This window comes from Novosphingobium sp. RL4 (genome assembly GCF_035658495.1).
In the GTDB taxonomy this organism is placed as follows: Bacteria; Pseudomonadota; Alphaproteobacteria; order Sphingomonadales; family Sphingomonadaceae; genus Novosphingobium.
This window is the reverse complement of the sequence record NZ_CP141944.1, coordinates 460,001-573,285: the sequence shown is the minus strand read 5'-3', so window position 1 is coordinate 573,285 and position 113,285 is coordinate 460,001. Positions and strand designations below refer to the sequence as shown.

105 protein-coding genes and 1 tRNA gene (1 of these 106 cut by a window edge) are annotated in these 113,285 nt (G+C 65.2%); 63 read left to right on the top strand and 43 right to left on the bottom strand.

The window, feature by feature from the left end; genetic code table 11:
* On the top strand, positions 1-596 hold the 3' portion of the coding sequence (locus U9J33_RS02810) for an RlmE family RNA methyltransferase (protein ID WP_054441016.1). 82 nt of this gene lie to the left of the window's left edge; 596 of the gene's 678 nt are visible here — the last part of the coding sequence; its start codon lies beyond the left edge, outside the window; its stop codon occupies positions 594-596.
* A complete protein-coding gene (locus U9J33_RS02805; RefSeq protein ID WP_054441018.1) occupies positions 593-1,132 on the top strand; it encodes an RBBP9/YdeN family alpha/beta hydrolase in 540 nt (179 codons plus the stop codon). The genes U9J33_RS02810 and U9J33_RS02805 overlap by 4 nt, the downstream gene beginning before the upstream one ends.
* A gap of 69 nt (positions 1,133-1,201) precedes the next feature.
* On the opposite strand, the gene U9J33_RS02800 is transcribed toward U9J33_RS02805, so the two are convergent.
* The gene (locus U9J33_RS02800) at positions 1,202-1,828 is read right to left on the bottom strand and encodes a c-type cytochrome (protein WP_132469377.1); all 627 of its coding nucleotides are present in this window, start codon (positions 1,826-1,828) and stop codon (positions 1,202-1,204) included.
* A 130-nt stretch (positions 1,829-1,958) separates the two neighbouring features.
* Here U9J33_RS02800 and U9J33_RS02795 point away from each other — a divergent pair, with 130 nt between their 5' ends.
* The 9 genes from U9J33_RS02795 (at position 1,959) to U9J33_RS02755 (ending at position 10,176) form a co-directional block, all read left to right on the top strand.
* Positions 1,959-2,852 (top strand): prephenate dehydratase, encoded by an 894-nt coding sequence (locus U9J33_RS02795; RefSeq protein WP_054441021.1) that lies wholly within the window; start codon positions 1,959-1,961, stop codon positions 2,850-2,852.
* 78 nt (positions 2,853-2,930) lie between these two features.
* Positions 2,931-3,578, top strand: a complete 648-nt coding sequence (locus U9J33_RS02790) for a hypothetical protein (protein ID WP_324697714.1) — start codon at positions 2,931-2,933, stop codon at positions 3,576-3,578.
* Positions 3,575-4,876, top strand: a complete 1,302-nt coding sequence (locus U9J33_RS02785) for a DUF4350 domain-containing protein (protein ID WP_185998241.1) — start codon at positions 3,575-3,577, stop codon at positions 4,874-4,876. The genes U9J33_RS02790 and U9J33_RS02785 overlap by 4 nt, the downstream gene beginning before the upstream one ends.
* On the top strand, positions 4,873-5,847 hold the full coding sequence (locus U9J33_RS02780; protein WP_054441027.1) for an AAA family ATPase: 975 nt from the start codon (positions 4,873-4,875) through the stop codon (positions 5,845-5,847). The genes U9J33_RS02785 and U9J33_RS02780 overlap by 4 nt, the downstream gene beginning before the upstream one ends.
* A 4-nt stretch (positions 5,848-5,851) precedes the next feature.
* Positions 5,852-7,189: a DUF58 domain-containing protein gene (locus U9J33_RS02775; RefSeq protein ID WP_324697712.1), complete on the top strand. Its 1,338-nt coding sequence runs from the start codon at positions 5,852-5,854 to the stop codon at positions 7,187-7,189.
* Complete coding sequence (locus tag U9J33_RS02770) at positions 7,186-8,232, top strand: stage II sporulation protein M (RefSeq protein ID WP_324697709.1); 1,047 nt, start codon at positions 7,186-7,188, stop codon at positions 8,230-8,232. Before U9J33_RS02775 ends, U9J33_RS02770 begins: the two co-directional genes overlap by 4 nt.
* The gene (locus tag U9J33_RS02765) at positions 8,229-9,200 is read left to right on the top strand and encodes an RDD family protein (protein ID WP_185998245.1); all 972 of its coding nucleotides are present in this window, start codon (positions 8,229-8,231) and stop codon (positions 9,198-9,200) included. Before U9J33_RS02770 ends, U9J33_RS02765 begins: the two co-directional genes overlap by 4 nt.
* Complete coding sequence (locus U9J33_RS02760; protein ID WP_054441034.1) at positions 9,197-9,664, top strand: GNAT family N-acetyltransferase; 468 nt, start codon at positions 9,197-9,199, stop codon at positions 9,662-9,664. Before U9J33_RS02765 ends, U9J33_RS02760 begins: the two co-directional genes overlap by 4 nt.
* Positions 9,664-10,176: a GNAT family N-acetyltransferase gene (locus tag U9J33_RS02755; RefSeq protein ID WP_324697705.1), complete on the top strand. Its 513-nt coding sequence runs from the start codon at positions 9,664-9,666 to the stop codon at positions 10,174-10,176. The genes U9J33_RS02760 and U9J33_RS02755 overlap by 1 nt, the downstream gene beginning before the upstream one ends.
* Before the next feature lie 13 nt (positions 10,177-10,189).
* Here U9J33_RS02755 and U9J33_RS02750 read toward each other — a convergent pair whose 3' ends face one another.
* The gene (locus U9J33_RS02750; protein WP_054441038.1) at positions 10,190-11,200 is read right to left on the bottom strand and encodes a CorA family divalent cation transporter; all 1,011 of its coding nucleotides are present in this window, start codon (positions 11,198-11,200) and stop codon (positions 10,190-10,192) included.
* A 170-nt stretch (positions 11,201-11,370) separates the two neighbouring features.
* On the opposite strand from U9J33_RS02750, the gene ispG reads away from it, so the two are divergent.
* Both ispG and U9J33_RS02740 read left to right on the top strand, forming a co-directional pair.
* Positions 11,371-12,498, top strand: coding sequence for a flavodoxin-dependent (E)-4-hydroxy-3-methylbut-2-enyl-diphosphate synthase (ispG, locus tag U9J33_RS02745; RefSeq protein ID WP_054441040.1), 1,128 nt, complete (start codon positions 11,371-11,373; stop codon positions 12,496-12,498).
* Between the two features lie 367 nt (positions 12,499-12,865).
* Complete coding sequence (locus U9J33_RS02740; protein ID WP_324697702.1) at positions 12,866-14,509, top strand: hypothetical protein; 1,644 nt, start codon at positions 12,866-12,868, stop codon at positions 14,507-14,509.
* Between the two features lie 85 nt (positions 14,510-14,594).
* On the opposite strand, the gene rpoC is transcribed toward U9J33_RS02740, so the two are convergent.
* Both rpoC and rpoB read right to left on the bottom strand, forming a co-directional pair.
* Positions 14,595-18,890, bottom strand: coding sequence for a DNA-directed RNA polymerase subunit beta' (gene rpoC, locus U9J33_RS02735; protein ID WP_132469375.1), 4,296 nt, complete (start codon positions 18,888-18,890; stop codon positions 14,595-14,597).
* A 78-nt stretch (positions 18,891-18,968) separates the two neighbouring features.
* A complete protein-coding gene (gene rpoB, locus U9J33_RS02730; RefSeq protein WP_054441046.1) occupies positions 18,969-23,120 on the bottom strand; it encodes a DNA-directed RNA polymerase subunit beta in 4,152 nt (1,383 codons plus the stop codon).
* A gap of 534 nt (positions 23,121-23,654) precedes the next feature.
* Between rpoB and U9J33_RS02725 the strand changes: the two genes are divergently transcribed.
* From U9J33_RS02725 to rplL, 6 genes are all read left to right on the top strand, one after another.
* Positions 23,655-24,677 (top strand): hypothetical protein, encoded by a 1,023-nt coding sequence (locus U9J33_RS02725; protein ID WP_324697699.1) that lies wholly within the window; start codon positions 23,655-23,657, stop codon positions 24,675-24,677.
* A gap of 242 nt (positions 24,678-24,919) precedes the next feature.
* Positions 24,920-25,090 (top strand): hypothetical protein, encoded by a 171-nt coding sequence (locus U9J33_RS02720; protein WP_156336802.1) that lies wholly within the window; start codon positions 24,920-24,922, stop codon positions 25,088-25,090.
* Positions 25,091-25,131: 41 nt separating this feature from the next.
* Positions 25,132-25,680 (top strand): DUF2975 domain-containing protein, encoded by a 549-nt coding sequence (locus tag U9J33_RS02715; protein ID WP_292637309.1) that lies wholly within the window; start codon positions 25,132-25,134, stop codon positions 25,678-25,680.
* Positions 25,680-25,940 (top strand): helix-turn-helix domain-containing protein, encoded by a 261-nt coding sequence (locus tag U9J33_RS02710; protein WP_054441052.1) that lies wholly within the window; start codon positions 25,680-25,682, stop codon positions 25,938-25,940. Before U9J33_RS02715 ends, U9J33_RS02710 begins: the two co-directional genes overlap by 1 nt.
* A gap of 336 nt (positions 25,941-26,276) precedes the next feature.
* Positions 26,277-26,789: a 50S ribosomal protein L10 gene (gene rplJ, locus U9J33_RS02705; protein ID WP_132469373.1), complete on the top strand. Its 513-nt coding sequence runs from the start codon at positions 26,277-26,279 to the stop codon at positions 26,787-26,789.
* 124 nt (positions 26,790-26,913) lie between these two features.
* Entirely contained in the window at positions 26,914-27,285 is a 372-nt protein-coding gene (gene rplL / locus U9J33_RS02700; RefSeq protein WP_185998250.1) for a 50S ribosomal protein L7/L12, read from the top strand.
* 111 nt (positions 27,286-27,396) lie between these two features.
* On the opposite strand, the gene U9J33_RS02695 is transcribed toward rplL, so the two are convergent.
* Both U9J33_RS02695 and U9J33_RS02690 read right to left on the bottom strand, forming a co-directional pair.
* Positions 27,397-28,098: a Crp/Fnr family transcriptional regulator gene (locus U9J33_RS02695; RefSeq protein WP_324697694.1), complete on the bottom strand. Its 702-nt coding sequence runs from the start codon at positions 28,096-28,098 to the stop codon at positions 27,397-27,399.
* Between the two features lie 72 nt (positions 28,099-28,170).
* Positions 28,171-29,226: a S66 peptidase family protein gene (locus tag U9J33_RS02690; protein ID WP_185998251.1), complete on the bottom strand. Its 1,056-nt coding sequence runs from the start codon at positions 29,224-29,226 to the stop codon at positions 28,171-28,173.
* A 97-nt stretch (positions 29,227-29,323) separates the two neighbouring features.
* On the opposite strand from U9J33_RS02690, the gene U9J33_RS02685 reads away from it, so the two are divergent.
* Entirely contained in the window at positions 29,324-30,199 is an 876-nt protein-coding gene (locus U9J33_RS02685; protein WP_054441159.1) for a TIGR00730 family Rossman fold protein, read from the top strand.
* A gap of 33 nt (positions 30,200-30,232) precedes the next feature.
* Here U9J33_RS02685 and thiD read toward each other — a convergent pair whose 3' ends face one another.
* From thiD to glmM, 3 genes are all read right to left on the bottom strand, one after another.
* On the bottom strand, positions 30,233-30,982 hold the full coding sequence (gene thiD, locus U9J33_RS02680; protein ID WP_324697691.1) for a bifunctional hydroxymethylpyrimidine kinase/phosphomethylpyrimidine kinase: 750 nt from the start codon (positions 30,980-30,982) through the stop codon (positions 30,233-30,235).
* An 85-nt stretch (positions 30,983-31,067) separates the two neighbouring features.
* Positions 31,068-31,292 carry a DUF1272 domain-containing protein gene (locus U9J33_RS02675; protein WP_054441061.1) on the bottom strand — a complete coding sequence of 75 codons (225 nt, stop codon included), beginning with the start codon at positions 31,290-31,292 and terminating at the stop codon, positions 31,068-31,070.
* A 36-nt stretch (positions 31,293-31,328) separates the two neighbouring features.
* A complete protein-coding gene (glmM, locus tag U9J33_RS02670; protein WP_132469372.1) occupies positions 31,329-32,669 on the bottom strand; it encodes a phosphoglucosamine mutase in 1,341 nt (446 codons plus the stop codon).
* Positions 32,670-32,835: 166 nt separating this feature from the next.
* Here glmM and U9J33_RS02665 point away from each other — a divergent pair, with 166 nt between their 5' ends.
* Positions 32,836-34,128: a dicarboxylate/amino acid:cation symporter gene (locus U9J33_RS02665; RefSeq protein WP_324697688.1), complete on the top strand. Its 1,293-nt coding sequence runs from the start codon at positions 32,836-32,838 to the stop codon at positions 34,126-34,128.
* Between the two features lie 13 nt (positions 34,129-34,141).
* On the opposite strand, the gene U9J33_RS02660 is transcribed toward U9J33_RS02665, so the two are convergent.
* Positions 34,142-34,750, bottom strand: coding sequence for an HNH endonuclease (locus U9J33_RS02660; RefSeq protein WP_054441063.1), 609 nt, complete (start codon positions 34,748-34,750; stop codon positions 34,142-34,144).
* Positions 34,751-35,090: 340 nt separating this feature from the next.
* On the opposite strand from U9J33_RS02660, the gene gluQRS reads away from it, so the two are divergent.
* From gluQRS to U9J33_RS02635, 5 genes are all read left to right on the top strand, one after another.
* Positions 35,091-35,936 carry a tRNA glutamyl-Q(34) synthetase GluQRS gene (gluQRS, locus tag U9J33_RS02655; protein ID WP_324697686.1) on the top strand — a complete coding sequence of 282 codons (846 nt, stop codon included), beginning with the start codon at positions 35,091-35,093 and terminating at the stop codon, positions 35,934-35,936.
* Positions 35,933-36,166 carry an HIG1 domain-containing protein gene (locus U9J33_RS02650; protein ID WP_054441067.1) on the top strand — a complete coding sequence of 78 codons (234 nt, stop codon included), beginning with the start codon at positions 35,933-35,935 and terminating at the stop codon, positions 36,164-36,166. Before gluQRS ends, U9J33_RS02650 begins: the two co-directional genes overlap by 4 nt.
* 69 nt (positions 36,167-36,235) lie before the next feature.
* Positions 36,236-36,805, top strand: a complete 570-nt coding sequence (locus U9J33_RS02645) for a cob(I)yrinic acid a,c-diamide adenosyltransferase (RefSeq protein WP_324697683.1) — start codon at positions 36,236-36,238, stop codon at positions 36,803-36,805.
* A gap of 39 nt (positions 36,806-36,844) precedes the next feature.
* Positions 36,845-37,714 carry a 3-hydroxyacyl-CoA dehydrogenase family protein gene (locus U9J33_RS02640; RefSeq protein ID WP_324697681.1) on the top strand — a complete coding sequence of 290 codons (870 nt, stop codon included), beginning with the start codon at positions 36,845-36,847 and terminating at the stop codon, positions 37,712-37,714.
* A gap of 150 nt (positions 37,715-37,864) precedes the next feature.
* Entirely contained in the window at positions 37,865-38,185 is a 321-nt protein-coding gene (locus U9J33_RS02635; RefSeq protein ID WP_054441071.1) for a hypothetical protein, read from the top strand.
* Here U9J33_RS02635 and U9J33_RS02630 read toward each other — a convergent pair whose 3' ends face one another.
* Positions 38,186-38,377, bottom strand: coding sequence for a hypothetical protein (locus U9J33_RS02630; RefSeq protein ID WP_054441072.1), 192 nt, complete (start codon positions 38,375-38,377; stop codon positions 38,186-38,188).
* A 23-nt stretch (positions 38,378-38,400) separates the two neighbouring features.
* Positions 38,401-40,983 (bottom strand): DNA mismatch repair protein MutS, encoded by a 2,583-nt coding sequence (mutS, locus tag U9J33_RS02625; RefSeq protein ID WP_324698994.1) that lies wholly within the window; start codon positions 40,981-40,983, stop codon positions 38,401-38,403.
* A gap of 150 nt (positions 40,984-41,133) precedes the next feature.
* On the opposite strand from mutS, the gene U9J33_RS02620 reads away from it, so the two are divergent.
* The gene (locus tag U9J33_RS02620; RefSeq protein WP_132469370.1) at positions 41,134-43,401 is read left to right on the top strand and encodes an NADP-dependent malic enzyme; all 2,268 of its coding nucleotides are present in this window, start codon (positions 41,134-41,136) and stop codon (positions 43,399-43,401) included.
* Between the two features lie 105 nt (positions 43,402-43,506).
* On the opposite strand, the gene trmB is transcribed toward U9J33_RS02620, so the two are convergent.
* The 4 genes from trmB to U9J33_RS02600 form a co-directional block, all read right to left on the bottom strand.
* Positions 43,507-44,223, bottom strand: a complete 717-nt coding sequence (gene trmB, locus U9J33_RS02615) for a tRNA (guanine(46)-N(7))-methyltransferase TrmB (RefSeq protein WP_054441075.1) — start codon at positions 44,221-44,223, stop codon at positions 43,507-43,509.
* A 261-nt stretch (positions 44,224-44,484) separates the two neighbouring features.
* Positions 44,485-45,180: a response regulator transcription factor CtrA gene (gene ctrA, locus U9J33_RS02610; RefSeq protein WP_054441077.1), complete on the bottom strand. Its 696-nt coding sequence runs from the start codon at positions 45,178-45,180 to the stop codon at positions 44,485-44,487.
* A 169-nt stretch (positions 45,181-45,349) separates the two neighbouring features.
* Positions 45,350-46,768: a putative O-glycosylation ligase, exosortase A system-associated gene (locus U9J33_RS02605; RefSeq protein WP_324697675.1), complete on the bottom strand. Its 1,419-nt coding sequence runs from the start codon at positions 46,766-46,768 to the stop codon at positions 45,350-45,352.
* Positions 46,761-46,967, bottom strand: coding sequence for a hypothetical protein (locus U9J33_RS02600; protein ID WP_185998948.1), 207 nt, complete (start codon positions 46,965-46,967; stop codon positions 46,761-46,763). Before U9J33_RS02600 ends, U9J33_RS02605 begins: the two co-directional genes overlap by 8 nt.
* Before the next feature lie 66 nt (positions 46,968-47,033).
* On the opposite strand from U9J33_RS02600, the gene U9J33_RS02595 reads away from it, so the two are divergent.
* From U9J33_RS02595 to U9J33_RS02575, 5 genes are all read left to right on the top strand, one after another.
* Positions 47,034-48,275, top strand: a complete 1,242-nt coding sequence (locus U9J33_RS02595; RefSeq protein WP_324697671.1) for a TIGR04063 family PEP-CTERM/XrtA system glycosyltransferase — start codon at positions 47,034-47,036, stop codon at positions 48,273-48,275.
* Positions 48,199-50,184, top strand: a complete 1,986-nt coding sequence (locus tag U9J33_RS02590) for a hypothetical protein (protein WP_324697669.1) — start codon at positions 48,199-48,201, stop codon at positions 50,182-50,184. Before U9J33_RS02595 ends, U9J33_RS02590 begins: the two co-directional genes overlap by 77 nt.
* Positions 50,185-50,449: 265 nt before the next feature.
* The gene (gene gltB, locus U9J33_RS02585) at positions 50,450-55,087 is read left to right on the top strand and encodes a glutamate synthase large subunit (protein ID WP_324697667.1); all 4,638 of its coding nucleotides are present in this window, start codon (positions 50,450-50,452) and stop codon (positions 55,085-55,087) included.
* A 17-nt stretch (positions 55,088-55,104) separates the two neighbouring features.
* Positions 55,105-56,538, top strand: a complete 1,434-nt coding sequence (locus tag U9J33_RS02580; protein WP_054441086.1) for a glutamate synthase subunit beta — start codon at positions 55,105-55,107, stop codon at positions 56,536-56,538.
* Positions 56,539-56,693: 155 nt separating this feature from the next.
* Positions 56,694-57,002 carry an antibiotic biosynthesis monooxygenase family protein gene (locus U9J33_RS02575; RefSeq protein ID WP_324697664.1) on the top strand — a complete coding sequence of 103 codons (309 nt, stop codon included), beginning with the start codon at positions 56,694-56,696 and terminating at the stop codon, positions 57,000-57,002.
* Positions 57,003-57,044: 42 nt separating this feature from the next.
* Here U9J33_RS02575 and ung read toward each other — a convergent pair whose 3' ends face one another.
* Positions 57,045-57,734: a uracil-DNA glycosylase gene (gene ung / locus U9J33_RS02570; protein WP_324697662.1), complete on the bottom strand. Its 690-nt coding sequence runs from the start codon at positions 57,732-57,734 to the stop codon at positions 57,045-57,047.
* 94 nt (positions 57,735-57,828) lie between these two features.
* Between ung and U9J33_RS02565 the strand changes: the two genes are divergently transcribed.
* From U9J33_RS02565 to U9J33_RS02540, 6 genes are all read left to right on the top strand, one after another.
* Positions 57,829-58,452, top strand: coding sequence for a ribonuclease D (locus tag U9J33_RS02565; RefSeq protein WP_054441088.1), 624 nt, complete (start codon positions 57,829-57,831; stop codon positions 58,450-58,452).
* Positions 58,453-58,470: 18 nt separating this feature from the next.
* Positions 58,471-59,118: an LPS export ABC transporter periplasmic protein LptC gene (gene lptC / locus U9J33_RS02560; RefSeq protein WP_054441090.1), complete on the top strand. Its 648-nt coding sequence runs from the start codon at positions 58,471-58,473 to the stop codon at positions 59,116-59,118.
* Positions 59,115-59,621 (top strand): LptA/OstA family protein, encoded by a 507-nt coding sequence (locus U9J33_RS02555; protein WP_054441093.1) that lies wholly within the window; start codon positions 59,115-59,117, stop codon positions 59,619-59,621. Before lptC ends, U9J33_RS02555 begins: the two co-directional genes overlap by 4 nt.
* Positions 59,622-59,723: 102 nt before the next feature.
* Positions 59,724-59,984, top strand: a complete 261-nt coding sequence (locus U9J33_RS02550) for a hypothetical protein (protein ID WP_324697657.1) — start codon at positions 59,724-59,726, stop codon at positions 59,982-59,984.
* A gap of 54 nt (positions 59,985-60,038) precedes the next feature.
* Positions 60,039-60,179, top strand: coding sequence for a hypothetical protein (locus U9J33_RS02545; protein ID WP_324697655.1), 141 nt, complete (start codon positions 60,039-60,041; stop codon positions 60,177-60,179).
* Positions 60,180-60,205: 26 nt separating this feature from the next.
* A complete protein-coding gene (locus tag U9J33_RS02540) occupies positions 60,206-62,953 on the top strand; it encodes a right-handed parallel beta-helix repeat-containing protein (protein ID WP_324697653.1) in 2,748 nt (915 codons plus the stop codon).
* 66 nt (positions 62,954-63,019) lie between these two features.
* Here U9J33_RS02540 and U9J33_RS02535 read toward each other — a convergent pair whose 3' ends face one another.
* The 5 genes from U9J33_RS02535 to U9J33_RS02515 form a co-directional block, all read right to left on the bottom strand.
* Positions 63,020-64,420: a sugar transferase gene (locus tag U9J33_RS02535; RefSeq protein ID WP_054441101.1), complete on the bottom strand. Its 1,401-nt coding sequence runs from the start codon at positions 64,418-64,420 to the stop codon at positions 63,020-63,022.
* 147 nt (positions 64,421-64,567) lie between these two features.
* The gene (gene holA / locus U9J33_RS02530) at positions 64,568-65,626 is read right to left on the bottom strand and encodes a DNA polymerase III subunit delta (protein ID WP_324697649.1); all 1,059 of its coding nucleotides are present in this window, start codon (positions 65,624-65,626) and stop codon (positions 64,568-64,570) included.
* Between the two features lie 24 nt (positions 65,627-65,650).
* Positions 65,651-66,088, bottom strand: coding sequence for an LPS assembly lipoprotein LptE (lptE, locus tag U9J33_RS02525; RefSeq protein ID WP_165913267.1), 438 nt, complete (start codon positions 66,086-66,088; stop codon positions 65,651-65,653).
* A gap of 71 nt (positions 66,089-66,159) precedes the next feature.
* Positions 66,160-68,691 (bottom strand): leucine--tRNA ligase, encoded by a 2,532-nt coding sequence (gene leuS / locus U9J33_RS02520; RefSeq protein WP_324697647.1) that lies wholly within the window; start codon positions 68,689-68,691, stop codon positions 66,160-66,162.
* A 72-nt stretch (positions 68,692-68,763) separates the two neighbouring features.
* A complete protein-coding gene (locus U9J33_RS02515) occupies positions 68,764-69,231 on the bottom strand; it encodes a DUF3576 domain-containing protein (RefSeq protein ID WP_054441108.1) in 468 nt (155 codons plus the stop codon).
* A gap of 275 nt (positions 69,232-69,506) precedes the next feature.
* Between U9J33_RS02515 and U9J33_RS02510 the strand changes: the two genes are divergently transcribed.
* The gene (locus U9J33_RS02510) at positions 69,507-70,259 is read left to right on the top strand and encodes a hypothetical protein (protein ID WP_324697645.1); all 753 of its coding nucleotides are present in this window, start codon (positions 69,507-69,509) and stop codon (positions 70,257-70,259) included.
* Positions 70,260-70,401: 142 nt separating this feature from the next.
* Positions 70,402-71,124: an acetoacetyl-CoA reductase gene (gene phbB / locus U9J33_RS02505; RefSeq protein ID WP_054441110.1), complete on the top strand. Its 723-nt coding sequence runs from the start codon at positions 70,402-70,404 to the stop codon at positions 71,122-71,124.
* A gap of 47 nt (positions 71,125-71,171) precedes the next feature.
* Here the strand turns inward: phbB and U9J33_RS02500 are convergent, their stop codons facing one another.
* The 3 genes from U9J33_RS02500 to U9J33_RS02490 are packed head-to-tail and all read right to left on the bottom strand — an operon-like array spanning position 71,172 to position 73,090.
* A complete protein-coding gene (locus U9J33_RS02500; RefSeq protein WP_054441112.1) occupies positions 71,172-71,498 on the bottom strand; it encodes a YnfA family protein in 327 nt (108 codons plus the stop codon).
* 13 nt (positions 71,499-71,511) lie between these two features.
* A complete protein-coding gene (locus tag U9J33_RS02495; RefSeq protein ID WP_185998266.1) occupies positions 71,512-71,940 on the bottom strand; it encodes an HIT family protein in 429 nt (142 codons plus the stop codon).
* Between the two features lie 13 nt (positions 71,941-71,953).
* Positions 71,954-73,090 (bottom strand): CDP-alcohol phosphatidyltransferase family protein, encoded by a 1,137-nt coding sequence (locus tag U9J33_RS02490; RefSeq protein WP_324697640.1) that lies wholly within the window; start codon positions 73,088-73,090, stop codon positions 71,954-71,956.
* 171 nt (positions 73,091-73,261) lie between these two features.
* Between U9J33_RS02490 and U9J33_RS02485 the strand changes: the two genes are divergently transcribed.
* From U9J33_RS02485 to U9J33_RS02475, 3 genes are read left to right on the top strand one after another with little or no spacing between them, the layout of a single operon-like run.
* Entirely contained in the window at positions 73,262-74,308 is a 1,047-nt protein-coding gene (locus U9J33_RS02485; protein WP_324697638.1) for a diacylglycerol/lipid kinase family protein, read from the top strand.
* A 52-nt stretch (positions 74,309-74,360) separates the two neighbouring features.
* Positions 74,361-75,275, top strand: a complete 915-nt coding sequence (locus tag U9J33_RS02480; RefSeq protein WP_324697636.1) for a hypothetical protein — start codon at positions 74,361-74,363, stop codon at positions 75,273-75,275.
* Entirely contained in the window at positions 75,272-76,045 is a 774-nt protein-coding gene (locus U9J33_RS02475; RefSeq protein WP_324697634.1) for a nucleotidyltransferase family protein, read from the top strand. Before U9J33_RS02480 ends, U9J33_RS02475 begins: the two co-directional genes overlap by 4 nt.
* A gap of 4 nt (positions 76,046-76,049) precedes the next feature.
* On the opposite strand, the gene U9J33_RS02470 is transcribed toward U9J33_RS02475, so the two are convergent.
* A complete protein-coding gene (locus tag U9J33_RS02470) occupies positions 76,050-76,544 on the bottom strand; it encodes a DUF2141 domain-containing protein (RefSeq protein WP_054441125.1) in 495 nt (164 codons plus the stop codon).
* 323 nt (positions 76,545-76,867) lie between these two features.
* Between U9J33_RS02470 and rpe the strand changes: the two genes are divergently transcribed.
* From rpe to U9J33_RS02445, 5 genes are all read left to right on the top strand, one after another.
* Positions 76,868-77,530, top strand: coding sequence for a ribulose-phosphate 3-epimerase (rpe, locus tag U9J33_RS02465; protein WP_132469364.1), 663 nt, complete (start codon positions 76,868-76,870; stop codon positions 77,528-77,530).
* Positions 77,531-77,670: 140 nt separating this feature from the next.
* Positions 77,671-79,527 carry a heparinase II/III family protein gene (locus tag U9J33_RS02460; RefSeq protein WP_324697632.1) on the top strand — a complete coding sequence of 619 codons (1,857 nt, stop codon included), beginning with the start codon at positions 77,671-77,673 and terminating at the stop codon, positions 79,525-79,527.
* 111 nt (positions 79,528-79,638) lie between these two features.
* Complete coding sequence (gene purH / locus U9J33_RS02455; protein ID WP_324697630.1) at positions 79,639-81,231, top strand: bifunctional phosphoribosylaminoimidazolecarboxamide formyltransferase/IMP cyclohydrolase; 1,593 nt, start codon at positions 79,639-79,641, stop codon at positions 81,229-81,231.
* 257 nt (positions 81,232-81,488) lie between these two features.
* Entirely contained in the window at positions 81,489-81,638 is a 150-nt protein-coding gene (locus U9J33_RS02450) for a hypothetical protein (RefSeq protein ID WP_324697628.1), read from the top strand.
* Between the two features lie 70 nt (positions 81,639-81,708).
* Positions 81,709-82,170: a Fur family transcriptional regulator gene (locus U9J33_RS02445; protein ID WP_054441163.1), complete on the top strand. Its 462-nt coding sequence runs from the start codon at positions 81,709-81,711 to the stop codon at positions 82,168-82,170.
* 5 nt (positions 82,171-82,175) lie between these two features.
* Here U9J33_RS02445 and U9J33_RS02440 read toward each other — a convergent pair whose 3' ends face one another.
* Entirely contained in the window at positions 82,176-82,523 is a 348-nt protein-coding gene (locus tag U9J33_RS02440) for a VOC family protein (protein WP_324697625.1), read from the bottom strand.
* Positions 82,524-82,661: 138 nt separating this feature from the next.
* Between U9J33_RS02440 and dxs the strand changes: the two genes are divergently transcribed.
* A complete protein-coding gene (gene dxs / locus U9J33_RS02435; protein ID WP_185998895.1) occupies positions 82,662-84,584 on the top strand; it encodes a 1-deoxy-D-xylulose-5-phosphate synthase in 1,923 nt (640 codons plus the stop codon).
* A gap of 45 nt (positions 84,585-84,629) precedes the next feature.
* Positions 84,630-85,424, top strand: a complete 795-nt coding sequence (locus tag U9J33_RS02430) for an alpha/beta hydrolase (RefSeq protein WP_324697623.1) — start codon at positions 84,630-84,632, stop codon at positions 85,422-85,424.
* A gap of 120 nt (positions 85,425-85,544) precedes the next feature.
* Here the strand turns inward: U9J33_RS02430 and U9J33_RS02425 are convergent, their stop codons facing one another.
* From U9J33_RS02425 to U9J33_RS02415, 3 genes are all read right to left on the bottom strand, one after another.
* Positions 85,545-86,843 (bottom strand): amidohydrolase family protein, encoded by a 1,299-nt coding sequence (locus U9J33_RS02425; RefSeq protein ID WP_324697621.1) that lies wholly within the window; start codon positions 86,841-86,843, stop codon positions 85,545-85,547.
* A complete protein-coding gene (locus U9J33_RS02420; RefSeq protein ID WP_324697619.1) occupies positions 86,840-88,225 on the bottom strand; it encodes an amidohydrolase in 1,386 nt (461 codons plus the stop codon). Before U9J33_RS02420 ends, U9J33_RS02425 begins: the two co-directional genes overlap by 4 nt.
* Before the next feature lie 66 nt (positions 88,226-88,291).
* Entirely contained in the window at positions 88,292-89,947 is a 1,656-nt protein-coding gene (locus tag U9J33_RS02415) for a peptide MFS transporter (protein WP_054441132.1), read from the bottom strand.
* 277 nt (positions 89,948-90,224) lie between these two features.
* Here U9J33_RS02415 and U9J33_RS02410 point away from each other — a divergent pair, with 277 nt between their 5' ends.
* Both U9J33_RS02410 and U9J33_RS02405 read left to right on the top strand, forming a co-directional pair.
* A complete protein-coding gene (locus U9J33_RS02410) occupies positions 90,225-90,506 on the top strand; it encodes an integration host factor subunit beta (protein WP_054441134.1) in 282 nt (93 codons plus the stop codon).
* A gap of 95 nt (positions 90,507-90,601) precedes the next feature.
* Positions 90,602-90,686: transfer RNA gene (locus U9J33_RS02405), tRNA-Leu, on the top strand.
* Between the two features lie 40 nt (positions 90,687-90,726).
* Here U9J33_RS02405 and U9J33_RS02400 read toward each other — a convergent pair.
* Together U9J33_RS02400 and U9J33_RS02395 are read right to left on the bottom strand one after the other, a co-directional pair.
* Entirely contained in the window at positions 90,727-91,974 is a 1,248-nt protein-coding gene (locus tag U9J33_RS02400; protein WP_324697617.1) for an ABC transporter permease, read from the bottom strand.
* Positions 91,971-92,960 (bottom strand): ABC transporter ATP-binding protein, encoded by a 990-nt coding sequence (locus tag U9J33_RS02395; RefSeq protein WP_324697615.1) that lies wholly within the window; start codon positions 92,958-92,960, stop codon positions 91,971-91,973. The genes U9J33_RS02400 and U9J33_RS02395 overlap by 4 nt, the downstream gene beginning before the upstream one ends.
* Positions 92,961-93,007: 47 nt before the next feature.
* Here U9J33_RS02395 and queG point away from each other — a divergent pair, with 47 nt between their 5' ends.
* Positions 93,008-94,123, top strand: a complete 1,116-nt coding sequence (gene queG / locus U9J33_RS02390; RefSeq protein WP_324697613.1) for a tRNA epoxyqueuosine(34) reductase QueG — start codon at positions 93,008-93,010, stop codon at positions 94,121-94,123.
* On the opposite strand, the gene U9J33_RS02385 is transcribed toward queG, so the two are convergent.
* From U9J33_RS02385 to thrS, 4 genes are all read right to left on the bottom strand, one after another.
* Positions 94,107-95,333, bottom strand: coding sequence for an NAD(P)/FAD-dependent oxidoreductase (locus tag U9J33_RS02385; RefSeq protein WP_054441140.1), 1,227 nt, complete (start codon positions 95,331-95,333; stop codon positions 94,107-94,109). The genes queG and U9J33_RS02385 overlap by 17 nt on opposite strands.
* A 326-nt stretch (positions 95,334-95,659) precedes the next feature.
* Positions 95,660-96,334 carry a spermidine synthase gene (locus U9J33_RS02380; RefSeq protein WP_054441142.1) on the bottom strand — a complete coding sequence of 225 codons (675 nt, stop codon included), beginning with the start codon at positions 96,332-96,334 and terminating at the stop codon, positions 95,660-95,662.
* Positions 96,331-96,774, bottom strand: a complete 444-nt coding sequence (locus tag U9J33_RS02375; protein ID WP_324697610.1) for an acetyltransferase — start codon at positions 96,772-96,774, stop codon at positions 96,331-96,333. Before U9J33_RS02375 ends, U9J33_RS02380 begins: the two co-directional genes overlap by 4 nt.
* Before the next feature lie 13 nt (positions 96,775-96,787).
* On the bottom strand, positions 96,788-98,785 hold the full coding sequence (thrS, locus tag U9J33_RS02370) for a threonine--tRNA ligase (RefSeq protein WP_054441143.1): 1,998 nt from the start codon (positions 98,783-98,785) through the stop codon (positions 96,788-96,790).
* A 389-nt stretch (positions 98,786-99,174) separates the two neighbouring features.
* On the opposite strand from thrS, the gene U9J33_RS02365 reads away from it, so the two are divergent.
* Genes U9J33_RS02365 through U9J33_RS02355 form a run of 3 tightly spaced genes read left to right on the top strand, consistent with a single transcriptional unit; the run spans position 99,175 to position 99,986 of the window.
* The gene (locus U9J33_RS02365) at positions 99,175-99,627 is read left to right on the top strand and encodes a hypothetical protein (RefSeq protein WP_324697608.1); all 453 of its coding nucleotides are present in this window, start codon (positions 99,175-99,177) and stop codon (positions 99,625-99,627) included.
* Positions 99,624-99,815: a helix-turn-helix transcriptional regulator gene (locus U9J33_RS02360; protein ID WP_324697606.1), complete on the top strand. Its 192-nt coding sequence runs from the start codon at positions 99,624-99,626 to the stop codon at positions 99,813-99,815. Before U9J33_RS02365 ends, U9J33_RS02360 begins: the two co-directional genes overlap by 4 nt.
* Before the next feature lie 3 nt (positions 99,816-99,818).
* Complete coding sequence (locus tag U9J33_RS02355) at positions 99,819-99,986, top strand: hypothetical protein (RefSeq protein ID WP_156336813.1); 168 nt, start codon at positions 99,819-99,821, stop codon at positions 99,984-99,986.
* A 46-nt stretch (positions 99,987-100,032) separates the two neighbouring features.
* Here the strand turns inward: U9J33_RS02355 and U9J33_RS02350 are convergent, their stop codons facing one another.
* A complete protein-coding gene (locus tag U9J33_RS02350; RefSeq protein ID WP_324697603.1) occupies positions 100,033-101,364 on the bottom strand; it encodes a glycosyl transferase in 1,332 nt (443 codons plus the stop codon).
* Between the two features lie 128 nt (positions 101,365-101,492).
* On the opposite strand from U9J33_RS02350, the gene U9J33_RS02345 reads away from it, so the two are divergent.
* The 3 genes from U9J33_RS02345 to U9J33_RS02335 are packed head-to-tail and all read left to right on the top strand — an operon-like array spanning position 101,493 to position 104,137.
* On the top strand, positions 101,493-102,257 hold the full coding sequence (locus tag U9J33_RS02345) for an alpha/beta fold hydrolase (RefSeq protein ID WP_054441147.1): 765 nt from the start codon (positions 101,493-101,495) through the stop codon (positions 102,255-102,257).
* Positions 102,258-102,275: 18 nt separating this feature from the next.
* Positions 102,276-103,148 (top strand): tetratricopeptide repeat protein, encoded by an 873-nt coding sequence (locus U9J33_RS02340; protein ID WP_185998282.1) that lies wholly within the window; start codon positions 102,276-102,278, stop codon positions 103,146-103,148.
* On the top strand, positions 103,145-104,137 hold the full coding sequence (locus U9J33_RS02335) for an LLM class flavin-dependent oxidoreductase (RefSeq protein WP_185998283.1): 993 nt from the start codon (positions 103,145-103,147) through the stop codon (positions 104,135-104,137). The genes U9J33_RS02340 and U9J33_RS02335 overlap by 4 nt, the downstream gene beginning before the upstream one ends.
* Positions 104,138-104,221: 84 nt before the next feature.
* Here the strand turns inward: U9J33_RS02335 and U9J33_RS02330 are convergent, their stop codons facing one another.
* The 5 genes from U9J33_RS02330 to U9J33_RS02310 all read right to left on the bottom strand — a co-directional run bounded on the left by U9J33_RS02330 (position 104,222) and on the right by U9J33_RS02310 (position 107,158).
* Complete coding sequence (locus U9J33_RS02330) at positions 104,222-104,563, bottom strand: hypothetical protein (protein WP_324697600.1); 342 nt, start codon at positions 104,561-104,563, stop codon at positions 104,222-104,224.
* A gap of 39 nt (positions 104,564-104,602) precedes the next feature.
* Positions 104,603-105,490, bottom strand: a complete 888-nt coding sequence (locus U9J33_RS02325; protein WP_054441151.1) for a bestrophin family protein — start codon at positions 105,488-105,490, stop codon at positions 104,603-104,605.
* A complete protein-coding gene (locus U9J33_RS02320) occupies positions 105,487-105,690 on the bottom strand; it encodes a hypothetical protein (protein WP_243692675.1) in 204 nt (67 codons plus the stop codon). Before U9J33_RS02320 ends, U9J33_RS02325 begins: the two co-directional genes overlap by 4 nt.
* A 210-nt stretch (positions 105,691-105,900) precedes the next feature.
* Positions 105,901-106,056 (bottom strand): hypothetical protein, encoded by a 156-nt coding sequence (locus U9J33_RS02315; RefSeq protein ID WP_156336816.1) that lies wholly within the window; start codon positions 106,054-106,056, stop codon positions 105,901-105,903.
* 121 nt (positions 106,057-106,177) lie between these two features.
* The gene (locus U9J33_RS02310; protein ID WP_185998285.1) at positions 106,178-107,158 is read right to left on the bottom strand and encodes an agmatine deiminase family protein; all 981 of its coding nucleotides are present in this window, start codon (positions 107,156-107,158) and stop codon (positions 106,178-106,180) included.
* Positions 107,159-107,335: 177 nt separating this feature from the next.
* Between U9J33_RS02310 and U9J33_RS02305 the strand changes: the two genes are divergently transcribed.
* The 4 genes from U9J33_RS02305 to U9J33_RS02290 all read left to right on the top strand — a co-directional run bounded on the left by U9J33_RS02305 (position 107,336) and on the right by U9J33_RS02290 (position 112,188).
* On the top strand, positions 107,336-110,047 hold the full coding sequence (locus U9J33_RS02305; protein WP_324698993.1) for a bifunctional [glutamine synthetase] adenylyltransferase/[glutamine synthetase]-adenylyl-L-tyrosine phosphorylase: 2,712 nt from the start codon (positions 107,336-107,338) through the stop codon (positions 110,045-110,047).
* A complete protein-coding gene (locus tag U9J33_RS02300) occupies positions 110,044-110,529 on the top strand; it encodes a peroxiredoxin (protein WP_324697595.1) in 486 nt (161 codons plus the stop codon). The genes U9J33_RS02305 and U9J33_RS02300 overlap by 4 nt, the downstream gene beginning before the upstream one ends.
* Positions 110,529-111,320, top strand: a complete 792-nt coding sequence (locus U9J33_RS02295; RefSeq protein ID WP_324697593.1) for a ferritin-like domain-containing protein — start codon at positions 110,529-110,531, stop codon at positions 111,318-111,320. The genes U9J33_RS02300 and U9J33_RS02295 overlap by 1 nt, the downstream gene beginning before the upstream one ends.
* A gap of 151 nt (positions 111,321-111,471) precedes the next feature.
* A complete protein-coding gene (locus U9J33_RS02290) occupies positions 111,472-112,188 on the top strand; it encodes a M23 family metallopeptidase (protein ID WP_185998288.1) in 717 nt (238 codons plus the stop codon).
* A gap of 117 nt (positions 112,189-112,305) precedes the next feature.
* Here the strand turns inward: U9J33_RS02290 and U9J33_RS02285 are convergent, their stop codons facing one another.
* Positions 112,306-113,172, bottom strand: a complete 867-nt coding sequence (locus tag U9J33_RS02285; RefSeq protein ID WP_324697590.1) for an SMP-30/gluconolactonase/LRE family protein — start codon at positions 113,170-113,172, stop codon at positions 112,306-112,308.
* Positions 113,173-113,285: the final 113 nt, after the last annotated feature.

The following is a 113,285-nucleotide window of genomic DNA, read 5'->3' as shown; positions in this document are numbered from 1 at the left end:
GCCAGATCAACGATCCTTACGTCAAGCAGGCCAAGGCCGACGGCTATCGCAGCCGTGCCGCGTACAAGCTGCTGGAGCTCGACGAGAAGTTCGACCTGTTCAAGGGCGTGACCCGCGCGGTCGACCTGGGCATCGCGCCGGGCGGATGGAGCCAGGTGCTGCGCCTGAAATGCCCCAAGGCCAAAGTCGTGGGCATCGACCTGCTGCCTACCGACCCAATCGAGGGCGTGACCATCTTCGAGATGGACTTCATGGCCGACGAAGCCCCCGCCGCGCTGGAAGGCGCGCTGGAAGGCGCGCCCGACCTCGTGCTTTCGGACATGGCCGCCAATACCGTGGGCCACAAGCAGACCGATCACTTGCGCACCATGGGCCTGGTCGAGACGGCCGCCGACTTCGCGATCCAGTATCTGGCGCCCGGCGGCACGTTCGTTGCCAAGGTCTTCGCGGGCGGCACCGATACCGAACTGCTCGGCATCCTGAAAAAGCGCTTCACCAGCGTGAAGCATGCCAAGCCGCCCGCCAGCCGCAAGGGTTCGTCCGAGTGGTACGTGATCGCCAAGGGCTTCAAGGGGCCTGCGGACACGCCTGAATGACGCGCTACGTGGTCCTGCCCGGCATCGGCGGTTCGGGCGCGGAGCACTGGCAGTCACACTGGGAGCGCGCAGACTCCCGGATGCACCGCTTTGCGCCGGAAAGCTGGGATGCGCCCCGCCTCGACCAGTGGATCGAAGCGCTCGACCACGCGGTGTCCCGCGCGGCGGAGCCTCCGGTACTGGTTGCGCACAGCCTCTCGTGCCTGCTGGTGGCGCACTGGAGCCGCCGGTCCAGCCTGACCGTGCGCGGCGCCTTCCTTGTGGCGCTGCCGGACCCGCAAGGCCCGTCGTTCCCCGCCGAGGCTGCCGGTTTCGCCGATCCGCCGGAAGCGCCCCTGCGTTTTCCCGGCCTGCTGATCGCCAGTTCCAACGATCCTTACGGCACGCTCGAACATGCCCGGCTGAGGGCGGGCCAATGGAGCTGTCCGCTGATGGAGGCAGGCGATCTCGGCCATATCAATGCCGCCAGCGCGCTTGGCGACTGGGCCTGGGGCCGCGCGGAACTCGATCGCTTCGAAGCGGGCCTCGCGAGATAACGAAAACGGTCCGCAAGGCGACTCGGTGACGCCCGCGGACCGCTTTCTGCCGGCCTGAGCCGGAATGACTTACTGCGCGGGGGCTTCGCTTGCCTCGGCAGCCGGAGCCGCAGCACCTTCCGCGGGAGCGGCGGCGGCATCGGCCGCCGGGGCCGCACCGGCAGCGGGCGCTGCGGGCAGCGGCAGGTTCGAACCCTGCGCGTTGAGATAGGCGATCACGTTGGCGCGGTCTTCACCCTTGGGCAGGCCTGCAAACGTCATCTTGGTGCCGGGCGCGAAAGCCTTCGGGCTCTTCAGCCATTCGTTCAGCTTGTCGAAGTCCCACTTGCCGCCCACGCCCTTAAGCGCATCGGAGAAGGCGAACCCGGCCACGCCCTGGCCGATGCCTTCGCCAACCACGCCATAAAGGTTGGGACCAATGCCGTTGGCACCGCCCTGGTTGATCGTGTGGCAGGAGGCGCACTTGGCAAAAGTGGCCTGTCCCTTGGCGGGATCGGCGCTGGCAAGGAGCGTTGCGATAGGGGCTTCGCCGCCGGCTTCGCTTTCCTGTTCCACACCTTCGATGGCATAACCCATCGTTTCGGGACGATGCGGCTTGTCCGCACGGAAGTAATGAGCGCTGACGCTGGTCAGACCGAGACCGACGATACCGGCGAACAAAGCCCAGCCGGCAATGGTGTTGAAACGATCATCCATTTGTTGTTTGCCCTTGCCCCACGGGTGGAGTTTTTTCTCATCCTCTTTGGCCTCAGGCTCTAGAGTTGCCAGCAGGTTAGTGCAAGAGCCATTGCGGACATCGCCTTTGCGGCTTAATCGCGCGGGCGCTATGCATTCCTATCCCGAACCCGCTCTCGACCTTGTCGCCCGCATGACCGAGGCTGCCGTGGCCGATCCCGCCCGCGCGGTAGCGCTTCAGGGAGCGCCCGGCTGCAACTCCCATCGGGCGGCGCTCGAACACGATCCCCAGTGCCTGCCGCTGCCGTGTTTTTCATTCGAGGACGCGCTCGATGCGGTGAAGGACGGGCGCGCGGACCGGGCGATCATCCCGATCGAGAACTCGCAGCACGGCCGCGTGGCGGACATTCACTTCCTGCTCCCCGAAAGCGGCCTGTCGATCGTCGGCGAGCATTTCATGAGAATCGAACATGCGCTGATGGCGCTGGGCGACGGACCGTTCTCGGCCGCCTACAGCCACCCGCAGGGCCTTGGCCAGTCGCGCCGTTACTTGCGTGAACGGGGCATCGTGCCGATGGCCTATGCCGATACCGCAGGTGCCGCCGCCTTCGTGCGCGAACAGGGCGACATGGCCGCCTGCGCCATCGCGCCCAAGCTCGCCGCCGAACTTTACGACCTCAAGATCGTCGAGGAAAACGTCGAGGACGCGGCGGACAACACCACGCGCTTCGTCGTGCTTGCCCGCGAACCGCTCGATCCCTTCGCGCTGAAGGGAGAGAAGGCGATGACCACTTTCATCTTCGAAGTGAAGAACATCGCCGCCGCGCTCTACAAGGCGCTCGGCGGATTCGCGACCAACGGCGTCAACATGACCAAGCTGGAAAGCTACCAGATCGGCGCCAGCTTCGCGGCGACGACGTTCTATGCCGATATCGAGGGCGCCCCCGGAGAGCCGCGCATCGACATGGCGCTCCAGGAACTGGCATTCCACTGCAAGTATGTCCGCCCGCTCGGCACTTACCGGCAGGCGCGTGCGCGGGGATAAGTCATCTAATTTCCACAACGGGTTGCACAGCTGATACCCCCATGCCAATCATCGCCGGGTATGGCTGGTGGGGGTCAGATGGCGGGTACGACCGCAAGCCGCGACGCGGCGAGCGACTGGGAAGCCGTGCGCAGCGTCGGCGATATCCAGTTCGCGCCGCTTGCCCGGGTCAAGCCTCCCGCAAACCCGCAAATTCCGGACTGGCTGCGCAAGCTGGGCGAAGTGCTGGAAAGCATCTTCGCACCGATCGGCAAGCTGCTCGGCATGTCGTGGCCGGTATTCGAGAAAGTGCTTATCGCCTTGGCGATCGTGCTCGTTCTCTTCGTGCTCTGGCGCATCTTCCGCCCGCTGATCGAAACCTGGCTTAGCCGTCCCGCCGAAGCGCCCGAGGAAAGCTGGGCGCCCGCCGAAGCGGAGGCGCTGGCACTGCTCGGCGATGCCGACCGTCTCGCCGCCGAGGGCCGCTTTGCCGCCGCGGTCCACCTGCTGCTGAAACGCAGCGTCGGCCAGATTCGCGACGCCCGGCCGGATTGGCTGCACCCGGCCACCACCGCTCGCGAAATATCCTCCTTGCCGATGCTCCCGCCAAACGGGCGCGAGACGTTCGCCACCATCGCCGCGCGCGTCGAACGCAGCCGCTTCGCCTTGCGCGATCTCGACCAGGATGACTGGAACGCCGCGCGCGAGGCCTATGCCCGTTTCGCCAAAGTGGAACTGCGCGCATGAGCGGGAAGAACGCCCCCGTAGCCGTAGGCGCCAACCCGTTCTCGCGCTGGGCGGTCCTGGGAATCGTTGTCGTGGGCGCCGCACTCTTCGTCGCCCTTCTGTGGATGATCGCCACCGGCGCGGGCTTCGAATCCGGCAACGACGGAAAGGCCCATGCCGAAGGACGCGGCCTCAACGGCTATGCCGCGCTGGCCGGCTATCTGGACAGACGCGGCTATGCCGTGACGCTCGGCAAGAGCCGTGGCGGTCTCGACAAGCCGGGCCTGCTGGTGCTCACCCCGCCCGCACAGGCCGACGGCAAGGAAATCAACCGGATCGTGGCAGCCCGGCGCTATGTCGGCCCCACTCTCGTCATCACGCCCAAGTGGCTGGCCTTGCCGGCCGACAGCCGCCAGAAAGGCGCGAAGCGCGGTTGGGTGAACCTGCAGGGCATCGCGCCCCCGCGCTGGGAAGGTTTCCTCGACGAACTCTCGGCCCAGGTCTCGCCGATGACAGCGGCGGGCTGGCAGGGGGCAGGCCTTTCCGGCAAATTGCCGCGAACACGGTTCGTCATGTCCGGCGCTGGCACGGGCCTGGTGCGGCTGATCCATGCGGACGAAACACAGACGCTGGCCGGGTTCATGGATGACGGCGGAACCTACCCCCGCCTTGAGGCCATGGCCGAGGACCGCGTGCTCTATTCCGGTGAAGAGGAAGACCTCTATCCGCTGGTGATCGTGTTCGAGCCGGACCTGCTGGACAACTACGGCATGGCCCGCTTCGAAAATGCCCGGCTGGCCGAGGCCCTCGTCGGCGCGATGGAGGTGAAGCCCGGCGATCCGATCACGTTCGACATGACGCTCAACGGCTTCGGTCGTTCACGGAACCTGCTCACGCTGGCCTTCACCCCGCCCTTCCTCGCCGCCACGCTCTGCCTGCTGATGGCCGCGCTGATTCTGGGCTGGCGTGCCTTCCTGCGCTTTGGACCGCCGCTCGCCGCCGAACGGGCGATCGCCTTCGGCAAGCGCGCGCTGGTCGCCAATTCCGCAGGACTGGTGCGCCGCTCGCGCCGCCTGCACCTGATCGGCGCCCCTTACGCGGACCGCAGCCGTGAACGCCTGATGCGCGCCCTCGCCCTTCCCCGCTCGATGCCGGGCGAAGAAGCCGACGCCGCGATCGACCGCGCGCTGGCCTCTCGCAAGGCCGATGCCGAACCCTTTTCCGCGATTTCCGCCCGCCTCCGGCGCGCGCGGAAACCGCACGATCTCGTCAAGGCGGCGCGCGATCTCCACGCGCTCGAAAGGATGCTGACCCGATGACCGATGCCCCCAGTCTCGACCTCGCCGATGTCGCCGCGCTCGCCGGGGATATCCGCGAACAGATCGCCAAGGCGGTGGTCGGGCAGGCCGAAACCGTCGAACACCTGCTGATCGCCCTCCTCGCACGCGGGCACGTGCTGCTGGAAGGCCCTCCGGGAACCGCCAAGACCTTCCTCGCGCAGTGCTTCGCCGCCACGCTGGGGCTGGACTTCGGCCGCATCCAGTTCACCCCGGACCTGATGCCGGGCGATATCCTCGGCTCGAACCTGTTCAATTTCCAGACCAGCCAGTTCACCCTGACGCACGGGCCGATCTTCTGCGACCTGCTGCTCGCGGACGAGATCAACCGCACGCCGCCCAAGACGCAGGCCGCCCTGCTCGAAGCGATGCAGGAGCGCCGCGTCACGCTTGATGGCACCCCCCATGCCCTGCCCGCGCAGTTCATGGTCGTGGCCACGCAGAACCCGATCGAGAACCAGGGCGTCTATCCGCTGCCCGAAGCCCAGCTCGACCGCTTCCTGTTCAAGCTGAACGTGAGCTACCCCAGCTTCGAGGAAGAGCTGCGGATCGTCTCGCGCTTCGGCGAGAATCGCGGTGCGCCCAGTCCGGCCGAATGCGGCGTGGAAGCGGTGGCGAGCACGGCCATCCTCGAAGCCGCCTCGCGCACCGTCGCGGCGGTGACGCTGGCCGACAGCGTGACCGACTATGTCGTGCGGCTCGTTCGCGCCACTCGCGAAAGCCCGGACCTTGCCAGCGGCGCCAGCCCGCGAGCGGCCGTCCTGCTGGCCGGTGCGGCCCGTGCCCGTGCCGCGCTTGACGGGCGGGACTACGTGGTGCCGGACGATGTGAAGGCGCTCGCCACCGCCGTGCTGCGCCACCGCCTCCTGCTCAGCCCCGCCGCCGAGATCGAAGGCAAGCAGGTCGAGGCGCTCGTGGCACAGCTCGTCGAACAGACCGAGGCGCCACGCTGAACCGATGAGCCTGCGCTCCGCCCCTCTCGTCCCGACCGCACGCGCCGCCGTGCTGCTGGCGCTCGCCGCGCCGGTGGCGCTGGTGATCGGCGCGACGCGGCCCGAGGCATGGGTCGTGGCGCCGGCCTTCGGCCTCGCGGTGCTGGTGCTGATCCTGATCGACGGCCTGCTCGCCGGCGGGATGGAAGACCTGCGGATCTCGGCCCCCGGCGATATCGAAGTGGGCAAGGACGCGCACTTCACCGCCGAGGCGGATCTTCCGCGCCGCGCCGCGCGGGCCGAGCTCGCGCTCGAATGCGATCCCCGCCTCGCGCCGGGCGGCCGCGCCGCGTTTCCGCTGGAGCGGCCGGTTCCGGCCGGAAAGGCCCCCTGGAAAGGCACTTTCGCATTCCGCCCTTCGCGGCGCGGCACCGGCCGGATTTCCACGGCCTGGCTGCGCTGGACCGGGCCGCTCGGCCTTGGCGCACGGCAATTCCGGGGCGCGGTCGGCAAGGACGTGCGCGTCTGGCCCAACATCGAGGCCGTGCGCTCGCCCGCCTTGCAGACTTTCCTGAAGGACGCGCAGTTCGGCCTGATCGCCCGCCGCATCCGGGGCGAAGGCACGCAGTTCGAATCGCTGGCGGAATACCAGCCGGGCATGGACCGCCGCCGGATCGACTGGAAAAGCTCGGCCCGTCACGTCCATCTCTATGCCAAGGAGTACGAGACCGAGCGCAACAACCAGATCGTCTTCGCCTTCGATTGCGGGCAGGCGATGTGCGAGCCGATCCAGGGCATGCCCCGGCTCGACCGCGCGGTCTCGGCGGCGCTGGCCGCCGCTTATGTCGCACTGAAGGGCGGAGACCGCGTCTCGCTGTTCGGCTTTGCATCGCGCCCCGAAGTGGCGACGCCCTTCGTTTCTGCCTCGCGCGATTTCCACCGCCTCCAGCGGGCGGCCGCCGGCCTCGAATATCGGTCGGAAGAGCCCAACTTCACGCTCGCGCTGGCGACGCTGGCTTCGCGGCTGCAACGTCGTTCGCTGATCGTGGTATTCTCCGAATTCGCCGATCCCACCAGCGCGCAGCTCATGATCGAATCGATTGGCCGCCTCGTCTCCCGCCATGTCGTGCTGTTCGTGACCATGGCCGATGACGAACTGGAGGCCATCTCCGATGCCCCGCCCGAGGACATGGAAGTGCTGTCGATGGCGGTCTCCGCCGATACCCTGCTGCGCCAGCGCGCGCTGGTCACGCGGCGGCTCCAGCAACTCGGCGTCGATGTGCTCGAGGCGCCCTGGCACACGATCGGCACGCGGCTGATCGACGCCTATCTGGAAATCAAGCGATCGGGAGCGATCGGATGAACGCGGCCACCCTTCTTCCCGACAACGCCATCTTCGCTCTCGAAAGCGCGGCGCTCCGGTCCGACCGCTTCCGGCTGGAGCGCGAGGCCGACTGGCAGCGGCTGGAGGCGATCGTCACCCGCATGGAAAAAGGCCGTTTGCGCCGCCTTTCCGACGAAGACCTGCTGGCGCTGCCCGGCCTTTACCGCACGGTAGCCTCAAGCCTTTCCATCGCGCGCGAAACCTCGCTCGATGCCGCCACGCTGGCTTACCTCGAAGCGCTGGTGCAGCGCGCGTGGTTCGTCGTCTACGGTCCGCGCAGTTCGCTATGGGATTGGCTGCGCGGCTTTCTCGGCGGCGGGTGGAGCGCCGCCGTGCGGGCGATCTGGATCGATGTGCTCGTGGCCCTGGCGGTCATGATCGCGGGCGCGGCCGTGGGCTGGCTGCTCGTCTCGCACGATGCCGACTGGTACCAGATCCTCGTGGGCGACATGGCGGGCAATCGCGTTCCCGGCGCCACGCCGGAAGCGCTTCGACAGACGATCTTCGGCGATACCGACCAGCCGGGGATGAGCGTGTTCGCCGCCCAGCTTTTCAGCAACAACGCACAAGTCTCGATCCTCGCCTTCGCGCTGGGCTTCGCCTTCGGCATACCCTCGCTGCTGCTGCTGGTGCAGAATCTGGCCTCGCTGGGAGCGATGCTGTGGCTCTACAACAGTGCGGGGCTGCTGGTCGACTTCGCCGGATGGCTGGCCATCCACGGCACCACCGAGCTTTTCGCGATCCTGCTGGCGGGCGCCGCGGGCCTGCACATCGGACGCGCCATCGCCTTTCCGGGCAATCGGCCGATCCTCCAGGCCACGGCCGAAGCGGGCCGCCGTGCCGCGCTGGTCATGACCGGCGTGGTGCTGATGCTGATCGTCGCCGCCCTGCTGGAAGGCTTCGCGCGCCAGCTCATCGACCAGACGTTCGGCCGCTTCGTCGTCGGCGGCTTCATGCTGGCGCTGTGGAGCGCCTATTTCTTCGCCTTCCGCGGCAATCGGGGCAAGGTCCGCGCGGCATGAACGCATCCGCGACCCGCACCCGTTTCACGCACCGGCGATCCTCCCGTGAACGCATGCTGGTGACGCCGGAAGGCATAACGGTGCCGGTCACCGTTGCCAGCCGGGGTTCGCGGGCCGGGGCGCTGATCCTCGATCTCGTCATCATCGCCGTACTGATCGCGGCCACGACGGCCGCGCTGATCTTCATTGCCGGCGGCATGACCGCGTTCGACCGCCAGCTCGAATCGAAGAACGCGCTGGGCCATGCCCTGCAGTTCCTGGTGATCGTCTGGATCGTCATCATGTTCCTGTTCCGAAACGCCTATTTCCTGTTTTTCGAGCTGGGTCCGCGCGGGGCAACACCGGGCAAGCGCCTGGCCGGCATGAGGATCGCCGCGCGCGATGGCGGGCGGTTGACCGCGGAAATGGTGATCGCCCGCAACCTGCTGCGCGATATCGAACTGTTCCTGCCGGTGATCTTCATCATGCAGGCCGGGGTGGAAAGCAGCATGGGCTGGTTCGCCGCCGCCGGGTGGTTCGCCCTGTTCCTGCTGTTCCCCCTGTTCAACCGCGACGCCCTGCGCGCCGGGGACGTGATCGCCGGCACCTGGGTTCTCGAACGGCCGCGCCGCAAGCTCGAGGCGGCGCTGTCGGTCGGACTGGAGGCCGCGCCGAACCCTCCCATGGCCCGCGGCGACGAAGACTTTCCTGCCGTTGCCACGCGCCGCGCCTACCGCTTCGAGGACGCGGAACTGGCGGTTTACGGCGAATTCGAGCTTCAGGCACTCGAACGGGTGCTGCGCGAGAATCGCCAGCAGTCGATGGAAAGCGTGTACCAGACGATCGCGCAGAAGATCGGCCGGAACGATGGCTGGAACGACGAGCGCGCCTTCCTCGAAGCCTATTACACCCAGTTGCGCGCCCGACTGGAAGCGGGCATGCGCATGGGCCGCCGCAAGGCTGACAAGTTCTCCGGAGCGCCCGAATGACTCTCCATTTCACCATCGTCGAGGACGACTTGACCGGGCACGAGGTGCTCGGCCTGCTTCAGCTCCATCTCGATGAAATGCACCAGTGGTCGCCGCCCGAAAGCGTGCACGCCATGCCCGCCGAACGCCTGCGCCAGCCGGACGTGACGTTCTTCTCGGCATGGGACGGCGAGCGCCTGGCCGGATGCGGGGCGATCAAGCATCTCGGCGAGGGGCACGGCGAGCTGAAGTCGATGCGCGCCGCGCCCGATTATCGGGGCCGGGGCGCCGGCAAGGCGATCCTGCTGCGCCTTCTCGACGAAGCCCGGGCGCGCGGCTATGCGCGCGTGAGCCTGGAAACCGGGCGCCCCGAACCCTTCCACGCCGCGCACGGCCTCTACCGCGCCAACGGCTTCACCGAATGCGAACCTTTCGGAGGCTACCGCCCCGATCCGTTCTCGATCTGCATGACCAAGGAACTGTGATGAACCTGCGCCCCGCCACCGCCGAGGATGCCGCCGCACTCGCCGATCTCGGCAGGCGCAGCTTCGTGGTGAAGTTCGGGCACATGTACACGCCCGAGGATCTCGCCAATTTCCTCGAGGATTCGCACAGCGAGGCGAAAGTCGCCAAGGAAATCGCCGATCCCGGGATGCGTATCATGCTGGCGGTCGAGGAAGACCGGCTACTGGGCTATTGCAAGATGGTGCTGGACTGCGGCTGGCCCGAACATGCGCGCGGCGGCGCGGTCATCGAACTCAAGCAGCTCTATACCGATCCCGAGGCCACCGGGCAGGGCATCGGCGCCAGCCTGATGGACTGGGCGCTCGACCTCGCGCGGGAACGCGCCGCTGACGAAGTGCAGCTCTCCGTATGGAGCGGCAACGAGGGCGCGCAGAAGTTCTATGCCCGCTACGGCTTCGGCAAGGTTGCCGACATCCACTTCATGGTCGGCGAGCAGCGCGACGAGGAATTCCTGTTCGCCCGCATGATGTGAGGGCCGGCGCGCTTCAAAGCCACTTGAGCCGGCGCGCCACCATGATCTCCGCCGCAAAGATGCACAGGCACATCAGGACGATGATCCAGAACCCGTGAGAGCCCGGCGCGGCCAGCGGAATGTCCCCCACGTTGATGCCCAGCAGCCCGGTGATGAAGCTGAGCGGCAGGAAGATTCCGGCCACGATCGTCAGCAGGTACTGCGTCTTCTGCGTATTGGCGGCGGCACGGGCGCGGATATCGTCCTGCAGGACCACGGCGCTTTCCTTGCTGATGTCGAGATCGTCGAGATGGCGGCGCAGCCGGGCGATGGTCTCGGCGATCTCGCGCCGGTCGTGCTCCTCGAACCAGGCAGGCGCGCTGTTGGCGATGCTGGTCAGTGCCTCGTGCTGGGGGGACATGTGCCGCTTGAGCGCCAGGCAGTTGCGGCGAACCGCCACGATCTTGTCCAGCATCTCCCCGGTATCGTTGCCGATCGTCTCGTCTTCCAGTTCGTCGATCATGTCGTTCATGTCGATGATCGAGTGGCTCATGCGGTCGATCATGTGCTCGGTCAGCGCGGTGACGAGCGCGCCGGCATCGTTCGGCCCCATCCCGCTGTCGATCTCGTTGCAGACGATGCGCGGGGTCTGGAGCGGCAGGCGGCGCAGGGTGACGACGCGGACGCCATCGCTCCAGAGCTGCATGGAGACCATGTCCTCCGGCTCCGCGCCCGGATTGAAGTTGATGCCGCGCAAGGTGGCGACCAGCGAATGGCCCTCGCGGAACGCACGCGGCCGGGTGGCGTCGCTGGTGAGCAGTTCGGCGGTCGGCTCGGTCAGTTCCAGCCAGTCTTCCAGCCATTCCTGCACGCCCAGGTGCGTGCGCAGCAGGTGAATCCACAGCACCGGTTCGGCGGCAGTGGGATGCCAGCGCTGCACTTCGTCCCAGTCGATCGGCCGGCCTCCGCCTTCGCCATCGAGCACGCGGCCGAACAGCAGGGGCAGGTGCGCGCCGCTGTCATCGTTCAGGACTTCTTCCTTCATGCCGGCCCTGATGCCCGAAATCCCTGGGCCGCAAAAGGCCCTGGCGATATCCGCCGCGAAACCGGTGGCAAGCCCATCTGCCCCCGGTCCTGCATCGAAAGCCGAAAGGCTTATCGCCGCCCGCGCAATCGTGCTTCAAACCACGCCCGCAAGCGCCTATAGGGGGCGCCATGTCTTCCATACGTCCCTGGCGCGATATCGAACGCCGCAAGAGCCGCCAGATCATGGTCGGCAATGTACCCGTCGGCGGCGATGCCCCGATCACGGTGCAGACCATGACCAACACCCTGACCTCCGACGCCGGGGCGACGATCGACCAGATCCGCCGCTGCGAGGATGCCGGGGCCGATCTCATCCGCGTCTCCTGCCCCGATGTGGAAAGCACGGCAGCGATGCGCGAAATCGTGCGAGCGTCCCGCGTTCCGCTGATCGCGGACATCCATTTCCACTACAAGCGCGCCCTTGAAGCGGCAGATGCCGGCGCCGCGTGCCTGCGCATCAACCCCGGCAACATCGGCTCGTCCGACCGCGTGGCCGAAGTGGTGCGTGCCGCCAAGGCCAACGGCTGCGCGATCCGCATCGGCGTGAATGCGGGCAGCCTCGAAAAGGACCTGCTGGAAAAATACGGCGAGCCCTGCCCCGAAGCGCTGGTCGAATCGGCGCTCGACCATATCAAGCTGCTTCAGGACCACGATTTCCACGAGTACAAGGTGGCGGTGAAGGCCAGCGACGTGTTCCTCGCCGTGGCCGCCTATCAAGGGCTTGCAGACGCGGTGGACTGCCCCCTGCACCTTGGCATCACCGAGGCGGGCGGGCTGATCGGCGGCACCGTGAAATCCTCGATCGGCATGGGCATGCTGCTCTGGTCCGGGATTGGCGACACCCTGCGCGTCTCACTCTCAGCCGAGCCGGAAGAGGAAGTCCGCGTCGGCTTCGAGATGCTCAAGGCGCTGGGCCTGCGCACGCGCGGCGTGCGCGTCGTCTCCTGCCCGTCGTGCGCCCGCCAGGGGTTCGACGTGATCCGCACGGTGGAGGCGCTGGAAGACCGCCTCCAGCACATCAAGACGCCGATCTCACTGTCCGTGCTCGGCTGCGTGGTGAACGGCCCGGGCGAAGCGCGCGAGACCGACATCGGCCTCACCGGCGGCGGCAACGGCAAGCACATGGTCTATCTCTCGGGCGTGACCGACCACGTCGTGCAGTCCGAGGAAATGCTCGACCACATCGTGAGGCTGGTGGAAGCCAAGGCTGCCGAGATCGAAGCCGCCAACGCGGCCGAGGCTCAGGCGGCGGAGTAAGCCCGCATTGTCGCGCTCCCAAGGGGCGCGACAACCTGCATCAACGGTGCCGGATCAGGCGCCCAGCCCCGAGAACCCGGACCAGACCACGAAAGTGGCCATGGCAATGATCGAGGCCATGACGGCCGGGACGAGTTTCGATTCGGGGCTGCTCATAACCTGTACATGCCTTGCCAAAGTGCTTTGCCTGAGCGGGATGGCGCCTTTCTAGCGGCGCCGGCGCGGCGGGGCCATGTCGCAGGTCGGACGGATTCCGCGCCCCGTCGAACACAGCGCCCCGCTCTGCGTCCGCGCGCGCCTTCTTGCGTCTTGCCGTATCCCCAGCCCCAGCGTTATCCAGTGGCCGCGACTACAAAAGGGGGAAATCTTGAAATCAAAGGCTTCGGCAGCCCTGCTGCTGGCGACCGCGCTCGTCTGCACGACGAGCGCAACGGCTCAAACGGCGCTCGATGCGGGCAGCATCGCACCGCCGGCTCCGACGATCAACGACACCAGGGACAAGGGACCTGCCGATCCGCTGTCCGTCCTTCCCGAGGACGTGAAGAAATACGGCTCGCTCTATCTGCGGTGCGACGGCCAACCCAACAACATCACCGGCGCGGAAAGCTTTGCGCGGCTTCTGGGCGCGGTCACGCTACTGGCCCTGTTCGCCCCTCCGCCCGAGGCTGGCAATCCCTCGAAGCGGCTGCTTGCCGAACGCGGCGTGGCGGCCTGCAGCAAGCTGCTCGACGATCCCAAAGAGGAAACCAACGGCCTGCGCCGCCTGCCGCTGATCCTCGCCCGGGCAGTCCACCAGTTCGAAGCCAAGGACTACAAGGCGGCGCTTGCCGATGTCGCCAAGGCGCGGGGAGAGGCGCAGGCGCTGGGGCTGATCGGCAATTCCTACTTCGACCGTTCGATGGGGCTTTCCTTCAACCTCCTCGAATCCCAGGCCCTGCTGCGCCTGGGTCAACCTGCCGAGGCCCGTCAGGTCAGCCTGCGCAACGCGCTGGCCATGCCTTACAGCTTCTACGCCGGCATTTCGACGCGGCCCTATAGCTCCTTCCAGCGCAGCATGAGCACCGAGGAAGAGCAGTACTATCGCAACATGAGCCGGATTTCCGGCGTTTTCGGCGTGGCCCTGGCTGACCGTCTCGACGAAGTGGGACGCTTCTCCGAAGCTGCCGTGCTGCGCGACGAGACGATCGGCTTCCTCACGGAACTCGACGGCGATACACAGCGTTCCTGGCCACTCGCCAACGCCGCCATCTCCCATGCACTGGCCGGAAACTGGGCATTGGCGGCCGAACGGGCGAAGAAGGCCCGCGAAAACATGGACGCCCTGATAGCCAAGGGAAAACCGGAGGAGAACCAGTCGGCCATCGTCGAGCGTCTCGACCTCTACGATATCCTGCTGCTCGCCCATGACGGCAAGGTCGACGACGCCCGCCGCAATTTCGCAGCCCGCTCGCAATGGCTCTCGCCCAGCTTCGGCGCCCTTCTGGCCACCAATGCCATGCTCAGGAAGGATGCAAAGCCCGAACAGCTCTTCGGATCGCTGGCCCAGACTCCCGAGCAGATCTGGGCCCTGCGAGAGAAGAACGAGATGGCCAAGCTGCTCGAAACGGACGGCAACAACCGGACGCTGTTCACCTACATCCTGCCTTACGCGCAGATCAAGGACTACGAGCGCCTCAGCAAGGACGTCTGGAACGCGCAGAAATCGAAACTGATCGCCAAGGAGCCGATCAGGAATTCGAAGTTCTACGTGGTCAATATCTGGTCCGATGCGATGACCCAGCCCGAAGCCTTGCTGCTCCACAGCGCGCTTCTGGCCAAGGCCAGGGGGTTCAGCGGCTTCATCTACCTCTCCCTGCCCAACCGTCCGCAAAGCGGCATCGTCCGCTTCGGCAATCCCGGCGATGCGGGGATGATGTCCGGCAGCTATCTCGATGCCGATGCCGTCATCGCCGACTTGCGCAAGGTCATTCCCTCGCCCGAGGAACTGGCGGCGCGGCGCAAGACCGCCTGACCCCGGACAGACGGACCAGCAAAAAGCCCCGCCGGAGCGATCCGGCGGGGCTTTTAGTTTGCCTGTGTGGCGGGAGGGGAGAGGCTTACGCCTCGCCGCCCTCCTCGTCGCCCTTGATCAGGTAATCGCCGGCATCGGCGTCCAGACCATGGGTTTCACCTTCGACCGCGGCGAGAGGATCGTTGCCGATCGCAGCTTCCGGGCCCTGGGCCAGTTCGGCTGCATGCTCTTCTTCCGCCGTGTTGGCGGCGATCAGGGCTTCCTGCATGCGGCGGTAGGACGCACGCAGCGCGAGGTCGCGGCTGGTAGCCGCCACGCGGACGCGGTTCATGCCGGCACCGGTACCCGCCGGGATGAGGCGGCCGACGATGACGTTTTCCTTGAGGCCGATGAGCGAGTCCTTCTTGCCCTCGACAGCCGCCTGCGTGAGCACGCGGGTGGTCTCCTGGAACGACGCCGCCGAGATGAACGAGCGGGTCTGGAGCGACGCCTTGGTGATGCCGAGAAGCACCGGCTTGCCTTCCGCGGGCATCTTGCCCTCGGGAAGCTTGCTGTTGATCTCGAACATTTCCTCGTAGTCGACCTGTTCGCCCGGCAACAGGGTGGTGTCGCCACCGGCCGTGATCTCGACCTTCTGCAGCATCTGACGAACGATCGTTTCGATGTGCTTGTCGTTGATCTTCACGCCCTGCAAGCGGTAGACTTCCTGGATTTCCGCAACGAGATATTCTGCCAGAGCCTCGACGCCGAGGACTTCCAGAATGTCGTGCGGATCGGGCGAACCGGAGATCAGGTTGTCGCCCTTCTTCACGAAGTCGCCTTCCTGAACGTCGATCACGCGGCTCTTCGGGATCAGGTACTCGATCGGTTCACCCTCTTCCGGGATGATCGCGATCTTGCGCTTGGCCTTGTAGTCACGCACGAACTCGATGCGGCCCGACACCTTGGCGATGATCGAGTTGTCCTTCGGCTTGCGGGCCTCGAACAGTTCGGCAACGCGCGGCAGACCGCCGGTGATGTCGCGGGTCTTGGCGGCTTCGCGCGAAGCACGGGCGATGATGTCGCCGGCTTCGACGGTCTGGCCGTCCTCGACCGAGAGGGTGGTGCCCGGCGCCATCATGTAGCGCGCGGTTTCACCCGACGAATCGTCCAGAAGAGTGATGCGCGGACGCAGGTCTTCCTTCTTCTTCGCGGTGCGCGACGAACGGTCTTCGGTGACGACGCGGCTGGTCATGCCGGTTGCATCGTCGACGTGCTCGGTCAGGGTGCGGGTATCCAGGAGGTCCTGATACTTCACCACGCCCGAGGTTTCGGTGATGATCGGCAGCGAGAACGGATCCCACTCTGCCAGGCGTTCGCCTTCCTTCACCGAAGCGCCGTTGGTGTGGAGCAGCACCGTACCGTAAGGCACGCGGTGCATGGCGCGCTCGCGGCCTTCGCTGTCATAGACCACGATTTCGCCGTTACGGGCGAGCGACAGGCGACGACCGCGCTTGTCGACGATCGTCGGGATATCGCGATACTCGACCTTACCGTCGCACATCGATTCCAGGTGGCTGGTTTCGTTGAGCTGGGCGGCGCCGCCGATGTGGAAGGTACGCATGGTGAGCTGCGTGCCCGGTTCACCGATCGACTGCGCGGCGATGACGCCGACAGCTTCACCGATGTTGACCGGAGTACCACGCGCCAGGTCACGGCCGTAGCACTTGCCGCAGACGCCCTGCTGGGCTTCGCAGACCAGCGGCGAACGGATGCGGGCAGCCTGCAGGCCGGTCGCCTCGATCGCAGCCACTGCGGCTTCGTCGAGGAGCTGGCCCTTGGCGGCAACGACATTGCCTTCCTTGTCGACGATGTCCTCGGCCAGGGTACGGCCCAGGATACGCTCGGCGAGCGAGGCGATGGTGGAACCGCCCTGCACGATCGAACGCATTTCCAGCGCGCGCTCGGTACCGCAATCCTCGATCACGACGACGCAGTCCTGCGACACGTCGACCAGACGGCGGGTCAGGTAACCCGAGTTCGCCGTCTTCAGTGCCGTGTCGGCCAGGCCCTTACGGGCGCCGTGGGTCGAGTTGAAGTATTCAAGAACGGTCAGACCTTCCTTGAAGTTCGAGATGATCGGCGTTTCGATGATCTCGCCCGACGGCTTGGCCATGAGGCCGCGCATACCGCCAAGCTGCTTCATCTGCGCCGGGCTACCACGCGCACCGGAGTGGCTCATCATGTAGATCGAGTTGATCTGGGCCATGCGGCCCGTTTCGGGATCGATCGGCTGGGCCTTCAGCTCTTCCATCATGGCGTTCGCCACCTGGTCGCCGCAACGGCTCCAGGCGTCGATCACCTTGTTGTACTTTTCCTGCTGGGTGATGAGGCCGTCCTGGTACTGCTGCTCGTAATCGGCGACCAGTTCCTTGGTCTCGCCCACGAGCGCTTCCTTCGAATCCGGGATGATCATGTCATCCTTGCCGAAGGAGATGCCCGCCTTGAACGCGTTGCGGAAGCCGAGCGACATGATCGCGTCGGCAAACAGCACCGTGTCCTTCTGGCCGGTGTGACGGTAGACCTGATCGATGACGTCACCGATTTCCTTCTTGGTCAGAAGGCGGTTGACGACGTCGAAGGGCACCGTGTGCGACTTCGGCAGGCATTCGCCCAGCAGCATGCGGCCCGGAGTGGTCTCGAAGCGCTTCATGTACTGACCGCCGTTCTCGTCGGTCTGCGGCACGCGGGCCTCGATCTTCGAGTGCAGCGTCACGGCGCCGACGTGAAGTGCCTGATGCACTTCGGCCATGTCCGCGAACTTCATGCCTTCGCCCGGCTCGCCGGTGCGGTCCATCGACAGGTAGTACAGACCGAGAACCATGTCCTGCGAAGGAACGATGATCGGCTTGCCGTTCGCCGGCGACAGGATGTTGTTGGTGGACATCATCAGCACGCGCGCTTCAAGCTGGGCTTCCAGCGAGAGCGGCACGTGGACGGCCATCTGGTCACCGTCGAAGTCGGCGTTGAAGGCCGAGCAGACGAGCGGGTGCAGCTGGATCGCCTTGCCTTCGATCAGCACGGGCTCGAAGGCCTGAATGCCGAGACGGTGAAGCGTGGGCGCGCGGTTCAGCATGACCGGGTGCTCGCGAATGACTTCGTCGAGGATGTCCCAGACTTCCTTGCGCTCCTTCTCGACCCACTTCTTGGCCTGCTTCAGGGTCATCGAAAGACCCTTGGCATCCAGACGGGCGTAGATGAACGGCTTGAACAGCTCGAGCGCCATCTTCTTGGGCAGGCCGCACTGGTGCAGCTTGAGTTCCGGACCGGTCACGATGACCGAACGGCCCGAATAGTCGACGCGCTTGCCGAGAAGGTTCTGACGGAAGCGGCCCTGCTTGCCCTTGAGCATGTCGGACAGCGACTTCAGCGGACGCTTGTTGGCGCCGGTGATGACGCGGCCGCGGCGGCCGTTGTCGAACAGGGCGTCAACGGCTTCCTGGAGCATGCGCTTTTCGTTGCGGACGATGATGTCCGGCGCGCGCAGCTCGATCAGGCGCTTCAGGCGGTTGTTGCGGTTGATGACGCGGCGATAGAGGTCGTTGAGGTCCGACGTCGCGAAGCGGCCGCCGTCCAGCGGCACCAGCGGACGCAGTTCCGGCGGGATGACCGGCACGACCTCAAGGATCATCCACTCGGGACGGTTGCCCGAATCGATGAACGATTCCACGACCTTGAGGCGCTTGATGATCTTCTTGGGCTTGAGTTCCGACTTGGTCGTCTCAAGTTCCTGGAGAAGGTCCGCACGCTCTTGCTCGAGGTCGAGGTTGATGAGCATGTGCTTCACCGCCTCGGCGCCGATACCGGCCGAGAAGGCGTCTTCGCCATACTCGTCCTGCGCGTCGAGCATCTCGTCTTCGGTGAGGAGCTGGTACTTCTCGAGCGGGGTCAGGCCCGGCTCGATGACGATGTAGCTCTCGAAGTAGAGGACGCGCTCAAGCTGCTTGAGCTGCATGTCGAGCAGCAGGCCGATGCGCGACGGCAGCGACTTGAGGAACCAGATGTGCGCAACCGGCGCGGCCAGTTCGATGTGGCCCATGCGCTCGCGGCGCACCTTGGTCACGGTGACTTCGACGCCGCACTTTTCGCAGACGACGCCCTTGTACTTCATGCGCTTGTACTTGCCGCAAAGGCATTCGTAGTCCTTCACGGGACCGAAGATGCGGGCGCAGAAGAGGCCGTCACGCTCAGGCTTGAACGTACGGTAGTTGATGGTTTCCGGCTTCTTGATTTCGCCGAAGGACCAGGAGCGGATGCGCTCGGGGCTCGCCAGACCGATCTGGATCTGGTCGAACGTCTCGGGCTTCGCCATCTGGTTCGTGAACTTGGACAGGTCGTTCATAGTTTCAGTCCCTCTGGAGGGTAAATTCTCTGGGCGCGGGGCAGGCAGGGCGGAGCGCGAAGGCTCCGCCCGATCCCGTTATTCCGCCGCGATCGCCACGCCGTCGTCGTCGGTATCGATCGACGAGAGTTCGACGTTGAGACCCAGCGAGCGCATTTCCTTGACGAGCACGTTGAAGCTCTCGGGAATGCCGGCCTCGAAGGTGTCGTCGCCCTTGACGATCGCTTCGTAGACCTTGGTGCGGCCGACAACGTCGTCCGACTTAACCGTGAGCATTTCCTGCAGAGTGTACGCCGCGCCGTAGGCCTGGAGAGCCCAGACCTCCATTTCACCGAAGCGCTGGCCACCGAACTGCGCCTTACCGCCCAGCGGCTGCTGGGTGACGAGCGAGTAGGGGCCGATCGAACGCGCGTGGATCTTGTCGTCGACAAGGTGGTGCAGCTTGAGCACGTACTTGCAGCCGACAGTGACCTTGCGGTCGAAGCGGTCGCCGGTGCGGCCGTCGTACAGGTCCACCTGGCCCGACTCGTCGAGACCGGCGAGACGCAGCATGTCGGTGACATCCTTCTCGACCGCGCCGTCGAACACCGGCGAACCCATCGGCACGCCCAGACGGACGGCACCGGCGAACTCGACGATCTGCTCGTCAGTGCGCGCGTCGATCTCCGCGGTGTAGTTGTCGCCGTAGACTTCCTTGAGCAGCTCGCGAACCGCTTCGGGCGGCTGGCCGGCTTCCGGGTTCGGATTGGCTGCACGCCAATCGTCCAGAGCCGCGCCGATGCGCTTGCCGAGGCCGCGGGCGGCCCAGCCAAGGTGCGTCTCGAAGATCTGACCGACATTCATGCGCGAAGGCACGCCCAGCGGGTTCAGCACGAAGTCGACAGGCGTACCGTCCTCGAGGAAGGGCATGTCTTCCAGCGGCAGGATGCGGCTGATGATACCCTTGTTACCGTGACGGCCGGCCATCTTGTCGCCCGGCTGAAGCTTGCGCTTCACGGCCACGAAGACCTTGACCATCTTGAGCACGCCGGGCGCGAGTTCGTCACCGCGTTCCAGCTTCTCCTTGCGGTCCTCGAACTTCTCCTGGATCGCCTTGACGGTGAGGTCGTACTGGGTCTTCACCGCTTCGAGCTGCGACTGCATGTGATCGTCCGCAACCGCGAACTTCCACCATTCGTGACGCTCGACCTCGTCCAGCACCTCGTCGGTGATGTCCACGCCCTTCTTGATGCCCTTGGGCGCCGAAGCGGCGACCTGGCCGAGGAGCATGTCCTTCAGACGGTTGTAGGTGGCGCGGTTGAGGATCGCACGTTCGTCCTCGCGGTCCTTGGCGAGGCGTTCGATTTCCTCGTTCTGGATCGCGCGGGTACGGTCGTCGACCTCGATGCCGTGGCGGTTGAAGACGCGCACGTCGACGATCGTTCCCGAAACGCCCGGCGGCAGACGCAGCGAGGTGTCGCGGACGTCCGAAGCCTTTTCACCGAAGATGGCGCGCAGGAGCTTTTCTTCCGGCGTCATCGGGCTTTCGCCCTTCGGCGTGATCTTGCCGACCAGGATGTCACCCGGGTGCACTTCGGCGCCGATGTAGACGATGCCCGCTTCGTCGAGGTTGCGCAGGGCTTCCTCGCCGACGTTCGGGATGTCGCGGGTGATGTCTTCCGGACCCAGCTTGGTGTCGCGGGCCATGACCTCGAACTCGTCGATGTGGATCGAGGTGAAGACGTCTTCCTTCACGATCCGCTCGGAGATGAGGATGGAGTCTTCGTAGTTGTAGCCGTTCCAGGGCATGAACGCGACGAGCACGTTGCGGCCCAGCGCCAGTTCGCCGAACTCGGTCGACGGACCGTCGGCGATGGTATCGCCGGCCTGGACCACTTCGCCCACCTTCACCAGCGGACGCTGGTTGATGCAGGTCGACTGGTTCGAGCGTTCGAACTTCTGCAGGCGGTAGATGTCGACGCCCGACTTGCCGGGTTCGATATCGCCCGAGGCGCGGATGACGATACGGGTGGCATCGACCTGGTCGACGATACCGGCGCGCAGCGCCGAGATCGCGGCGCCCGAATCGCGCGCCACCGTCTCTTCCATGCCGGTGCCGACGAACGGAGCGTCCGCCTTCACGAGCGGCACGGCCTGACGCTGCATGTTCGAGCCCATGAGTGCGCGGTTGGCGTCGTCGTTTTCCAGGAACGGAATGAGCGAGGCGGCCACCGAGACGAGCTGCTTGGGCGAAACGTCCATCAGCGTGATCTGATCGCGCGGGCTCATCACGAATTCGCCGTTCTGGCGAGCCGAGACGAGTTCCTCGACGAAGGAGCCGTCCGCGTTCAGTCCGGCCGAAGCCTGCGCGACGGTGTGCTTCTGCTCTTCCATGGCCGAGAGGTAGACGACCTCGCCCGACACATGACCGTCCACCACGCGGCGATACGGCGTTTCGATGAAGCCGTACTTGTTGACGCGGGCGAAGGTCGAGAGCGAGTTGATCAGACCGATGTTCGGGCCTTCCGGCGTTTCAATCGGGCAGATACGACCATAGTGGGTCGGGTGAACGTCGCGGACTTCGAAGCCGGCGCGCTCACGGGTAAGACCACCCGGGCCCAAGGCCGAAACGCGGCGCTTGTGGGTGACTTCCGACAGCGGGTTGGTCTGGTCCATGAACTGCGAGAGCTGCGAGGAACCGAAGAACTCGCGAACGGCGGCCACGGCGGGCTTGGCGTTGATGAGGTCGTTCGGCATGACCGTCGACACGTCGACCGACGACATGCGCTCCTTCACGGCGCGCTCCATGCGGAGCAGGCCGACGCGGTACTGGTTTTCCAGCAGCTCGCCCACCGAACGCACGCGGCGGTTGCCGAGGTTGTCGATGTCGTCGATTTCGCCCTTGCCGTCCTTGAGGCCGACCAGTTCCTTCACGACCGCGAGAATGTCGTCGGTGCGCAGGGTGGTGACGGTATCCTCGACTTCGAGGCCGAGACGCATGTTCAGCTTGACGCGACCCACGGCCGAGAGGTCGTAGCGATCGGCGTCGAAGAACAGGCCGGCGAAGAGAGCTTCGGCGGTTTCCTTCGTCGGCGGTTCGCCCGGACGCATGACCTTGTAGATCGCTTCCAGACCCATGTCGCGGTTTTCGGCCTTGTCGGCCTTCATCGTGTTGCGGATCCAGGGACCGGTGTTCACGTCGTCGATGTCGAGCAGGTCGATCTGGTCGATGCCCGCGCGGTCGAGCGCTTCGAGGTTCTCCGGCGACACTTCGTCACCGGCCTCGATGTAGATGCGTCCGGTCGACTCGTCGATCAGATCCTTGGCCGAATAGCGGCCGAAGATTTCCTCGGTCGGGATGAGGAGTTCCTCAAGACCGTCCTTCTGCGCCTTGTTGGCGGCACGCGGGCTGATCTTCTGGCCGGCCGCGAACACGACTTCACCCGACTTGGCGTCGACGATGTCGAAGGCGGGCTTGGCGCCGCGCCATGCTTCGGGCTGGTAAGGCAGCTGCCAGCCGCCCGAGCCACGCTTCCAGGTCACGGTCTGGTAGAAATAGTCGAGGATCTGCTCGCTATCGAGGCCGAGGCTGTAAAGCAGCGCGGTGACCGGCAGCTTGCGCTTGCGGTCGATACGCACGTTCACGATGTCCTTGGCGTCGAACTCGAAGTCGAGCCACGAACCACGGTAGGGGATCACGCGGGCAGCGAAGAGGAACTTGCCCGAGGAGTGGGTCTTGCCGCGGTCATGGTCGAAAAGGACGCCCGGCGAACGGTGCATCTGCGAGACGATGACGCGCTCGGTGCCGTTGATGAAGAAGGTGCCGTTTTCCGTCATCAGGGGCATGTCGCCCATGTAGACGTCCTGCTCCTTGATATCGAGGACCGAGCGGGTCTCGGTCTCGGCGTCCACTTCGAACACGATGAGGCGCAGAGTGACCTTCATCGGGGCCGCATAAGTGATGCCGCGCTGGCGGCACTCGGTCACGTCGTACTTCGGCTCTTCCAGCTCGTAGTGGACGAAGTCGAGTTCGCTGGTGCCGGCGAAGTCGCGGATCGGGAAGACCGAACGCAGGGTCTTCTCGAGGCCCGAGACGTAGCCCGTCGCCGGGTTCGAGCGCAGGAACTGTTCGTAGCTCTCGCGCTGGACCTCGATGAGGTTCGGCATCTGGACGACTTCGTGGATGTCGCCAAAGATCTTGCGGATCCGCTTCTTGACGGAGCGGCGGTTATCGACGGGCTTGGTGGCCATGACCTGGTCTTTGCCTCTTCGCTTCTGAGGGCCGATTCGAAAGGACCGGCCCGAGTAATTTCGTCTTCGCGAGGACGTCTTGTCCGCTTATCCGAAACACCAAAAGGCCGCACGGCACGCGCGGAAACCCTGAGGTTTTACCGATGCGGCCAGCAGCCTTCTGCGTCAGATGAACTCGTTCCGCTTCCTTCCCGGGCATGTCCCCGCGCATGGACATGCCTTGCTCGAAGCGATCGAGCGAGGGCGTCATATAGGAGTGCGGGACCATGGTGTCAAACCCCGCCTCGCCCCGAAAACAGATGACGAGCCGACAAGGCCATTGCCGCAACCAATCAAGGCAGCGGCGACAGATGCCAAAATCGTGAACGCCAAATGAACAACGCGTTTTCATTTTGAAATGTTATTTATTAGGAAAAAATCATTCATGAGTATCATGCGCACACAACCCAGCAATTCGTCGTCCTATTTGCTTCGTTTCGCCGCGAATTCACAAGTTGTCGGGTAACTTCGTCGCATTTCCCGCATTGGACATGCATGGAAAAAGCTCACGCCCCCCGCTCGCATGTCGCGCTTACGGCGATTGCCGCCGTCCTCGCGTTCACTTCCGCCCCTGCCTTCGCGCAGGAAGCGGTATCACCGCCACTGCCCGACGCAGCCGCACCGACAATTGCCGTGCCGGCGGAGCCAGCGCCCCCGCCGTCCGCCGTACCTTCGGCCGTGCCGACGCTTGTCCTGCCGGATCTGGGCTCGGAACCGGCGGCCGATACGCCCGCTCCGCCGGCCGTAGAGGCGGCCACGCCAGTCCCTGTCGCCGCTGTTCCTGTCGCCGCCCCGGCTGAACAGGCGGCCCCGGCTCGCGAACCCGCAACCAGACAGGCCCGCACGACGAGCGCCGCCACCGCAGTCACCCGTTCGCCGCCCGAACCCACCCGCGTTCCCACCGCATCCGATGCCGGAACTGCGCGGGACGGCGCCCTGGCACAGGGGGACGCGGCGCCGGCTCCGGCCACGACAGGCGATGTCCCGGCCACTCCTCCGCCCGCAGCCGCACCGCAAGCCGCGAATGACAGCCCCGCCTCGGATCGCCTCCCGGTGGAGGGCATCGTCGGTCTGCTCGCCGCGCTCGGCGTGGCCGGCGCCGGGATCGCGCTCATGACCCTGCGCCGCAGGCAGGACCGGATCGAGCCGGACTACGCCAGCCCCGACTACACCAGCCCGGACTACGCCGACGAGATCGAGGCCTATCCCGCCACGGCAGTGCATCCGCGAGGCGCGGAGATTGCGCCGCCCGCCGCTACCGCCATCCCCGCCGCGCAAGGCCCGGTTCCGCTTGGCGAGGACCGTCAGGCCCTGCTCGAAACCATGGTGGCCGCGCCGCCCGACGCCGCAAACCCGTTCACCTCGCACAAGGCCCGGATGCGCCGCGCGCGGCTGATCCTGCAACACCGCGAGCACCTGCAGACCCAGGGCAAGCCTTTCGACTGGCGCACCTACAGGCCCACGACCAAGCCCTCCCCACCCTCCAGGGCCGAACAACAAGAACCGGTCGACGCCTGACGCCGACTCCGCCGTAACCCCTGCGCGGCGGACCGGTCCCAATGCGGGGCGATTCCCTCGGGAGTCGCCCCGCTTTTCCGTGCCTCCGCCACCGGCGCCGCCCGGCCTTGCCCCGCAAGCGGTCGCGGAAGACGGATTTCTCGAAATACAATCAGGCACATATTGTTTTTCGATATTATCGATTGACGATAAGGCGAATCGCGCTTATTGAATATCGATATCAAGCATATCGGAGAACGAACATGACCCTCTCGAACACCTCATCGGCTTCACGCCCTCTCGCCGTTGTCCTGGCCGCGGTCCTCATGGCCGCCTTCTGGCTCCCCACCGTTTCCACGCCCGCCGAAGCCGCCGCCACCGCCGGAAACGACGTGATCGTGCTCGCGGCGCCGATCACCCCGGCGCTGATGTAATTTCGCGAACCACAGAACGAACAACCAGGGGGACCCGGACAATGCCTTCCACCATGAACTCGATCACCCGCGATCCGCTGCTCGCCATCGCCAAGGGCCTACTGTGGTTCCTGATGGCCACGATGGCCATCGCCGTCGCCGCCTGCCTTGTGGCCATCCCGCTGCTGCTGTTCTTCCAGAACGACATCTCGGTCGAACTTGCGCGGGAGATGCCGCTCGTCACGCCGCAGTTCTTCTGGGCGGTCAGCGGTATCCTGGTCTTTGCCGCGATCCTGTGCGGCGTCCTGTTCCGGATCTTTCAGTTGCTCAAGCGCATCGTCGGCACCGTGGGCGAGGGCGACCCCTTCGTGCCGGACAATGCCCGGCGGCTCACGCAGATGGCATGGCTCAGCCTCGTAGTGCAGCTCATCGGCCTGCCGCTTTCCGGGCTCGGCGCGTGGGTCAACCGGATCGGCGAAGGCCATACCGATCTCGAGGGCATGGGCGGAATCTCGGGCAACGGCCTGCTGCTGATGCTGATCCTGTTCATTCTGGCACGCGTGTTCCGCAAGGGCTCGGAAATGCGCGCCGAACTGGAAGGGACCGTATGATGGCCGAAGACGGCAACGAAGGAGGCAATATCGTGGTCAAGCTCGACGACCTGCTCTACGCCCGCCGCATGACGCTGACCGAACTGGCGGAACGCATCGGCATCACCCTGGCCAACCTCTCGATCCTCAAGACCGGCAAGGCCAAGGCGATCCGCTTCTCCACGCTGGAGGCGATCTGCCGGGAACTGGACTGCCAGCCTGGCGACCTGCTGGGATATGGCGCGCCGGAAACGCCGGAACCGGAAGCCCAGCCGGACTGACCCTGCCAGACTGATCCTGCAAACCGAGATTACTTGACTCCGGGCGCGCTTTCCTTCAGAGGCGCGCTCGAACCGTTGGGCCCCGGCCCATCGTTCATCCGTCCGAGACAGTTGGTGCCCTCGATCTGCGAGAGCTTAATTTCCAGCCTAGACGGGGAACAGGAAATTTTCCGGCCCTCGCTCCTTTTCGAAGCGTGGTGCCATATTCGGGCTTCGGCACGAAGAACTCCTTCCCCATCGCAAACGGACCCGCCCGAAGTGCATCAGCGCTTCGGACAAACGTAGCCGGCCGTGCGGGATGCAAGTCCCAAGCGGTCACATGTGAAGGAGTAAGGCATGGATCGTTCGCAGAAAGCCGATTCGGTCGCCACTCTCAACGCGGTCTTCAACGAGGTCGGCGTGGTGGTCATCACCCGCAACCTCGGCATGTCGGTGGCTCAGTCCACCGCCCTGCGCGGCAAGATTCGTGATGCGGGCGCGACTTACAAGGTTGCGAAGAACAGTCTTGCCAAGCTTGCCATCGCGGACACCGACTATGTCGGTATCGGCGACTTCCTCAACGGCCCGACGGCTATCGCGACTTCGGTCGACCCCGTCGCGGCTGCCAAGGCCGTCGTCGAATTCGCCAAGACGACCGACAAGATCGAGATCGTCGGCGGCGCGATGGGTTCGCAGGTTCTGAACGCCGATGGTGTCAAGGCTCTCGCCTCGATGCCCTCGCTCGACGAACTGCGCGCCAAGCTCATCGGCCTCGTTCAGGCTCCGGCGACCAAGATCGCCCAGCTTCAGACCGCTCCGGCGGCCAAGCTGGCGCGCGTCTTCGCTGCCTACGCCGACAAGGCTGCTTGAGCTCAAGCCCCGAGCGATTTTTCGTAAGATCGCGAAGGGCCAAGCCTAAGCAATTCTATTCGTTTCGATTTATCCCGGTGGATCGCATCCTGCACCCCGGGACCACAGATCAGGAGTTATTATCATGGCCGATATCGCCAAGCTTGTTGAAGAACTGTCGCAGCTGACCGTCCTCGAGGCCGCTGACCTCGCCAAGGCTCTCGAAGAAGCATGGGGCGTTTCCGCCGCTGCTGCCGTTGCCGTGGCTGCTGCCCCGGCCGGCGAAGCCGCTGCCGCTGAAGAGCAGACCGAATTCGACGTCATCCTCACCGGCGACGGTGGCAAGAAGATCCAGGTCATCAAGGAAGTCCGCGCCATCACCGGTCTGGGCCTCGCTGAAGCCAAGGCTCTCGTTGAAGGCGCTCCCAAGGCCGTCAAGGAAGGCGTCAACAAGGCTGAAGCCGAAGACATCAAGAAGAAGATCGAAGAAGCCGGCGGCACCGTCGAGCTCAAGTAATCTTCTTCTCGGGTTCTTCCGAGCAGAAAAAGGAAGGGCGGCCTCTCGGGGCCGCCCTTTTTTTGTCCTGTCCGGGCTGGCGAAGGGGCCGGTACGGCGCTTTCGGTATGCTCAGCCGGCCTCGGCCACCAGCACCTCGTAATCGAGGATCGTCACCTCCCGGCGGGAAGGCAGGTCGATCACGCGATCGTTCTTGAGCCGGGTGAACTGGCGGCTCACCGTCTCGATGGTGAGGCCGAGCACGTCGGCGATCTGCTGGCGGGAGAACGGCAGCGTCACGCGGCGCTGGCCCGGTTCTTCGAAGTTCCACGTGCAACCCGGCACCTCGAGCCGCTCCGCCATCTCGATCAGGAAGCTCGCCAGCTTTTCGGAGGCGGACTTGCGACCCAGCAGCAGCATCCAGCGGCGCGTGCGGTCAAGCTCGGCCAGCGTACGCTCCAGCAGCTTGTGCTCCAGCGCCGGATGTTCGCGCGCAAAGGCATCGAAATCGCGGCGGGAGAACACGCAGACCTTCGCCTCGGTCAGCGCCGTGGCCCCGTGGCCGCTGGTGCCGCCGAAGGGCCGGCCGATGAAGTCGGACGGATAGACCACGCCGACGATCTGCTCCCGCCCGTCCTCGGTGTTGGTGGACAGCTTGAGCACGCCGTCGATCACGTTCGCGACGAGAACCGAATCCTCGCCTTCCCAGATCAGCGATTCGCCGGGCTGGATCGTGCGGGTGCGCCCGATGGCGTTGAGCGCTTCGAGCTCCTTCGCATCGAGGGATGAACAGATCGCCCGGTTCCGAACGACACACAGGTCACAGTTGGACATGGCCCCGCGATAACAGCCACTTCCCCGTGCCTCAAGTGCAGGCGCACCCGCGCGATGATGGCCTGCACCGTTTCAGGTAACGGCCGGCTCCAGCAGGCGCATGGTGCCGGCATCGGCGTCGATTTCCACCGGCAGGCCTACCGGCACGCTGACCTGCGCGGCGATGTGGCCGATCTGGAGCCCCTGGAAGGCAGGCACCCGAAGCCCGGAGAACTGGCGGTCAAGCACTTCGTAGATCGTGAAATTGGAATAGCCGCCATCCGGGTTCTGGCAGCCGGTGCACTGGCCGAAGACCACGCCCGCCACTTTGTCGAACATCCCCGCCAGGGAGAGCTGGGTGAGCATGCGGTCGATCCGGTACTCGGATTCGTTGGTGTCCTCGATGAACAGCACCGCGCCGGTGAAGTCGGGCAGGTAGGGCGTGCCCACCAGCGCCGAAAGCACGGTGAGGTTGCCGCCCAGCAGCCGCCCCCGTGCCTTGCCGCCGTGGAACGTGCGCAGATCCTTGCCCCGCCCCGCGAGGTTCGCGCCCGCGCCCTGCGGTACCTGCCAGGTCGGCGTGGCCCCTTCGAAAGCCAGCGCATGGAACGATTCCCAGGCCGCAGGCGGCCAGGAGGCGGCAGCATTGGGGCCGTGGATCGACGCCACGCCGGTTCGCGCGGCGAAAGCGAGATGCAGGGCGGTATTGTCGCTGAAGCCCGCGAACAGCTTGGGACTGGCGGCGATCCGGTCAAAATCGAGCAGCGGCAGGAGCCGGGCACACCCCCAGCCGCCCGCCACCGACATGATTCCCCGCACCTTGGGATCGGCGAACATGGCCATGAGATCGCCCGCCCGCGCCGCGTCGGAACCGGCAAGGTAGCCTTCCCGCTCAAGCACATGCGGCGCCGCCTTCGGCTCCAGCCCCATGGCGCGCACGGTGCTCATGATCGAATCGAGGCCGAACCGGTCCCCCACGAACCGCGCCGGAGCGACGAGGCCCAGCACGTCGCCCTCGCGCAGGCGCGGCGGTTTCACCAGCTTGCGCAGGGGCGCGGAAATCGCCGGAAGCGCGGGAAATGCGGCAACGGCCGCCGCCGCACCAAGGCCCGCCAGAGCGGAGCGCCGCGTAAGTTTCTGGTTCGACATGAATCCAGGCTAGGCGAGCGCAAGGCTTGCGTGCAACCGTATCTTACTTAAATCCTTATATCTCGACGCCGCGCCTCCCAGCGGCCATGGAATGCAGATGACCGAAAAAGAAGACAAGAAAGTCACCAACCGCCGCTTCTACAAGGCGGAGCAGGAAGCCACCTTCGCCGATGCGCAGGAAGGCACCATCCAGACCCAGAACCCGGCTTACCGCCTCGCCTTCCAGGACACCGAGTTCCTGCTGCGCGACGAACTGCGCCCGGTTCGCTTCCAGCTCGAACTGCTCAAGACCGAGATGCTGCTGGAAGAAGCCAATATCGGCTCGACCATGGTGATGTACGGCTCCGCCCGCATCCCCTCGCCCGACCAGTGCGACGAAGTGCTCGCCCGCGCCAAGACCGATCAGGAAAAGAAGGTCGCCGAACGCCTCGTCGCCAAGGCGAAGTACTACGAGGAAGCCCGCAAGCTTGCCCGCCTCGCCAGCCAGTGCTCGGTGGTGGAAAAGGGCATGCGCCAGTTCGTGGTCTGCTCGGGCGGCGGCCCCTCGATCATGGAAGCGGCCAACCGCGGCGCGCGCGAAGTGGGCGCGGAGACGCTGGGCCTCAACATCGTGCTCCCGCACGAGCAGGCGCCCAATCCCTACGTGACGCCGCGCCTGTCCTTCCAGTTCCACTACTTCGCGCTGCGCAAGATGCACTTCCTGCTGCGCGCCCGCGCGGTGGCGGTGTTCCCCGGCGGCTTCGGCACGTTCGACGAGTTCTTCGAACTGCTGACCCTGATCCAGACCGGCAAGATGAAGCCGCTGCCGATCCTGCTCTACGGCCGGGAGTTCTGGGAACGCGTCGTCAACTTCGAGGCGCTGGCCGAGGAAGGCGTGATCAATGCCGCCGACCTCAAGCTGTTCCACTGGTGCGAAACCGCCGACGAAGGCTGGAACGTGGTCCAGAAGTTCTACGATCTGGACTGCTGCTGAAGCATCGGGCGGGCAGGCCCCCGGGTCTGCCCGCTACCCCCTGACGTGATGCCCGAGCGGGCCGTGCCCTGCACCGAAACCGGGCGCATTGAGCAGGGCGGCGCGCACATAGTCGCGGGCGCTGACGATCGCCGCTTCCAGCCCTGCCCCCTGCCCCATGAAGGTCGCGATGGCGCTGGAAAAAGTGCAGCCGGTGCCGTGCGTATGGCGCGTCTCGATGCGCGATGCCGTCCACGAAAGCGGCAGTTCGCCGGGCCGCAGCAACCTGTCCTCCACGATCGGACCTTCGGCATCGCCGCCCTTGGCGATATAGGACACGCCCCGCGCAGCCATCGCCCTGTCACCGCCCAGCGCCGCCAGTTCGGGCACGTTCGGCGTGGTCAGCGTGGCCAGCGCCATGAGCCGCTCGAACGCCTCGATCGTGGCCGCATCGGCAAGAACGGAGCCGCTCGTCGAGATCATCACCGGATCGAACACCACCGGCACGTTCAGCGCTTCCAGCCGCTCCGCCACGACATGGGCGATCTCGGGGCTGCCGAGCATGCCGATCTTCACCGCATCCACGCCGATGTCGCCAAGACAGGCGTCGATCTGCGCCGCCACCATCTCGGGCGAGAGCGCCACCACGTCCGTCACCCCGCAGGTATTCTGCGCGGTGATCGCGGTGATCGCGGTCATGGCATAACCGCCGAGCATCACGATGGTCTTGATATCGGCCTGGATACCGGCACCGCCGGAACTGTCGGAACCGGCAATGGAGAGAATGCGGGGCGGTGTGATCATGGCGCTCCCTTGCCGCGTGGCGGGAGCGGTGTCGAGAGAAGAGAAAGGGGGCAGTCCCGGGGGATGATCCCCTGCCTTTCCTGTTCTACCCCTTGAACCTGCGCTCCTTCGAAGGCGGCGCGGAATCGAAGTGCCGCTTCGCCCGCGTCGGCCGGTCGAGCAGTTCGCCGCCGCAATTGGGGCAAAGCTCGTCGAGATCGTCCGCGCATTCCGCGCAGTAAGTGCATTCGAAGCTGCAGATGAACGCGCCGGGGGCATCGGCCGGAAGGTCGGTGCCGCAGCGTTCGCAGTCAGGGCGCATTTCAAGCATTCAAGATCTCCCGCTCATCCCGAGCTTGTCGAAGGGTCAGGCGGCGGCCTTTTCCACCGCGGCGCAGATCGCGGCCACGGCGGCCTCCACTTGCCCGGCATCGTCGCCTTCCGCCATCACGCGAATCAGCGGCTCGGTGCCCGAGGCGCGGATGACGAGGCGCCCGCTGCCGTTGAGCGAGGCTTCGGCATCGGCGATCGCGCTCTTCACGCTGGCGGCTTCCAGCGGCTGCCCGCCCGAGAAGCGCACATTGCGCAGAAGCTGCGGCACCGGGTCGAACAGGTGGAGCAGTTCGCTCGCCCGCTTGCCCGACTGGACGAGCGCGGCCAGCACCTGGAGCGCGGCCACGGTGCCATCGCCCGTGGTGGCATGATCGAGCAGGATCATGTGACCCGACTGTTCGCCGCCCAGGTTGAAACCACCCGCCCGCATGCGTTCGAGGACGTGGCGGTCGCCCACCTTGGTCCGTTCGAGGGTCAGCCCCTGCCCTTGCAGATAGCGTTCGAGGCCGAGGTTCGACATGACCGTTGCCACCACGCCGCCGCCGCGCAGGGCGCCGCGCGCGGCCAGCTGGGTGCCGATCAGCGCCATGATCTGGTCGCCGTCCACGGTCTTGCCCTTCTCGTCCACCACGATCAGGCGGTCGGCATCGCCATCGAGCGCAATGCCGATATCGGCGCCCGAGGAGACCACGGTTTCCTGAAGCAGTTCGACATGGGTGGAACCGCACTTGGCGTTGATGTTGCGGCCATTGGGCGTGACGCCCACGGCCACCACTTCGGCGCCCAGTTCCCAGAACGCCGACGGGGCAACCTGATAGGCCGCGCCGTTTGCGCAATCGACCGCGATCTTCAGCCCGTCCAGCCGCACGGCCTCCGGCAGCGAGCGCTTGACCGCGTGGATGTAGCGGCCGCGCGCATCGTCGATACGGCGGGCCCGGCCGATGTCTTCCGATGCGGCGAGCGGGATTTCCTGACCGAGCATGGCCTCGATCGCCAGTTCGTCCTCGTCGGAAAGCTTGAAGCCGTCCGGGCCGAACAGCTTGATGCCGTTGTCCTCGTAAGGGTTATGGCTGGCCGAGATCATCACGCCCACATCGGCGCGCAGTTCGCGGGTGAGCAGGGCGACCGCCGGGGTCGGCATCGGTCCCAGCAGGACCACGTCCATGCCCACGCTGGTAAAGCCCGCGACCATCGCGTTTTCCAGCATGTAGCCAGAAAGGCGCGTGTCCTTGCCGATCACCACGCGGTGCCGGTGCGTGCCGCGCAGGAACCGGGTGCCGGCCGCCTGGCCGACCTTCATGGCGATGGCGGCGGTCATCGCGCCGTGGTTGGTGCGACCGCGGATACCGTCGGTGCCGAAGAACTGTCTGCTCATGACCTGCCCCTTGGAGACTCTTTCGTTAACGCCGAATGACGTGCGCACCCCGGCCTTCGCCGCTCCCTCAAGCGCGCTCTGTAACCGCAGCGAGGGCAAATTGCCATCGGGCGCGCCGCCGCTTATGAGAAAGCAAGACTTCAGGCCGCATTTTCCCAGGAGCCCGATGACTTCCCCGAACCCCACGCCACCTCGAACGGGCACCTCCCGCATTCCCGAGATTCGGGTGCCCGGAATGCTGACGCTGGCCGGCCTCGTCGCCGGACTGGTGCTGGGGCTGGTTCTGGCAGGCGATCCGCGCGCGGCGCCGGTGCTCGGGATCGCCGGGCCGATCGGCACGCTCTGGCTGCAGGGCCTGCAGATGACGATCCTGCCGCTGGTCGCGGGTCTGCTGTTCAGCGGCATCGTGGAAACCATCGCCGCCGCGCAGGCAGGCGCCCTGGCGCGGCGGGCGCTGGGCATGATCGTGGGCTTCCTTGCCTTCAGCGCCGTGCTGGGCGCGGTGGCCATGCCGCTGCTGCTGGACCTGTTCCCGATTCCCTCCGGCGTGCGGTTCGCCCACGGCGAGGAACCCGCCAAAGTGCCCGGCATCGCCGATTTCCTGTCCTCCCTTATGCCGGAAAACGTGATCTCCGCCGCCGCGGCCGACGCCATGCTGCCGGTGATCGTCTTCGTCACGCTCTTCGCCATCGCCTCCACCAGACTGGCCGAGGAGCCGCGCCGCGCGCTGGCGGTGCTGTTCGAAGGCGTGGCGGGCGCGATGATGGTGGTGATCGGCTGGGTGCTCGCGCTGGCGCCGATCGGCGTCTTCGCGCTGGGCTTCGGGCTCGGCGTGAGAAGCGGCGGCGCGGCGCTGGGGGCGCTGGCGCATTACATCGTGCTGGTGGTGGCGGTGGGCGCCGTGGTGCTACCGGCAGGCTACCTGATCGCGGTCTTCGGCGGACGGCGCCGCCTGCGCGCTTTCGCCGCTGCCGTGCTGCCTGCGCAAGTCGTGGCGATCTCCACCCAGTCCTCCATGGCAACCCTGCCGGCCATGCTCGCCGCCAGCCGCAAGCTGGGGGTTTCCGGCACGACGGCGGAGTTCGTCCTGCCCCTTGCCGTAACCCTGTTCCGCGCGACCGGACCGGCGATGAACATGGCCGTGGCGGTCTATGCCGCGAAGTTGGCGGGCATGGAGCTGACCACCGGGGCGCTGGCGGCAGGCGCGCTTGTCGCTTTCGTCACGACGTTCGGCACCGTTTCGCTGCCGGGCACGATCAGCTTCGTCTCGACCATCGGGCCGATCGCGGCCGCCATGGGCGTGCCGCTCTGGCCGCTGGGCGTGCTGGTGGCGGTGGAAGTCCTGCCCGACCTGATGCGAACCCTCGGCAATGTGACAATGGACGTGGCCATAACCACGGCGGCCGACCGCAATGCCCCGGCGCAGGAGCGCGAAGCGGCCCCGGAAACGCTGCACTGAGCGACAGAGGCGCTCAGGCCTCCAGCTCGATGTCCCAGTAGAGCCAGTCGCGCCAGGTTTCGTGGAGATAGTTAGGCGGGAAGGCCCGGCCGCGTTCGAGGAGTTGCCAGCTCGTCGGCCGGATCGGCGCCACCAGCGGCGGCATGTTCGCCTGCTTCGGCGTGCGGCCACCCTTCCTGAGATTGCACGGCGCGCAGGCGGTGAGGATGTTTTCCCAGCTCGTCCGCCCGCCGAGGCGGCGCGGGACCACATGATCGAACGTAAGGTGCTGGGGAGAGCCGCAATACTGGCAGCTGAAGCGATCGCGCAGGAACAGGTTGAAGCGGGTGAAGGCGGGAAATTCGGACGGCTTCACATATTGGCGAAGCGCGATGACCGAGGGGATCTGCATCGACCAGCTGGGGCTGTGGACCACCCGGTCGTAGCTGGAGATGATGTCCACCCTTTCCAGGACGATCGCCTTGATCGCGGTCTGCCAGGGCCAGAGGCTGAGGGGGTAGTAGGAAAGCGGCGTGTAGTCCGCATTGAGCACCAGAGCAGGACAGTCGGAAAGACTTCGGGAGGGGTCATCCTCCGCGCTGCGGAACCGGGCCGCGCGCTCGATCAGCTCCGACTTGAGCATGGCCTCCTGTCGCAGGCCCTGATTGCGGTTTCATGGCAACGCATGTTTTTCTTTGCAGCATCTACGCGAGTCGCCGTCAAGCCGGGACCGGGGTGGCCCCATACAACAATCCACAGGTTCACCACAAGAATTCCACAAACACCCCACAGGCACTCCACACCCTGAAGACAGGATATACCACTATTATCCACACCCTTACCCCCGCGCCGGGCGCGAGATGACGGCCGCCGGCGGCGGGCTTTCCTGCAAGAGCGGGCGCGGCGTACCGGGTTCGGGCCCCCGAAGGCTTCCTCCATGCCCTCTTTGCGACAAACGGCGGCGCGGCTAGGACGCGGGCGAGATGATCCGCACCCGCTTCGCCCCCAGCCCCAACGGCCCGCTGCACCTCGGCCATGCCTTCGCGGCAGTGACGGCGCACGACCTTTCCCGCGCGCGCGGCGGCGAATTCCTGCTGCGGATCGAGGATATCGACGGCGAACGCAGCCGCCCGCAGTTCGTCGAGGAATTCTTTCGCGACCTCGAATGGCTCGGTCTCGCCTGGGATGGGGAGGCGCGCTTCCAGTCGCACCGGCTGGCGCGATACGCGCAGGCCGGGGAGCGGCTGAAGGCCATGGGCCTGCTCTATCCCTGCCACTGCACCCGCGCCGAAATCGCCGCCGCCGCCACGCGGATGGGGCCTGACGGTCCGGTCTATCCCGGCACCTGCCGCCACCGGCAGGCCAAGGCGGAAGGCGCGGCCTGGCGGCTGGACGTGGCCCGCGCGCTGGAGATCGCCGGCCCGCTCGAATGGACCGACGAACAGGCCGGCACCCTGCCCGCCACGCCGGAGATATTCGGGGACGTGGTGCTGCTGAGGAAGGATCTTCCCGCCAGCTACCACCTCGCCGCCACGCTGGACGATGCGGCGGACGGCATCACGCTCGTCACGCGCGGGATGGACCTGTTCCCGGCGAGCCACGTCCACCGGCTGCTGCAGGCCCTGCTCGGCCTGCCGGTGCCGGTCTGGCATCATCACCCCCTGCTGGTGGAATCCGATGGCCGCAAGCTGGCCAAGCGGCGCGGATCGCCCTCGCTCGGCGATCGGCGCCGCGCGGGAGAGGATGGCAAGGCCATCGCCGAGGCGCTTCGCCGGCGCCAGTTCCCTGCTGGCATTTCGCTTTCGGCGGGCGTAGACCATCCGGCATGAGCACCATTCTCATCCCCATCATCATCCTGCTGATGATCATGGTCGTCGTCACCCTCGTGCGCGGCATCGTCGCCTTCATGCAGGGCGCCAAGGAAGACCTGAACCGCGATCCCGCCGCAACCGGGCCGTCCGCGAACCAGCTTCTCCAGAACAAGATGATGTTCAACCGCATCAAGTATCAGGCGGCGGCAGTGCTGGTCTGCGCCATCCTGCTGGCAATGGCCCGCTGACCTTTTCGATGAGCATGGCGGCAGTGCCGCCAAAAATTCGCCCCCGGCGGATTCTCGAAGGACTCTCACTTGGTAAAGCTCAACAAGATCTACACCCGCACGGGTGACGACGGCACCACGGGCCTCGTCGACGGTTCGCGGCTGCCCAAGCACGCCGCCCGCATGGAGGCGATCGGCGCGGTGGACGAGGCGAACTGCGCCATCGGCCTGGCCGTCTGCGCGCTGGGCGAAACCCCGCATGCCGCGACCCTCACTCGTATCCAGAACGACCTGTTCGACCTTGGCGCCGACCTCGCGACCCCCGGGGACGATTTCGCGCCCGGCGAGATGACCCTGCGCGTCGTGCCCTCGCAAGTCACCTGGCTCGAAGGAGAGATCGACGCGATCAACGCCCATCTCCAGCCGCTCAGGAGCTTCATCCTCCCCGGCGGCAGCGAAGCCGCCGCCCGCGTCCACATCGCCCGCGCCTCCGCCCGCAAGGCGGAGCGTGCCGCCGTCGCCATGGCCGCCGAAGTGCCTGCCAATCCGGCCGCGCTCGGCTATCTCAACCGGCTCAGCGACTATCTCTTCGTCCTCGCCCGGGCGGTGAATGCCAATGGGGCCGACGACGTCCTTTGGGTGCCGGGCCAGAACCGCTAGGCACCTTTTCCGTCACCGGATCAGCAGAGGAGTTTGGCAGTGCGTAAAGTCGGAATCATCGGCGCGGGCATCATGGGCTCGGGCATCGCCCAGACCGTGGCCGGAAAGGGCATGGACGTGATCCTGTCCGATATCTCGATCGAAAACGCCGAGAAGGGCAAGGCCGGCATCGCCAGGGGCCTCGCCCGGCTGGTGGCCAAGGAAAAGATCGCCCAGGCCGACGTCGACGCGCTGCTGCCCCGCATCACCACGGCGGGCGATTATTCCGCCATGGGCGACTGCGACCTCATCATCGAGGCCGCGACCGAGCGGGAGGATATCAAGCTGAAGATCTTCGCCGCCGTGGGCGAAGTTCTGGGCGCCGATGCCATCCTCGCCTCCAACACCAGTTCGATTCCGATCACCCGCATGGCCGCCGCCTCTCCCGACGCCGCGCGGTTCTGCGGGTTGCACTTCTTCAACCCGGTGCCGGTCATGGGCCTGGTGGAAGTGATCCCCGGCCTTGCCACCTCGCCGGAAACCACCGCGCGCATGAAGGCCTTCGGCGAAGCGCTGGGCAAGACCGTGGTGCTGGCGGGCGATGCGCCGGGCTTCGTGGTCAACCGCATCCTCTGCCCGCTGCTCAACGAGGCGATCTTCGTGCTGGGCGAAGGGCTGGCCTCGGTCGAGGATATCGACGCGGGCATGCGGCTTGGCGCCAATCACCCGATGGGCCCGCTGACGCTGGCGGATTTCGTGGGCCTCGATACCCTTTACGAGATCATGAAAGTGTTCCTGGCGACCACCGGCGATCCCAAGTACCGCCCTGCCCCGCTGCTGCAGAAGTACGTCGAGGCCGGCTGGTACGGCCGCAAGACGGGCCGCGGCTTCTACGATTATTCGGGCGAGGTTCCCGTTCCCACGCGCTGAACCGGCGATCCCGGAGCGAAGGGGGCGGCAGCGCTGTCCCCATACTGGCGTCTCATTCCACCTTGCTCAGGCGGCGCGGCCGAAATTGTCCACGCCGCCTGAGGAACCGGCCACTCCGCCTGACCGTTACTTCGGCAAAGGAGACCCGAGATGAGCGAACGCCCCGACGACCGCGCCCCCGAAACGGTCAACCCCGAGCAGGAAGACGAAGACACCCAGGCCCAGACCTTCGCCGAGGAGGCGCAAGGTCGCGGCTCTGAAAGCTTCGGTCTGGAAGACAGCGAGAAAGTGAAGGGCGGCATCGCCGACGAGGACGACATCGAGGATCTCGTCGATCACATGAAGCAGATGGATTCCAGCGGCGTGATCGACATGTCCGCTTATCGCGGCGAAGAGACGATGGACGATCTCGAAGACCGCTACGGCAAGGAAAACGCCGCCGACGAGGATTTCGCGGACGACGATAGCTGACTAGCCGGGCCCAGCGTCCCTGGCCCAGGGGTTCTTGTGCGAGGGCTTCGCGGCGGCTTTGGCCGCAGTGTCGCCCTGCCCCTGATCGTCGGGCGACGGCACCGAGCAATAGGCGGTCAGCAGGACACTGGCCGACCAGAACAGCGCCTGCCAGCGGCTCTTGAACACATTCCTGATCTTGGGCCCGAACATGCGCGCAGGCTAGCGCAGGCTGGTTAAGACTCCGTGCCTGCCTCTCGCTTGAGATCGTAGAGGATCTCCAGCGCGTCGCGCGGGCTCAGGGCATCGATGTCCATGTCGCGCAGCTTGTCGCGCAGGGCGTCGCACTGTTCCTCGTGCGCGTCCTGCGCCGCGGCGAACAGGGGCAGGTCGCCGAGACCCGCCGCGAGGCCGCCGGTTTCCGCGCGGCCCTTCTCCAGCTTTTCCAGCACCGACTTGGCCCTGCTGATGACCTTGGGCGGCACCCCGGCAAGGCGCGCCACGGCAAGGCCGTAGCTGCGATCCGCCGGACCTTCGGCCAGTTCGTGCAGCAACACCAGATCGCCCTTCCACTCCCGCGCGCGGACGTGATGCAGCGAAAGCGCCTCGCAGGTTTCGCCGAGCCGCGCCATCTCGTGATAGTGCGTCGCGAAGAGGCAGCGGCAGCGGTTGGTTTCGTGAACGGCTTCCGCCACGGCCCAGGCCAGCGCAAGCCCGTCGTAAGTCGAGGTGCCGCGCCCCACTTCATCGAGGATGACGAAGCTGCGGTCGGTCGCCTGCGCGAGGATGGCGGCGGTCTCCACCATCTCGACCATGAAGGTCGAACGTCCGCGCGCAAGATTGTCCGAAGCGCCGACACGGCTGAACAGGCGGTCCACCATGCCGATCCGCGCCGATTTGGCCGGTACGAAACCGCCCGCCTGCGCCAGCAGCACGATCAGCGCGTTCTGGCGCAGGAAGGTGGACTTACCGCCCATGTTGGGGCCGCCGACCAGCCAGAGCCGGTCATGGCTGGCGAGCCGGCAGTCGTTGGCGACGAAGCGCTCGCCCTGCACCTTCAGCGCGGCCTCGACCACCGGATGGCGGCCGCCTTCGATGTCCAGCGAGATACCGTCCACGACCACGGGCCGCGTCCAGCCACCTTCGGCGGCGCGCTCGGCCTGTCCCGCCGCCACGTCGATACGGGCGAGCGCAGCGGCGGTGCGGGCGATGGCATGGCGCGCGGCCACGGCCTGCGCCACCAGTCCCTCGAAATGCGCTTCCTCGGCGGCGAGCGCATGGGCGCCCGCCTCGGTGATGCGGCTGGCTTCCTCATGCAGGGCCAGCGCATTGAAGCGCATGGCACCCGCCATGGTCTGGCGGTGCGAGAAGCCGCTGTCCGGCTCCAGCAGCTTGTCGGCATGGCGCTGCGGCACTTCGATGAAGTAGCCGAGCACGTTGTTGTGCTTGATCTTGAGCGCGGCCACGCCGGTCTGCTCGCGGTACTTCGCCTCCAGCGCGGCGATGGCGCGGCGGGCATTGCCCGAAGTGACGCGCAGTTCGTCAAGGGCGGCATCGTAGCCGCTGGCGATATAGCCGCCCTGCCCGCGCTCGGTCGGCGGGGTTTCCACCAGCGCCCGCGCGAAGTGATCGACCAGCGCCGCGTGCCCGCCGAGGTCCGGCATCAGCCGGTCCAGCAGCACCGGCAACCCTACCATGGGCGCCAGCCGCTCGCCGATCCGGCGCGCACCGGAAAGACCGTCACGAAGCTGGCCGAGATCGCGCGGACTGCCACGGCCCGCCACCACGCGGCCCAGCGCGCGGCCGACGTCCGGCAGCGCCCGCAGCGCCGCGCGCATGTCCTCGCGCAGCAGGGCGTCATCGTGCAGCCATTCGACCAGTTCCAGCCGCTCGGCAATCGCATGGCGATCGGTCAGCGGGGCGGAGAGGTCCTCGGCGAGCTGGCGCGCACCGGCGCCCGTCACGCAGCGGTCGATCGCCTCGACAAGGCTGCCCTTGCGGCCGCCTTGCGAGGATTCGAGGATTTCGAGACTGGCGCGCGTCGCCTCGTCCATCGCCAGCGCCGCGTCCCCGCTGCGCGCCTCGGGCGGCAGCAGCAGCGGCAGCTTGCCCCGGCCGACATGGTCGAGATAGGCGATCAGCCCGCCCGCCGCCGCCAGCATGGCGCGGGTGAACGTGCCAAAGCCGTCAAGCGTGGCGACGCCGTGGACCAGCTTCAGCCGCTCGTCCCCGCCATCGGAGGAGAACTCGTGGCCCGAACGCGGGATCGCGCCGTCGGGCGCCAGTTCCCAGCCTTCGGGCACGACCAGTTCGCGTGCCCCCAGCCGCGCCAGCGCCGCGCCCAGCCGGTCGGGCGGGCACTCTTCCAGTTCCATGCGCCCGGTGGAAATGTCGCAGGCCGCCACCCCCACCACGCCGCGCAGTTCGCAGGCCGCCGCCAGCACATTGGCCCGGCGCGGTTCGAGCAGCGATTCCTCGGTCAGCGTGCCCGCGGTGACGAAGCGCACGATATCGCGCGTGACCAGCGCCTTGGAGCCGCCGCGCTTCTTCGCCTCGGCCGGGGTCTCGGTCTGCTCGGCTATAGCCACGCGGCAACCTGCCTTGATCAGGCGGGCAAGGTAGCCCTCCGCGGCATGGACCGGCACGCCGCACATCGGGATCGGCTGGCCGCCGTGCTCGCCCCGCGTGGTAAGTGCAATGTCGAGAACCTGGCTTGCGGTTTTCGCATCCTCGAAGAACAGCTCGAAGAAATCGCCCATTCGGTAGAACAGCAGGCAATCCCCCGCCACCTCGCGCAAGGCAAGGTACTGGGCCATCATCGGGGTCGTGCCCGTCTTCTCCGGAATACCGCTCATGGCCCAGAGCGTTAGCCCTGTGGTTCCCCTGTTGTGAAGCGTGTCTGGCGTGCCTTTCCCCTATCGCGTGGCGAGAACATTCGTTAGGGCCGCTTCCAAATCGGGAGAAATCGCTTGTCCGACAAAGCCAAGATCCAGTTCACCGAGCGCGAAGCGCTGTTCTATCACAACACGATCCGCCCCGGTAAGATCGAGATCATTGCGTCGAAGCCCATGGCCACGCAACGCGACCTCAGCCTTGCCTATTCCCCCGGCGTGGCCGTTCCGGTCCAGGCGATCGCCGACGATCCCGCCACCGCCTACGATTATACCGCCAAGGGCAACCTCGTTGCGGTGATCTCGAACGGCACCGCGATCCTGGGCATGGGCAACCTCGGCGCGCTGGCGTCGAAGCCGGTGATGGAAGGCAAGGCCGTGCTGTTCAAGCGCTTCGCCGACGTCGATTCCATCGACATCGAGCTGGCCAGCGAGGATACCGACGCCCTGATCGAGGCCATCGCCATGATGGAGCCGAGCTTCGGCGGCATCAACCTCGAGGATATCAAGGCACCCGAATGCTTCATCATCGAGCAGGCCCTGCGCGAACGGATGAACATCCCGGTCATGCACGACGACCAGCACGGCACCGCGATCATCGCCGCCGCCGGCCTGATCAACGCCTGCCTCATCACCGGGCGTGACCTCAAGGACGTGAAGGTCGTGGTCAACGGCGCCGGCGCCTCGGCGCTGGCCTGCACCGCGCTTATCAAGTCGATCGGCGTGCGCCACGAGAACGTCACCGTCTGCGACCGTACCGGCGTGATCTATCGCGGCCGCGAGACCGGCATGGACCAGTGGAAGAGCGCGCACGCGATCGACACCCCGCACCGCACCCTGGAAGAGGCGCTGGTCGGCGCCGACGTGTTCCTCGGCCTTTCCGCCGCCGGTGCGCTCAAGCCCGAATACGTGAAGAAGATGGCCGAACAGCCGATCATCTTCGCGATGGCCAACCCCGATCCCGAGATCACCCCGCCCGATGCCAAGGCCGTGCGCCCCGATGCGATCGTGGCCACCGGCCGTTCGGACTATCCGAACCAGGTGAACAACGTGCTCGGCTTCCCCTTCATCTTCCGCGGCGCGCTGGACGTCCATGCCACCGCGATCAACGAAGAGATGAAGATCGCCGCTGCCAACGCCATCGCCGAACTGGCCCGCGAACAGGTCCACGAAGACGTGGCCGCCGCTTACGGCGGTGAAACCCAGCAGTTCGGGCGCGACTATATCATCCCCGCGCCGTTCGACCCGCGCCTGATGGAAGTCGTACCGATGGCGGTCGCCCGCGCGGCGATGGAATCCGGCGTCGCCGGTCGCCCGATCGAGGACTTCGAAGCCTACCGCGACCAGCTCAAGGCGCGGCTCAACCCGACGACCTCGGTGCTCACCCGCGTCTACGAGCAGGTCCGCGCCAATCCCAAGCGCGTGATCTTCGCCGAAGCGGACAACGAAGTGGTCCTGCGCGCAGCGATCCAGTACCGCGACTTCGGCTACGGCGAGCCCGTGCTGGTCGGCCGCACCCAGGTCATCCTCGACAAGATGGCCGAACTGGGCGTGCCCAACCCCGAAAGCTACCACATCGAGAATTCGATGGTGTCCGAGCACGTCGGCCCGATGGTGGAGATGCTCTACGAGCGCCTCAAGCGCCGCGGCTTCCTCCAGCGCGACGTGCAGCGCATGGTCAATACCGACCGCAACATCTTCGCCTCCGGCCTGCTCAAGCTGGGCGTGGGCGATGCGCTCATCACCGGCATGACCCGCCCCTTCGCGCAGACCATGAAGGAAGTGCGCCGCGTGCTGGACCCGGCAACGGGCAAGCTGGCGTTCGGCATCCACATGCTGGTGGGCAAGAACCACACCGTGTTCATGGCCGACACCACCATCAACGAACGCCCGAACGCCGAACAGCTCGCGGTGATCGCCAAGGAAACTGCCGCCGTCGCCCGCCGCCTGGGCCACGAACCGCGCGTCGCCTTCCTCAGCTACTCGACCTTCGGCAATCCCTCGGGCAAGTGGCTGGAGCAGACCCGCGAAGCCATCCGCATCCTCGACGAGGAAAAGCCGGACTTCGAATACGAAGGCGAAATGGCGCCTGACGCCGCGCTCAACCCCAAGATCATGGCGCTTTATCCGTTCAGCCGCCTGTCGGCTCCGGCGAACGTGCTGATCATGCCGGGCCTGCAGTCCGCCAATATCTCGGCCAAGCTGCTCAAGGAAATCGGCGGCACGACGTCGATCGGCCCGATGCTGCTGGGCGCGGAAAAGCCGGTGCAGATCGTGCCGATGACCGCGCTGGCGCCGGACGTGCTGACGCTGGCCGTGCTCGCGGCGGCCGGTATCGCCGGATAACATCGAAAAAGGGGCGCCCGGATCATGTCCGGACGCCCCTTTTTTTCCCAGAGATGCCGCCGTCCCGGACCTGATCCGGGGCGGCGTTTCTTTTGGGCCTGACGCTTACTTGCGCCGATAGCGGAAATACCAGACCTCGTGCCCGTAGACGGTGCGCGCCTTGTTCTCGTAGCGCGTCTCCGGCCAGCCGCCCGGACGGACCTGGAAGTCCTGCGGTTTCTCGCAAAGCCACTCGAACTGGTCGGTATGGCGCTGCATCACCATCAGCGCGTGGCGCACGTAGACCGCGTGGTCCGTGCCGAAACGGAACTCGCCGCCGGGCTTCAGCTTGGCCGCGAACATGTCCACCGGGCCATCGTTCATCATGCGCCGCTTGGCATGGCGCGCCTTGGGCCAGGGGTCCGGGTGCAGCAGGTAGAGGAACGAGAGCGAACCGTCGGGAATGCGCGAAAGCACTTCCAGCGCATCGCCGTGATGAATGCGCACATTGCCGAGCGGCGTGCTGGCGCCATTGTCTCCGGCAACATGGGTGAGCGCCTGGGCAACACCGTTGATGAAGGGTTCGGCGCCGATGAAGCCGTGGTTGGGCAGCATGTCCGCCCGGCCCGCCATATGTTCGCCGCCGCCGAAGCCGATCTCGAAATGCATCGGGCGATCGTCGCCGAACAGCAGGTCGGAGGTGACCGGACCTTCGAGGGGAACCGCGATTCGCGGGAGCAGGTTGTCGACCAGCGCCTGCTGGCCCGCGCGCAGGGGCTTGCCCTTGGCGCGGCCGTAGAGGCGGTTGAGCGTGGTCGGATCGCCGGGTTTGTGAGCCGTCATGGCGCGGGGCACTGGCACCGTTGCCCGGCAAGGTCAACGTGGGACCCGCCGCTACGGCCCCACTCGCGCCGATTTCCCGGCGACGGAGACGGAACCGGGCCTGTTCTCAGCCCCCTTCCCCGGCCTTCGCCGGCGCCGAAGGCGAAGGGGGAACCTGAAGGCCGCAGGCCTCGAAAGCGAAACGGCCCGCCCCCGGAAGGGCAGGCCGCTTTGTTCCCGCATCAGTTACGCACGCGCCCCTATGTTTAGAGGCGGGTCGGTTCAGGCGACGTCCTGAAGCTCGTCCGGGTCGCGCAGCACATAGCCGCGGCCCCAGACCGTCTCGATGTAGTTGGCGCCGCCGCAGGCATGGGCCAGCTTCTTGCGCAGCTTGCAGATGAAGACGTCGATGATCTTGAGTTCGGGTTCGTCCATGCCGCCGTAAAGGTGGTTGAGGAACATTTCCTTGGTCAGCGTGGTGCCCTTGCGCAGCGAGAGCAGCTCCAGCATCGCATATTCCTTGCCGGTCAGATGCACGCGGGCGCTGTCGACCTCGACGGTCTTGGCGTCGAGGTTGACGACCAGCTTGCCGGTACGGATGACCGACTGCGAATGGCCCTTCGAGCGGCGAACCACGGCGTGAATGCGCGCGATCAGTTCTTCGCGGTGGAAGGGCTTGGTCACATAGTCGTCGGCGCCGAAGCCGAACGAGCGGACCTTCGAATCCATTTCCGAGATGCCCGAAAGGATCAGCACCGGCGTCTGCACCTTGGCGACGCGCAGCTTCTTGAGCACGTCATAGCCGTGCATGTCGGGCAGGTTGAGGTCGAGCAGGATGATGTCGTAATCGTAGAGCTTGCCGAGATCGAGGCCTTCTTCGCCCAGATCCGTCGAATAGACGTTGAAGCCTTCGGCCGTCAGCATGAGCTCGATAGCCCGCGCGGTGGTCGGTTCATCCTCGATCAGCAGCACTCGCATCGGAATTCCCTTTCGCCCCCGTCCTCTCGGCGCAAACCCCAGCCGGAACGGACATTTCCCTGTATTAACCATAGGACCAATGAAGGTTAAAGGTTAATTTGCCGTAAATGGCGAAGCCCGGGACTTTTCAGAGCGATAGGAAACCGTCGCGCGTTAGGATTAAATTTTCTCAAGGAGCACGGCCGGTCCCGATCCGGTGCCTGTGCCGACCGGCTACCCCCCTGGGCGACGTGGCAGCCTGCACCCGCATCTCTGGTGCCTTCAGGTGTCGTTCTGGTGCGGTTGTGTCGATCCGCTTCAGGTAGCTCCAGAAGCCGCATTGCAGGCCGATCAGCATCAGGATGAAGGGCTGGAAAGCGATGCCAACGAACAGCGATCCGATCAGGTAGACCACTTGCGCAAGCTGGAGCGCGATCGCCAGCGGCGCCACCCAGGCCTCGTCGGCACCGGTGCGTTTCCTCCAGCGGCGGCGGATCATCTCCATCTGCACCAGCCCGGTCAGTTGCAGCAGTATCCACAGGAAGAACCCCGGAAAACCCTGCTCTCCCAGCATTTCGAAATAGCTCGAATGGAAGGCGCGCCCCTGCTCGACGACCGGCGTTCGCGTGACCGTCGTGCTGTTGCCCACCGTCTGCACGGAGACCGTATCGTAAGCCACCTTGCTCGCCATGCTGACCACGAAGCCGCCGCCCAGCGGATTGTGCTTCACATAGTCCCAGGTCCAGCTCCACACCCCGAGACGGGTACCGGCGGACTGGTCGGACTGGTGGTTCTCGATCGTCCCCATGCGCGCCAGGAAAGAGGCCGGCAGGAACGGCAAGGCAACCATGACGGCCAGCGCCATTCCCCCCGCGATCAGCACCTTGTGCCGGGCCGTTCGCAAGTAGAACAGGCATAGCACGCCCAGGCACACCAGCCCCGTCCGGGCCTGGGTTCCCACCGGAATCAGGGCACAGGCAAAGATCAGCGCCGCCGCGAAAACACGCACGCGCCAGTCAGGCGGGAAGACCGTCCCGTACTTCGCCAGCCACAGGATGATGGGAATGATGGCGATCGCCACGCAGGAAAGGATCGACCCTTCGTAGAGCCCGGTGTTGTTGTCCACGAAGATCCGCAAAGTGCCGTAGCCGCTGCCGCCAAGCGCGGTTTTCAGCCCTCCATCGACGATCAGCGCCGCAGCGGACAGCACCATGACCAGCGCCACCGCCTCTATCCGCAACCGCGTTCGCAAGGTGAAAGGCAGGAAGATCGCGAAGACCAGCGCCTTCCAGACCCAGGCCCATTTCTCCTGCGCCTCCACCGGATAAACGGCCCGAAGCGTGCTTACCGCGCAATAGAACAACAGCAGCGCCAGCAGGATCTGGCGCCCGGTAATGCGCGAATCGCGCTTGTCGTCAAACAGAACCCAGCCGAGAAAGGCTGCGGCAAAGGCCATGAGCGAGACCGGAAAATGCGCCAGTATCCCCCAGGAAATGACCTGCGGCGACATGATGTCGACATAGAGATAGCACAGCACCCAGAGAAACGGACGCTTGAGCCCCAGCAGGAGAAACCCGAAGAGAAAGCCGCTCAGCGCAAGATCAATCATCGCCTGCCGCCTCTTGCGTGTCGCTCGAATCCGGGCTTCCGGCCCGGTCGTCCGCGCCGCCCCACTGCATCCCGCGGCGGACGATGCGGCGGCTTTTCTCCGCCCCGCCCTCCACGTCCAGTTCCGGCCGCCACAGCAGGCGCCAGGCGGCAAGCGCCAAGAGGGCGTGGCTCACGGCAAGGGCAAGGATGTCGACCATCGCTGCCGGGCCTAGCAGTACGGAGTTGACGCGGCGTTAAGCCTTGCAGGCATAGGAATTGCGACCATGACCCGTGTTCTCCACGTCCTCGACCATTCGCTGCCGATGCACAGCGGCTACACCTTCCGGACCCGCGCGATCCTCAAGGCACAGGAAGCGATGGGCTTCGAGGTGCGCGGCGTGACAGGCCTGCGCCATACAGCGACTGGCCCCGATGTCGAGGATGCGGACGGCCTCGTCTTCCACCGCACCCGCGGAAGTGCAAGCGGGCCCGCCGGGCTGCGCGAATGGCGCGAGATCGGGCTCTTCGCGCAGACCATCGAACAGGTGGTGCGCGAATGGCGCCCCGACGTGATCCACGCCCATTCCCCCTCGCTCTGCGGCGCCGCAGCGTCGCGCGTCGCGCGCCGGCACGGCATCCCGCTGGTCTATGAAATCCGCGCATTCTGGGAGGATGCGGCCGTCGGCAACGGTACCGGCGCCGAGGGTTCGCTGAAATACCGGCTGACCCGCGCCCTCGAAAACCGGGTCGTCGCCCGCGCCGATGCGATCGTGACGATCTGCGACGGCCTGCGCGCCGATCTCATCGCCCGGGGCGTTCCCACCGCGAAGATCACGAAAATGCCAAACGGCGTCGATCTGGAACTGTTCGGTACGCCGCCCGCGCGCGACAGGGCGCTGGCAAAGGAACTGGGCTTCGAAACCGATGGCCGCGCCTGTCCGGTGATCGGTTTCATCGGCAGTTTCTACGACTATGAGGGGCTGGACGACCTGATCGCCGCCATGCCGCTGCTACTGAAGAGACAACCCGACGCGCGGCTGCTCATGGTCGGCGGCGGCCCGCGCGAGGAGGCGCTGCGCGCTCAGGCGCTGGCCTCCCCGGCGGCGTCGGCAATCCGCTTCATCGGCCGGGTGCCTCACCATGAAGTCGATCGCTATTACGCCCTGGCCGACATCATGGCCTATCCGCGCAAGAAAAGCCGCCTCACGGACCTCGTCACCCCGCTCAAGCCGCTCGAGGCCATGGCACAGGGCAAGCTTGTCGCGGCCAGCGATGTCGGCGGGCACCGCGAACTGGTGGACCACGGCGTGACCGGAACCCTGTTCGCGCCTGACGATCCGGCTGCCTGCGCGGCCGCTCTTGCAGGGTTGCTCGCACACCGCGAATCGTGGGAAGCCTATCGCGAGGCCGGGCGCCGACATGTCCGGGAACGGCACGACTGGGCCGCCAATGCCCGTCGTTATCGAGACGTTTACCAAATGGTGGCACCTCTCGATGCTGAAAAAGGACTGGGAACCGCTGCCTGACAAGGCGGAATTCCGCAATTCCAACGTGAGAAACGGGGTACAATTCGTGGCGAAAGCAGAGAACAGGAAGCCCGCCGTGGCCCAGCCGATCAGCCGTCACCCCCTGTTTCCCGCGATCGTCGCCTTGTGGTTTGCCGCCCTCTTCGGCCTCGGGTCGATCATGGTGAGCCCGGCACTGCTGGAACGCATCGTCGGCGCAACCGGGCTGGGCAAGGTGCTCCCGATGGCCACGCCGCCGCTGGGCAACACCGCCCGCATCCTCTTCGCACTCGCCATGACCGGGCTCGGCGGACTTGTCGGCCTCGTGGCCGGCCGCCGGGTCGCCCAGACCACCGAGGCACAGCCCGCTCGCATGCCTTTCGCCGGCTTCGAGACGGCGGAAAGCGCGGAAGAGGCCGATCCCGCACCGCAGGCAAACCAGCCACGCCGCCGTCGCGCATTCGCGCTGGTGGCCGAGGAACAGCCCGCCGAAGCGCTCGAAACACGGCCCGAAGGCGAGGAAGCCCCCCAGATCCTCAACTTGTCGGAGCTCGACATCGACGGGATCGTGACCACGCAGCTTCCCGCTTCAACGGCTTCGGAGGCCCCCGCTTTCGAGGACGGACCCAGTTTCGCGCCGATCGCGGCAGCGCCGGACGCCGCTCCTGCATGGACGGTTCCCGGCCAGTTCCCGGCAGAAGAGACAGGTGAGAGCCGGGAAGAAAGCGACGATCGCTCCGAAGCTCCGTTCGGCCGCGTTCCCGAATGGCTTGAGCCTCGCCAGGAAATCCACAGCTTCTCACCGGCTGCATGGGCGCACGAAGACAAGACCGGGGCCGAGGCCGAAGACGGGCCGGAAACGGAACCCGCGCCTTCCACGCCGGCGCCGGAAGCGCTGAACAACCGGTTGTTCGAAGCCTATGCGAACAAGGTTTCCGAACCCGCCGAGGCGAGCACACCCGCTCCGGGATTCGCGGCTTCCGCCCCGCCGGCGGCCGAATCAGACGCGGCCGCAACCCTGCCCGAAGCGGACACGGAGAGCGCGCGGAATGCCGCGGAACGAATCGCGGCAGCCGAACTGGAAACACTGTCGCAGGTCGAACTGCTCGAACGCCTCGCCCTTGCGATGGAAGAACAGCGCCGCAAGCGCAGCGCCGTGACGCCCTCCTCGTCGGCGTTCGTCGGGCAGCCCGCGCCTCAACCGCTGTTCGCGCCCGATGCACCCGCAAGTTCGCCGGAACTCCCGACGGCAACCGAAGCCTCGGTCACGACGGCGAAAACCATCGCATTCCCTGCCCCGCCTTTCGCAGAACCGCCATTCACCGAAACCCTGCGCTCGCCTCTGCCGCGCCTTGCTTCGGTCGCCCCATTCGCATTGCCCGTGCATAAGGCGCCCGGTGAAAGCGAGGACGGACCTTCCGCAATTTCCCGCATCCCGGCGGCCCTGCGCCCGGTGGGGCTCGATTCGTTCGGAAATGACGACGATGCCCTGCCCGGCTACCTTCCGCCGCGCCATATCAGCCTCGCCGCCGCGCCGGTCTCCCTCGGCACCGCGCATGCCGTTGCAGTGGAAATCGGGCCTGACGCGTTCGAGGCCGGGGACGAAGAAGAGGAAGATGCCGGCCGATATGCCGAATTCGACGCTCTCTCGCAGGACTTCGCCTATGACGAGAAGCCCGAGGACGACGAGGAAGAGGCCGTGCTCGAACAGGGCTACTCGTCCCTGCTGAACCTTTCCCGTCAGGCCCCGCGGCAGAATTTCGTTCATTTCGATGCAAACATGCTTCCGGCGGATGCCGAAGAGAGCGGTATGACGCAGGCATCGCCCGATCGGCCGTTCGATCCGCCGGCCCGGCCGGATCCTACCGAAACCGAAAAGGCACTGCGCGCCGCACTCGCCACACTCCAGCGGATGAGCGGCGCCGCCTGACGCCCCGGCAAATCGACGTCACATCCCTGCAAAAACCCGGTCCGGCGCAACCGTTCCGGGTTTTTGCATAACAAAATTCCCTTTTTTACCGTGCACACGCACTAAATCCTGCGCGACCCCCTGCCTTCGCCATTGCAAAAACGTCTCGTAATCGTCATGGGGGCGCTTGGGACCCCATGACGCGTATCGGCGTCGCACGATTCGTGCGCGCCGAGGCGGAGCATGGAAGGCAACCCGACAAAAAATGACAGGATGGGTTTTATCGATGGGATTTCCTAAGCCCCAGGGCCTTTATGATGCGCGTAACGAACACGACTCCTGTGGTGTGGGCTTCGTAGCCCATATCAAAGGCCAGAAAACACATGCGATCATTACTCAGGCACTGGAAATCCTTAAAAACATTGACCACCGCGGTGCGGTGGGCGCCGACCCGCTGCTGGGTGACGGCGCAGGAATCCTGACCCAGCTTCCCGATACGCTGTTCCGCAGCTGGGCCGCCGCCACCGGCGTCGAACTGCCGCAGGCGGGCGACTATGCCGTCGCCATGTGCTTCCTCCCGCAGGACGAAGCCAGCCGCGACCTCATCACGCAGACCTTCGAGAAGTTCATCGCCAAGGAAGGCCAGCACCTGATCGGCTGGCGCGACGTGCCCGTCACGCTCGATGGCCTCGGCAAGACCGTCATCAACTCAATGCCGGTGATCCGCCAGTGCTTCGTCGGCCGCGGCGACAACTGCGCCGACCAGGACGCGTTCGAGCGCAAGATCCTGGCGATCCGCAAGCAGACGCAGAACCCGCTCGAAGCGATGGCGAAGAAGCATAACCTGCCCGGCCTGACCGAGCTGTACATGCCCAGCTTCTCCAGCCGCACGATCGTCTACAAGGGCCTGCTGCTGGCAACCCAGGTCGGCTCGTTCTACGACGATCTGCGCAATCCCGAGTTCGTCTCGGCGCTCGGCCTCGTGCACCAGCGCTTCTCGACCAACACCTTCCCGAGCTGGAAGCTGGCACACCCGTTCCGCTTCATGGCCCACAACGGCGAGATCAACACGGTTCGCGGCAACGTGAACTGGATGAACGCCCGCCGTCGCACCATGGAATCGGAGCTGCTCGGCGCCGACCTCGACAAGATGTGGCCGCTGATCCCGCATGGACAGTCGGACACCGCCTGCCTCGACAACGCTTTCGAGCTGCTGCTCGCGGGCGGCTATTCGCTCAGCCACGCGATGATGATGCTGATCCCGGAAGCATGGGCGGGCAATCCGCTGATGACGGCGGAACGGCGCGCGTTCTACGAGTATCACGCCGCCCTGATGGAGCCCTGGGACGGCCCGGCCGCCGTGGCCTTCACCGACGGCCGCCAGATCGGCGCCACGCTCGACCGTAACGGCCTGCGCCCCGCGCGCTTCCTCGTCACCGACGACGATATCTGCGTCATGGCGTCGGAATCCGGCGTGCTTCCGATCAAGGAAGACAACATCGTCCGCAAGTGGCGCCTCCAGCCCGGCAGGATGCTCCTGATCGACTTCGATCAGGGCCGCATCATCGAGGACGAGGAAATCAAGACCCAGCTTGCCGCCGCCGAGCCCTATGAAAAGTGGCTCGACCAGGCGCAGTACAAGCTGGCGGACCTCGACGTGATCGAGCCCGAGCTGGCCGAGCTGCCCGCGCCCACCGGCACCCTTCTCGATCGCCAGCAGGTGTTCGGCTATACCCAGGAAGACGTTACCCGCTTCCTGGAGCCGATGGCCGTCGCCGCCGACGATCCGCTCGGCTCGATGGGCACCGACACGCCGATCCCGGTGCTGTCGAACAAGGCCCGTCTGCTTTACGACTACTTCAAGCAGAACTTCGCGCAGGTCACCAACCCGCCGATCGACCCGATCCGCGAGGAACTGGTCATGAGCCTCGTCTCGATGATCGGCCCGCGCCCGAACCTGCTCGGCCATGACGCCGGCAGCCACAAGCGCCTCGAAGTCAGCCAGCCGATCCTGACCGACCTTGGCCTCGCCAAGATCCGCTCGGTGGAAGCCGCACTTGACGGCGCCTTCCGCACCGCCACCATCGACATGACCTGGGACGCCAAGAGCGGCGCCGCGGGCCTCGAAATGGCGATCAAGGAAATGTGCTGGGCCGCGACCGAAGCGGTGCTGGCGGACAAGAACATCCTCGTCCTGTCCGACCGCGCACAGGGCCCGGACCGCATCCCGATGCCGGCGCTGCTGGCAACCGCCGCCGTCCACCACCACCTCGTCCGCCAGGGCCTGCGCATGCAGACCGGCCTCGTCGTGGAAACCGGCGAAGCGCGTGAAGTCCACCACTTCTGCGCGCTGGCGGGCTTCGGCGCCGAAGCCATCAACCCCTACCTCGCCTTCGAGACCATCGAAGCCGTGCGCGTTCGCAAGAACCTGCCGGTAACGGCGGAGCAGGCGGCGAAGAACTACGTCTACGCCATCGGCAAGGGCATCCGTAAGGTCATGTCCAAGATGGGCATCTCGACCTACCAGTCGTATTGCGGCGCCCAGATCTTCGATGCTGTCGGCCTCTCGACCGCCTTCGTTGAGAAGTACTTCACCGGAACCGCGACCTCGATCGAGGGTGCCGGTCTCGCGGAGATCGCGCAGGAAGCCGTGCGCCGCCACGATGCGGCCTATGGCGATAATCCGATCTACGCGAACATGCTCGATGTCGGCGGCATCTACGGTTCGCGCGTGCGCGGCGAGGAACATGCCTGGACGTCCGAGAACATCGGCGCGCTCCAGCACGCCGTGCGCGGCAACATCCCCGCCAAGTACGAGGAATTCGCCCGCACCATCAACGACCAGTCGACCCGGATGCTGACCATCCGCGGATTGATGGAATTCGTGCCCGGTCAGGCGATCCACATCTCCGAAGTGGAACCTGCCAGCGAAATCGTGAAGCGCTTCGCCACCGGCGCGATGAGCTACGGTTCGATCTCCTGGGAGGCGCACACCACGCTGGCGCTGGCGATGAACCGCATCGGCGGCAAGTCGAACACCGGTGAAGGCGGCGAGGACCCCTCGCGCTTCACGCCCCTGCCCAATGGCGATACCATGCGTTCGTCGATCAAGCAGGTTGCTTCGGGCCGCTTCGGCGTGACCACCGAGTACCTCGTCAATGCCGACGACATCCAGATCAAGATGGCCCAGGGCGCCAAGCCCGGCGAAGGCGGCCAGTTGCCGGGCGACAAGGTCGACAAGACCATCGGCGCGACCCGTCACTCGACGCCGGGCGTCGGCCTGATCTCGCCGCCGCCGCACCACGACATCTACTCGATCGAAGACATTGCGCAGCTCATTCACGATCTCAAGAACGTGAACCCGACCAGCCGTGTCTCGGTCAAGCTGGTGTCGGAAGTCGGCGTGGGCACCGTTGCGGCAGGCGTTTCCAAGGCCCGCGCGGACCACATCACGATCTCGGGCTACGAAGGCGGCACCGGCGCTTCGCCGCTGACCTCGCTGACTCACGCGGGTTCGCCCTGGGAAATCGGCCTGGCCGAGACCCAGCAGACCCTGCTGCTCAACAACCTGCGCAGCCGCGTGGTGGTTCAGGCCGACGGCGGCCTGCGCACCGGCCGTGACGTTGCCGTTGCGGCGCTGCTTGGCGCGGAGGAGTTCGGCTTCGCCACTGCCCCGCTGATCGCCGCCGGCTGCATCATGATGCGCAAGTGCCACCTCAACACCTGCCCCGTCGGCGTCGCCACCCAGGACCCCGTCCTGCGGGCCCGCTTCACCGGCCAGCCCGAGCATGTGGTCAACTACTTCTTCTTCGTCGCCGAGGAACTGCGCGCGATCATGGCCGAACTCGGCTTCCGCACGATCGCGGAAATGGTCGGCCGCGTCGACAAGCTCGACATGAAGAAGGCAGTCCAGCACTGGAAGGCCAAGGGCGTCGATCTGTCCAAGGTGCTTTACCAGGCACCGCTGGGCGACAGCCCCTCGCTGGGCTGGAGCGAAGCGCAGGACCACGGCCTCGAAAACGCGCTGGACAATGCCCTGATCGCAGGTGCAGCCGATGCATTGGAAAACCGTCAGGCCGTTCGCATCGAAAAGAGCGTCATCAACGTCAACCGCACGGTCGGCGCGATGCTCTCGGGCGAGGTGGCCCGTCGCTACGGCCATGACGGCCTGCCCGACAATACCATCCACGTGAAGCTCACCGGCGTTGCCGGCCAGAGCTTCGCCGCCTGGCTTGCCCACGGCGTCACGCTCGACCTGACCGGCGATGCCAACGACTATGTCGGCAAGGGCCTGTCCGGCGGCCGCGTGATCGTGCGCCAGCCCGGCCATGTCGATCGCGATCCGACCAAGAACATCATCGTCGGCAATACCGTGCTGTACGGCGCGATTTCCGGCGAGGCGTTCTTCAACGGTGTCGGCGGCGAGCGTTTCGCGGTCCGCAACTCGGGCGCGATCGCGGTCGTCGAAGGCTGCGGCGATCACGGCTGCGAATACATGACCGGCGGTGTTGTTACCGTGCTGGGCAAGACCGGCCGCAACTTCGCGGCGGGCATGTCGGGCGGCATCGCCTACGTCTACGACGAGGACGGCGAGTTCGATAAGCTGGTGAACCCGGCGATGGTCGATCTCATCCGGATCTCGGCCGAAGCCGACGAGGAAGAGGGAACGGGCCGGCCGCAACAGCGCACCGTCTCGGTCCGCGACCTCGGCATGGGCGACATGCTGCGCCACGATGCGGAGCGCCTGCGCATCCTGCTCGAACGCCACCACCTGCACACCGGCTCGAAAAGAGCCCGCGCGCTGCTCGACGACTGGTCGAACACGCTGGGCAAGTTCGTCAAGGTGATGCCGCGCGACTACGCAAAGGCTCTGCGCCAGCAGGAGGCGGAACGCCTCGAAGCCGCTTCGGTCGCAGCAGAATAAGATCGGGAATTAGTAAGATGGGCAAGGAAACCGGCTTCCTCGAACTGGACCGCCAGGACCGCACTTATGGCGATGCCAAGGAGCGCCTCAAGAACTACAACGAGTTCGTAGTCCCGCTCGCGCCGCAGGCGCTGAAGGACCAGGCGTCACGCTGCATGAACTGCGGCGTGCCGCACTGCCATACCGGCTGTCCGGTCAACAATATCATCCCGGACTGGAACCACCTGGTTTACGAGGACGACTTCCGCAACGCGCTGGAAGTCCTCCACTCGACCAACAACTTCCCCGAGTTCACCGGTCGCATCTGCCCCGCTCCGTGCGAGGCGGCCTGCACGCTGAACATCGTGGACCAGCCTGTCACCATCAAGTCGATCGAATGCGCGATCGTCGACAAGGGCTGGCAGGAAGGCTGGATCACGCCGAAGCCTGCCGCGAAGAAGACCGGCAAGTCGGTGGCCGTCGTCGGCTCCGGGCCGGCAGGCATGGCCTGCGCACAGCAGCTCGCCCGCGCCGGCCACTCGGTCACCGTGTTCGAGAAGAGCGACCGCGTCGGTGGCCTGCTTCGCTACGGCATCCCCGACTTCAAGATGGAAAAGCACCTCATCAACCGTCGTCTCGTGCAGATGATGGCGGAAGGCGTGGAATTCCGGACATCCACCGAAGTCGGCGTGACGGTATCGGTCGCCTCGCTGAAGGAAAACTTCGACCTCGTGGTCTTCTCCGGCGGTGCCGAAGATCCCCGTCCGCTGAACATTCCGGGCTTCGAACTGCCCGGCGTACGCTTCGCGATGGAGTTCCTGACCCAGCAGAACAAGCGCAACGCGGGTGACGACGAATTGCGCGCCGCCCCGCGCGGCACGCTCTCGGCTACCGGCAAGCATGTCATCGTCATCGGCGGCGGCGACACCGGCTCCGACTGCGTAGGCACCTCGAACCGCCAGGGTGCGGCTTCGGTCACCCAGCTCGAAATCATGCCCAAGCCGCCGCTTCACGAAAACAAGGCGATGTCCTGGCCGAACTGGCCGCTCAAGCTGCGTACTTCGTCGAGCCACGAAGAAGGTGTCGAGCGTGACTGGGCCGTGCTGACCAAGCGCGTCATCGGCGACAACGACGTCCGCGCCCTCGAATGCGTCCGCGTCGAGTGGAAGGACGGCAAGATGCAGGAAGTCGAAGGCAGCGAGTTCACGCTCGAAGCCGACCTCATCCTGCTCGCCATGGGCTTCGTCGGTCCGCGCAAGGCCGGCATGCTCGACCAGTCGGGCGTCGAACTGGACGCACGCGGCAACGTCAAGGCCACCATGGCCGACTACCGCACCAGCGATCCGGCAATCTATGCCTGTGGCGACATGCGTCGCGGCCAGTCGCTGGTCGTCTGGGCCATCCGCGAAGGTCGCCAGTGCGCCCGCGCGGTGGACGAGGCGCTCATGGGCGTTTCCGAACTGCCGCGCTGACACGTTACACGTGGAACGAACAGGAAGGGCGTCCGGCAGCGGGCGCCCTTTTCGTTTGAACTGAGGATTCCGACGCGGCAGCGATTTCTGGCGCATCCGCGTTGACCTCGCGAACACGCTCGGGGAGTTTGGCGGGCGAATGGGAGAATGACCTGATGCTGCTGGAAATCGCCGAGATAGAAGTCCGCCCCGGCACGGAGGAAGCCTTTTCCGCCGCCATGCGCGAGGTCGGGCTGGAACAACTCTCCGCCTGCGAAGGCGTTGTTTCGATCCGTTTCGGCCGAGGTGTGGAAAACCCGTCGAAGTTCACGTTCAACGTCGTGTGGACCTCGATGGAAGCGCACGATTCCGCGCGCAAGCTCGACAGCTTCGGCCGCTTTCGCGCCGCCTTTGGCGATCTGGGCGTGGGCGGCACAATGAGCCATTACGTCATGGACGAAGCCATTCCAGGCCGGGCTGCCTGACCCCCTTCTCCCGAACGTGATCCGGGGCGCCAGGTGGCAAACCTACCAGTCGATCCGCCCACGTCCGTTCGCTTCGAGAAACGCATTCGCCTTGCTGAAATGCCGGCACCCGAAAAATCCCGCGTAGGCCGAGAGCGGGCTGGGATGCGGTGCCGTCAGCACCAGGTGATGGCTCGAAGCGAGCCCCGGCACCCGCATCGCCTTCTTCCTGGCGTGATTGCCCCAGAGCAGGAACACGCAAGGCTCCTCCTTGGCCGCAACCGCCGCGACGGCGGCATCGGTGATCGCTTCCCAGCCCTTGTTCTGGTGCGATCCTCCCCGCCCCTCTTCGACCGTCAGCGCATTGTTGAGCAGAAGTACGCCTTGCCGGGCCCAGTGTTCGAGGTTGCCGTGTCCCGGCGCGGCAATGCCGCAATCGGTGGCCAGTTCCTTGTACATGTTGACCAGCGACGGCGGGACCCGCACGCCATGGGCGACGGAAAAGGCCAGCCCATGTGCCTGCCCGGCGCCGTGGTAGGGATCCTGCCCCAGGATGACGACACGGACTTCGCCGAGCGGTGTCAGTTCCAGGGCGCTGAAACGACTTCCGCGCGGTGGGAAAATCCGTTTCCCTGCTGCTTCCTCGGCATTCAGCCATTCACCGAGCTGGCGCGATTCGGGGGAATCCAGCACGGGGCCGAGCGCAGATTGCCACGATGGCGGCACGCTCTGCATGGCTACTGAAGTTTCCATTCGCGCCATACTCCCGATTTGTCGGCGGTAACCGGCATCCCGGACCATCCGCCCATTGCCTAACGCAGGCCCAGTCCCTAAGCATTTCCGGACCATGGCTGTCTATCTCCACGAAGAAGATCTCCCCGAGGGCGTGCTTGCGCCGGGACCCGTCGCTGTCGACACTGAAACGATGGGTTTGATCACCCCGCGCGACCGCCTCTGCGTGGTCCAGATTTCCGACGGAAAAGGCGACGAGCATCTCGTCCGCTTTGCGCCCGGCAGCGACTTTGCCGCGCCGAACCTGAAGGCGGTGCTGGCCGATCCCTCGCGGTTGAAACTCTATCACTTCGCCCGCTTCGACCTCGCTGCGATCGAACATTACCTCGGCGTCACGGCCGCGCCGGTGTTCTGCACCAAGATCGCTAGCAAGCTGGTGCGCACGTACACCGATCGCCACGGTCTGAAAGACCTCGTGCGCGAGCTTCTGGGCAAGGAAGTATCGAAGCAGCAGCAGTCGAGCGACTGGGGTGCGGCTGAGCTCACCGATGCGCAGAAGGACTATGCCGCCTCGGACGTGCGCTATCTGCACGCCATGCATGAGATTCTGGTCGTGCGGCTTGCACGAGAGAACCGTACCGAAATCGCGCAGGCCTGCTTCGACTTCCTGCCCGCACGCGCCCGGCTCGACCTTGCCGGCTGGCCCAACCACGATATCTTCAGCCACGAAGCCGCCTGATCGGGAGCGCAACCAGCGATGTCGGTCGAAGCCAACCAGGTCCGTAACCGCCGCCGGCACTTCGCCGCGCCCGGCGGTTCGCACGATCGCATGGTGGCATTTCTGTCCAAGGCCCTGCCTGCGGGTATCGGCCTGGTTGCCGCCGTCATGATCCTGGTTCCGCTCTCCCCTCGCGGTGAGATCAGCTTCCTGCTGGACCGCAACAAGGTCGATACGACCGGGGAGCGGATCGCCGTGTCCAACGCCGCTTATCGAGGCCAGGACAATCTGGGCCGCGATTTCGTGGTGACCGCCGGCACCGCCGTCCAGCGATCGCCTGAAATTCCGATCGTCGAAATGCAGCAGCTCGTCGCCAAGATGAGCATGCGCGATGGCCCGGCAGATATCGTCGCGCCGCGCGGCGCCTACAATTTCGACAACGATACGATGGCGGTGGATGGCCCGGTGAACTTCAAGGCCGCCGATGGCTACACCATGACCACCAGCAAGGTCGACGTCGACATCAAGAACAAGACCGCGGTCGCTTCCGGCGGCGTTCAGGGCACCATGCCCTCCGGTCCTTTCAAGGCCGATGCCATGCACGCCGACCTCGAAAACCGCACCGTAACGCTTGAAGGCAATGCCCGGATGCGCATAACGCCCGGCAAGCTGAGGATACCCCAATGACGCCCCGCCCCCGCCTTCTTCGTATCGCCATTGCCGCGCCCGTGATCGGGCTTGCCCTGTTCGCCGCTGGCCAGCAGCTTGGTGCGCAGGGGATTTCCGGCCACAACTCCGATGCGCCCGTCGATTTCGGGGCCGATCGGATCGAGCTTCAGGACAAGCAGGGCCGCGTCGTGCTGACCGGAAATGTCGATATCACCCAGGCCGATCTGCGCCTGCGTGCGGCGCGAACCGTGATGGATTACACTGCGGGAAATCAGGTCCAGCGCATCACCGCCAGCGGTAACGTCGTCGTCACCCGCCAGGACCAGATCGCCACGGGCGATACCGCGATCTACGACTTCAACCAGCGCATCATCACGATGGTCGGCAATGCCACGCTCAAGCGCGGCAGCGGCGATACGCTTCGCGGCGGCCGGTTCGTGATGGATCTCAAGAGCGGGGTCTCTTCAGCCTCCGGCGGCCGTGTGCAGGGCACCTTCAATGTGCCCAAGAAGAAAAACTGACCGATTCTGGTAGTTTCCTGAAGGCGCACTGCCGAAAGAATTTTCCTACACCCCTCGTGATGCGTATCTGGATTCGGGCCTTCCTCATTGAAAGGAGCCCCGATGAGCAATCCCATAGCAGTTCCCGCAGGTTATGCCCCGGCTTTCGCGATCGGATTTTCCGACGAAGCCGGAGCTTTTGCGACGGTCCGTAACACCTCCCCCCTGCCTGTAAGCGTCGCTGCCGGCGACCCTCTCCTCGTACGGAATGTGGCGGCAGCGGCTGCCAATGCGCTGTCCGGCTCGACATCCCAGTCCATCGTTGCCGGGCCCTTCGTTCCCGCCCTGTCGCGCCCCGTAGTCCTAGCGCTCTCCGGCACGTGAAGCGGCACGGTCAGTCTGCGCCGATCAACGGACGCCGGCGCGACGCGCAACGCCGTGACCGTTGCCGGCACGCCGTGGGCGACGTTCTCCGCCAATGCCTGCGAACAGGTGTGGACCGAGGAAGAGAATGGAGTCGCGCTTTATCTCGACATAACCCTCGCCTCGGGCACCCTCGTCTATCGCCTCGCACAGTAACCACGGCACGATCAGGAGATCTCATCATGAGCATGGACGTCGTCGCTCGCGGACTGGCCGCAAGGATCGGAAAAACGACCCAGCGCATATCGCTCGACCGCAACGAACTGGCCAGCCTGTCCGAGCGTCAGCGCGCCTATCTGGCCGAAGGAGGACGGGAGGGCAGCTTCACCTGGCGTAATGGGGACATGTCCGCAAAGGTGCAGGCAGACCCTAATCGCGGTATCTACGTGCCTCCCGGCGAAACGCCGAGTGGAGCGCTGGGGGCTTGGGAACGCACGCCCGGCCCCGTGGCCATGATCGAATGGTTCGGCTGCCGGGGGGACGGCGTGACCGACAATTCGGCACTGCTGCAGCAAGCCGTAGATACCATGCACGCACTTTATCCCGAGGGCTTCACGCTCACGGCCGAGAAGGGCCGCAAGTTCAGGCTCGTGAAGGCGATCGCGCTCACTCCGAAGTGCACGATCTCGGGCATCCATCTGGTTAACGCAGGCGATGCCAACTTCTTCAACGTCAACCAGAATGTCAGCGCGGCAGAAGCGTTCAGTTCTTTCTACGAACACATCCGCATCGAAAACTGCGCATTCGAGGGCGACGTTTCCAATGTCGGCATTGCGTTGTTCGCGGCCAATATCCGTTTCCTCTGGTTCGTCGGAAACCGGCTGGTGAACACGGGCGGGGTATCCATTACCCACGGTGCCGACATTCGCGGCCTATACAAGTCGGCAAACGGCGTGGCCGGCGACGAAGGTGTCGGCGTCGATCCCGCCGTGACGGCAGGCTTCTCGTCCGGGCCGGATTTCGGCGACCTTTCCTCGAACATCGTCATCGCCAACAATTACGGCGATAGCGGCCGGTACAACGCGTCGCTCGTACGGCTTGAATTCGTCAAGGACGTGGCGATTACCGGCAACGTATTTCGAGGCGGCAAGGTCTCATGGTGGGGCGGCGGTGCACCGAGTGCGGAAGGTGGTGAAGTCTGGATGGCGCGTCGGGTGCGCAACGTCCAGATTACAGGCAACTACCTGTGCCGAACGAACGGCGCCATCTACGGCAACAACGGCGACGGCATGACCATCACCGGCAATGTCGTGGAAGATGTGCTCGATACAGCTCTGGACCTGGAGGGCTGCTTCAACTGCACCGTAACGGGCAACTTCGTCCGCAATGCGGGCAATTTCTGCACTTCCATCTTCTACGCCTCGCTCAACAACGTCTTCGCAAACAACGTCCTGATCCAAACCAAACGGGCGAAGAACATCGCCGCAATCTTCAACCAGACCGGATACATGAGCAGCGTGACCGTCGCTTCCAGCGCCGGCACCGATGGCCGGGTTCGATTGGTGACGGCAGCCAGCCATGGCTTCGGTAGCGATCAGCTTGTCAACATCCGAACCAAGAGCGGCGCTGTGGGAACGGCGCTGACACAAGCCTATTACGGCATCGTCGTCATCGATGAAGTCACTGTCGAACTGGTCGGGACCGAGGGTATCGGTAGCCTCGAAGGAACCGTCAGTTCCATTCGCTATCAACGCGGCAACACCTTCTTCGACACCAAGCTTGCCGGCTTCGACACCTTGGACGATGCGGACCGCGTTCTATGGACGGGAAATACCTGCATCTACGAAGGCGATCATGACCTCGGCTGGATCAAGGGCGACACCGCGATGCGATCGATGGTCGTGTCGAACAATGTCCTGCGCAACGTGGGCATCCTCGATGCCAGCATCGGCAACAAGTCCATCGTTCAGGGCAACCTGCTGGAGTTCGACTCCGCACCGCTCGCAACTTCCGCAGCCAAGCGCCTGATCCAGTCGACCGGGCGGATCATCGACAATACCCTGAAGACTTTGCCGGGTTGCTCGCTCCCGGCCGGATCGGTCGGCATCGCTTCCTATTGCTACGCCAATTCGGGAGCATGGTCGGAGCTTCGGGGCAACCGTGTGGAAGATCTGGCCTCCGCGATCACCTATCACCTCGGCTACGAATACCAGAACGGTTCCAACTACAGTAACGTCATGGTGGCGGACAACGTCTTCGACACGATCACGGATCTCACGCCCAGCAAGGGGCGCGTCCGCGTCTTCTATAGTGGCAATCGCAGCACGGGGATCACCCAGTCGCTCCCGATTCCGGCAACATCATCCATCGGCTCCCTGGGGGGCATATGCCGGGGGACCCGGCTTGAATCGGGCGCCACAATGGCTTTGGGCGGCGTGATCGCCCGGGTCGCGCTTGACCATGGCTGGGATACCAACCTCGCTTGGGCGGGCACCACGGCTTATGTGATCGGGGATATCCGCTATGTCGGAACCAGCGTCTATCGCTGCACGATCGCCGGCACTTCTGCAACCGGCAGCGGTCCCAGCGGCACGGGCACGGCCATAACAGACGGAACCGCGACCTGGACCTACATCGCTCCGCTGGTAACTTGGGCCCCGATCGCCACATGTTCTCCCGACGTGGCCAGCAGCGCGGCATCGGGAACCATCACGCCCGATCTTTCGGCTGCATCGAGCTTCATTCGCACAGCCCTGACCGCAGCCCTGACCATCAATGCCCCGACCGGCTCGCCATTCGACGGGCAAGTGATCCGGTTCCGTCTCAAGGATAACGGGACTACCCGCGCTGTCGCCTGGAACGCCATCTATCGTGCCATCGGTGCGGCTCTTCCCATCGCGACGACTGCCGGAAAGACGACTTACGCGACGGCCATCTATAATGGCGCCGACCTAAAATGGGATGTCACCGCGGTGCAGACCGAAGCCTGAGCGGAAAAGGAGGTGCTCGAAACGCTTCGGGCACCTCCGAAAGCCGGAACCGAAGGCTGGCAGCAATCAGAATGCGCGATCGTGCACCAGAACACGAAGGGTAAGGAACATGATCTGCAAGTCGCGCATGATGGTCCAGCCTTCGAGATATTCGAGATCGGACTGAAGGCGATTCACCAGATCGGATTCGTGATCGGTGGCCCCGCGGTAGCCGCGAATTTGCGCCAGCCCGCTCAGGCCGGGCTTCAGGCTGTGACGCTGCCAGTACCGCAGGTCGATTTCCCAGAACAGCTTCTCACCCGCCAGCGAACCCGTGGCATGCGGTCGGGGCCCGACAAGACTCATGTCGCCCAACAGAACGTTGAACAACTGGGGCAGTTCGTCGATGCTGGTCTTGCGGATGAAGCGACCAACTGCGGTAATCCGCTGGTCCTGCTTCGATGCCGAGACACTGCCGTCGCTGTCGCACAAGGTCTGCGTCATGCTGCGGAACTTGTACATATTGAAGAACCGGTTGCCGCGGCCCATCCGGCGCTGGACGAAGAACACCGGTCCTCCATCCTGAAGCTTAACCGCGATCGCCACGACCAGCAGCAAGGGCGACAAGGCGAGGATCGCCGCGCCCGAGAAGGCTACGTCGAAGATCCGCTTGATCGCGCGCTCCCGCAGTCCCAGCGGTCCTGCCGAAACCAGCAGCAGACCATGTTTTCCAGCGACGCGGGCGCCCTGGGCACCGAGGCGTACCACTTCATCGTCCAGCACTTCGCCGTCGACATTCGCCCCCTTGAGGATCATCGCCCATTCCATGCGCCGGTCCGCAGGGCAGCTGACGATAACCCTGTCGATGTTGCGAAGCACCAGGCCGACACGGTCGAGCGAATGCGGGTCCTTGAGATTGGGACGAATCCCCATGGCGGCAGCGGATACCCGAATGGTGCCGGGAATCCGCAATTGCGGACCGCCATCGTCGATCACCAGTTCGTTGATGACGTTGGTACCGCAGCGCCATGTCACGAAACTGCGCAGTTGCAGACGCGTCCAGGCGATCAGCGCCATCGCGCAGATGACGCCGCTGCTGAAGGCTCCGCGAGAGAGTTCTGCCGAGGATTTCATCAGGAACTGCACGAACACGACCACGACAACCGCCACGACCATCGACATTTCCGCACGGAAAATGCCGCGCCAGCCATCGCGCAGTGCGTCGGTGGAATAAGCGGCATTGTATAACGCCAGGGTCAGGAAGATGGGGAGCAGTACCTGGCCATAGACGAGCGACATCTGCGCGCCCTGGTCAGTGTCATACAGCAGACCGGCGACGGCAAAGCCTGTGATAAGCGCAACGATATCGCCCAGAAGCAGGGCGACGTAGCATTGCAGACGTCGACGCTCCAGCGAAGGCGCAACAAGGAGTTCGTCAGCCTCGGAACGCTGTATCGCTTCAGGCGAAATGGCGAATGGTGCATTCATTCGTTCAACGCTCCTGATTGCCGAACTCACGCCCATAGGCTCCCTGTCCAGTACCTGTCGCGATGCCAGGGGCATAATGCCCGATGTTGCAGCGCAATAGGTATTTGCCCTTATGAACACCACCACGTGTGTGGAAAGTAAATTCAGTTAAGCTGTTCTATTTATCCGGTGTTTAACATCCAAACACGCAATTCGTGCGATTTCGACCAATCCTTCCGACAAGAACAGCTCTGCGTCCTGGCTGTTCCCAAGCAGCGATTGGTGCAACGCAATAAGTCGGGCAACGAGCCTTTCCAGCCGATTCCCCCGCCAAATCCTGAGTTGAGCGCCAAGGGCCGCCTTGTCTTTCCAGAAAATCCGGCGGGCAGCGGTCTCCGAATCGATCAGCCCCGCTACATCGCCACTGCGCCCGAGTCGCGCGTTGAGCGCGGCCAACTGCGCTGTCCTGCGCTCAAAGGCCAGGAGCAGGCCCACGGGATTGATCCCCTGGTCCCGCATTCTCTTGAGTTCCGGACCAATCGCCTCACGTCGCCCACCCAGCACGGCATCGACCAGGGGTCCGAAGTCATCGTCCTCCGTAGAGGCTCCAACCGCATCGAGGTCGGCTGCCGTCACCGGTCGCGGCGTTTCCGGGCCTGCGTCGAGATAGAGCGCCAGCTTCGTCACTTCGGAGCGGGCAAGGCGAGTATCCAGACCCGATGCGCGCGCAATCCTTTCCGCAAGGTCGCTGCCCATCTTGAGCCCGGCCCCGTTGGCCATGGTCCGTACCGCGCTTGTCGCAGCGCCGAGATCGGGCGGATAGAACATGGCCACCAGCCCATCCGGCCTTGCCGCAAGCAGCTTGGCCGTTCGCGACTTGTCGGTCGCCCCGGTCGCAACGATCAGCACCGGACAGGCATCGACCTCGTTCTCGATCAAGATCTGTACGGCATCATGCGCCTCGTCGCCTTGCGCACGCACCCAGATGTGGCGCGAAGTACCTCCGAACAGCGAATTTGAACGCGCCTCGTCGCCGAGCCTTACCGGGTCCTTGCGAAGATCGGAGCCCGCCATCTCGACACGCTCGCCAGGATCGGGGAGGAGCGAGACGATCCGGGCGGCAGCGTCGCTTGCCCCGGCCTCATCCGGTCCGCAAAAGAAGAAGACCCGCGCCTGCTGAGCAGCGCGGGTCGCAAGACCACCGAAATCCTTCTGGGTCGCCTTCATCTTTCCGCAGCCCGCATTGCCGGATTACTGCTTCGTATCGCCGCGCAAGCGCAGCGCGACGGTCGTGACGATACGGCTTGCAACATCCTTCGACATGTTTTCGAGCGCGGTCTGCTCGGCCGCGATCGTTGCATAGTCCGAAGAAACCACGTCGATCCCCGCATCCGAACCTGCCGTGGCGTCCAGCACGATCTCGTTGCTGGACAGGTCAACAAGCTGGTAGCGCGCGCGCAGGGTGCGCCGTTCACGGCCGATAGTGTCGTCCGAGAGAAGGGCGAAGCCTTCAAGCTTATCGTCAAGACGCACGTCGAGGCGATAGCGCGGTGAGGCGTCCGACTTGTCGGAGCCAAGCTGATCGACCAGCGCATTGCGCACCAGCCAACCTGCACGCCCCTCGATCGCGGCGACCTGTACGCCTGTGAGACCCCGCGCCACCGCACCGCTGCCCCCGCCCGAATACATCGGCTGGAGGCCACAGCCGGTCAGCGTCACCGCTCCGAGGAGGACGGGTCCGACAAGGCGCAGGAAACGCTTCACGCGACGAGATTGACCAGGCGGTCGGGAACGACGATCACTTTCCTCACCTCGGCTCCATCCAGCGCACGCTGCACTTTCTCGCTGGCAAGGGCAAGCGCTTCAAGCTCTTCCTTCGAAGTGCCCTTGGCCACGGTCAGGGTGTCGCGCAGCTTGCCCTTCACCTGGACGGCCACGGTCACTTCGTCCTCGACCAGCAGCGCCGGATCGACTTCCGGCCATGAAGCCTGCGAGACGAGGCCTTCCCCGAAGGTTTCGAAAGCTTCTTCGGCGAGGTGCGGCATCATCGGCGAGACGAGCAGCAGAAGCGTGCGGATCGCGTTCGAGCGGCTGGCCGAAGGGGCCGCCTTCTCGACCGCGCCGGTCAGTTCGTAGATGCGCGCCACGGCCTTGTTGAAGCCCAGCGATTCGATGTCCGAAGCCACCGCAGCCACCGTCTGGTGGGCCTTGCGGTCGATGGCCTTGTCCTCGCCCGTCGCCGAAGCGTCGTACTGGGCGAACAGACGCCAGAGGCGCTGCACGAAGCGGCCGCAGCCCTCGATGCCGGCTTCCGACCATGGCAGGTCGCGCTCCGGCGGGCTGTCTGACAGCATGAACCAGCGGATCGCGTCGGCGCCGTAAGTCGCGACGATCTCGTCGGGGTCGACGACGTTCTTCTTCGACTTCGACATCTTGATGACGCGGCCGACTTCGACGGCGGCACCGTCAGCCTTCAGCGTCGCACCGTCCGAGGTCCGGTCGATCTCGCCGGGCGAGAAGTAGATCGGCTGACCGTTGGCATCGTTGATCCGGAAGTAGGTCTCGTGCGTGACCATGCCCTGCGTGAACAGGCTGGCGAAGGGCTCCTTCACCTCGACCTTGCCGATGCGGGCCAGCGCGCGCGTCCAGAAACGCGCGTAGAGCAAGTGCAGGATCGCATGCTCGATACCGCCGATGTACTGTTCCACCGGCAGCCATTCGGCGATCTTGGCCGGATCGAACGGACGATCCTCCGGCTGGCTGGCGAAGCGCAGGAAGTACCACGAAGAGTCGACGAAAGTGTCGAGCGTGTCGGTTTCGCGACGCGCGGCGTGGCCGCACTGCGGGCAATCGACATGCTTCCAGGTCGGGTGGCGAACGAGCGGGTTGCCGGGGGTCGAGAAATCGACGTCCTCGGGCAGCGTGACCGGCAGGTGCTTCTTGGGCACCGGCACCACGCCGCAAACCTCGCAGTGGATGAACGGGATCGGCGTGCCCCAATAGCGCTGGCGCGAGACGCCCCAGTCGCGCAGGCGCCACACGGTCTTGCCCTCACCCCAACCTTCGGCCTCGGCGCGCGCGATGACGGCGGCCTTGGCGTCCTTCACGGCCATGCCGTTGAGGAAGTCGGAATGGACGCAGACGCCATCACCGGCCTCGGACTCGCCGTCGAACGGCTTGTCGGCATCGGCTTCGCTCGCCGCGACGACGCGCAGGATCGGCAACTGGTACTTGGTGGCGAATTCGAAGTCACGCTGGTCGTGACCGGGAACGGCCATGACCGCGCCGGTGCCGTAGTCCATCAGCACGAAGTTGGCGATGAACACCGGCAGTTCGGCGCCCGTGAACGGGTGCCTGGCCTTCACGCCGGTATCGAAGCCCAGCTTTTCAGCGGTTTCGAGTTCGGCCGCAGTAGTGCCGCCCTGCTTGCACAGCGCGATGAATTCCTCGACCTCGGGACGACCCTGCGCAACCGCCTGCGCGATCGGGTGATCGGCGGCGACGGCGACGAAGCTGGCACCGAAGATCGTGTCCGGACGGGTCGAGTAGACTTCTACCGAACCGATACCGCCGACTTCGGCAGTCAGGTCGAACTTGAACTGCAGGCCCTGGCTCTTGCCGATCCAGTTCTCCTGCATCGTGCGGACCTTCTCGGGCCACTTGTCGAGCGTGGAGAGACCGTCCAGCAGTTCGTCGGCGAAGTCGGTGATCTTGAGGAACCACTGGGAGAGCTTGCGCTTCTCCACCAGCGCGCCCGAGCGCCAGCCGCGCCCGTCGATCACCTGTTCATTGGCGAGCACGGTCATGTCAACCGGATCCCAGTTCACCGCCGATTCCTTGCGGTAAACCAGATCGTTTGCGTAGAGATCGAGGAACAGCGCCTGCTCGTGGCCGTAGTATTCCGGCTCGCAGGTGGCGATCTCGCGGCTCCAGTCGAGCGCAAAGCCCAGGCGCTTCAACTGCGCCTTCATGTTGGCGATGTTCTCGCGCGTCCAGCCGCCGGGGTGGACGCCCTTTTCCATGGCCGCGTTTTCGGCGGGCATGCCGAACGCGTCCCAGCCCATCGGGTGGAGCACTTCATGGCCTGTCATGCGCTTGTAGCGCGCCAGCACGTCGCCCATCGTGTAATTGCGCACGTGGCCGATATGGATGCGCCCCGAAGGATAGGGGAACATCTCAAGCACGAAGCTGCGCGGCTTCGACGAGGTATCGTCCGCCTTGAAACACTGCGCGTCGTCCCACGCAGCCTGCCAGCGCGTGTCCGCCTGAGCCGGATCGAACCGCTCGGTCATCTTAATCGAGTCTCCTGCGGGCATATTCCCGCAATTTCGCGGCACCGGCCGGTGCCGCGTATGAAAAAACTATCAGCCGCCGATCGAATTGCGGCGAAGGTCACGGGCGCGGGTGAGGATGATGTCCTCAAGCTTCTGCACCGTTGCAGCCTGAACCGGCGCCGGCGCCCAGACGCCGTTGGTCGAGACTTCGCGCTGGCCGGTCACGCGCAGGGCGTCGGCACGCAGGTCCTTGTCGAGGATCATCACCGTGATCTTGACGCGCTCGTTGGGTTCCTTGGGATTGGTGTACCAATCGGTGACGATGACGCCGCCGGCGCTGTCCGACTGGAGCAGCGGCATGAACGAGAGCGAATCGAGGCTGGCCCGCCACAGGTAGCTGTTCACGCCGATCGTCGTCACCGCCGAAGGGGCGATCGAGGACTGGACCTGCTTCCTGCCACCGCCGCAACCGGCCAGCGCAAGCGCCGCGACGGCGCAAAAGCCCGCAGTCGCCAGCGATCGAGCGGAGAGAAGGCCGGTATGGGTGCTGCCTGTCATCGTAATTCCCAGTTCCTGTCTTGGCGCGTTCGCCGGACTTCCGGTAAACCTGCCGTGAAACGCCTCTATAGCCGCCGTTGCCCGGGCGGCAAGTGCGGCTGCATCAGCTTGCCGCCATAACGGGTGCAAGGCTAAACGCATGCTGAACGCCCCTCTCCCATCCGCGATCAGGCTGTGTTAAGTTGCAAGCCTGAAAGATCGCGGAACGGTGGGACGCCGATCCCGCAACAGGATCGTGAACCGGCGAGATGGAAAGGCAAGGCGGGAATTTCGCAATGGAAGCCGAAGCAACACGCGCGTCGAAAGGCGGAATGAAGACCGGCCTCTTGCTGGCCTGCTGCGTGACCGTGCTTGCCCTTCCCAGCGCCGTTCTTGCGTTCACCACCAATTTCAAGACCGCGCAGACGGAGAAATCGGTCGATTCGCTCGATCCGGAGACCTCTCCAGAAAACCTGTCGCGCGCCATCGCCATGCGCTCTCTTGCCAAAGGTCAACCGTTTCCCTTCACTCCGGCAGCACCTCCGGGCCGCCTCGAACGCGCGGTTACGGTTGCCGTTCGCTTCGATCCGGAAGCGGCGAAGGCGATTATCGTGCGTAACCGCCTTCAGATCGCCCGCACCGACAAGGATGTCGGGCCCCTTCGCATAGCTCCCAACGCCTTCAATCTCGGCGTGGCGCGCGGCTATCAGAACTTTGCCCCCGAAACGGCGCCGCAAGCCTTGGGCAAGGGGCTTTCCGATGCGCCAGAGTTGAAGAAATTCAGCCTTCAGGCCGGAACGGTCGACCAGAAGGAATCGCGCTTCAGCCCCCGAATCTCGATCGATGAAAAGCATGTGGCAGGTCGCGCCCCTCGCACGTTCTCGGGTGAAGCGGGCGAAGTCGATCTGGGGGGCGCCTACCGCGTCACCGAGAATCTCGATGTCACTGCCGGCCTGCGTTATTCGCAAGAGCGGGAACGCCTTGTTCCCCTCACCGATGGCCGCCAGGACAGTCAGGCAGTGTACGTAGGAACCCAATTCAGGTTCTGATCCGTGCAGCCATAATTGCACTTCTCTCAATCAATTCGCCGCAAATAAGCTCCGGGAGCGATGGGCTTCGGCTTGCCCTGCGCGGCTGGTTTCCATAGCACTGCAGGTGGTGGATGCTTCACTAAAAGGCGAAAGGCTTTCTATGGCGCGCGTTGCTATCGTTACCGGTGGGACCAGGGGTATCGGGGAGGCTGTTTCACTGGCCCTCCAGGAACGGGGTCACACCGTAGTTGCAAATTACGCAGGCAATGAAGAGAAGGCAAAGGCCTTTACGGAACGGACCGGAATCCCTGCCTACCGGTGGGACGTCGGCGACCACGAAGCCACGCTTGAGGGCGTGGCAAGGGTGACCGAAGAAGTCGGTCCCGTGGACATCGTCATCAACAACGCGGGCATCACCCGTGACGGCGTGCTTCACAAGATGACCTTCGACGACTGGAACGAAGTCATGCGAATCAATCTTGGCGGTTGCTTCAACATGGCCAAGGCCACGTTTTCCGGAATGCGGGATCGCGGCTGGGGTCGCATCGTCAATATCGGCTCGATCAACGGCCAGGCCGGACAATATGGCCAGGTGAACTACGCCGCAGCCAAATCCGGCATCCATGGCTTCACGAAGGCCCTGGCGCAGGAAGGCGCCAAGTACGGCGTCACCGTCAACGCCATCGCGCCCGGCTACATCGACACGGACATGGTGGCAGCCGTTCCCGCACCGGTCCTTGAGAAGATCGTGGCGAAGATTCCCGTCGGCCGCCTCGGCAGCGCTTACGAAATCGCTCGCGGCTGCGCGTTCCTCTGCTCGGAAAATGCAGCGTTCGTGACGGGATCGACGTTGAGCATCAACGGCGGCCAACACATGTATTGAGGCGTTACGCGTATCAGGCGGGGGCCCGGCCGTCGCCTGATACGCAACTATCCCCGATGCGGTCCGAACAGGATCACTGCCGCCCCGACAAGACAAAGCGCGGCGCCTCCCATATCCCAGCGATCCGGCTTCACACCTTCCGCCAGCCAGAGCCACAGCAGCGCGGAGGCTATGTAGATTCCGCCGTAAGCCGCATAGGCACGCCCGGCATGATCGCTTTCGACCAGCGTCAGCAGCCAGGCGAAGATCGCCAGCGACATGCAGCCGGGAATGAGCCAGAGCGGCGACTTTCCCATGCGCAACCAGGCCCAGAAGGCAAAGCACCCGCCGATCTCGGCAAGCGCCGCACCGACGTAGATCAGGACTGACAGCACGGCCTGCGTGCCTTCAGCCGAACGCCTGCCTGAGCCACTTGACCAGTTCGGCAAGGTCCGGGCCTTCCAGCGAAACCGCATGTCCCAGGTCGGGAACCTTGGGCCAGCCACAGTCGACGAACTCCCGCCCCTTCCATTCGCGGGTACCTTCGTAACGCGGGATCACATGGAAATGGACGTGAGGGTCCACCATCATCAACATGAGGTAGTTTATTCGGGCATAGGAAACCGCCTTGCCCAACGCGCTTTCGATCGCGGCGGTCACGATCTTCAGGTCGGCATGTGCTTCGGCGGCGAGATCACCGAACGCGGTGGCCTCCGACTTCGCCGCCAGTACCAGCGAACCCAGCGTCGGCTGGGCAGGCCTTGCCAGCACCACCCAGTGATCGAATTCGGCGACGAGCGTGGCCGGATAGCCGAACTTTTCCATCGTCCCGTTCATTACCGACGCTCCTTCAGGTTTCCGCCAACCACGAGGTGATCTGGCCGCCCCGCGCCCGAACGATCCAGGCCTGCACCAGGCGCACGGCATGAACGAGGCAGGAAATCGCGGTCCACCACGCCACGGCGATCAGGCCAAGATCCGGTCGCGCGAACAGCATGGCGACGAACAGGATCACCATGTTGGGGTTGCGACGGGCCGTGATGAGCCGGAACCGGCTATCGAATTTGCGCCAGACGTGAATGTGCATCAGGCTGTTCTGCCTCATGAACACGCCTTCGATCAGGCGCTGAACAACGTATCCGCCCTGGATCGCTCCCTGCACCCACCAGAAGGTAGTCGTATCGTAGGCCAGGCCCCAGGTAGCGAGGCCGGTTGCCCAGAACCACCACCAGAACGGTGGATGGACGAGATCCATGCCGTGGTCCGCAACATTACCCCATTCCGAAGACGTGATCGTGCAGCGGGCCAGTTTGCCGTCAACGGTGTCCAGAACCATGAACACGAGGCCCAGCGCCATTCCGAGCCAATAGTGCCCGTAGGCGAAGAGGAAGGTCGCGGCCACGCAGAACACCGCGCCGACGGCGGTGACCATGTTCGGCGTGATGTGCAGCTTCGCGCAGACGCGCGTCAGTACCAGGGCCCATTCCGGCCAGAGGTATTTGGTCAGTACATCGGTGACGCCCTTGTAGGCCCCGAAGTAGCTGGCCCTTTCGATCGGACGCACGGTCTCAGCGTCAAGCGCCATGAGAAACGGCGTCTCGCGCTTGCGAAGCTGCTTGTTTTCCACGGTGGGGCCACTCTCGAAGGCAACCACATCGAGTCCCGGTGGATCGCCAAGCGGAGTGCCCGATCTCATCGCCTCCGCGACTCGGGAGGCCTGATCTGCATCGGCCGCATAAGCGAGCGCGGGGACACCGCCGAGCGTGAGCACCATGCCGGGGCGCGTGGTGATGTATTTGAACCACGCCGGATCCCACGCAAAAGCGGCGTTCGAAAGAACCGCAGGGCCTGCAGGAACGGTAGAGCCGGGAACCAGTCCGTTCGCGCGCGCGATGCGCGCGACGCGCTCGGCCATCGTAAGACCCCAGAGCTGAACGGGGTTTTCGCCGATATTGACGACGAGAGGGGGAGTGTCATTTTCGACCATGGACCGGCCGTAATATGTCACGCCTCCACTGGCAATCTTGCGAGTTGCACAGAACGCGCAGGAAATTGAGGGTCTTGCAAGTGGCGCTAATCCGCCATAGAACTGTAACCTTAATGTGTCAGTTGATGTTTCCTGATGATTTTTCGGCTCGGGATGCCTACATAGGCCCCCGTGTACGGAACCATTTACGAATTCGAAACGCTGCCGACATCCGGTGAGCATGACGGCCGGCGCAAATCGGCCAGCCTGGCGCGTTCAGCCCAGCGGGGCCGCGCCGTGCCTCTCGTAGGTATCATCCGCAATCCTCGCAGCCACCGCAACAAGGGCCACGCGCCCGAGATGGCGGACTGTTCCAACATCCTTACGGAAACGCCGCGCACCCGCACGGATCTCTACGGCGTGCTCGAAAGCTTCGCCCGCCGCGGGATCGACTATCTCGTGGTGGACGGCGGAGACGGAACGGTGCGCGACGTTCTGACCTGCGGCGCAGATATCTTCGGTGAGGAATGGCCGACCTTCATCGTCCTTCCCAAGGGAAAGACAAATGCGCTCGCCATCGATCTTGGCCTACCTAACCAATGGTCGCTCGCCGAAGCTCTCGCCGCGGCGCACAAGGGCAACAAGCTGACCCGCCGTCCCCTGCGGATTTCCTCGAGGGAAGACAGCAACGGTTGCATTCAGGGCTTCATCCTCGGCACCGGGGCATTCGCGCTCGCCACAGAGGCTGGCCAGGAAGCGCACCGCCGGGGCGCGTTCAACAGCTTTGCCGTGGGCCTGACGGTCCTTTGGGGCATCATCCAGACCCTGTTCGGCCGTGCCGGCAACCCATGGCGTTCCTGCACGCCCACCCGTCTGGTGAACCGCCACACCGGCCGCGACTTGCCTTATCAAGGGCCAGGCCGTTCGGACGAGCGCTTCATGGCCGTCGCAACGACGTTCGAGCGTTTCCCGCTCGGCGCCCGCCCCTTCGGCAGCGACGTGGCCCCGGGCATGAAGCTGGGTGTTATCGACTGGCCGGTGCGCTGGGTCATTGCCCTGCTTCCGGCGGTTCTGTTCGGGTTCTGGGGCAAGTTTCTTGAACGGCGCGGCGTTCATCGTTTCTGCGCCAGCGCCGTCGATCTTGAACTGGACGGCTCCTTCATCCTCGATGGCGAAGCGTTCCCGGGCGGCGATTACGTGCTTGAGGAAGGCCCGCAACTGACGTTCGTGGTCCCCTGAAAACAGTTTTCCGGCGCTTGATTTCCGGGCGCCGCTGCCCGAGCATGACGTCATGACCGAAGATCTCGAAGGACGCGTCCGCAAGGCCATCCAGCGCCCGATCGAACCCGAAATCCGCGCCTTCGCGCAGCGCCTCGCCCTTGCAGCAGGCAACGCCGTGGCGGTGCTGTTCTACGGCTCCAACCTGCGCACGGGCTCGCTTGAAGGCGTTCTGGATTTCTACGTCCTCACCGAAGGCCCCCAGATCGAGAAGATCTGGCCTCGCGTCAGCTATCATGAGTGGACGTTCGAAGGCATTCCCCTGCGCGCCAAGGTCGCGACCATGGCTCTGGAAACCTTCCGCGCCGCCGCCGCCGGCGAACTGCTCGACACCACCATATGGGCCCGCTTCGTCCAGCCCTGCGGCCTGGCCTGGCTGCGCGACGAAGCCGCGATCGGCCCCGTTGCCGAAGCGGTCTCCGGCGCCGCCCGCATTGCAACCCGGCTTGCGGTTTCTCTGGGACCGGAAGCGGGAACGGCGGAAGACTATTGGCGGGCGCTGTTCAGGGCGACATACGCGGCCGAATTCCGCGTCGAGAAGGCCGGGCGGGAGGATTCGATCCTCGCCGTCAATCGCGGGCATTTCGACGGCCTGCTCCCCCTGGCGCTGACCGCCGACGGCATCGATTTCACTCGGGAACCCAAGGGAACGATCCGCCCTGCCCTTGCGGCTCGGGAGCGTAACCGTGCCTTGAACTGGTGGAAGCGCCGCCAGCGCCTCGGCAAGCCTTACAACGTGCTCCGCCTGCTCAAGGCATCCACGACGTTCGACGGTGCGGCCCGCTATGCCGCGTGGAAGATCGAACGTCACACAGGCGTACCTGTCACCATAACCCCCTGGCGCGAACGCCATCCGGTTCTCGCGGCTCCCGGCGTGCTCTGGCACGTGTGGCGCACAAAGAAGGCAATGGAGCGCAAGCCGGCATGAAGCCCGCCGCGCTCATCCTCGCAGGTTCTCGCCCCGGCGCGCCCGATCCTGTCGCCGCGTCCGAGGGAGTCAGCCACAAGGCGCTGGTCAAACTGGAAGGCCAGCCGATGCTCGCCCATGTCGCCCATGCGCTCCGTGATGCCGGGATCGAGCGTGTGGCCGTCATCGCCAACGATCCTGCCGTCGTGGCGCTGGCGCAAATGTTGAATTGCGAGGTAATCCCTGCCGAAGCCGGGCCAAGCGCAAGCGTCGCCGCCGGTTTTGTACGGCTGGGTGCGCCGATGCTCATCACCACGGCGGATCACGCCCTGCTGCGCGGGGAATGGGTCAGCGACTTCCTTCTCGACACGCCCGAAGATGCCGATGTCGCCATCCTGCTCGCCCGGCGTCAGGCGATCGAGGCCGCCATGCCCGGTTCCCGGCGCACATATCTGCGCTTTGCGGACGGGCACTGGTCGGGTTGCAACTTGTTTCTGCTCAACTCAAAGCGCGCCGAAAGCGCGATAAAGACCTGGAAACTGGTGGAGGCGGACCGCAAACGCCCCTGGCGCATAGCCGCCCGCCTCGGCCTCGGCATGTTGCTGAGCTACGCGCTGGGCAGACTGACCCTCGCAGCCGCCCTCGGCAGCCTGGGCACGAAGATCGGCATAAGGGCCAGCCTGGTGGCAGCGCGTGACGGGCTGGCCGCAGTCGATGTGGACAAGCCCTCCGACCTGGTCGACGCGCGCGGAATACTGGCGCAGCGACGGGAGGCCGGGGGCCAGTCCTGATCCGTTACATGTAGCGCATCTGGATGCGGATCGATTTCACTTCCTTGCCGTCCACCGGCACGCCGACCTTGGTATAGCTGGGCTTGCCGAGGTTGAAGATGTTGATCGACGGATTGTTGGACATGGCGCCGCCATCAGTGCTGATATCGGTCGAACCATTGCCATTGACGTCATGGCGGACCGCGATTCCATAAGATCCCGCAGCGGAAACCGGCACGCAGAACGTCATCGATCCCGCCTTTGCCGGAACCTCGATACGCTTCAGCCACTTGCCCTTGGAAAGCCATTCGGCCGAAGTCGCGCGGTAGGATTGCACCCTCAGCTTCCCCTGAGAGGACTTGATGCCATCCACCGTCACCATGATCGACGGTCCGCCACCGGCTCGGCACTGGCTCATGTCGTTGCGGATTTCGTCGCGGTACTGCGCGGCAGCAGGAGCGGATACCGCCAGGGCGGCCAAACCGGCCGCGGCCAGCAGCACGCCCGAACGCCTGTTCATTGGGAAGGGGGCCTTGGGGAACGTCACACTCATCTCCGGTTCCATAACGCTCTGCGCAGCACGCACGGCCTGGCTGAAGCGCGCGCAACTGCGTGATTTTTCTGGCGCCGCACTGCCATCGAGGCCGTGAATGCACTCTGAATTGGCAGTTCACAATGGCTCAATCACGTGCCGGTTCCCCGGTGCTGCCGGCTGCTCACCCGCCGCCACCTGGTGGATTTACGGGCGACCTCCATATGGCGTGTGGAAAACGGCCAGTGGGGCGCTTGTACCCCCCAGATGTGGTGGCCTATCCTTCACATCGAGGAGTACCGTTTTCCACCATGACCACGCCGCTGATCTCGCCCTCCATCCTGTCCGCCGACTTCGCCCGCCTGGGTGAGGAAGTTCGCGCGATCGACGAAGCCGGCGCGGACTGGATCCACGTCGATGTCATGGATGGTCACTTCGTGCCGAACATCACCATCGGTCCTGCCGTGGTGAAGGCCCTGCGCCCCCATTCGGCCAAGGTGTTCGACGTGCACCTGATGATCTCTCCGGTCGACAGCTACCTCGAAGCCTTCGCGGAAGCGGGTGCCGACTACATCACCGTCCATCCCGAGGCCGGACCGCACGTTCACCGCACGGTGCAGACGATCCACAATCTCGGCAAGAAGGCCGGCATTTCGCTCAATCCCGCGACGCCCGCCAAGATGCTCGACTATCTGATCGACGACATCGACCTGGTCCTGATCATGAGCGTAAACCCGGGCTTCGGCGGCCAGAGCTTCATCTCCAGCCAGCTTCGCAAGATCGAGGCCGTGCGCAAGATGATCGACAAGTCCGGCCGCGACATTCGCCTCGAGGTGGACGGCGGCGTCGATGCCAGGACCGCACCGCTTTGCGTTTCGGCAGGCGCCGACGTGCTCGTCGCCGGTTCCGCCACTTTCCGCGGCGGACCTACGCAATATGCCGCGAACATTCGCGCCCTGAAGGGACTCGCCTGACGGGGACGGACTGAAACAGTGACCCCAGACACCCAGCCGGGTTCCCGCGCGGGAACCTGGGGGGACTTCGGGCCATTTCCCCGATGGGCGGGAGCTAGGCCCGGATGGACCGGAGCGAGGAGGGTGTCTTGAACCAGAATGTGAGCGGATCAACCGCCCTGGACCGGCAGGAGCCGGACATCACCGATATCTCCGCATTCGCAGCCGATGAATCCGATCTCCTCTCGCCCCGCACGGTGGGCGGCGAGGCGAAAGTCGAAGTTGCGCACATTGAAAGTGGCCGCGCTCTCGCGCTTGCCGACTTCTCGCCCCCCTCCGTCGGCCCCGGCGAACGCCTTATCCGTTTTGCCTACCGACTCGGCATTCCCGGCTCGATGCTCTCGGCGCCCATGGGCAAGAAGGCACGCACCCGCCTCCTCGCCACCGTCAACAATACGCTTCCCGGCCATGTCGCCGCGGGCACCGCACTGCGCGCCGGTCACTTCCTGATTCACGGCGCCAAGACACCGATCGCGCAAGTCGACTATGCCGGTGCCGCCCGCGTCACCCCGCCGCTCGAACGCGTGGTTCACAGCTTTTCCTGGCTCACCGACCTTGAAGCCTGCGCCCCCCGTGAGCAAGGCACGGCCGTAGCCGAGCGCATCCTTACCGCCTGGCTCCAGGCCAACCCCAAGCCCCCCGGCAAACCCGGCAAGGGCCCCGCCTGGGCCGTCGGCAATACCGGCGCCCGCCTGATGAACTGGCTGGCGCACGCGCCACTGATTCTTTCGGGCGAAAAGGCCCTGCGCAACCGCACGCTGGCGCATATCTCGGATACCGCGCGCTGGCTCGATCGCCACGTCCACAATGCAGAGGACGGCCTTGCCGAAGTGGCAGGCTGGTCCGCCATCGTCGCGGCGGGGCTGCTCCTGCCCGATGGACGGCCGCGCCGGCTCTATGGCGAAGCCGGGCTGGTCAAGTCGCTCGGCGAACTGATGGGCGACGACGGCGGCGTGCTTTCCCGCAGCCCGGTTGCGCAAATGGAAGCCATCGCGCTGCTCGTCCGCCTGCGCAACTGCTATCACGCAACCCGCCGGGACGCGCCCAAGGCGGTCGAGCGCGTCATCGAAATGCTGATCCCGCCGCTGCTGGCCCTGACTCATGGCGATGGATCGCTGGGCTCCTGGCAGGGCGGCTGGGCTGTCGACGGGGATGACGTGAACGCCCTCGTTCGCGCCACCGGCGTCCGGACCCGTCCGCTGCGCGACGTGAGGCAGTGGGGCTATCAACGCGTGCTCGCCCACAAGTCCATCCTCCAGTTCGACACCGCGCCGCCTCCTTTGCCCGCACACGCCCGTCACGGCTGCGCCTCGACCCTGGCTTTCGAAATGTCTCACGGCGGGCACCGCCTGATCGTGAATTGCGGGGGTTCCGCCAGTGGCGGCGGACTGGTGCCGGTCCGGCTCGAACAAGGCCTCCGTGCGACTGCGGCGCATTCCACGCTCACTTTGGACGACGCCAATTCCACGGCCGTGCTCATCAACGGCGCGATCGGATCGGGTGTCAGCGAGGTTGATGTCGACCGCAAGACGCTCGTGCAGGAAAACGGCGGCAACGCCACCCGCCTCGAGGCCAGCCACAATGGCTACGAGGCTCGCTACGGCCTCACTCACCGCCGCATCCTGATCCTGCGTGACGACGGCACCGAACTGCGCGGCGAAGATCTGCTCCTGCCCGCCAATCGCAAGGGCAAGCGCGGCAAGGTCGGCTTCGCGATCCGCTTCCATCTGGGCCCACGAGTAGAAGTGGGGCTGACGGCGGACGGACAGGGGGCTGGCCTCGCCTTGCCTGACGGCAGCTACTGGCAATTCCGCAGCGCCGCCGGCGAAGTCACCGTCGAGGATTCGCTATGGGTCGACGGCCAGGGCCGCCCGCAGGCAACGCAGCAGCTCGTGATTCAGGGCATGGTTTCCCGCGGCGGCGGGAATTTCGGGTGGCTTCTCAAGAAAATGGGGTGATTTTGTCCAAGGCACGCCACGGGTTGTGCCTTAGCCACCTTGCAGGCTCGGCTCTGCCGACCTAGAGGGCGCGCAAATCCTTTGCCCGCCCCATTCGCGAGAGGCCCTTCAATGACCGATATCGTCCCGATTCGCCGCGCACTGCTTTCGGTTTCCGACAAGGCCGGCCTCGCCGACCTCGGCAAGGCGCTTGCCGCGCGCGGCGTGGAACTGGTTTCGACCGGCGGCACCGCCAAGGCGCTGCGCGATGCCGGGCTCGAGGTGAAGGACATTTCGGACCTCACCAATTTCCCCGAAATGATGGACGGCCGCGTCAAGACGCTGCACCCCAAGGTCCACGGCGGCCTGCTGGCCGTGCGCGACAACCCGGAGCACGCCAAGGCCATGGCCGATCACGAGATCGGCGCGATCGACCTCGTCATCGTCAATCTCTACCCCTTCGAAGCGACCGTGGCCAAGGGTGCCGACCGTGACGAAGTGATCGAGAACATCGACATCGGCGGCCCATCGATGGTCCGCTCCGCTGCGAAGAACCATGCCTTCGTCGCCATCGTCACCGATCCCAAGGACTATGCCGGCCTGCTCTCCGAGTTGGAGACCACCGATGGCGGCACCACGCTGGCCTTCCGCAAACTGCTGGCGGCGCGCGCCTTCGCGCAGACCGCCGCTTACGATTCGATGATCTCTCAGTGGTTCGCCTTCGCCGACCAGGGCCTTGAGTTCCCCGAGATGATCAGCGTCAACGGCCGTCTTTCGACCGAACTGCGCTACGGGGAGAATCCGCACCAGAAGGCCGCGCTCTACACCCCGGTCGGCCCTTTCACCAAGGGTCTGGCCCAGAGCGAGCAGGTGCAGGGCAAGGAACTGTCCTACAACAACTACAACGATGCCGACGCCGCCTTCGAGCTGGCTGCCGAGTTCAAGGGCCAGCAGCCCGCCGTGGTCATCGTCAAGCATGCCAACCCCTGCGGCGTCGCTCAGGGCGAAACCCTGCTCGATGCCTGGCAGGGTGCGCTGGCCTGCGACGACGTTTCGGCCTTCGGTGGCATCGTCGCGGTGAACACCACGCTCGACGGCGCCACGGCGGAAGCGATCTGCCAAATCTTCACCGAAGTCGTCGTCGCACCTGACGCCGACGAGGAAGCCCGCGCCTTCTTCGCCAAGAAGAAGAACCTGCGCCTGCTGCTCACCGGCGAACTGCCCGATCCGCGCCGCGCCGGCCTGCTCGTGCGTCAGATCACCGGCGGCCTGCTGGTGCAGAACCGCGACAACGGAGCCATTGGCCTCGACGATCTCAAGGTCGTGACCAAGCGCGCGCCGACCGAGCAGGAACTGAAGGACTGCCTGTTCGCCTGGACCGTGGCCCGTCACGTCAAGTCCAACGCGATCGTCTATGCCAAGGACGGCATCACCGCCGGCATCGGTGCGGGCCAGATGAACCGCCGCGATTCCTCGCGCATCGCCGCGATGAAGGCCGCGGAAGCCGCCGAGAAGTTCGGCTGGGCCCAGGCACGCACGGCGGGTTCGGCTGTGGCGTCGGACGCCTTCTTCCCCTTCGCGGACGGATTGCTGGCCGCTGCCGAGGCGGGCGCCACCGCCGTGATCCAGCCGGGCGGCTCGATCCGCGATGACGAAGTCATTGCCGCGGCCGACGAAGCGGGCCTGGCGATGGTCTTCACCGGCATGCGCCACTTCAAGCACTGAGGGACCGAAACGGCAGGAAGGCGAGGATGTTACCCTCGCCTTCCTTGCCCGCGTGTAGGAAACTGCGCGGCGCAGCGCGCTCAGGCGCCACGCGAGAACATTGACCAAATTGTGACGGTTCCCGCCCTTCGTCGCGGCAGAATCACAACTCATCGCAGAATGGGCTGCAGTTCGTCGCCATTCACTGGACGTCAAGGCGATTCGCGCCAAGTGAGCGCCACGCAATCGTACCACAACCATATGAGCTGATTTTCGTCATGGGACTCTTCAAGGCCGACTTTTACCGCTTCTTCGCTCTCGGCTTTGCCGGTGGTGCGCTGCTGGTGCTCGGCGTGATGGGGATTGGCGGACATTCGCTGACCAGCGGCATCGTGCCTCCGGCCGAAGCCGCAACGCCCGCACGCTGATCGCACGGGCCGGGCGCCCTCCCGGCACCTTTCAATTGCACGCGGCAAGGCCAGTGCCCATATGGGGCGCATGGCTAATGCGCATCATCATCACGAACACTCGGGCGACAACCTGATCGAGGCTGCCCGCGCGGCTCTTATCGAATCGGGCGAGCAGTGGACCGAGATGCGTGCGGACGTCTTCGGCGCACTGGCGGAACGTGAACGCCCCGCCTCCGCCTACGATCTGGCGGAGAGCGTATCCGCCCTGCGCGGCAAGCGCGTGGCGCCTAACAGCGTCTACCGCATTCTCGATCTTTTCGTGCGCACCAACCTTGCCCGCCGCGTGGAAAGTGCCAACGCCTATCTGGCCAACAGCCACCCCGGCTGCCAGCATGACTGCATCTTCCTGATCTGCGATGTCTGCGGTCAGGCCGTCCACATCGACGATGACAAGCTGACCGGCGCGCTTATCGCGGCGGCGAAGCAGGCCGGCTTTGCGGGCGTGCGCCCGGTTGTCGAACTGCGCGGCACCTGTGCGGCCTGCAGCTGAGAGTCTTACCGAAATTCGGTTAAGCTGAGGATATTCCCGTCAGGATCGGGGAACCACGCCACCAGTGCTGTTCCGTCCGGCGCTGTCCAGATGCCGTCGGCGTCCTGCCCGAAGCCTTCATAGACGTTGAATTCCACACCCCTTCCCCGCAAGGAGCCGACCGCCGTGCGAATGTCGGACACCGTCCATCCCAGCACCGTATGCTGCATCGGTACATGGCCGGCATGACTGGTCAGCCGCATCGCCCCGCCGCCAGCCAAGGCGAAAGCAAGCGCGAATTCCTCTTCCGCGATAACGCGCAGTTCCAGCACGTTTTCATAGAAGACTCGGGCGCTTGCCCGGTCGCGGGTCATCACGAAGGCCACTGGCGATGCTTCGGAAAGTCGCAACATATGGACTGCTCCCACGTTTTTCCTGTCATTTCGGGTGCTACCGGCATATTGCCCGTCGCTTAATTCGACACCAGAACACGTAAAGTGTACAAGCAGACCATGACAGCCAACCCGGCAACGCCGCTCCTCGATACCGTCGATACGCCTGACGATCTTCGCAAGCTCAAGCCTGCGGACCTGCGACAGCTGGCCGACGAACTTCGCACCGAGATGATCTCAGCCGTCGGACAGACCGGCGGACACCTCGGCTCGGGCCTTGGCGTGGTAGAGCTGACCGTGGCGATCCATTACGTGTTCGACACGCCGACCGACCGGCTGATCTGGGACGTGGGCCACCAGGCCTACCCGCACAAGATCCTGACCGGCCGCCGCGACCGCATTCGTACACTGCGCCAGGGCGGCGGGCTTTCCGGTTTCACCAAGCGTTCGGAAAGCGAATACGACCCGTTCGGCACGGCTCACAGTTCCACCTCGATCTCAGCCGCGCTCGGTTTTGCGGTCGCCAACAAGATTAAGGGGACGCCCGGCCGGGGCATCGCCGTTATCGGTGACGGCGCGATGAGCGCGGGCATGGCCTATGAGGCGATGAACAACGCCGCAGAAGCCGGAAACCGACTGATCGTCGTCCTCAACGACAACGACATGTCGATCGCGCCGCCGGTCGGCGGGCTTTCCGCCTATCTTGCGCGCCTCGTCTCTTCGGGCCGATTCCTCGGCCTGCGCGATCTCGCCCGCAAGTTCGCACGCCGCCTCCCCCGCCCCCTCCACGCCGCGGCCCGCAAGACGGACGAGTTCGCGCGCGGCATGGCCATGGGCGGCACCCTGTTCGAAGAACTGGGCTTCTATTACGTCGGCCCGATCGACGGCCACGACCTCGACGCATTGGTCCCCGTGCTGGAAAACGTGCGGGATGCCGCCGAAGGCCCGATCCTCGTCCATGTCGTGACCCAGAAGGGCAAGGGCTACGCCCCCGCCGAGGAAGCGGCCGACAAGTACCACGGCGTGCAGAAGTTCAACGTCGTCACCGGCGAACAGGCCAAGGCTCCTGCCGGCCCGCCGAGCTATACGGGCGTCTTCGCCAAGGCACTGGTCGCCGAGGCGGAAAAGGACAACCGCATCTGCGCGATTACCGCTGCCATGCCCTCGGGCACGGGGCTCGACAAGTTCGAGCAGAAATTCCCGAATCGCAGCTTCGACGTCGGCATTGCCGAACAGCATGCGGTCACTTTCGCGGCGGGCCTCGCGGCTCAGGGCATGCGCCCGTTCTGCGCGATCTACTCGACCTTCCTCCAGCGCGCCTTCGATCAGGTCGTCCATGACGTCGCGATCCAGAACCTGCCCGTGCGCTTCGCGATCGACCGCGCCGGCCTCGTCGGCGCCGACGGCGCGACTCATGCCGGCTCGTTCGACGTGACCTACCTTGCCACACTGCCGAACATGGTGGTCATGGCCGCTGCCGACGAAGCGGAACTGGTCCACATGGTCCACACCGCCGCACAGTATGACGCCGGCCCAATCGCCTTCCGCTATCCACGCGGCAACGGCGTGGGCGTGGACTTGCCGGAAACGCCGCAGCTTCTCGAAATCGGCAAGGGCCGTATCGTCCGCGAAGGCACCAAGGTAGCCCTGCTCTCGCTTGGCACCCGCCTCGGCGAAGCGCTCAAGGCTGCAGACGTGCTGGAAACCAAGGGACTGTCGACCACCGTTGCCGACTTGCGTTTCGCCAAGCCGCTCGACACCGATCTGATCCGCAAGCTCATGCTGAGCCATGAGGTCGTCATCACCGTCGAGGAGGGCGCCATCGGTGGCCTTGGCGCACATGTTCTCACCATGGCGAGCGACGAAGGTCTGACCGACGCCGGGCTCAAGATCCGCACCATGCGCCTGCCGGATATCTTCCAGGATCAGGACAAGCCCGAGACCCAGTACGACGAAGCTGGCCTCAATGCACCGCAGATCGTCGATACCGTACTCAAGGCCCTGCGCCACAACAGCGCCGGCGTGAACGAAGCACGGGCCTGACGCGGCGCTCGCCCGAAGGTCATTCACGCCCGCTGGAACAGGCCGGTGAAGGTTCCCCTGCTGGTCGGTGCGGTTGCCGTGTCCGGCCTCTATCTCGCGGTCGTTCTCGCGCTTTACCTGGGGCAGCGCGCGATCATCTATCCCGCACCGCGCGGACCGGCATCAATTCCCTCGGGTTTCGAGAAAGTAACGCTCCACACGGCTGACGGCCTCGCCCTCACCGCAGCATGGCGCCCTGCAAAGTCGGGCCGCCACACCGTGCTGTTCTTCCATGGCAACGGCGACAGTCTCCCCGGCGCTGCCGCCGCCACCGAAGGCCTTGTGAAAGCCGGCTACGGTGTGCTTCTTGCCGACTATCGCGGCTATGCGGACAATCCGGGCAAACCGACCGAAGAGGGGCTCGCGCTGGACGCAGAAGCGGCGCTGGACTTTGCAAACCGCAGAGGCATTGCCGCCAACCGGATCGTGCTGATGGGTGCTTCACTGGGAACGGGGGTCGCGGCGGAACTGGCCACGAAGCACTCTCCTGCGGCGCTGGTGCTGATATCGCCCTTCACCAGCCTGCCGGATGTCGCGGCCGCAGCAGTTCCCTGGGCTCCGGTGCGCCGACTGATGCTGGACCGCTTCGACAGTCGCACGGCGATTGCCCGGGTCAAGGCCCCGATCCTTGTCCTCCACGCCGCCGACGACCGGGTGATCCCTCTGGCTCAAGGCGAAGCGCTCGCACAGGGCGCGCCCCATGCCAGATTCATCCGCTTCGAGCAGGGCGGCCACCAAATCCAGTTCGCCCGGCCCACGCAAACGGCCATCGTCGGATGGCTGAAGGGCCAGGATATCTAGGTCGTAAACCTAGGACCAAGGGCCATGCCCCCTGTCCTGCAAGGCGCTCGCGACGAAGCGGCCTGTGCAAAGACGATATTCCGAAGGTCTGGGGCTCTCCCCCAGACCTTCGGATTTACTTCACCAATCGTAGGCCTTCGGCAGGTACGTCCGATCCAGGCTCTTGTACCGCTGCTTCAGCCGGCTCTGATGATTATCGAGCGGCTGCTTTACGCCATCGATATAGACTTCGACCGGTGCCGAGGAGAGTTCCAGCGGGTCGCCGTCCCAGATGACGACATCCCCGACCGCGCCCGGTGCCAGAACGCCTTCCTTGCCGCCCATACCGCTGATTTCGGCAGGAATGGAGGTAATGGCGGCCAGCGCCTCACCCCAAGTCAATCCCACCGCGCCCGGCAGCTTGTTCAGAGCCACGAGGTTTCCGGCCTGCTGCGGCGCATAGCGTGGCTGATTGCTGCCCGCGAACATGCCGATGGCAACCTGGACGCCCGCCTTTTTCATCCGGCCGACGTTCGACTGGGTCGCCGCGAGACTTTCAAAGCTGGCCGGAAGATCCCGCAGCGGCATGGTGATCACCGGCACCTTTGCGGCCGCGATGGCACCGGCCACGAGCCAGCCTTCCGTGGCGCCCACGAGCACGAGGTTCAGCTTGGGAAACTCGGTCTTGAGCGCCAGCACGCTGCGGATGTCTGCCGCACGTTCGACCCCGACATAGAGCGGCTGGCGGCCGTCCAGTACCGGTGCAAGCGCTACCGCATCGGCACGGGTGAGCAGGGCATCGCTGCTACGCCCGGCATTGGGTGCGGCAACCACTTCGCGCGCCTCACGCAAGGCGTTGCGCAGCGCGACATGCGCTGCCACGCGGCTACCACCGGCGAGCCGGGCTCCGGCTTCCCCAAGTTCCACGAACTGGAAAGCCCGGGATGCGTTGACCGTATCGGGACCCGTTCCAAGGCCGATCAGCGCGCCCTGTCCCGCAAAGATCGAGCCCCCGTTGAAGGGGGCCACGCTGGCGCGCGTAACGCCGCCTTCGCGGCTGATCGCGATATGCTCGCTGGAAGGGTTTATCGCCGGCGCGACATCGAGCGCGGCATTGAAGGGGGACTTGTCCGCTTCCGTGTCATTGCTGTTCGACACCGCTTCGACATCCCAGAGACCGAGGTCGGTCACGGCGGAGAACAAGCCCGGCGTCACCCACTTTCCGGTTCCGTCCACGCTCCGGATACCCGCCGGCACGGCAACTCCGGCTCCCGCGGCAACGACCTTGCCGCCCCGCACGATCACGGTGCCATGCTCGATCGGCGCGCTGCCGTCACCGGTGGCGACGGTGGCATTGGTGATCGCGAAATCCTGTGCGGAGGCCGCACCGGGCAGCGCTACCGCCGCAAGGGCGGCGATGATGATGGCACGGCGGCTCATTTCACGTCTCCTGCACCGGGCTGCCCCAATTCGAAATCGCTTACCGGACGACGTTTTGCATCCAGGGCATCGAACATCAGGGCCCCGTCGATCCAGACCTTCTCGGGTCGCGAGTAGACCGAGAGCGGATTGCCGTTCCACAAGACCACGTCGGCCATCTTGCCCACTTCGAGGCTGCCGGTCTTCTCGCCGATGCCCATGGTCTTGGCGGCATTGTAGGTGAACCAGCCAATGACCTTGGCATCGGGAATGTCGATGCCGATGCGGCGGCCGTCGGCCTGGGCCTTGGCGGCTTCCTGGTTGAGGCGCTGGATGCCGTTCTCGTCGTCCGAGTGAATCACCACGCAAGTTCCCGCATTGGCGAGCAGCGCGGCGTTTTCGGGAATGCCGTCGTAGGCTTCCATCTTGAAGCCGTACCAATCGGCCCAGACGGCGACGCAAATGCCATTCTCGCGAAGGAGATCGGCGATCTTGTAGGCTTCCACCGCGTGGTGGAACGCCGTGACCTTGTAGCCCATTTCCTTGGACATATCGATCACCTGCGCCATCTCGTCCGCGCGGTAGCAGTGATTCTGGACGAGGATTTCGCCCTTGAGCACGCCTTCCAGCGTATCCTTGCCGAGATCGCGCTCGGAATGATCGCCGTCCATGTACTGGCGTGCGTCGATCCACGCCTGACGGTCGACCGAGAAGTTGCCCATGCGGGTCGAGGGCTTCTGCCCCTTCTCGCCATAGACGCGCTTGGGGTTTTCGCCGCAGGCCATCTTCAGCGAATAGGGCGCACCGGGGAACTTCATGCCCTGCACGGTAATGCTCGGCACGTTCTTCAGGGTAACCGCACGGCCGCCGATGAGATTGCCGGAGCCTGGCAATATCTGGAGGCTGGTAACGCCGCCGTTGGCCAGGGCGCGGGTGAAGCCGGGGTCCTGCGGCCAGACCGAGTGCTCCGCCCAGACGTCGGGCGTCGTCGGGCTGGTCATCTCGTTACCGTCCGCCAGCGCGTCGACGCCGGGCGAAGGATAGACGCCGAGATGCGAATGGATGTCGATCACGCCGGGAGTCACGAACTTGCCGGTGCCATCGATGCGGGTGTAGCCGTCCGGGATCGCCATGTCGGCGCCTCCCACGGCCTGCAACTTGCCATCCCGGAACAGCACGACACCATTGTCGATCCGCCCGCCGCGCCCGTCATAGACGGTTGCCCCGACGAGCGCCGTAGCCGTTCCCGGATAGGACCTGTAAGTTGACGGATAAGGATCCGCGACGACCTCGGCCGCTTTCTTTTCCTGCTTCTTGGCATCCACGCTCTGAGCGCTCAGGGCCAGCCCCGCGCTCAGGACAAGCGTGGAAGACCAGCGCCGCAATCCCGGCGATACCCTCATGTCAGTTTCCCCTGTTCAAATGCGATCCGGCCCGAAGAACTCTGGGTTCTCCGGGCCGGTTTTATGTCAGTGAGGTTTGGTTTCCGGGTGGTACCCGGCTTCCTGCGCCTCGAGCCCCAGTTCGCTCTGGCCGGCGAGATCGCGGTCGATGTTGCGATCCTCCAGCGTATCGAGGTGCATCCAGCGCTTCACCAGCGGCGAAAGCGCCAGCACGACGACGGCGACGCCGATCGTCGACCAGCCGATCGTGGAATAGATGCCCAGCGTGACTTCCTTGTTCATCACGCCGCTTTCGCCGCCGGTGGCTTCACCGATCTTGCCCGCCACGAAGTTGCCCACGGCGGTCATGTAGAACCATGCCCCCATGATGAAGCTGCCGAGGTGCAGCGGCGAAAGGCGGGTCATGGCCGAAAGACCCACGGGCGAAAGACAGAGTTCGCCGGTAGTGTGCAGCGCGTAGATCAGGAATACGAACAGCACCGAGGTCATCGCCGCCGGATCGCCGCTGCCTGCGCCCCATACGAAGACGAGGAAGCCAAGACCGACCTGGATCAGCGCAAGGCCGAACTTGGCGGGTGCCGAGGGCTCAATGCCCTTCTTGCCGAGGTACTGCCACAGCGCCGCGAAGATCGGGCCGAACAGCACGATGTAGATCGGGTTGATCGACTGGAAGAGGCTGGTCGGCACCCCGCCGCGGTCCACGAACTTGTCCGTATAAAGGCTCAGCGAACCGCCGGCCTGCTCGAACAGGCCCCAGAAGATCGGGTTCAGCGCGATCAGGAACAGGATCGCGAACATGCGCTCACGCGGCTCCTTGGGCAGCTTGAACGCTTCGTAAAGCGTATAGCCGAGCATCGCGATACCCGAGACGACCAGCAGCGACTGGATCACGCTGACATACTGGATCAGGAACCAGATCACCGCAACCGAGCCGATACCGATGCCGTAGAGTGTGAGTTCACCCTTCTTCGCCAGCGGCTTGGGCGGCTCGCCTCGTCCCTTCAGCGCCGGACGGCCCGCCACGAAGATCAGAAGGCCCAGCAGCATGCCGATGCCTGCCAAGCCGAAGCCCCACGACCAGCCGATCGTCTCGCCGAGGTAGCCGACCAGGATCGTACCCAGCGCGGCGCCGGTGTTCACGCCCATGTAGAAGATCGTGTAAGCCGAATCGCGACGGGAATCGGTCATCTTGTAGAGCTGCCCGACGATCACCGAGATGTTCGCCTTGAGGAAGCCCGAACCGACGATGATCAGCGCCAGCGCCAGCCAGAACACGTTGATCGCCGGGTCCGCCTGCTTGATCGCCGGATCGGCCACGCCGTGCATGCCCTCATAGGCCATGAACAGGTGACCGACAGCCAGCACGATACCGCCGAACAGCACGGCCTTGCGCTGGCCAAGATAACGGTCTGCCAGATAGCCGCCGAGCACCGGGGTGATGTAGACGAGGCTGGTATAGGCGCCGTAGATCAGGTTCGCGCTGCCATCGTTGAACAGCCAGAACTTGGTCAGGTAGAGGATCAGCAGCGCGCGCATGCCGTAGTAGGAGAACCGCTCCCACATCTCGGCGTAGAACAGCACGAAGAGGCCGCGCGGGTGGCCAACGAATTCCTCGCTCTTGCGGGTGGCGATGACGCCGCCGATGGCGAGTACGGCGAAGAGCAGAATGGCGCCGATCGCGGCAATCCAGTCTCCCTCGTTCCAGGTTGCTATATCCTTCATGCGCCCTTCTTTTGTCCTGTCGCCCGGAAAGCTAGCCGGAGAGCTTGAAAGCGGGGAAGTTAGCGGCCAAATCGGCGGTGTAAATGGGCCCCTGCCCGGTGGATTGCCGCTTACCGGCGTCCGGCTGAGCAGGATTTCACTACCTCTGGTGAGCCATTGCGCGAAATGAACCGCAATGGCATTTTCTATGGCTGGCGGACCCGTGTCGCGCGAAATATTATGATTCGCCAATGACCTCGGGATTTTTCCGAACGGCATATTTTTAGGGAAGCACGCGATGATCAGATCCGAATTGCTGCTCGCTTTGGCCAAGGAGAATCCCGAGTTGCGCGCCGAGGATGTCGAACGCGCCGTGGATACCTTTTTCGACGAGATCGCCCAGCGGCTCGCCGATGGGGGCCGCATCGAACTGCGCGGCTTCGGCGCCTTCTCCACGCGGAATCGGCAGGGCCGCACCGGCCGCAACCCCCGCACGGGCGAAAGCGTGGACGTTCCGGAAAAGCGGGTTCCCTATTTCAAACCCGGCAAGGAAATGCGCGCACGCCTCAACGTGGAGTGACGTGATCGCCGGAACGGGGCAGGAACCGGCATAAATCCGGTTCCCCGGTTGCCCCACCGCGCGCGATCTGCCAGATCGCGTCCAATTCTACGCGTGCGGACGTGGCGGAATGGTAGACGCAGGGGACTTAAAATCCCTTTGGGTATCCCAGTGCGGGTTCGAGTCCCGCCGTCCGTACCATTTTCATCACACGCACTCTTTGTACTACAGGCAGGTTCGGTCAGCCGCCCGACTTTCGCAGGAACAGGCGGCGCTTGCCGATTTTCGGCGCGCTTCTGGCAGGGCCGGACTTCATGACCCGCGATCGAAACAGGCGCGCGCCTCCACGTACCAGAAGAACCACCCATGCCACCTGCCATCCGATCGCCAGGACATGTGGCAGGATCGCGGGATCCCTTGCTCCGCGGGCAAGCATCGCAAAGGGCGAACTGAACGGGAAGAGCACTGCCGCGATCTCGATCGCGCTGCCCGGCTGCGTCATGGCGAAGCTCGCGAAGAAGAACACCATGAGCTGCGCCATCGTCACCGGCATCGAGAGCGTCTGCACCTCGCGCACTGTCGTCGCCATCGAACCGATCGACAGGAACACCGACCCCAGCAGCATGTAGGCCATGGCGAAGTAGATCACGCCAAGGCAAACGAGTAACGGCCAGCCGACCGCCGGTTCAGGCATCCGGTCCAGCGAAACACCACCCGCAGCGTAGAGCAAGCCACCCGCCGCCGCCCAGGTTGCGATCCCCACCAGCGAAACCGCGAGCATGGCGAAGAGCTTGCCGAGGAACACCGCATCCATCGGGATCGCGGCCGCCAGAACCTCGATGATCTTGTTGCCCTTTTCCTCGACAAGGTTGGACAGGACCATGCCCGCCAGCATCATCGTCAGGAGGAACAGCAGCGTCTGCGCGCCTTGCGCGGTGGCGAAACGTCCCTGCCGCTCTGTCGCGCTGCTGCTGGCGACAGGCTTGAGCGCGACGACCGGATAAGCAAGCCTACGCCCCGAACGCGCCTGTTCCGACAGCATCGAGACCGGACCGCGCCAGGCCTCGATCAGTCCGGCCGGACCGGTCAGAACCGGCTTGTCCAGAGACCCCGAGACGATGGCGACGACATTCTCCCGCCGGGAGACGAGCGCCTGCGCGGCATCGTAAGTCTCGCCTTGCGCCAGACTGCGGACAAGCTTGATCCGGGGAAGCGCGTCATCGAGCGAAGGCCCCAGTTCCCTGCGCGCGCGCTCCATGGCCCTGGCATCGTCCGCCTGCATCGCCACGCCAAGGACCGGGCGTTCCTGGCTCTGGTCCACCTGCGAACCAAGGCTCCCGGCCAATACCGCAATGATGACCGGGAACAGAGGCCCCAGCAGAAAGAAGAAGAAACTGCGGCTGAAAAGGATTGCCGTGAAGTCTCGCCGGGCAACGACCCAGGCTGCGGCAAGGACCGAAAGACGGCCCATGCGAAAATCCTTGCTCATCGCTGCGCCCCCTCCTGCTCCAAACCCGCATCGAGAGCCTTGGCGGCAGCCTCCCCGGCGATGGCGACGAAAGCGTCATGCAATCCGGCGCGTTCGATCGAGAGCGAAAGGATGCCGGCGTTGCCTTCGACCAGGGCACGCAGGAGCGGTTCGGCGCCGCCTTCCGGCAGCGAGAAACTCCAGAGGTGTCCTTCGCGCCGCGCATCCTCCGGCAGGGCCGCGCGCCATGGGCCGTCCTGTTCCCGCGTTTCAAGGCGGACCTGCTGGGGAATCCGGTCGCGGGCGACGTCAACCGGGCCTGCAAACGGCACTTTTCCGCCGGCAATGATGGCCACTTCGTCGCAAAGACGCTCGGCATGGGCGATGACGTGGGTGGAGAAGATCACTGTCGTCCCGCCTTCCGCGAGTTGGCGGATCATCCGCTCCAGCTTGCCCTGGTTGAGCGCGTCGAGACCGGAGAATGGTTCGTCGAAGATGACGAGGCGGGGCTGGTGCACGAGTGTTCCGAGGATTTGCACCTGCTGCGCCATCCCCTTGGAAAGCTGGCGAATTTGCCGGTCCGCTGCATAACCGAGGCCATGTTGTTCAAGCAGTTCGTGCGCGCGCCTGCGCCCTTCACCGAGCGGCAGGCCTCGCAGGGCGCCGAGAAAGGCAATCGCTTCGGTGGCCTTCATCGCCGGGTAGAGCCCGCGCTCCTCGGGCAGGTAGCCGATCGCATGGGCCATGTCATGGGGACGCTCGGAGCCCAGTATTCTGCGCATTCCGGCATCCGGATCGATGATTCCCAGCAGCATTCGCAGGGTCGTGGTCTTGCCCGCCCCATTGGGACCTAGAATGCCGTAAACGGCACCTACAGGCACCTGAAGGTCCACACCGTCGACCGCGGCGAAGCCATCGAAGCGCTTTACGAGCCCTTTCGCCTCGATCGCGAGGGAGTGCCCTTCCAAGTTGCTGGCCAAGGACCAATCTCCTACTGCGACATTCATGCGAAGCCCCTTCCTGACCGTGTCTATGAACCGGAGAGTCCGCAAGCTTGGTTAACGATGCTCTGAATGTCCTGACCCGCGATCTCGAGGCGCAAGCCCGGGAGCTGGGGTTCTGCGCTTTCGGCATCGCGCCGGCGGAGGAGGATACGGATCGGGCTGCGCGGCTCGATTCGTGGCTGGCCGAAGGCATGCATGGTTCGATGGAGTGGATGGCGGATCGCGCGCATCATCGCCACTCGCCGCAAGGGCTCTGGCCCGAGGCCCGGCGCGTGATCGCGCTGGGCATGAGCTATGCCCCCGCCGGCGATCCGCTGCTGCTTGCCGAAACGCCGGAGGTGGGCCGTATCTCGGTCTATGCCCAGGGCGCCGATTATCACGACTGGGTGAAGAAGGCGCTCAAGAACCTTGCCCGGTGGCTGGTCTTCGAGGCCGACAAGCGCGGGCTGGGGCCGGCCGGCGTGAAAGTCTTCACCGATACCGCCCCGGTCATGGAAAAGCCGCTGGCGGCCGCCGCCGGGCTGGGCTGGCAGGGCAAGCACACCAACATGGTGAGCCGCGATCACGGATCCTGGCTGTTCCTGGGCGAAATCTACACGACGCTGGACCTGCCGCTTTCCGCACCCGGCCCCGATCGCTGCGGATCGTGCAGCGCCTGCCAGGATGCCTGCCCGACCGCTGCGTTCCCTTCACCCTATCGCCTCGATGCCCGCCGCTGTGTCAGCTACCTCACCATCGAGCACAAGGGGCCGATCCCGGAGGAGTTCCGCGAGGCGCTGGGCAACCGCATCTACGGCTGCGACGATTGCCTGGCCGTCTGTCCGTGGAACAAGTTCGCCGAGACGGCCAGCCGTCTCAAGGCGTTCCTGCCCCGCGCCGAGCTCACCGCACCGGAGCTGGCGGACCTGCTGACGCTGGACGATGCGGGCTTCCGCAAGCTGTTCTCGGGCTCTCCGATCAAGCGCATCGGCCGCGACCGCTTCGTGCGCAACTGCCTCTACGCGGCGGGGAACAACGGCAACCCGGCCCTGATGGCGCAAGTGGAGCCTCTGCTGGGCGACCCCGATCCGGCCGTGTCCGAAGCAGCGCACTGGGCGGCACGGCGATTGGAAACCTCCCCACCGGCCAGCGGCGGGGAGGTTCCCGAAATCAGAGCAGTTCCTTGAGCGGCTTTTCCTTGTCGGCCAGCGCCGCGAGATCGGGCTTCGCACCCGCTTCCACCAATTTGCGCCCCTGCACGTAGTCCTTGACCATGTTCACGCAGTCTAGCGCGAGAACCTTGCCTTCCTTGAGGTAGACTACCGAGAAGCTGCGATCCTCGGGATTGCCGCGAATCACCGTCTGGTCGAAGCCGAGGTTGATGCCGGCCGTCTGCAGGCGCAGGTCGTACTGGTTGGACCAGAACCACGGGAAGGCCTTGTACGGCTTCTCGTCGCCGCAGATCGCCTTGGCCACGCAGGTCGCCATGTCATTGGCATTCTGCACCGATTCCACCCGCATCACCGCGCCGCCCGCAAAGTCGCAGGCGAAAGCGGCACAATCGCCGATGGCATAGATATCGGGCAGCGACGTGCGGCAGTATTCGTCCACATCGACGCCGTTGGCGCCCGCTGCGCCCGCCAGGATCAGCGGACCGACCGCCGGAACGATGCCGATGCCCACGATCACCGCCTCGGCGGGAAGCACCGCGCCATCGGCAAGCTGCACGCCGGTCACCTTGTGGCCATCCCCCACGAGGCATTCGACGGCGACACCGGTGCGCAGGTCCACGCCGTGGTCGCGGTGTTCCTTCTGGTAGAATTCCGAGAGCGGCTCTCCGGCAACGCGGGCGAGGACGCGCGGCAGCGCTTCCAGCAGCGTGACCGAAAGGCCCATCTTCGAGAGCACGGCCGCCGCTTCAAGCCCGATATAGCCCCCGCCGATCACGACCACGTTCTTCGTGCCCGCATCGACTTCGGCCATCAGCGTATCGCAGTCCTCGCGGGTGCGCACCGCATGGACGCCGGCGAGGTCCGCGCCCGAGCACGAAAGCCGGCGCGGATCGCCGCCCGTGGCCCAGACCAGCTTGCCATATCCGTAAGTCTCGCCGTTCGACAGCGTGAGTTCCCGCGCCGCGGCATCGACCTTGGTCACTTCGGTGCCGAGCTTGAAGGTGATTTCCTTTTCGGCCCAGAAGGTCGGCGGGCGGATGTACAGCCGGTCGAACGTCTTCTCGCGCGCGAAGTACTCCTTGGAGAGCGGCGGACGCTCGTAAGGATGCTCCGGCTCGCGGCCGATGACGGTGATGGTCCCCTCGAAACCGTTCTGGCGAAGGGCGATAGCGCATTGCGCACCGCCGTGCCCGGCTCCCACGATAACAACGTCTGCCTTGCTCATGGGCGGTGGGGTTCGGGCAATTTTGCCGTGCGGTCAATGCCCCTTGGCGAAATTGAATTTCCCGTCCCGGCATCTCGCATTTGCGGATGATACGCCGCGAACGTATCGGACGGCGGCAGGTCTTCCGCCGATCCGCGCCGTCCGATCCCTGCTCCGAGGCGCTCTCGAATGCCTCGCGCGGGAATTGGGCGCCGCGCCGGCAATTCGAACCGGCAAGATATCGTCCGGGGAGTTATCGACGGGCAGCGTCTCGGGGGAAGCGCCCTCCCCGCCGCGGCATCGGGCCGGATATGTGGGCGAGCGGAGCATTCTCCCGCCCGCTGGCCTCATTCCGGCGTGGCGAACCAGATCACGTGCTTCGGCCCCTTGCCGTTGCTGCGCGCGGGCACCTTCAGTTCTTCCACCTTGAAGCCGGCGCGTTCCAGCCGGCGCGTGAAGGCGGGATCCGGCCCGGCGGACCAGATCGCCAGCACGCCGTCGGGCGTCAGCGCATTGCGCGCCGCCCGCAGCCCGGTCTTCGAATAGATCTGGTTGTTGTCCTCGCGCACCAGCCCATCGGGGCCGTTGTCGACATCGAGCAGGATCGCATCGTAGTCCGCCCGTGCCGCGTCGATGACATGGGCGACATCGCCCATGACCAGGTTGACGCGGGGATTGTCCAGACAGCCCTGCGCCAGTTCGGCCATCGGGCCACGCGCCCATTCGATGATCTCGGGCACCAGTTCGACCACGGTCAGCTTCGAATCCTCGGGCAGGGTGCGGAGCGCCGCGCGCAAGGTGAAGCCCATGCCGTAGCCGCCGATCAGCATGTGCGGGCGCTTGGTGATGCCCTTGATGCGATCCCAGGACATGGTGGCGAGCGCTTCCTCGCTACCCCACTTGCGCGAGGACATAAGCTCGTTGTGCCCAAGCACGATCATGAAGTCCTGATCGTGCTTGTAGAGTTCGAGCTTCTCCCCGTCAGGAATCCACGCGGTGTCGATGAGTTCGCGCTTGATCATGCTGATGTCTTTCCGGGATGGCGCAAGTGAAGGATGGGATAGGGACGGCCGTCCGCGTCGCGCTCGGATCGGCCGGTGCGCTTGAAACCGCGCGATTCGTAGAAGGGCAAGGCGTTGTCGGCCTGTTCGTTGGCATCGACGCAGGCCTGCGGCTCCAGCATCAGGGCATGGGCGACCAACGCGGAGCCGAAACCCCGCCCGTGGACCGCCGGATCGACGAAGAGGGCTTCGATCGATCCGCCTGCGAAGACCATGAAGCCTTGCGCCGTGCCGCCTGCATCCTCGGCAATCCACAAGGGGACCGCCGGGAGCATCTGTTCGACCTGCACGGCGATTTCGGCCTTGTGCTGCGCCGACAGGAAGCCGTGCGTGGCCTCCACCGCCGCGCGCCAGATGGCGAAGGCGCGCGGGGCGTCGTCGGAAGTGCCCGGCCGGATCATCGGCGCCACATCGTCAGCGCAAGTCGGGCGCGGTGGCCTCGGCCTTGAGCATGGCGATGGCATCGTCGAGGGTCATGACCTTCTGGTGCTCGGCCCCCAGCGTGCGGATGGCGACGGTGCCTTCCTCGGCCTCGCGCTTGCCGACCACGACCAGATGCGGGACCTTCTTCAGCGAGTGGTCGCGCACCTTGTAGTTGATCTTCTCGTTGCGCACGTCTGTCTCCACGCGCACGCCTGCGGCCCTGAGCTTCTGCGAAACTTCCTGCGCATAGCTGTCCGCGTCGGAGACGATCGTGGTCACAACGGCCTGAACCGGGGCGAGCCAGACCGGCAGCTTGCCGGCGAAGTGCTCGATCAGGATACCGATGAAGCGCTCGTACGAACCGAAGATCGCGCGGTGCAGCATGACCGGGCGGTGCTTCTCGCCGTCTTCGCCGATGTAGTGCGCGTCGAGGCGTTCGGGCAGCATGCGGTCGGACTGGATCGTGCCGACCTGCCAGGTGCGGCCGATCGCGTCGGTCAGGTGCCATTCCAGCTTGGGCGCATAGAACGCGCCTTCGCCGGGCAGTTCTTCCCAGCCGTATTCCTCGGTGGCAAGGCCCGCGCGTACGACGGCGTCGCGCAGTTCGGCCTCGGCCTTGTCCCACTGCTCCTCGGTGCCGATGCGGTTGTCCGGGCGCAGGGCCAGCTTGATCGAGTAGGTGAAGCCGAAGTCCTTGTAGACGCGGTCCGCCATCTCGCAGAAGGCCTGCACTTCGCCGACGATCTGGTCTTCGCGGCAGAAGATGTGGCCATCGTCCTGCGTGAACTGGCGCACGCGCATCAGACCGTGCAGCGCGCCGTGCGGCTCGTTACGGTGGCAGCAGCCGTTCTCGACGATGCGCAGCGGCAGGTCGCGGTAGGACTTGATGCCCTGCTTGAAGATCAGGACGTGCGCCGGGCAGTTCATGGGCTTCAGGGCCATCCACTGCGCGTCGTCCGAGATGATCGGGCCGTCATCCTCGGTATTGGGCACTTCGTCGGGGATGACGAACATGTTCTCGCGGTACTTGCCCCAGTGGCCCGACGCTTCCCACTGCCGCGCGTCCATGACCTGCGGCGTCTTCACTTCCTTGCAATCAGCCTGGCTGATCGCGCGGCGCATGTAATCCTCAAGCGCGCGATAGATCACGTAGCCCTTGGGGTGCCAGAACACCGAACCGTGCGCTTCGGCCTGGAGGTGGAACAGGTCCATCTCGTTGCCCAGCTTGCGGTGGTCGCGCTTGGCGGCTTCTTCAAGGCGCGTAAGGTGCGCGGCAAGCTGCTTCTTGTTCAGCCAGCCGGTGCCGTAGATGCGCGAAAGCATCGCGTTCTTCTGGTCGCCGCGCCAATAGGCGCCGGAAACGCGCGTCAGCTTGAAGGCCGCCGGGTCCAGCTTGCCGGTCGAGGGCAGGTGCGGGCCGCGGCACATGTCCAGCCAGTCCTCGCCCGACCAGTAGACGGTCAGCGGTTCGTCGCCCGGAAGTTCGGCGGCCCATTCGGCCTTGAAATTCTCACCCTGCTGCTTCCAGCGGCTGATCAGCGTTTCGCGGTCCCAGACCTCGCGGCGCAGCGGCTTGTTGGCGGCGATGATCTTGCGCATCTCGGCCTCGATGGCCGGAAGGTCGTCATCGGTGAACGGCCCGCGCTCCGGGTTCGGGGCGAAGTCGTAGTAGAAGCCATCGTCCGTCGAAGGGCCGAAGGTGATCTGCGTGCCGGGGAACAGCGCCTGCACCGCTTCGGCCAGGACGTGTGCGAAGTCGTGACGGGCGAGGTCCAGCGCCTCCTCCTCGTCGCGGCTGGTCACCAGCGCAAGCTGGGCATCGCCGGTGAAGGGCAGGCTCAGGTCCACCAGCTCGCCGTCGATCTTCGCGGCAAGCGCGGCCTTGGCGAGGCCGGGACCGATGGCGGCGGCGACATCGGCCGGGGTGGAGCCCTGCGGCATCTCGCGGACCGAACCGTCGGGCAGGCTGATCTTGAACATCTCGGACATCGAACTCGTCTTTCCCGTTTCCGGCGCGCTGAATTTCCCTGGCCCAATGGCACAGAGGCGCGCGCGGGTGAAGCTCTGGCGCCGCTATTTTGGCCGAATTCGGGAGAGTGACGCCGCTCGCCCGAACCCCGGGCGACGGTGGCAGCGCGATCAGGCCGCGACCAACCGCCCCCGGGAGCGCCGGGTGGTAGTAGTGGTCGTGCCAGTGATCGAGGCGGTGCGCAGTTGCGTCATCGCCGCCCATGTAGCGACACCGCCCGGAAAAGTCACCCCGTGTTCGGATCCGACCTCGATGTAAAGCACGCTTGACTCCGACGCTCGAAATGACAATGATACTTTACACATTGTAATGCTTCCTTGACCATTCTTGCCAAGAGGAGAATCCGGACATGGGTTCGTCACAACAGGCCCACCGCCGCTACATGTTGCGCTTCCTTCCCATCACCGCGGCCTATGTGGGCGGGATCGCGCTGGCGAGCGCGCTGATTCCCGATCACGCCCCGGCCGATGCGCGGACCATCGCGATTTCCATCCTTCCCGGACTGGCCGTGATTGGCTGGCTCTGGGCGATGGGCCGCCTGCTGGTGGAACTGGAGGACGAATATCTGCGCATGCTCGAAGTGCGCAAGTTCCTGGTCGCCACGGGAATGATGCTGGCGGCGACCAGCATGTGGGGCATTCTCGAACTCTATTCCCCCGAAGTGCCCCGCCTGCCGGTGTTCTTCGTGATGCCGATCTGGTGCGCGGGACTGGCGGTCGGCGCCCTGTTCAACCGCCTCACTTTCGGCGGGATCGGCGGCGACACCGACAAGACCGCGACCTCGGGAACGGACCGTTCGTGAACAATCGCCTGAAAGTGCTGCGTGCCGAGCGCGGATGGAGCCAGCAGGACCTTGCCGAACGGCTGGAAGTCAGCCGGCAGAGCGTCAACGCCATCGAAACCGGCAAGTACGACCCCTCGCTGCCTCTGGCATTTCGCATTGCCGAGGTTTTTGCTATGAGGATCGAGGAAATTTTCCTGAAGGGGTGAAGGATGTCGGGGCGGTTTGGCAGGATCGGGGCCGGTGTGGCATTGGCGCTCGCGCTCGCCGTCGGCCTCACGCTGCTTCACGACAGCGCTTCGGGCCATCGCAAGGCGGAAAGCGCGGAAGCCTCCACAGGCACGGTGATCGTGCGGGTGATCGCGCCCGCCCTGCTCTGATCGCTTAGTGGCCTGCTCTGATCGCTTAGTGGCCTGCTCTGATCGCTTAGTGGATCATCGGCTTCCGCCGCGACCATGCGATCCGCTCCACCGCCGCCGCCACCAGCCAGCCCACGGTCATGCAGACGAACGGCATGACCGGGTAATGGAAGCGTGACTGGCCCGAGAACACCAGGCAGATCAGCGTCGGATAGAGCCCGACACCGTAAGGCAGCAACCACCAGCCCGCCCAGCGCATCCGCTCATGCAGGCGCCGCACGGTCATGACCACGAAGGCCAGCACGAACCCCAGCATGAGCAGGGCGTAGTAGCCCTGATTGAGGTAGCGCACCGCGCGGTAGGCGATCTCGAACCGGGAATAGCCGGGCGCGCCGCCCTGATAGGCCCATTCCGCCTCGCCATCGGGAAGCCAGAGCCGCATCAGCTTCCGGGGCGCCAGCGCCAGAAACTTTCCGGGATTCTCCCTGATCCACGCCGCGCCGAGTCTTCCCGCCTCGGCATCGCGGGATACTTCATCAAGATCGCCGCGCGCCATCAGCCGCTTCACCACCGGCGCATCGGGCGAATAGTCGCCGGTGGCGGTATCGTGGTTCCCGGTGAGCAGGGTATAGCCGCCATTGGTCGACACCGCGACCCAGTGGCCCAGCTCAGCGCGATTGCGGAGCGACCACGGCAACACCACCAGCCCCGCCACGGCGACGACGATCGCCCCCTCTGCCAGAAGGCCGGGAAGCCGCTGCCAGACATGACGGGCACGCAGCCAGTCGATCGCGAACAGCAGCGGAACCACCACCAGCGTCTGCGCCTTCACCAGAGTGGCAAATCCGAAGACCAGCCCGGCTCCGACCAGCTGCCAGCGAGTGGTCCGCACGATCACCGTCCAGCAACCGACAAGCAGCAGCATCGTGTAGAACACCTCGGTCAGGGCCAGGGGCACATAGCCGATCGCATTGGGATAGACCGCGAGAAGCAGCAGCCCGCCGCGCGCCGCCGCTTCGTTGGCGAACAGGTGGCGGCCGAGCGCCAGCGTCACCGCCCCGATCATCATCGCCGAAGCGAGATTGAACAGACCCAGCGTAACCTGCGAGATGCCGAACTGGTGGAACGCCACGGAAAGCGCGAGCGGCCAGCCCGAAGGCCAGAACGCCGTGGGAATGCCGTTTTCCGCATATCCCTGCCCGGTGGCGAGGCTGGCCGCGCGGCCAAAGTACCAGGCGGCATCGGAAGTGGGCGCCACGTCGATCAGCAGCACCGCCACCCGCAGCGCGAAATAGAGCGCCCAGATCGCCAGCAGCACCGAACGTTCGGTGGCGAACCATTCGAGACGCATCGCAAGACGGCTGGGACGCGTGGGGAAGTCGAGAATCTGCGCGGACATTCGGGGGGCGACTTCCTGTTTCAGGCGCTTTGACACTGCCTTATGCCGCGAACCGCGAACGGGGCAACCGGAACTCTTGCAATCATCGGCACTTGTCCTGAAAGCGCTCACCCCCCAGATGAGCCGCCATGACCGACACGCGTTATCTGGAGCTGCCCGACGGGCGCCGCATCGCCCACCGCTTCACTCCCGGCACCGGACCCACGATCGTGTTCCTGCCCGGCTACATGTCGGACATGGCCGGCAGCAAGGCCACGGCAGTATTCGAAGCGGCCCGGGCGGGCGGACGGCCCTGCCTCCTGCTCGATTATTCCGGCTGCGGCGACAGTCCCGGCGATTTTGCCGATGGCACGCTCACCCGCTGGCGGGACGAAGTGCTTGCGGTGATCGAGGCGGCCGGGCTGGGGCAGGTCGTGCTGGTAGGTTCCTCGATGGGCGGCTGGCTCATGCTGATGGTCGCCGAGGCGCTGGCCGCATCCGGGCCGGACAAGGTCAGGGGCCTGATCGGCATCGCCGCCGCCCCCGACTTCACCGAATGGGGCATCGCCCAGATGGACAAGAACGTTCTCGCGGATGGCGAAACGATCTGGGAAGACAATCCCTACGGCCCCGAACCCACGCCGACTCACCCCGGCTTCTGGGCTGACGGACAGGCCAACCTCATGCTGGAAAAGGAAATCGCCTTCGACGGCCCGGTCCGCCTGCTGCACGGCCAGCGGGACGAGGAAGTGCCCTGGGAGATTTCCGTGCGCCTGTCCGAACGCCTGCGTTCAGCCGATGTGCAGGTCTCGCTCATCAAGGACGGTGACCACCGCCTCTCGCGCGAGTCCGACATCCACCTGCTGCTGCGCACGGTTGCCGAACTGATCCTCGCCCGCGATCCGGCGGCCTGATCTAAGGACCGTCCCCCCATGCCCTTCCTTCTTCCCCTCATGCTGATGCAGTCCACTCTCGACGCGGGCGGCATTTCCAGCCCTTACGCCTCGGCGCTCCCGCGCGAAATCGTCGAGAAGAAGGAAGATCAGGAGCGCAAGCGACGCTCCGAATCCGCCCAGTTCTCCGGCCCGCTCCCGCTGCGGGCGGAGAACGGCTGCCTGCTCGCGGTGGAGGCCGATCCCGAACGATCCGCGGATATCGCCCGCAAGGCCCTTTCCAGCGCGCAAGGCCGCGAACGCGTGCGCGCCGGACTCTGCCTCGGCGTTGCGCTTGCCGACCTCAACCGCTGGGACGAAGCGCGCGCCGCCTTCACCCAGGCCCGCGACATCGCCGATCCCGGCGACCATCTCAGCCGTGCGCGGCTGGGCGCGATGGCAGGCAATGCCGCGCTGGCGGACGGCAAGGCCGGAGAAGCGCTCATGCTGCTCGGCCCGGCAGCCGCCGAGGCGAAGACCGCCAATGACGGCTCGCTCGGCGGTTCGATCGCGCTGGACCGGGCCCGCGCGCTGGTTTCGGTCGGCCAGAACGACGAAGCCGCTGCCGCCCTCACCGACGCGCGCACCGCCGATCCCGACAATGCGCAGGCCTGGCTGCTTTCCGCCACGCTTTCGCGCCGCCAGAACAAGCTGATCGAAGCCCAGACCCAGATCGAGAAAGCCGCGCAGCTTGCCCCGCAAGACCCCGAGATCGGCCTCGAAGCCGGTGTCGTCGCCGTCATGGCGGGTCGCGACGAAGCCGCGCGCCGTAGCTGGAACTCGGTGCTCACCATGAGCCCCGAAAGCCCTTACGCCGCCACCGCCAAGGAATACCTCAGCCAGCTGGGGCCAGAAGGAACATCAAAGCCATGATCCCGCTTTCCGTCCTCGATCTCGTCTCCGTGCGCGAAGGCGGCACTGTCGCCGAAGCGCTCGCCATTTCCGCCCGCACCGCGCAGGCTGCCGAAAAGGCCGGCTATGGGCGCTACTGGGTGGCGGAACACCACGGGATGGACGGGATCGCGGGCGGCGCCACTTCGGTCGTGCTCGCGCACATCGGCGCGGCGACATCGACGATTCGCATCGGTGCGGGCGGCATCATGCTGCCCAACCACACTCCCTATGTGATCGCCGAGCAGTTCGGCACGCTGGCGGCGCTGTTCCCCGGCCGCGTGGACCTGGGCCTCGGCCGGGCAGCGGGTGCGGACGGCCGCCTTGCCAATGCCCTGCGCAAGGACATCCACGGCGCGTCGGAACGCTTTCCCCAGGACGTGGTGGAGCTTCAGGCCCGTTTCGCCGGACAGGCGGTGGGCGGGGTCTCCTCGCCGCAGGCGGACGGGGCGGACGTTGAGATGTGGCTCCTCGGCTCCAGCCTGTTCGGTGCCCAGCTCGCTGCCATGCTCGGCCTGCCCTACGCCTTCGCCTCGCACTTTGCCCCCGCCATGCTCGACGAGGCGGCGCGCATCTACCGCGAGCGGTTCCAGCCCGGCAAGGTGCTGGACAAGCCTCACTTCATGGCCGCCATCAACGTGGTTGCCGCGGACAGCGACGAGGAAGCCCGCTACCTCGCCTCCTCCACCGATCAGAGCTTCGTCGCGCTGCGCACGGGAACGCCGGGACGCCTGCCCCCGCCGATCCGCAACTATCGCGAAGGCCTGCCCGGCCCGGCCAAGGCCATGCTCGAACAGGTCCGCTCGGTCAGCGCCATCGGCACGCCGGCGCGGGTTCGGGATGAGATCCACGCCTTCATCGAGCGCACCGGCGCCGACGAACTGATCGTGTCCGGCGCGATCTTCGACCCCGATGCGCAGATCCGGTCCCTGGAACTGACGATGGACGCTTTCGAGACGGCCGGAGCGTAATCACCTTGCGGAATATCCGGGGGTAATCTCCCGGATATTCGCCGCGACCTTCCGGAATGCGCGCACGCCGCCCGGGCGGCGTGGTTATCCGTTTTGCTTCAGGCGCTCCAGCCAGGCCTGCGCCTGCTTCGGCTCTCCCACCGCGTCTGCCCGGACCGGGCCGCGCGCGGCGAGGAATTCCTGATGGAGCGCGAAGCATTCCATGTCGAGCTGTTCGCGAAGATCGTCGATCTCGTCTGCCAGCTCATTGAGCGCATCGACCATCGGCGCCGCCTTGGCCCGGGCCTGCTTGTCCTTGTTGTGGTCGAACAGGCCCCATTGCCCCGCGGCGGTGACACGCAGCGCATCGACGAGCGCGGCGCGATATTCGATTTCGAGATCGGCACGGCGGTTGTCCATGCGTTCGAGGCGGTCTGCTTTGGCCATGGCTATGCTCCTAGGCTTCCATGGCGGAAGGTCAACGCATCACCACAGGATACCCTGCTTGTCGGGCGTGATCGGCGCCGGCGCTTCCTCGCCGATCGACTGGAGAAGGTCGATCTCGATGGTGCGGCACATGGCGTTCAGCGGCAGATCGTGCACGGTATTGGCGAAAGGATCGACCAGGTCGTCGCCGATGGCCAACACCGCAAGGAACATGATTCCCGCGATCGTCGAGCCGAGCGGCGTGGCCACGCCCAGCGTCTCGACCAGTCCGATCGGCAGCAGGATGCAGAACATGTGCGTGAAGACGATCGGGAAGAATCGGTACTGATAGGGCAGCGGCGTGTTCTTCAGCCGCTCCATCCCGCCTTGCGCATTGGCGATATCGACCAGCACGGCTTCCATCTGCGCCTGCTGGATCGTGTCGATCCAGCCCTTCTGGCGCGCTTCATCGATTCGGCGGCCAGTCTCGTCGAGAATGCCGTTGGCGGTATTGGCCCGTTCCAGCGAGGCATCGGCATCCCCGCGCGAAAGCATGCGCAGCACTTCCGCATCGGGCTTGATGCGGCGAAGCTGGCAGCGCAGCGCGTTGACGTAGGCAATCTGGCGCAGGACGATGCGGCGCTTCAGTTCGGCCGCGTCCGGATCGGGCATGAAGTTGCGCGCGGCGCGCGCGATGTTGCGGCTCGCATTGATCATCAGCCCCCACAACCCGCGACCTTCCCACCATCGCTGGTAAGCCGAATTGCTCCGGAAGCCGAGGAACAGCGCCAGCGCCGAACCGAACAGCGTCACCGGCAGCTCGGGCGCATGGAACGGCAGCACGAAGTAGGTCACCGTGACGATGACGTCCCAGACGAACAGCAATGTCAGCGGTTTCCAGATCTCGCGGAATATCTGGACGGGTTGCAGCGAAGGTGTGACGATCATCGCTTGGCGGAATCCCCTCCTTGGGCCGAGGCATGTGAAAGCGCGACCGAGGTTCCCGAAACCGGCCTCAGGGTGAACCAGTCAGCCCTGTCGATCGCCACGAGAAATCCGAGCACGCCCAGCCCGAACAGCAATAGCAGAAAATTCCCGATGAGCGATTGGCGAAGGCGAGCCCGCTCGGCGTCAGTCATATGGCGCATGGTGAATCTCCTTTTCCAGTCACCGCGAGAGGTAAACTGGGGAAGGATGATTTCGATTGCATCGACCATTCGTGACAATGTTTTGCTGCAACGCAGCAGACACGATGTGCGGTGCAGCAGAAACGGCGAGCCGTAAATCTGCGCGAAAAATGTTCTGAAACGGAAGGGAAATCCTTTGCCGCGCGGTACCCCCGGCGGCGCATCGCCCCGTCAGAAGGGGAGCGAAGCCTTGGCGAGAATGAGCGCGAGTGCGCATCCGCACACAAGAATACCGCGCAGAGCGCCCGCCTGCGTGAGGTTCGAAGCCTTCAGGCCCTGGGGCCGAAGACCATGAGCGCTGAGCGCAAGTGCGACGATACGTGCCATGAACGCCGTCATGGCCCGTGAGGCGTTGCAAATCGGTTAAATCGGGTGGTTTTCGTGCCGGTAACTTCTTTCTACCGGCACGTGGGACTCCGTCCGGCCCTGAGCCGGACGGAACACCCGGTCAGCGGGAAGGCATCTGCTGGCTGGAGCAGTGGAACGACCCGCCGCCCGCCAGCACGGCGTCCGCCATGACTCCCACGGTATCGCGGTCCGGGAACAACGCAGCAATCGCGGCGACGCCCTCGTCGTCGTGCTCGGTACCATAGACCGGCACGACCACCAGCTTCGAGGTGATCGCGAAGTTCATGTAGCTGGCCGGTTCGATCCGCCCGTCACTTTCGACGCGTCCCGGCGAAGGAACCTCGCGCACCGTCACGCCCATTGCCTCGGCGCGGGCCTTGGCATCGGCGTAGATCCCGGCATTCGGGTCGTTCGGTCCCGTCGCACGCGGCAGGGCCAGGACATTCGGCGCCACGAAGCGGGCGAGATTGTCGACATGGCCGTCAGTGTGGTCGTTGATCAGACCATCGCCCAGCCACAGCACCCGGTCATAGCCCAGATCGCGCTTCAGGCGCATTTCCAGATCGGCACGGGTGAGGTGCGGATTGCGATTGGGGTTGAGCAGGCACTGCTCTGTCGTGGCGACAAGCCCGGTGCCATCACCGTCGAGCGCGCCGCCCTCCAGTATCCAGTCCGACGTCTCCACCTCCAGCCCGGCATCGCGAGCCAGTTCGGCGCCGATCTCCTGGTCGCCGTCCATCAGGTACTTGCCGCCCCAGCCATTGAAGCCGAAGCGCATCGCCTTGAGCGCCCGGTTTCCGTCGGCCACGACCAGCGGCCCGGTATCGCGCAGCCAGACGTCGCCATAACGGCGCACTTCCAGCGAGACTTTCGACGAGACCAGCGAAGCCGCCCGCGCACGGTTGGCCTCGTCACGCACGACAAGGCGTACTTCCTGTCCCGATTCGGCGACGGTAGAGGCGAATTCGGCCATCTGCACTTGCGCGGCTTCGAGGAAACCCGGCCATTCGACGGGATCGTGCGGAAATCCGATCCAGATCCAGTCCTGCGGATGCCATTCAGGGGGAAGGGCGAACGTCACGGGGCAACCTCCTTCAGCCGCGGCGCAAGGCTTGTGCCGCGGGAACGGCCGAGCCGATAGAAGAGCGCCGGCCCTGGGGCAATCCCGCAATCATCGGGCCGAAGAGCATGCTGCAATGATCGTCTGATGCTTGCCCTTGGCGACAGTGCCGGGCAGGAAGCCGGGATGGATGCCGAAATGCAAGCAGACTGGGCCGGCGCGATCGCCCGCGCCCGCGCCCACGCCCCCTATCTCTCCAGCGCGCTCGACCGGCTGCCCGCCCTGACCGAACTGCTCGCTGCGGGACGAGGCGAGGCCGCGCTCGACTGGGCGCGTGCCGCCGGTGAAGGCGCTCCCAGCGTCGGTGCGGCGCTGAGGCGCGAAAAGCAGGCCATGGCTCTTGCCCTCGCGATCGGCGACCTTGCCGGGGCCTTCCCCCTGCTCACGGTGACGGGCGAACTGTCCGCCCTGGCCGACCGCGCCCTCGACGCCGCCATTGCCGAGGGCATCCGCCGCCGCGTGCCCGATGCCGAGCCTGCGGGCTTCCTTGCCCTGGCGCTCGGCAAGCATGGTGCCCGCGAACTCAACTACAGCTCTGACATCGATCCGATCCTGCTGTTCGATCCGCAGCTCCTCCCCCGCCGTGACCGCGACGAGCCCGGTGAAGCCGCCCAGCGCGTGGCCCGCGCCGTGGTCGAAACGCTCGCCGGGGTAACCGAGGAAGGCTACGTCTTCCGAACCGACTTGCGATTGCGCCCGGCGTCCGAAGTCAGCCCGCTGGCGATCTCGATAAATGGCGCCCTCACTCACTACGAATCCTCCGCCCTCGCCTGGGAGCGCGCAGCCTTCATTCGCGCCCGCGCCTGCTCGGGCGACATTGCGGCGGGCGAGGCATTCCTTGCCGCGATCCGCTCGTTTGTCTGGCGCAAGAGCCTCGACTTCGGCGCCATTGCCGAAATCGGCCGCCTTACCGCGCAGATCCGCGCCAATACCCGCGGAAGCGTCACTGTCGGTCCCGGCTTCGATCTCAAGAAAGGGCGCGGCGGCATTCGCGAGGTCGAATTCTACGCCCAGACTCACCAGCTCATCCACGGCGGCCGCAACCCCGCGCTGCGCCTGCGCGGCACCCGCGCCACGCTGGACGCACTGGCCGAAGCCGGGCTCGTCCCGCCCGAGGATGCGCGTCTGCTTGGCGAAAGCTACGATCGGCTCCGCACCGTCGAGCACCGCCTGCAGATGATGCAGGACCAGCAGACCCATTCCCTGCCGACCAGGCCCGAACTGCTGGACGAAGTCGCCCGTCTGGACGGCCTGCCGGACGGCGCCGCCCTGATTGCCGAGCTGACCGAAATCACCGAAGCCGTCGGCGAGCGTTACGATGCGCTGGTCATGGCCAATATGCCCAGCGGGCCTGCAATCGCGATTGCCACGCCTCCGCAGGAAGACCTGCGCGACGAACTGATGCATCTGGGGTTTGCCGATCCCGACGCCATGGTCGTCCGGATCGAAGGCTGGCTTTCGGGCCGGATGCGGGCCCTGCGCAGCGACGCGGCACGGCTTGCCTTCGAAGCGATTCGCCCGAACCTGCTTGCCGCCCTGGCCGCGGCACCCGAGCCGGAGCGCGCCATGGCGCGCTGGGAACAGCTCCTCAACAACCTGCCCACGGCGATCAACCTGTTCCGCCTGCTCGAGGCACGCCCGGCCCTGATCGAGCGGCTGGCGCGAATCCTCAGCCTCGCTCCCCCGCTCGCCGATTCGCTTGCCCGGCGTGCTGACCTGCTTGACCCCCTGATCGACGCAAGCGCCTTCGACCTGCCCGGCACCCTGCCCGAACTGATCGCCGAATTCTCTCGCTTCGAACCGGGCGACGATTACGAACGCAAGCTCAATACGGTCCGTCGCAAGGTCGGGGATCGCCGCTTTGCCCTGGGCGTGCAACTGATCGAAGGCGTGAACGACCCGCTGGACATCGGCCATGCCCTCGGCCGGATCGCAGAGGCCGCGCTCGTGGTTCTGACCGACGCGGCGGTAACGGAATTCCGGGACGTTCATGGCAGCGTGCCCGGTAGCGAAGTCGTTGTACTGGGCCTTGGCCGAATGGGCGGCGGCGTGCTCACACACGCCTCCGACCTCGATCTGATCTATCTTTTCACCGGCGATTTCTCGCAGGAATCGGATGGGCGGCGGCCGCTCGGCGCCACGCTCTACTACAACCGCCTGTCCCAGCGGGTGACGGCCGCGCTCTCCGTGCAAACCGCCGAAGGCGCGCTTTACGAAGTGGACACAAGGCTGCGTCCCTCCGGCGAGCAGGGCCCGCCCGCCGCCAGCCTCGACAGTTTCGCCCGCTACCAGCAGGAGCAGGCATGGACCTGGGAGCACATGGCACTCTGCCGCGCCCGTCCGCTCCGCGGCTCGCGCGAAGCTCGCGGCAAACTGGGCACGATCATCCGCGATGTGCTCACCGCTCCCCGCGATCCGGCCCGGCTGCGCACCGACGTACTGGAGATGCGCACCCGCATGGCCGGCCACAAGCCGCCGAAAGGCCCGCTCGACGTCAAGCTGATGCGCGGCGGGCTGGTGGACCTCGAATTCCTTGTCCACTTCACCCAGTTGCGCAGCGGGGAAGGTCTCGATGCCGACCTGGGCGAGGCGGTCCGCCTGCTGGCTGCGCAAGGGCTGCTTCCGGCAAGCCTCGAGCCTGCGCATGACGTGCTGACGCGCCTGCTTGTCGCCGCCCGCCTGCTCGCGCCCGATTCGCTGAAACCTGTGGATGCCGCCTGCATGGCGCTGGTGCGCGCATGTGGCTATGGCGACTGGCAAGACCTCGAGAACAGCCTGGCCCGGGCCCGCGCGCAAGTTGCCGCGGCCTGGCAACAGGCCTTCGACGAAACACTGGAGACCACCCCATGAACACTCGTGCCCCCGGACACTTCGGCATCGGCGACGCATTCCCCGATATCGCGCTCGAAACGCCGGAAGGCGGCACCGTGAAAGTCTCGGACTTCGCGGGCAGGAAACTGGTCGTGTTCTTTTATCCGAAGGACAGCACTCCCGGCTGCACCACGGAAAACATCGATTTCTCGGCCCTGAAGGACCAGTTCGATGCGGCCGGAACCGCACTCCTCGGGGTGAGCAAGGACTCCGCCAAAAGGCACCAGAACTTCATTGCCAAGCACGATCTCAAGGCGCCGCTCGCCACTGACGCCGAGGAAAACGGACTCTCGGACGCGCTCGGCATCTGGACCGAAAAGCAGAACTACGGCCGCACTTACATGGGCATGGTCCGCACCACCTACCTGATAGGCGCCGACGGCAAGATCGCCCGCGTGTGGGACAAGGTGAAGGTCAAGGATCACGCACAGCAGGTACTGGAGGCCGCGAAGGCACTCTGATGACCGGTTCCGTGGCGGCAGCCATCCGCGAAGCGCTGCTCGAATGTAATCCCTGGGCCAAGGCCATGGCCACGCGCAAGGTCGCGCGCGACTGGCGGCTCGGGAAACTCTCCTTCGCGTTCGACGTGGAAATGCCCGACCTGCCCGGACGGCCCGACGCGCCCGAACTGCTGCCCCCGAACCGCATGCCCAAACGCGGCAAGGGCGGGTCCGAGCGCGGCCGGATCGCCCTGTGGCATGCGCTGGCCCATATCGAATTCGTCGCGATCGACCTTGCACTGGACATGGCAGGGCGCTTCGGCGGGGAGATGGACGAGGGGTTCGTAAGCGATTTCCTGTCGGTCGCGGCGGACGAGGCGATGCATTTCGCCCTGCTCGATCGCCATCTGCGAACACTCGGCAGCCGTTACGGCGCGCTGCCCGCCCACGATGGCCTCTGGGAAGCAGCGCATGGAACCCGTCACGCCGTGGCTGCCCGCCTCGCAGTGGTTCCGATGGTGCTGGAAGCGCGCGGTCTCGATGTGACCCCGGCCACTCTCGAACGCGTCCGGGCTAACGGCGACGAACGCGGCGCGCGCATCCTCGAGCGAATCCTTGACGACGAAATCAGGCACGTCCGGTTCGGCGCAATTCATTTCGCCGATGTCGCCAAACGGTTGGACGAGGACCGGGACAGCCTCTGGAAATCCTTGGTTTCCCGCCACTTTGGAGGGGCCGTTAAGCCACCGTTCAACGACTCGGCGCGTCTCGCTGCCGGTTTATCGCGGGATCTATATGCCGGACTTGCCTGATCTAATCCGTTCGGCATAACTCCAATTCGAGAGACGGCGGGGGGTTCCGACCATCTCCAAAACTTAGGGTTTGCGCGGCGTACCTTCGGTTCGCCTGCTTAGAACAAGCGTCGTGGCTTCGCAGCACGCGGCGGATAACAAGGTATTGCGAGTGGTCGTAACGAAATTCTTCGCCAAGTTCCGCGCAGTGACCGGTGCCGTCGCCGTCGCAGGTTCCCTTGTCGCCGCTCACCCGGCGATGGCCAACAGCAGCGCTGCCGCTGCCGATATCTCCGCCCCGCTTCGTGCCTCGCAGGCCGCGAACCAGTCGGCCGGCGGCGGTGAGGACGAGCAGTTCCGCAACCTTTTCAGCTCCTGGCAGAACTTCGAGGAAACCGGCCTCGCTTCCGCCAAGGCCAAGCCCGCCATTCCTGGCGCGGCCAAGCTCAGCGCAGTCTCGATCCCTTCGCGTACTCCGCTTGAAGGCCTCAAGCTGACCAGCAGCTTCGGCATGCGCAACCACCCGATCCTCGGCGGCCGCCGCGCCCACAAGGGCATCGATCTCGGCGCGCCGATCGGTACTCCCATTTACGCTACGGCTGATGGCGTCGTCGGCAAGGCAGCCTGGTTCGGCGGTTACGGCCTGTTCGTTTCGCTCGAACACGGCGGAGACCTCGAAACCCGTTACGGTCACATGTCGCGCCTCAACGTTGCCGAAGGCCAGATGGTCCACAAGGGCGACGTGATCGGCTTCGTCGGCACCACCGGAAACTCTACCGGCCCGCACCTGCATTACGAAGTCCGCGTTGACGGCGAAGCGGTCAATCCGATCCCCTACATGCAGGGCGATCGCATGGCTGCCGCCGAAACCGACGCCCAGGGCGGCTGAGGCAATAGTTCCAGGTCGGTCAGGGACCGCGCAAAGACGGACCGGCCATCAAAGATTTGGAGAGGAGGGAAGAGGCGGTCGCAAGGCCGCCTTTTCTTATGGGCGCGCGAGCATCAGCTATTCGCGGCCCAGCCTGAAACAGGCCGTTGCAAGCGGCGCTCCCGGAACAGGGCTCCGTGTACGATAGATTACAGAGTTCCGGTCCCTCAAGGGCTGCCCTTCGGCTAGAGCCTGTGCTGAGCCGGGGTCGACGATCGTTACATATAGATCGCTCAGATCAGCCCCGCCGAAGCGGACGTTGGTGCAGGCCTTTCCTGGCAATGCAAGGCGCCGGACTTCGCTTCCATCCGGACGGAGGCAGCGAAGCTCACCCGAAGCAAAACCGGTGATCCAGAGATTGCCTTCTGCATCCAGTGCCATCCCGTCGCAATCCGGCATGTCCAGAAGCGTGATCGGTTCGCCCAGGCTCCCGCCCTTTTCGATCGGGAAAGCCCTGACGGCCTTAAAACTCACGTTGAAATAGAGAAAAGAGCCATCGGCGCTGACACTCAGGCCGTTCGCAAACGCCAGCCCGCCACGTACTTGAGAGAGCACGCACTCGCTCGAAAGGTGCTGGATGGATGAAGGTGCCGGTCGCCTGCCGGCGAGGATCGCGGCAAGATCGATCGTGCCGAAATATATGCCGCCAGCCCCATCCGAGCGCATCTCGTTCACACCGGCCAGTCCATCGACGAGATTGCCGAAGGCATGCGTTGCAGGGTGAACCCATTGGATACCCCCGCCACCACTCACCAGCAGGCTGCCATCCTCGTTCAACAACAGCCCGCCGACCATGGAGCGCTCAGGCAGTAAGATCCGGTCCCCTCCAACCTTCCGCACACCGCCTTCCACGACGTCGGTAAACCAGACATCCTCGCCGTCAACGAGGAGGGCTTCGAGATAGAATCCCGTAGCGAGGCATTCGAACTCGATCCCGGCTCCCAAGCGACTTCCTTTCCCAAAGCGCATCATGGCGACGCGTTTCGAGATTGATCATATCGGAGTTTGTGAGGGTTTGCGCGCTATGCTGGTGGGTAGCGCGTGTGCGATGCCGCTGG

Coding starts and splice junctions, on each gene's coding strand:
- U9J33_RS02805 (WP_054441018.1), top strand. CDS start 593: ATGACGCGCTACGTGGTCCTGCCCGGCATCGGCGGTTCGGGCGCGGAG.
- U9J33_RS02800 (WP_132469377.1), bottom strand. CDS start 1,828: ATGGATGATCGTTTCAACACCATTGCCGGCTGGGCTTTGTTCGCCGGT.
- U9J33_RS02795 (WP_054441021.1), top strand. CDS start 1,959: ATGCATTCCTATCCCGAACCCGCTCTCGACCTTGTCGCCCGCATGACC.
- U9J33_RS02790 (WP_324697714.1), top strand. CDS start 2,931: ATGGCGGGTACGACCGCAAGCCGCGACGCGGCGAGCGACTGGGAAGCC.
- U9J33_RS02785 (WP_185998241.1), top strand. CDS start 3,575: ATGAGCGGGAAGAACGCCCCCGTAGCCGTAGGCGCCAACCCGTTCTCG.
- U9J33_RS02780 (WP_054441027.1), top strand. CDS start 4,873: ATGACCGATGCCCCCAGTCTCGACCTCGCCGATGTCGCCGCGCTCGCC.
- U9J33_RS02775 (WP_324697712.1), top strand. CDS start 5,852: ATGAGCCTGCGCTCCGCCCCTCTCGTCCCGACCGCACGCGCCGCCGTG.
- U9J33_RS02770 (WP_324697709.1), top strand. CDS start 7,186: ATGAACGCGGCCACCCTTCTTCCCGACAACGCCATCTTCGCTCTCGAA.
- U9J33_RS02765 (WP_185998245.1), top strand. CDS start 8,229: ATGAACGCATCCGCGACCCGCACCCGTTTCACGCACCGGCGATCCTCC.
- U9J33_RS02760 (WP_054441034.1), top strand. CDS start 9,197: ATGACTCTCCATTTCACCATCGTCGAGGACGACTTGACCGGGCACGAG.
- U9J33_RS02755 (WP_324697705.1), top strand. CDS start 9,664: ATGAACCTGCGCCCCGCCACCGCCGAGGATGCCGCCGCACTCGCCGAT.
- U9J33_RS02750 (WP_054441038.1), bottom strand. CDS start 11,200: ATGAAGGAAGAAGTCCTGAACGATGACAGCGGCGCGCACCTGCCCCTG.
- ispG (WP_054441040.1), top strand. CDS start 11,371: ATGTCTTCCATACGTCCCTGGCGCGATATCGAACGCCGCAAGAGCCGC.
- rpoC (WP_132469375.1), bottom strand. CDS start 18,890: ATGAACGACCTGTCCAAGTTCACGAACCAGATGGCGAAGCCCGAGACG.
- rpoB (WP_054441046.1), bottom strand. CDS start 23,120: ATGGCCACCAAGCCCGTCGATAACCGCCGCTCCGTCAAGAAGCGGATC.
- U9J33_RS02725 (WP_324697699.1), top strand. CDS start 23,655: ATGGAAAAAGCTCACGCCCCCCGCTCGCATGTCGCGCTTACGGCGATT.
- U9J33_RS02720 (WP_156336802.1), top strand. CDS start 24,920: ATGACCCTCTCGAACACCTCATCGGCTTCACGCCCTCTCGCCGTTGTC.
- U9J33_RS02715 (WP_292637309.1), top strand. CDS start 25,132: ATGCCTTCCACCATGAACTCGATCACCCGCGATCCGCTGCTCGCCATC.
- U9J33_RS02710 (WP_054441052.1), top strand. CDS start 25,680: ATGGCCGAAGACGGCAACGAAGGAGGCAATATCGTGGTCAAGCTCGAC.
- rplJ (WP_132469373.1), top strand. CDS start 26,277: ATGGATCGTTCGCAGAAAGCCGATTCGGTCGCCACTCTCAACGCGGTC.
- rplL (WP_185998250.1), top strand. CDS start 26,914: ATGGCCGATATCGCCAAGCTTGTTGAAGAACTGTCGCAGCTGACCGTC.
- U9J33_RS02695 (WP_324697694.1), bottom strand. CDS start 28,098: ATGTCCAACTGTGACCTGTGTGTCGTTCGGAACCGGGCGATCTGTTCA.
- U9J33_RS02690 (WP_185998251.1), bottom strand. CDS start 29,226: ATGTCGAACCAGAAACTTACGCGGCGCTCCGCTCTGGCGGGCCTTGGT.
- U9J33_RS02685 (WP_054441159.1), top strand. CDS start 29,324: ATGACCGAAAAAGAAGACAAGAAAGTCACCAACCGCCGCTTCTACAAG.
- thiD (WP_324697691.1), bottom strand. CDS start 30,982: ATGATCACACCGCCCCGCATTCTCTCCATTGCCGGTTCCGACAGTTCC.
- U9J33_RS02675 (WP_054441061.1), bottom strand. CDS start 31,292: ATGCTTGAAATGCGCCCTGACTGCGAACGCTGCGGCACCGACCTTCCG.
- glmM (WP_132469372.1), bottom strand. CDS start 32,669: ATGAGCAGACAGTTCTTCGGCACCGACGGTATCCGCGGTCGCACCAAC.
- U9J33_RS02665 (WP_324697688.1), top strand. CDS start 32,836: ATGACTTCCCCGAACCCCACGCCACCTCGAACGGGCACCTCCCGCATT.
- U9J33_RS02660 (WP_054441063.1), bottom strand. CDS start 34,750: ATGCTCAAGTCGGAGCTGATCGAGCGCGCGGCCCGGTTCCGCAGCGCG.
- gluQRS (WP_324697686.1), top strand. CDS start 35,091: ATGATCCGCACCCGCTTCGCCCCCAGCCCCAACGGCCCGCTGCACCTC.
- U9J33_RS02650 (WP_054441067.1), top strand. CDS start 35,933: ATGAGCACCATTCTCATCCCCATCATCATCCTGCTGATGATCATGGTC.
- U9J33_RS02635 (WP_054441071.1), top strand. CDS start 37,865: ATGAGCGAACGCCCCGACGACCGCGCCCCCGAAACGGTCAACCCCGAG.
- U9J33_RS02630 (WP_054441072.1), bottom strand. CDS start 38,377: ATGTTCGGGCCCAAGATCAGGAATGTGTTCAAGAGCCGCTGGCAGGCG.
- mutS (WP_324698994.1), bottom strand. CDS start 40,983: ATGATGGCCCAGTACCTTGCCTTGCGCGAGGTGGCGGGGGATTGCCTG.
- trmB (WP_054441075.1), bottom strand. CDS start 44,223: ATGACGGCTCACAAACCCGGCGATCCGACCACGCTCAACCGCCTCTAC.
- ctrA (WP_054441077.1), bottom strand. CDS start 45,180: ATGCGAGTGCTGCTGATCGAGGATGAACCGACCACCGCGCGGGCTATC.
- U9J33_RS02605 (WP_324697675.1), bottom strand. CDS start 46,768: ATGATTGATCTTGCGCTGAGCGGCTTTCTCTTCGGGTTTCTCCTGCTG.
- U9J33_RS02600 (WP_185998948.1), bottom strand. CDS start 46,967: ATGGTCGACATCCTTGCCCTTGCCGTGAGCCACGCCCTCTTGGCGCTT.
- U9J33_RS02595 (WP_324697671.1), top strand. CDS start 47,034: ATGACCCGTGTTCTCCACGTCCTCGACCATTCGCTGCCGATGCACAGC.
- U9J33_RS02590 (WP_324697669.1), top strand. CDS start 48,199: ATGCCCGTCGTTATCGAGACGTTTACCAAATGGTGGCACCTCTCGATG.
- gltB (WP_324697667.1), top strand. CDS start 50,450: ATGGGATTTCCTAAGCCCCAGGGCCTTTATGATGCGCGTAACGAACAC.
- U9J33_RS02580 (WP_054441086.1), top strand. CDS start 55,105: ATGGGCAAGGAAACCGGCTTCCTCGAACTGGACCGCCAGGACCGCACT.
- U9J33_RS02575 (WP_324697664.1), top strand. CDS start 56,694: ATGCTGCTGGAAATCGCCGAGATAGAAGTCCGCCCCGGCACGGAGGAA.
- ung (WP_324697662.1), bottom strand. CDS start 57,734: ATGGAAACTTCAGTAGCCATGCAGAGCGTGCCGCCATCGTGGCAATCT.
- U9J33_RS02565 (WP_054441088.1), top strand. CDS start 57,829: ATGGCTGTCTATCTCCACGAAGAAGATCTCCCCGAGGGCGTGCTTGCG.
- lptC (WP_054441090.1), top strand. CDS start 58,471: ATGTCGGTCGAAGCCAACCAGGTCCGTAACCGCCGCCGGCACTTCGCC.
- U9J33_RS02555 (WP_054441093.1), top strand. CDS start 59,115: ATGACGCCCCGCCCCCGCCTTCTTCGTATCGCCATTGCCGCGCCCGTG.
- U9J33_RS02550 (WP_324697657.1), top strand. CDS start 59,724: ATGAGCAATCCCATAGCAGTTCCCGCAGGTTATGCCCCGGCTTTCGCG.
- U9J33_RS02540 (WP_324697653.1), top strand. CDS start 60,206: ATGAGCATGGACGTCGTCGCTCGCGGACTGGCCGCAAGGATCGGAAAA.
- U9J33_RS02535 (WP_054441101.1), bottom strand. CDS start 64,420: ATGAATGCACCATTCGCCATTTCGCCTGAAGCGATACAGCGTTCCGAG.
- holA (WP_324697649.1), bottom strand. CDS start 65,626: ATGAAGGCGACCCAGAAGGATTTCGGTGGTCTTGCGACCCGCGCTGCT.
- lptE (WP_165913267.1), bottom strand. CDS start 66,088: ATGTATTCGGGCGGGGGCAGCGGTGCGGTGGCGCGGGGTCTCACAGGC.
- leuS (WP_324697647.1), bottom strand. CDS start 68,691: ATGACCGAGCGGTTCGATCCGGCTCAGGCGGACACGCGCTGGCAGGCT.
- U9J33_RS02515 (WP_054441108.1), bottom strand. CDS start 69,231: ATGACAGGCAGCACCCATACCGGCCTTCTCTCCGCTCGATCGCTGGCG.
- U9J33_RS02510 (WP_324697645.1), top strand. CDS start 69,507: ATGGAAGCCGAAGCAACACGCGCGTCGAAAGGCGGAATGAAGACCGGC.
- phbB (WP_054441110.1), top strand. CDS start 70,402: ATGGCGCGCGTTGCTATCGTTACCGGTGGGACCAGGGGTATCGGGGAG.
- U9J33_RS02495 (WP_185998266.1), bottom strand. CDS start 71,940: ATGAACGGGACGATGGAAAAGTTCGGCTATCCGGCCACGCTCGTCGCC.
- U9J33_RS02490 (WP_324697640.1), bottom strand. CDS start 73,090: ATGGTCGAAAATGACACTCCCCCTCTCGTCGTCAATATCGGCGAAAAC.
- U9J33_RS02480 (WP_324697636.1), top strand. CDS start 74,361: ATGACCGAAGATCTCGAAGGACGCGTCCGCAAGGCCATCCAGCGCCCG.
- U9J33_RS02475 (WP_324697634.1), top strand. CDS start 75,272: ATGAAGCCCGCCGCGCTCATCCTCGCAGGTTCTCGCCCCGGCGCGCCC.
- U9J33_RS02470 (WP_054441125.1), bottom strand. CDS start 76,544: ATGAACAGGCGTTCGGGCGTGCTGCTGGCCGCGGCCGGTTTGGCCGCC.
- rpe (WP_132469364.1), top strand. CDS start 76,868: ATGACCACGCCGCTGATCTCGCCCTCCATCCTGTCCGCCGACTTCGCC.
- purH (WP_324697630.1), top strand. CDS start 79,639: ATGACCGATATCGTCCCGATTCGCCGCGCACTGCTTTCGGTTTCCGAC.
- U9J33_RS02450 (WP_324697628.1), top strand. CDS start 81,489: ATGGGACTCTTCAAGGCCGACTTTTACCGCTTCTTCGCTCTCGGCTTT.
- U9J33_RS02445 (WP_054441163.1), top strand. CDS start 81,709: ATGGCTAATGCGCATCATCATCACGAACACTCGGGCGACAACCTGATC.
- U9J33_RS02440 (WP_324697625.1), bottom strand. CDS start 82,523: ATGACCCGCGACCGGGCAAGCGCCCGAGTCTTCTATGAAAACGTGCTG.
- dxs (WP_185998895.1), top strand. CDS start 82,662: ATGACAGCCAACCCGGCAACGCCGCTCCTCGATACCGTCGATACGCCT.
- U9J33_RS02425 (WP_324697621.1), bottom strand. CDS start 86,843: ATGAGCCGCCGTGCCATCATCATCGCCGCCCTTGCGGCGGTAGCGCTG.
- U9J33_RS02420 (WP_324697619.1), bottom strand. CDS start 88,225: ATGAGGGTATCGCCGGGATTGCGGCGCTGGTCTTCCACGCTTGTCCTG.
- U9J33_RS02415 (WP_054441132.1), bottom strand. CDS start 89,947: ATGAAGGATATAGCAACCTGGAACGAGGGAGACTGGATTGCCGCGATC.
- U9J33_RS02410 (WP_054441134.1), top strand. CDS start 90,225: ATGATCAGATCCGAATTGCTGCTCGCTTTGGCCAAGGAGAATCCCGAG.
- U9J33_RS02400 (WP_324697617.1), bottom strand. CDS start 91,974: ATGAGCAAGGATTTTCGCATGGGCCGTCTTTCGGTCCTTGCCGCAGCC.
- U9J33_RS02395 (WP_324697615.1), bottom strand. CDS start 92,960: ATGAATGTCGCAGTAGGAGATTGGTCCTTGGCCAGCAACTTGGAAGGG.
- U9J33_RS02385 (WP_054441140.1), bottom strand. CDS start 95,333: ATGAGCAAGGCAGACGTTGTTATCGTGGGAGCCGGGCACGGCGGTGCG.
- U9J33_RS02380 (WP_054441142.1), bottom strand. CDS start 96,334: ATGATCAAGCGCGAACTCATCGACACCGCGTGGATTCCTGACGGGGAG.
- U9J33_RS02375 (WP_324697610.1), bottom strand. CDS start 96,774: ATGATCCGGCCGGGCACTTCCGACGACGCCCCGCGCGCCTTCGCCATC.
- thrS (WP_054441143.1), bottom strand. CDS start 98,785: ATGTCCGAGATGTTCAAGATCAGCCTGCCCGACGGTTCGGTCCGCGAG.
- U9J33_RS02365 (WP_324697608.1), top strand. CDS start 99,175: ATGGGTTCGTCACAACAGGCCCACCGCCGCTACATGTTGCGCTTCCTT.
- U9J33_RS02355 (WP_156336813.1), top strand. CDS start 99,819: ATGTCGGGGCGGTTTGGCAGGATCGGGGCCGGTGTGGCATTGGCGCTC.
- U9J33_RS02350 (WP_324697603.1), bottom strand. CDS start 101,364: ATGTCCGCGCAGATTCTCGACTTCCCCACGCGTCCCAGCCGTCTTGCG.
- U9J33_RS02345 (WP_054441147.1), top strand. CDS start 101,493: ATGACCGACACGCGTTATCTGGAGCTGCCCGACGGGCGCCGCATCGCC.
- U9J33_RS02340 (WP_185998282.1), top strand. CDS start 102,276: ATGCCCTTCCTTCTTCCCCTCATGCTGATGCAGTCCACTCTCGACGCG.
- U9J33_RS02335 (WP_185998283.1), top strand. CDS start 103,145: ATGATCCCGCTTTCCGTCCTCGATCTCGTCTCCGTGCGCGAAGGCGGC.
- U9J33_RS02330 (WP_324697600.1), bottom strand. CDS start 104,563: ATGGCCAAAGCAGACCGCCTCGAACGCATGGACAACCGCCGTGCCGAT.
- U9J33_RS02325 (WP_054441151.1), bottom strand. CDS start 105,490: ATGATCGTCACACCTTCGCTGCAACCCGTCCAGATATTCCGCGAGATC.
- U9J33_RS02320 (WP_243692675.1), bottom strand. CDS start 105,690: ATGCGCCATATGACTGACGCCGAGCGGGCTCGCCTTCGCCAATCGCTC.
- U9J33_RS02315 (WP_156336816.1), bottom strand. CDS start 106,056: ATGGCACGTATCGTCGCACTTGCGCTCAGCGCTCATGGTCTTCGGCCC.
- U9J33_RS02305 (WP_324698993.1), top strand. CDS start 107,336: ATGCAAGCAGACTGGGCCGGCGCGATCGCCCGCGCCCGCGCCCACGCC.
- U9J33_RS02300 (WP_324697595.1), top strand. CDS start 110,044: ATGAACACTCGTGCCCCCGGACACTTCGGCATCGGCGACGCATTCCCC.
- U9J33_RS02295 (WP_324697593.1), top strand. CDS start 110,529: ATGACCGGTTCCGTGGCGGCAGCCATCCGCGAAGCGCTGCTCGAATGT.